A 115,343-nucleotide genomic window follows, 5' to 3' on the forward strand; every position below is an offset into this window, starting at 1 on the left:
ATATTTTTTACGTCCGGAGACGCTGATATCAATCCTGCGAGTGCCCACACAGATTGTCTGATAAATTGTTAAAGAGCGGTGCGACGCAGCGTGGCTGCCTGTCGCGAGGTGGCGTATATTACGCCTTCCCCTTTCAGAGTCAACCTCTTTTTCAGAAGTTTTTCTCCGCAGATTCAGCTTCCTGAACCTCTCAACCCGGCGGCCTGTAAGCCGTTGTTTCGTGTTGATGGAGGCGCATTATAGGGATGCGCCGCGGGAAGGCAAGCATAAAAAAGAAGTTTTTTCTCGTTCGCTGAAACTTCGTTCACAACGCTGCTTTTTAGCCCTGTTTTATCCTTGCAGGAAGGTCAGCCAGGCTATTAATCACCCAATCCGCCGCTTTTTCCCCCTCTTCTGTTACCGGCTTCCCGGTACGAACTAATACCTTTATACCGACTCCGGCCGCTTTACCTGCCAACATGTCATCAATCTTGTCACCGACCATATAAGAAGCTGCCATATCGATATTCAGCTCTTTCTGCGCGGACAACAGCATCCCCGGCTGCGGCTTACGGCAATCACACTGCTGGCGATACTCTTCTTCTATAGCTTCCGGATGATGAGGACAGAAGTAGATACCGTCGAGATCGACATCCCGGTCGGCCAGTGACCAGTCCATCCACTCTGTCAGCTGCATAAAGGTGTCTTCTGAAAAGATACCGCGCGCGATGCCGGACTGGTTAGTCACCAGCACCAGCGCGTAGCCCATCTTCTTCAGCTCGCGCATCGCATCGATCACGCCATCAATAAAGTGAAAGTTGTCGATCTCATGAATGTAACCATGGTCAACATTTATCGTGCCGTCACGATCCAGAAAAATTGCGGGGACTTTGTCTGCCACGTAGAAACTCCTGCTACTAAATTTGCCGTAGAGTATCGCATGATTGCGCTCACCACGAGAATGCCAGTTTGAATGACTTTGATTGATTCAGACGTCTGGATGCCTTAACATCCACTCGCCTTCCGCCCTGGTCGGGATGCACTAAAATAAACGCCACGGATAATGCATCACCTAATAAAATGATAAAACTCTCTCATATCACCAAAGTGTTCCAGCAGGGTACACGCACCATTACAGCGCTGTCTGACGTCAGCCTGCATGTGCCTGCGGGACAAATTTACGGCGTAATTGGCGCCTCAGGCGCGGGTAAAAGTACCCTGATCCGCTGCGTTAACCTGCTTGAGCGCCCAACGTCCGGCAGCGTGCTGGTCGATAACCAGGACCTGACTACCCTTTCAGAAAGTCAGCTGACGCTGGCCCGCCGCCAGATTGGCATGATCTTCCAGCATTTTAACCTGCTGAATTCCCGGACGGTAGCCGGCAACGTTGCCCTGCCGTTGGAATTGGGCAAGCTGCCCAGAAGCGAAATCAAAACCCGCGTCAGCGAGCTGCTCGATCTGGTTGGTCTGGCCGACAAGCACGATGCCTGGCCCGCAAACCTTTCCGGCGGACAGAAACAGCGCGTGGCCATTGCCCGTGCGCTGGCCAGCAACCCGAAAGTGCTGCTGTGCGACGAAGCCACCAGCGCGCTGGATCCGGCCACCACCCGCTCGATCCTCGAACTACTGAAAGACATTAACCGCCGGCTGGGGATCACCATTTTGCTGATCACTCATGAGATGGATGTGGTTAAGCGCATCTGCGATCAGGTCGCTGTTATCAGTAATGGCGAGCTGATCGAGAAAGATACGGTAAGCGAAGTGTTCTCGCATCCTAAAACGCCTCTGGCACAGCAGTTTATCCAGTCCACGCTGCATCTGGATATTCCGGATGATTATGCAGCGCGTATGTCGGCAGAAACCCGCCCGGACAGCGTACCGTTGCTACGCCTGGAGTTCACTGGTCAGTCAGTTGACGCGCCGCTGCTTTCCGAGTCAGCCCGTCGCTTTAACGTGAACAATAATATTATCAGCGCCCAGATGGATTACGCAGGCGGCGTGAAGTTCGGCATTATGCTGGCCGAAATGCACGGGACGGAAGCGGACGCACAGGCAGCCATAGATTTTCTGAAAGAACACCACGTGAAGGTAGAGGTATTAGGTTATGTCTGAGGCAATGATTCTTCTTCTCTGCCGCGGCGTCTGGGAGACGCTGGTAATGACCTTCGTTTCTGGCTTCTTCGGTTTCGTGCTGGGTCTGCCTCTGGGCGTATTGCTTTACGTCACCCGTCCGGGACAAATTATTGAAAACCGCGCGCTCTACCATTCACTGTCCGCGCTGGTTAACATTTTTCGTGCCATTCCGTTTATCATTTTACTGGTGTGGATGATCCCGTTCACCCGCATGATCGTCGGCACCTCAATTGGTCTGCAAGCTGCCATCGTGCCTTTAACTATCGGTGCAGCGCCCTTTATTGCCCGTATGGTTGAAAACACGCTGCTGGAACTGCCTGCCGGCCTGATTGAAGCCTCCCGTGCCATGGGCGCAACGCCAATGCAGATCGTGAAAAAGGTTCTGCTACCGGAAGCGCTGCCGGGCCTGGTCAATGCCGCGACCATCACGTTGATCACCCTGGTGGGCTATTCCGCAATGGGTGGCGCTGTGGGCGCCGGTGGCCTGGGTCAGATCGGTATCCAGTATGGTTATATTGGCTATAACGCGACAGTGATGAATACGGTTCTGGTCTTATTAGTGGTTTTGGTCTATTTAATTCAGTTCTGTGGCGACCGCATCGTTCGTGCAGTCACCCACAAGTAAACAACAGTACGTTCTGATTATTAAGGAAGGGATATGTCTTTTAATTTTAAAACTCTTGCCGCTGTGGGTGCGCTGATTGGTACGTTAGCGCTGGTTGGTTGCGATCAGAAAGAGAAAGATCCAAACCACATTAAAGTCGGTGTGATTGTCGGTGCTGAACAGCAGGTGGCTGAAGTCGCCAAAAAAGTGGCGAAAGATAAATACGGCCTGGACGTTGAGCTGGTGACCTTCAACGATTACGTGCTGCCAAACGAAGCGCTGAGCAAAGGCGACATCGACGTCAACGCTTTCCAGCACAAGCCATATCTGGATCAGCAGATCAAGGACCGTGGCTATAAGCTGGTGCCGGTCGGCAATACCTTTGTTTACCCAATCGCGGGCTACTCCAAGAAAATCAAATCCCTGGATGAGCTGCAGAACGGCGCGCAGGTTGCCATCCCTAACGACCCGACCAACCTCGGCCGTTCCCTGCTGCTGCTGCAGAAAGTGGGCCTGATCAAGCTGAAAGACGGTGTTGGCCTGATGCCAACCTCTCTGGACGTGATTGAGAACCCAAAAAACATCAAGCTGGTCGAACTGGAAGCGCCGCAGCTGCCACGCTCACTGGATGACCAGCAGATCGCTCTGGCGGTTATCAATACGACCTACGCCAGCCAGATCAACCTGACTCCGGCGAAAGACGGTATCTTTGTTGAAGACAAAGAGTCCCCTTACGTGAACATCATTGTTTCCCGTGAAGACAACAAAGATGCTGAAAACGTTAAAAAATTCGTGCAGGCCTATCAGTCTGACGAAGTGAGCGAAGCCGCTGACAAAATCTTCAACGGTGGCGCAGTAAAAGGCTGGTAGCTGGTAACTGGCTTCAGTTCCGGCACATACCGCCGGTACGCCTGTTATCACCTGAACAAAGCGGGCTGCAGCCCGCTTTGTTCCATTCTGAGCGCTTGTTATTTCCTCCGGGGCTTGTTTCAATAACGCCACTTTTACCGAACATAAGGATCCCCCCATGCGAGTTTTACCGCTCTGTTTGTTAGCCCTTTCGCTGACAGGGTGTACGTTGCTGAATAAACCTTATAAGCCAGTTGAGCCTTTCAGGCAGCCTACGCAAACCGAGCAGGAACAGGCTAAACCCGCTCCCCGTCCTTCGCCGGTTAAAATCTACACCAACGCCAGCGACCTGGTGAGCAAACCGTTCCGCGACCTGGGTGAAGTCTATGGTGAAGACTGCCAGAGCAGCCGCCAGAGCTCGCCGCCGAACATCAACACAGCACGTAAACGGATGCAGATCCATGCTTCCGGCATGAAGGCCAACGCCGTACTCCTTCACAAGTGTGAAATCGTCACTAACTCGCAGGGCTGCTATCGCCAGGCCATCTGTCAGGGTTCGGCGCTGAAAGTGACCAATCAATGAGTTCCTTTTCCTTCCAGCAAATCGGCACTATCCGTTCTCCCTGGAAGGAGAAGTTTGCCGTTCCCCGCCAGCCCGGTTTGATTCAGGACGGCGGTGGAGAATTGCACCTGCTCGCCCCTTACAATCAGCCGGAAGCCGTTCGCGGCCTGGAAGCGTTCAGCCATCTCTGGCTGCTGTTTGTCTTTCATCAGACAATGGAAGGAGGATGGCGCCCCACTGTCCGACCACCGAGACTGGGAGGCAATGCCCGGATGGGCGTTTTCGCAACCCGCTCCACCTTTCGTCCGAGCCCTGTTGGCATGTCGCTGGTTGAACTGATCGGGATTCGCACGGAACAAGGCGGCGTGATCCTGGAGCTGGGCAGCCTGGACCTGGTTGATGGCACACCTGTTGTGGATATCAAACCCTATCTGCCTTTTGCGGAGTCTCTGCCACACGCGCAGGCTGGCTTTGCTCAGCAGGCTCCGGCTGCTGATATGCCGGTGACCTTCTCCGCTTATGCGCAGCAGCAGATTGCCCGCCAGCAACCGAAATACCCGCATCTTGAACGCTTTATCTGCCAGGTCCTCGCTCAGGATCCCCGCCCGGCCTACCGTAAAGGAGAAGAACCCGGGCGCGAATATGCTGCCTGGCTACTGGATTTCAACGTCCGCTGGTGCGTGAACGCCACGGGGACGCTGGTGACCGCCGTCGACAGTCGTTAATTTATGCCCCGGCATCTTTTGAGTCTCCGGACACGCTGGTACACTAGCCGCCAGCAATTTTTTTGCCTGGCTTAATTCGTAAGCTCTTTGCTTAACTGGAATCGTAACTCATGCGTACTACTCAATATCTGCTCTCCACCCAGAAGGAGACTCCTGCCGACGCTGAAGTGATCAGCCACCAGCTGATGCTGCGCGCCGGGATGATCCGCAAACTGGCCTCCGGCCTGTACACCTGGCTGCCAACCGGCCTGCGCGTACTGAAAAAAGTTGAAAACATCGTGCGTGAGGAGATGAACAACGCCGGTGCTATCGAGATTTCCATGCCGGTGGTACAACCCGCCGATCTGTGGCAGGAAAGTGGACGCTGGGAGCAGTACGGCCCCGAGCTGCTGCGCTTTGTCGATCGCGGCGAACGCCCGTTCGTTCTGGGCCCGACGCATGAGGAAGTGGTCACTGACCTGATCCGCAACGAGCTGAGCTCCTACAAGCAGCTGCCGCTGAACGTGTTCCAGATCCAGACCAAATTCCGTGATGAAGTTCGTCCGCGCTTTGGCGTGATGCGTTCACGTGAGTTCATCATGAAGGATGCTTACTCGTTCCACACCTCGCAGGAATCCCTGCAGGCGACCTACGACGATATGTACCGCGCCTACAGCCAGAGCTTCAGCCGTATGGGTCTGGACTTCCGCGCGGTGCAGGCTGATACCGGTTCAATCGGCGGTAGCGCTTCTCATGAATTCCAGGTACTGGCGAAAAGCGGTGAAGACGATATCGTCTTCTCTACCGGTTCCGACTATGCCGCCAACATTGAGCTGGCTGAATCGGTAGCCCCGGCGGCAAGCCGTGCGGATGCCACTCAGGCGATGATCGAAATCGACACGCCGGACGCCAAAACCATCGCTGCTCTGGTTGAGCAGTTCAACCTGCCGATTGAGAAAACCGTCAAGACGCTGATGGTCAAAGCCACCAAAGAGAGCGGCCATGGTCTGGTTGCCCTGCTGGTGCGCGGCGATCACGAGCTGAATGAAGTGAAAGCGGAGAAGATTGATATCGTTGCCGTGCCACTGACTTTCGCGTCTGAAGAAGAGATCCGTGCTGCTGTGGGTGCCGGCCCGGGTTCACTTGGCCCGGTAGGGCTGGCCCTGCCAGTCGTGATTGACCGCACCGTGGCCGCAATGAGCGACTTCGCGACCGGTGCCAATAAAGATGGCAAGCACTTCACCGGCGTGAACTGGCAGCGAGATCTGCCGCTGCCGCGCGTGGCAGATATCCGCAACGTGGTGGAAGGCGATGCCAGCCCGGACGGTAAAGGTACGCTGCTGATCAAGCGCGGAATCGAAGTGGGCCATATCTTCCAGCTCGGCACCAAGTACTCTGAAGCGATGAAAGCCTCAGTGCAGGGCGAAGACGGCCGTAACCAGATTCTGACCATGGGCTGTTACGGTATCGGTATTACCCGTATCGTTGCCGCAGCAATTGAGCAGAACCATGACGATCGTGGCATTATCTGGCCTGCCGCGCTGGCTCCGTTCCAGGTGGCTATCCTGCCGATGAACATGCACAAATCTTTCCGCGTGAAGGAGTTGGCAGAACAGCTTTACAGCCAGCTGCGTGCGAAAGGTATTGATGTCATTCTGGATGACCGTAAAGAGCGTCCGGGCGTGATGTTTGCCGATATGGAACTGATTGGCGTGCCGCACACTATCGTGATTGGCGACCGTAACCTGGACAGCGAAGAGATTGAGTACAAATCCCGTCGCGAAGGTGAAAAGCGCATGATCAAAACCAGCGAGATCCTGGATTTCCTGGCAAGCGAAGTGAACGCATAAAAACAACGGCGGCGGACTGAATCACTCAGCCCACCGCCGCTTTATTACCTGCTGACTTTCAGCACAACGCTTTAAGCTTCATCCCACTGTGCCCCTCAGCATCACACTTTCCAGGTTCACGCTTTGCCGACTGTTCTGGCAACGGACTCAGCCTTCTTTAACCGCTGCCAGCCTGTAGCTGTTGACAGACTGAATCGGATTCCCCTGGGTATCCATCATCTCCAGCCCGTCATCCAGCGGACGGAAGTAACGCTTCTCGCCTTTATCAGAAATCAGCACCAGCTTCTCTGCCGTACGACTCCAGTGGCCCTGCTGCACGTTACTGACATCAGACGATCCCAGATAATGTTCGCTCAGAGTGTAGCGGCCGCCCTGTTGCAGGGAGAGAGAAACCTGAATGCCCTCGCAGTCAGCACAGGGGATAACGCCCTGATACTTCTGCATCATGGTATCCGGCGTTTGTGCCGCAAAAACGGTCTCGTGATTCTGGCAGCCGAGCAACGAGCCGAAAAACAGCGTTACCAGCATTGCCACGATGATTTTTTTCACTTGGTTCCTCCTGCCCCAGGCAAGTCGGTTTATTCCGGAGCGCGACGCATTTTGCCGCGCAGTGATTTGGTAGAGGCTTTACGGGCCTTGCTTTCCAGCCGACGTTTTTTGGAAGCCAGCGTGGGCCGGGTGGCACGCCGCGTCTTTTCCACCACCGTCAGTTCCTGAATCAGATTTTCCAGCCGCTTCAGCGCCGCCTCCCGGTTCATTTCCTGGCTGCGGTACTCCTGCGCCTTGATGACCACCACGCCTTCCGGCGAGATCAGGTGGTGGCTGGCAGCCAGCAGGCGCTCTTTATAGAACTCCGGCAGGCTTGAAGCACGGATATCAAAACGCAGGTGGATAGCCGTGGAGCTTTTATTAACGTTCTGACCACCGTTGCCCTGCGCCCTGATCGCGGTCAGCTCAAGCTCACTGTCCGGGATGGTGACGCTGCGTGACAAAACAATCATGCCAGTTTGCCGAAAACCAGCCAGTCGGTAAAGCGCAGTTCGAGGTGTTTTTGCTCGTCGGACAGCCAGATTGTGCCATCCTGCACCGTGGCCTGCAGGTTCATGGAACGGGACGCCAGGCCGGTCAATGCACTGAGCTGCTCATCATCCAGAAAGCGAATGGTCAGATTATTGTACGGCAGCTTGTTCTGGTTCTGCTGCCACCAGATTTGGGCAGCCCGGGCGTTGTAAGTATAAAGATAAACGCTGGCGGAACGGTTGCAGGCTTTTTTTACCCGGCGCTCATCCGGGAGGCCCAGTTCCACCCATATCTCAATGCCGTTGTGATCGTTCAGCAACCAGATTTCCGGCTCATCTTCTGCACTCAACCCACGAGTAAAGACCAGCCGGTCGTTGGCGTTCACCACCCATGCCAGCAGTCGTAGCATCAGCCGCTCTTCCGTTTCGGAGGGATGACGGGCCAGCGTCAGGTTGCTGTCGATAAAAACATTTCTGTCCATATCGGCAACGTTAATCATCGCTTTGTAAATCGTTGCTTTAAGTGCCATGGGGTTCCTTATCTTGATTAACCGCTATTGTAACCCGTTGACACAGCAAATCACTCGCCGGTGGGCTGATTTCACGTAAAATCCTGTGTTATAGTCGTTAAATCGCCAGAGAAAACTCTTGAGGTGCACGTGCAAAAGTATTGTGAATTAGTTCGTCGCAAATACGCTGAAATCGGCAGCGGCGATCTGGGATACGTGCCGGACGCATTAGCTTGCGTTCTGAAAGCACTTGATGAGGTAGCGGCTAATACTGAGCTACACTCTTCCATCAGGGAACAGGCAGCTTTTGCTGCTGCAAACTTATTGGTGAGCGATTATGTTGACGAATGAAGCCTATAAACCGATCAACTGCGATGATTACGACAACCTGGAACTCGCCTGTCAGAATAACTGGATGCTGGTGCTGGCCCTGAAAAACGGTGAGCAGTTGAAGGCCAAAGCGACGGACATGGTGTCACGTAAGAACGTGGAATACCTTGCTATCGACCTGTCTGGTGAAGTCCGTGAACTGCGCCTGGACCATATTGCCAGCTTCAGTCATCCGGAGCTGGGCACTGTTGTCGTCAGCGAGTCTGATTAAACCCACGCGGGCGGGATCTTCCCGCCCACAGCCTTTTCAGGGTTGCAAACCGGCATAATAAGCAGCCAGATCGTCAATATCGCCGTCACTCAGTCCCGCCACGAAAGCCTTCATCACTTCCGCCTGACCGCCACTGCGTCCCCCATTTTGATAATCGTGCAGCGCCTGCGCAAGGTAAGCCGCTTTCTGCCCGGCAAGATTGGGATAGATGGGGGCAGCCGATTTTCCTGCAGCACCATGACAGGCCTGACAGCGGGCAGATTTGTCCTTGCCTGGCTGCACATTCCCTGCCGCCAGTGCCGGTATACTCGATGCAGCCAGCGTCAGGGCCAGCAGTGTTTTTATGATCATTGCTCTTTCTCTTGTTGCCAGCAGATTTGCCAGCCGGGTTGCTTTCCGGGATTGCCTTCACGGGTCACAAAGACGCCCACAGCGGCAATCAATTGATCGCCATAAAAAATCAGCGGCGTGCGTTCACGCTGCCAGGGCGGAACCGCAAGTTCCTGCCAGAGTTTTTTCAGCGGACGGCTGCCAGCTCGCCCGACAATATGAAATTTCCCCTGCGCCTGGAAGTGCACGGTGACCCTTTCCTGCTCTGAGGGAGGGCGAATGGTGACTGTCTTTCCGCCTGAAGAGCCGGAGGCTTTTCCTTCTGTTGTCACAGAACACACCATGCCCTCCTGCCCGCTGGCAGCAGGGCCAGTGGCTGCCTCTTCACCAGAAGCCATCGCTTCCGTCTCCGTCCGCACCAGCCATCCTGATCCGGCAGGCAACCTCACACTCTTCTCACTGGCAGGCCACTCAATCATCGCATCGCGTAAAGGCTCACTTTGCTCAAGCCAGTAAAGCCGGTTGCGGTAGCGGCGAACCTCATGACTGCCCAGCAGCAGGCATGGCTCTGCATCTTCACGGCTGCAGGCCACTTCCTGCCAGATCCGCAACAGCGCATCACGGGATGGCATCAGTCCCTGTTTCCGTGCAATCCAGCGGCGGAGAAGCGCGCCCCGTCGGGCTTCACTCATTCCCAGCAGCGGCTCAATCGCCAGCGAATTCTGCCGATCCACCAGCTCATTCAGCGATTCCATCAGCAACTCATCCAGCAGTTGCTCCTGCTCAGCGCACAGGCTTGCGCTGCGTGAAACTGCCTGAGAAAAATGTGGCCAGCGCGTGGTCAGCAGCGGTAACACCGTCTGCCGCAGGAAGTTTCGGTCAAAGCGTTCGTCCTGATTGCTGTCATCCTCAATCCATTGCAGCTGATGCTCTGCCGCCCAGGCTTCCAGTTGCAGCCGGGAGCAGGCGAGCAGAGGGCGTAAATGCGGATGGGTATCAAGCAGGGCATAAGCAGGCATTCCGGACAGACCAGCCGGACCACTCCCCCTCTTGAGCGCCAGCAGCAGCGTTTCACTCTGGTCATCCTGATGCTGGGCGGTCAGCAACGCTTCCCCTTCCTGCAAATGGTCGAGAAAAGCCTGATAACGTGCATGGCGCGCGGCGGCTTCAATGCCTTTTTTCCGCCTATCAACCTTCACTTTCACCACTTCCAGAGGAACCTGCCACTCTGCACACTGTTGCTGACAGTGCATGGCCCAGCCGTCAGCCAGCGGATTCAGTCCGTGATGGATATGGATCGCACGTAGTTGAAGCTCAGGAAATTGCTGCCGCAAGCGGATCAGCTGATGCAGCAGCACGCTGGAGTCGAGCCCGCCGCTGTAGGCCACCAGCAGGCGCTGATGTCCGGCAAGTTGCTGTTGAAGGTGAAGCAGTGACATTTCGATCCCATGGAGTGGCAACCCGGCCATGCCTGACCGGGTCGGTATGGCGTTATCTTACGCCTGATACAACTCCAGCGGCAAACCATCCGGATCGGAGAAGAAGGTATAGCGCTTGTCGGTCACCGGATCGATGCGGATCGTTTCACAAATCACGCCTTTAGCTTCCAGATGCGCTTTAGCGGCATCAATATCCGCCACGCTGAAGGCCAGATGACGCAGGCCGCAGGCTTCAGGCTGGGTCGGCCGCGCTGGCGGGAACGGGAACGAAAACAGCTCAATGGTGTACTGGCCGTTCAGCGCCAGGTCCCCTTTCCACGAGTCGCGGGCTTCCCGGTACACTTCGCCCATCAGGGTGAAGCCAAGCACGTCACAGTAAAAAGATTTACTGACTTCATACTGGCTGGCTATGATAGCGATGTGATGAACCTGCTTAAAACCTAACATAGTGACTCCTTTGTAATAGCTTCCATCGGCTACATTACGCAGCCCGGCGCGCGGCGACAATGGCACAATTCTGGAACTACTCTTTCAGCACGCGCACCAGATATTGCCCCTCTTCCGTCAGCCTTGCGCCGTGGATATCCGTTTCAAAACCCGGATAATGTTCCCCGACACTGCACAGCATCAGCAGGAAATCGAGCACCGCACGGCTCTCTTCGGTGATCATCTCTCCCGGCATCACCACCGACACGCCTGGCGGATAAGGCAGGATCATATTGGCCGACACGCGCCCCACCAGCTCACCGATCTCCACCGTTTCCACATTCCCCTTCACCTGCTGCTGGAACATCTGGTGTGGGGTCATTTTCATTTCCGGCAGCGTGGCGAAAGCCTGCAGCATCAGGCGCGGCAGATCGTGCTGGCGGATCAGATTATGGATGCCCTGCGCCAGCGTCTGGATCCGCATGTTGCGGTAGAAGTCAGGATCCTCGGCGTAGAGATCCGGCAGCATGTTCTTCACCCGCAGGTTAAGATCATACGCGCGCTTAAACTCCGTCAGCCCGCGTAGCACGCTCATCGCTTTGGTTTTGTCGATGCCAATGCTGAACAGGAACAGCAGATTATACGGGCCGGTTTTTTCCACTACCACGCCGCGCTCATCCAGATACTTCGCTACCAACGCTGCCGGGATCCCTTCTTCCGCCATCACGCCCTGCTCGCTCATGCCCGGCGTGAGGATGGTGACTTTGATCGGATCGAGATACATATGATCGGCATCGGCATCCATAAAGCCGTGCCAGTCCTCTTCTCCCGGCTGGATCGGCCAGCATTCTGGCTCATCGACCCCTTCCGGCTGCCAGATATCGAAGAACCAGCCATCCGACTCTTCGCGCAGGCGCTGCACCTCACGGCGGAAATGCAGCGCCCGCTCGACGGAGCGGTTGATCAGCCGCTTGCCGGAGTTGCCACGCAGCATCGCCGCCGCGGTTTCAATTGAAGCCACTATGGAGTAGTTCGGCGAGGTGGTGGTGTGCATCATGTAGGCTTCGTTAAAGGTCTGCTCGTCGTAGTCACCCTTAATGTGGATCAGCGAAGCCTGCGAGAAGGCCGCCAGCAGTTTGTGCGTCGACTGCGTTTCATAGATCACTTTGCCCGGTGTCCGCTCACCGCTCATGCCACTCAGGCCGCTGTAAATCGGATGGAAGTTGGTATAAGGCACCCAGGCAGAATCAAAGTGGATTGAGGGGACGTCCAGCGTCTCCTTTATATACTTCGTGTTGTACAGCAGGCCGTCATAGGTGGAGTTGGTGATCACCGCATGCACCGGCCAGCTGGCGCGGTCGGTCTGGGCTACTTTCAGCGCAATGCTTTCTCTGGTGAATTCTCGTTTGGGGATCCCGCCAAGTATCCCCAGTGCGTTGCGGGTTGGCTTCAGCCAGATGGGGATGATGTCGCTCATCATCAGCAGATGAGTCAGGGATTTGTGGCAGTTGCGGTCAATCAACACGGTACTGCCAGCCGCAGCAGCATACATGCCAACAATCTTGTTGGACGTTGAGGTGCCGTTGGTCACCATATAGCTTTGTTCAGCACCAAAGGTGCGGGCCACATACTCTTCCGCTTCAAGGTGCGGGCCGGTATGGTCAAGCAGCGATCCCAGCTCGGTCACCGAGATAGAGATGTCAGCCTTCAGGGTGTTGGCCCCGAAAAAGTCATAAAACAGCGTGCCGACCGGGCTTTTCTGGAAGGCGGTTCCCGCCATATGACCAGGAGTGCAGAAGGTGTATTTTCCCTCTTTCACGTAGGTAAACAACGCTTTGGTCAGTGGCGGCGTGATGGTATCGATATATTCATCGGTGTACTGGCGGATACGCTGGGCGATCTCTTCCGCCACGCCAAGGCCATATTCAAAGAACCACATCGCCATGCGCATTTCATTGGCACTGACGTCCATGGTGGAGTGGGTGTTGATGAAAGCATACAGCGGCAGATATTCATTCATCTGATTGATTTCACTACACAAATCGAAGCTGTATTCGTCCCAGTCGAAGATCACTCCGCAGATGCGCGGGTTGTGCTCAATCAGTTTCAGCAGGTCGTTGGCATCTTTCGGGTAAATGGTCTGGTACCCCTGGGTGCCGAGCGCCCCGACCAGTTCACGGATGGGTTCATCTTTATAGAATGCGTTATGCGGTCCCATGATTGCGATAATATTCAATGCGTACCTCCTGGTGATCATGCGCAGGGATAAGCATAGCGAACATTGCTCCGCAACAGGAGAGAGTTAGTCTGAGCGGTCACCCTTGCTCATCCAAAAAATACCCGTTCAACATCAATACTGTTGCCTTCCCATTCGGATTGACAGAGAGATAAACCTGGAATTAATAACATTTTCTGAAAAAGAGAGTGAATTGCCCTTCCCTTTCGAAAGCAGAACGGTTCTAAAATAAAATAATTGCGTCCCCCAGTCATTTACCTGTTAATTCCAGAATTATATTTATATACGAAGAATAAACTTCCCGCTTTCAACCAAAAAGTAACACGGGCTAAAAAGTAAAATGTGAAGGCAATCTCAAATAATTAACCCCTGCATTTCATGTGATTGAAAAAATGCAATAATAAAAAAGAAAAATATATACCTGATTGATTATAAACAAAAAACGCCAAGGAAGATATTGGTTTTTTCATCTGAACGATTCCCTCTCTACCTGAATGGAGTTCTTCTAATGGTATTAAAAAAAGGATTAACCCTGATAATCATCGGGTTGCTGAGCGCCGGATTAACCGGGTGCGATAATAATGGTTCTCATGATACGCCAACCAAACAAGCCGAACTGGAAAGCCGCACCCTGCCGTTAATTACCGTCGATAATCTTAAGTTTAAGGACATGAATAACAATGGCACGCTGGAGCCTTTTGAGGACTGGCGGCTGGACAGTGCAAAACGCGCACGCGATCTTGTTTCACGGATGACTGTTGACGAAAAAGCCGGAGCGATGATGCACGGCACAATCACTCTTGATACGGCAGGTCGCGTGGATATGAGTGCCGCTGAAGCAGATATCGATCGTAAATTCGTCAATACATTTATCACCCGTATGGCAGGCAACCCAGAGTATATCTCTGCCGACAATAACGCACTGCAAGCGCTGGCTGAGCACAGCCGACTGGGGATCCCGGTCACCATCAGTACCGATCCGCGTAACCATTTTGTCAACGATCCGAACGCGACCAGCGTGGCGGCAGGCAGTTTCTCGCAGTGGCCAGAGACGCTGGGTCTGGCAGCGATCGGCGATGCCAGCCTGGTGAAAACCTTTGGCGACATTGCCCGCCAGGAATACCGGGCAGTGGGCATACACATGGCCCTGTCACCGCAGGCCGATCTGGCGACCGAGCCTCGCTGGGGGAGGATTAATGGTACCTTCGGCGAAGATAACCAACTGGCAAAAAAACTGGTGCAGGCTTACATCGAAGGGTTCCAGGATGGCGACCGGGGCCTGCTCCCGACCAGCGTCATTACCGTGGTAAAACACTTTGCCGGTGGCGGGCCACAGCTTGACGGACTGGATCCTCATAATATTTATGGCAAGGAGCAGGTTTATCCCGGCGAGAATCTGGAATATCACCTGGTGCCTTTTGAAGGAGCCTTTGCCGCCAGAGTGGCTTCGGTGATGCCGTACTACGGTCAGCCTGTCGGCTTGTGGTACAAAGATCAGCTGATTGAAAAAGTAGGATTCGGCTTTAATCAGCAGGTATTGACCGGGATGCTGCGGGAGCGTTTCGGTTTTACCGGCGTGATCCTTAGCGACTGGGGCATTCTGGAAAGCTGTGAAGGAAAATGCAGTACCGGTATCAGTGATGCAGACATCGCAGCTGGCGTTTCCCCGTGGACTGCAGGGATAGGAATGTCATGGGGAGTTGAAAACCTTAGCCGCCAGCAGCGCATAGTGAAAGCGGTCGAAGCCGGTATCGATCAGTTCGGCGGCACCACCGACGCCAGCGATTTGATTGCCGCGATCAACCAGCAGCAGTTGCCGATCGCCACGATTGATGCCTCAGTCACCCGAATCATGCAGCAGAAGTTTGAACTGGGTCTGTTTGAAAAGCCTTATGTGGATGAGGGCCAGGCGGCAACAATCGTCGGCAACAGTAAATTCCAGCAACAGGCCGATGATGCTCAGCGCCGTTCACAGATCCTGCTGCAGAATAACAACTCAGTATTGCCACTGTCAGTGAGCGGCAAAAAGGTCTTCCTGCACAATGTTAATGCCACCGTGGCTGAAAGTTACGGGCTGGAAGTGGTGGCAACGCCGGAAGAGGCGGAGATCGCGATCCTGCGGGTGGATACTCCACATCAGAACGATCCGCACTATCCTTTCGGCTCAGTGAATTTTGGTCAACTGGGCTTTGATGACGCTGATATCGTGGTACTGGATGCAAAAGCGGGTATCTACAGCGGCAGTGAAGATTATCAGTTGATCAAGCAGGTGAAGGATCTGAGCATTCCCACGGTTATTTCGGTGTACCTCGATCGTCCGGCGATCCTGACCAACATTCTTGATAAAACCGATGCATTACTGGCTAATTTCGGCGCTTCCGATCGGGCTGTGCTGGATGTGATCACCGGCAAGAGTAAAGCGCAGGGTAAATTACCGTTTGAGCTGCCCTCCAGCTGGCAGGCGGTGTTGGAGCAGAAAGAAGACGTGGCGCATGATTCTGCCGATCCTCTGTTCTCACTCGGAGCAGGGATTCAGCTCTGAACGGCATTTTAATAAAAGAGGCCGGAGTCCAAAGTTGGCTGGGTCAAAATCGGCCTTTGTGATCGGCGTCAGTTCAGTATGGTCAGGTTAAAACGGCCTCTGAGTTCGGTGTCGGGTCGGCACCGTCGAATCAAAACCGGCATCTGTGATCAGCGTCGGTCAGTTCCCCCTCTGGCGGGACGGCGTGAATACGTCCATGTAGCCTTGATTGCCGCGTCCATGCGGCAAACACCCGCCAGAGGGGGAACTGACCGCCACCCGCGAACTTCAGAGTTGTTGGTGAGTAAAATACCTGCACTAAAGAGACTCTTTCAGACTGCAATACTATTTGGTGCAGACGAAAAACAGCATGGAAAATTGGTCTTACAGTGGATAGTCAACCAAATAAAAAAGGGGTTATTCAATCCCAAATGTTGAGCCTGGCTGGAACAGAGAAATTGATTAACCGCGAGATCGGCTGTGCCAGCCTGAAGGGGATTTTAGCTCTCTTCAGCATACACTGATGAACAGATTCAGAATCAATGACGGATTTGCGCCAGCTCGTCTTCAGTAAGGCCGGTCATCGCTACGACGGTATTGCGATCGAGACCACTCTGCAGCATGGTTCTGACAACTTCAAGTTTACCCTCGATTATACCTTCACTCCGGCCTTCCTGCCGACCAAGCTGGAGACCTTCTGCTCGTCCTTCCTCAATCCCTTCCGCTGGCCCTTTCTGTTGTCCGTGTTCCGGATAACCCCTTCAGCGAACCCACGAATCTGAAGCGACTTACCCAACTTACCGCGAATCTGAATTTCCCCAATCCAGCAAACCAGTAGCGACACTCCCCATATATTGCAATTGGAACCGGCATCATATTCACTAAACCGAAGTAAAACTTCATCACAGCAACACAATAGCCACTGGCAGGAGGGGTTATCTGGATAAGCGGACTGTGTCGCGCATGGACGCGCGACTCAAGCCATCAGGGATGATTTCACGGCGTGTCCGTGTTCCGGATAACCCCTCCAGTGAACTCAAAATCTGAAGCGACTTACCCAGCTTACCGCGAATCTGAATTTCCCTAATCAAGCAAAGCCAGTAGCGACACTTCCTCCAAACTCAACACAAAAAAAAACGGGCTCCAGACTCCGCCCCGCCACAAGGATCGCTCCCCATAACAGTTCAAAGTCCGGAGCCCGCTTTATGCGAGCCTGTCAGCTATCAGGCGTAGCCGTAGTTCATCAGGCGCTGGTAACGACGATCCAGCAGCTCTTCTTTACTCAGCACGTCCAGATCCGCCAGGTCCGCCAGCAGCTGCTCCTTCAGTGATGCGCCAATCGCTACCGGGTTGCGGTGTGCACCACCCAGCGGCTCAGGGATCACCGAGTCGATCAGCTTCAGCTCTTTCAGACGCGGAGCAATGATGCCCATCGCTTCTGCCGCCAGCGGCGCTTTATCAGCGCTTTTCCACAGGATCGAGGCACAGCCTTCCGGTGAGATCACCGAGTAGGTGCTGTACTGCAGCATGTTCACCTTATCGCCAACGCCGATAGCCAATGCACCACCGGAACCGCCTTCACCGATTACGGTACAGATCACTGGTACTTTCAGGCAGGACATCTCACGCAAGTTGCGTGCGATAGCCTCAGACTGTCCACGCTCTTCCGCACCCACACCAGGGTAAGCGCCTGGGGTGTCGATAAAGGTAATGATCGGCATATTGAAACGCTCGGCCATCTCCATCAGGCGCAGCGCTTTGCGGTACCCCTCTGGTGCCGGCATCCCAAAGTTGCGACGAATTTTCTCTTTGGTTTCGCGGCCTTTCTGATGACCAATGATCATCACCGGGCGACCGTCCAGACGAGCAATACCGCCCACAATGGCTTTATCGTCCGCATAGGCGCGATCGCCAGCCAGCTCGTCAAAATCGGTAAATACGTTGCGGACATAGTCCAGCGTGTAAGGACGCAATGGATGACGCGCCAGCTGGGCAATCTGCCATGCACCCAAATCGGAGAAGATCTTACGGGTCAGCTCAACGCTTTTTTCGCGCAGACGCTGCACTTCTTCATCCAGATTAATATCCAGTTTTTCATCCTGACGGCCAACCGACTTGAGCGAATCAATTTTCGCTTCAAGCTCTGCGATTGGCTGTTCGAAATCCAGGTAATTAAGACTCATAATATTCCTGTTTTAGTCAAACTCCAGTTCCACCTGCTCCGACCCTATCAGCGACCGCAGTTCGTTTAATAAACGATCGCTGGGCGACACGCGCCACGCTGCGCCAAAGCGCAGCTTCGCTCGCGCATCCTCTCTCTGGTAGTAGAGATGTACCGGAATGGTCCCCGAACGGTGGGGTTCCAGTGACTGACGGAGACGGTTCAAAAGCTGGTCATCAATTTGCCTGTCCGTCAGCGAGATAGCAAGCCCGCGTGCATATTTTTCACGGGCTTCATCAATGTCCATCACATCGCGGGCGGTCATTTTAAGCCCCCCGCTGAAGTCATCGAAGCTGACCTGTCCGCTGACGATCAGGATACGGTCTTTTTCCAGCAAATGCTGGAACTTGTCTAAAGCATCTGTAAATAACATCACTTCCAGACGACCGGATCGATCGTCCAGGGTACAGATGCCAATCCGGTTACCGCGTTTTGTTACCATCACGCGGGCCGCCACCACCAGACCAACCGCCATGGTGACTTCACCACGTCTGGTCGGGTGCATGTCTTTCAGGCGCATTCCCCCAACGTAGCGGTCGATCTCTTTCAGATACTGATTGATCGGGTGCCCGGTTAAGTAAAGCCCTAATGTTTCTCTTTCGCCATCCAACTGAACCTGTTCCGGCCAGCGGGTCACGTCAGCATAAGATTGTTCAATCTGCTCCGGCTCATCCGCCAGCACGCCAAACATATCTGCCTGGCCAATCGCCTCTGCTTTGGCATGCTGATCGGCAGCCTTCAGCGCATCGCTCAGCGCACTCATCAGCGCTGCACGGTGCGGACCAAGACGGTCAAACGCACCGGACATGATCAGCTTCTCCAGCACGCGACGGTTCAGCTTTTTAGTATCGGTGCGCGCGCAGAGGTCGAACAGCTCGCGGAAATAGCCGCCCTGGTTACGGGCCTCCAGAATCGCCTCAATCGGGCCTTCACCCACGCCTTTGATCGCGCCAATACCGTAGACGATTTCGCCATCGCCATTGACATGGAACGGGTAAAGGCCGGAGTTGATATCCGGCGGCAGTACCTTCAGGCCCATGCGCCAGCACTCGTCCACCAGCCCAACCACTTTCTCGGTGTTGTCCATATCGGCGGTCATTACCGCTGCCATAAACTCGGCAGGATAATGCGCTTTCAGCCACAACGTCTGGTAAGAGACCAGCGCATACGCAGCGGAGTGAGATTTGTTGAAGCCATAACCGGCGAATTTCTCCACCAGGTCAAAGATCTTAATCGCCAGCTCGCCGTCCACGCCACGCGCTTTCGCACCATCCTCAAAACCACCGCGCTGCTTCGCCATCTCGACCGGGTTCTTTTTACCCATCGCACGACGCAACATATCCGCGCCGCCAAGGCTGTAGCCTGCCAGCACCTGAGCAATCTGCATCACCTGTTCCTGATACAGGATGATGCCGTAGGTTGGCTCCAGTACCGGCTTCAGCGACTCGTGCTGCCACTGGATATCCGGATAGGAAATCTCTTCGCGGCCATGCTTACGGTCGATAAAGTTATCTACCATGCCAGACTGCAACGGACCCGGGCGGAACAGGGCCACCAGAGCGATCATATCTTCGAAGCAGTCAGGCTTCAGACGTTTAATCAGATCTTTCATGCCGCGCGATTCAAGCTGGAAGACCGCGGTGGTTTCCGAGCGCTGCAGCATATCGAAACTTTTCTTGTCATCAAGCGGGATTGCCGCGATATCCAGCGGCGGCTCGCCCTGTTTCTCGCGACGGGCGTTGATCATCTCCAGCGCCCAGTCGATGATGGTCAGCGTGCGCAGCCCGAGGAAGTCGAACTTCACCAGGCCAGCATATTCCACGTCATTCTTGTCGAACTGGGTGACCGGGTGATTACCGTTCTCATCACAGTAGAGCGGCGCAAAGTCAGTGATCTGCGTGGGGGCGATGACCACCCCCCCGGCGTGTTTACCGGCGTTACGTGTGACCCCTTCCAGCTTGCGCGCCATGTCGATCAGCGCTTTAACTTCTTCATCCGCTTCATAAATTTCTGGCAGCTGCGGTTCGGCTGCAAAGGCTTTCTCCAGCGTCATGCCCGGGTCTGGCGGCACCAGCTTGGAGATACGATCGACGAATCCGTACGGATGCCCCAGCACGCGACCCACATCGCGGATTACCGCTTTGGCTGCCATGGTACCGAAGGTAATAATCTGGGATACCGCTTTGCGGCCATACATCTCGGCCACGTGCTCAATCACCAGGTCACGTTTTTCCATGCAGAAGTCGACGTCGAAGTCGGGCATCGAAACACGTTCCGGGTTGAGGAAACGTTCGAACAGCAGGTCAAATTCCAGCGGGTCGAGGTCGGTGATTTTCAGCGCATAGGCCACCAGCGAACCGGCACCGGAACCACGTCCCGGCCCTACCGGCACGTCGTTATCCTTCGACCACTGGATAAACTCCATAACGATCAGGAAGTAGCCGGGGAAACCCATCTGGTTAATAACGTTCAGCTCGATTTCAAGGCGATCGTCATATTCCGGCCTTTTCTGCGCCCGCACTTCCGCATCCGGGAACAGGAATTCCAGACGCTCTTCCAGGCCCTCGCGGGATTTCGCCACCAGGAAGTCTTCGGTGGTCATGTCACCGGTCGGGAACTGCGGCAGGAAGTACTCACCCAGGCGAATAGTGACGTTACAACGCCTGGCAATTTCTACGCTGTTTTCCAGCGCTTCAGGGATGTCTGAGAACAGCTCACACATCTCCTCTTCGGTACGCAGATATTGCTGAGGACTGTACAGGCGAGGACGTTTGGGATCGTCAAGAGTGAAGCCATCGTGAATGGCAACGCGGATTTCATGCGCGTCAAAGTCCCCTTCCTCAAGGAAGCAGACTTCATTAGTGGCGACGACCGGGATACCTTCGGCAATCGCCAGCTCAACCGCAGCATGCAGCCAGGTTTCTTCATCCGGCCGCCCGGTGCGGGTCAGCTCAAGATAGTAACGATCCGGGAAGTGCTGCTGCCAGAACGCCAGGCATTCGGCAACCAGTACAGCATTACCGCGCAGCTGCATCTTGCCCACGTCACCACGGCGTCCCCCGGAGAGCAGGATTAATCCCTCTTTCAGCTCAACCAGCCAGTCACGATCAATGATCGGGCCCGCTGCGCCATAGCCTCGCTGGTAGGCTTTCGAAATCAGCAGCGTCAGGTTCTGGTAGCCGGTATTGTTGGCAGCCAGCACCGTCAGCTGGGACAGTTCATCGCCCATCGCCTCGCTGGCGACGTTGAAATCAGCGCCGATGATCGGCTTGATGCCCTGCCCGTGTGCGGTACCGTAAAATTTTACCAGGCCACACAGGTTGGTGAAGTCGGTGATACCAATAGCGGGCATGCCGAGCGCCGCCGCTTTTTTCACCAGCGGTGCAGTTTTGGCCAGTCCATCCACCATGGAGTAGTCACTGTGTACACGCAAATGAATAAAACGAGGTTCGGCCATAGTTGATCCCGCTTAAGGCTGAGAAATGAAAATTACAGCGTAGTCGTGGCAACAGCCGCGACTTCAGCGTCCAGCAGCGCATTACGCACTGGCGCAAAACTCCGGCGATGGTGTGGCGTCACACCATGCAGCGCCAGCCTCTCCATATGGAGCGCCGTCGGGTAACCTTTGTGCTGTGCAAAACCGTACTGCGGGAACAGCAGATCCAGCTCGGCCATCTCACGGTCACGGGTGACTTTGGCGATGATGGAAGCGGCACTGATCTCAGCAACCAGGCTGTCGCCCTTCACCACGGCCTGCGACGGCATTGGCAGTGCCGGGCAGCGGTTGCCGTCTATCAGCACCATATCAGGCGTGATGGACAAACCGGCTACCGCACGCTGCATTGCCAGCATGGTGGCGTGCAGGATATTGAGCTGGTCGATCTCTTCCGGTTCGGCGCGGCCCAGGCTCCAGCTTAACGCTTTTTCTTTGATCTCTTCAAACAGCGCAATACGCCGTTTTTCAGATAGTTTTTTCGAATCCGCCAGCCCGATAATTGGCCTGGCCGGATCGAGGATCACCGCTGCCGTCACAACCGCGCCGACCAGCGGGCCACGGCCCACTTCGTCCACTCCGGCAATACAGGTGGCGACAGGATAGATAAAATTGCTCATGAACACAGCTCCAGTACGGCCGCTGCGGCCTGCTCATCGGCATTCCAGCGGATCTGGTGATGCAGCTCCGCAAAGGTGGCCAGCAGCCGGTCACGGGGTTCGCCTTCCGCCAGCAGCGGCTCCAGCGCAGCAGCCAGCAGCTCAGGCTGGCACTCATCCTGCAGCAGCTCTTTCACCAGCTCGCGGCCCGCCAGCAGATTAGGCAGTGAAACGTAGTCGGTTTTTACCAGTCGCTTCGCCAGCCAGAAAGTGGAGGGCTTCATGCGGTAGCCAACCACCATCGGGCATTTGGCCAGCATACACTCCAGCGCGGCCGTGCCAGAGGCCAGCAATGCGGCATCGCTGGCGATCATAGCCTGGCGCCCTTTGCCATCCAGCAGATGCATCGGCAGATCGGGAGCCACTTCCGCTTTGATTTTCTCAAACTGCTCACGGCGGCGCGGATTGACCAGCGGGACGACGATTTCCAGATCGGGCCACTTCTTGCGCAGCAGCGCGGCGGTTTTCAGGAAGTCACCGCTGAGCATTTCCACTTCAGCGCCGCGGCTGCCCGGCAACAGAGCCAGGCAGGGTGTCCCCTCAGCAATACCCAGCTCCAGACGTGCGGCACGCTTGTCCGGCTCAATCGGCATGGCATCAGCCATGGTATGACCAATAAAGCGGCAGGGTACGTTAAAACGATCGTAGAAGGCTTTTTCAAATGGCAGGAATGCCAGCACCAGATCGGTGGAGCGGCCAATTTTGAATACGCGCTTCTGACGCCACGCCCAGACTGACGGACTGACGTAATGAATAGTGCGGATACCGCGCTGCTTGAGACGCCCCTCAAGGGTGATATTGAAATCTGGCGCATCAATGCCGACGAAGACGTCGGGTTGCAGCTCGGTGAATCGTTGCGTAAGTTCGCGACGGATTTTCAGCAGGCGACGCAGGCGACCCAGCACTTCCACCACACCCATCACCGCCAGCTCTTCCATCTCATACCAGGCTTCACAGCCTTCGGCCTGCATCAGCGGCCCGGCGACACCGACAAATCGGGTATCAGGGTGCTTTTCCTTCAGCGCACGGATAAGACCGGCACCAAGAATATCGCCGGAGGTTTCTCCGGCGACCAGGGCAATCGTTAAAGGATGCTGTGGCATAAGTTAGCGAATCAGACCTCTCGTGGAGCGGGCGAAGAAATCATAGAACGGCTGCACTTCAGGATGCTCACGGGCGATGTCGGCAATCTCCGGCTTCGCTTCATCGAGCGTTTTACCGCTGCGGTACAGGATCTTGTAGGCGTTACGGATTGCGTGCAGTGCTTCTTTACTGAAGCCACGACGCTGCAGGCCGACAAGGTTGATACCGAATGGCGTGGCATGGTTACCCTGGGCAATCACGTACGGCGGCACGTCCTGAGCAACGCCTGAACAGCCGCCGACCATAACGTGCGCACCGATAGTGCAGAACTGATGAACTGCGGTCATCCCACCAATAATGGCAAAGTCATCCACGGTCACATGGCCCGCGAGAGTGGCGTTGTTGGCGAGGATACAGCGATCGCCAATCACGCAGTCGTGAGCAACGTGCGCATTGACCATCAGCAGGTTGTCGCTGCCGACTTTGGTCACCCCTTCCGCCTGCGCGGTACCGCGGTGAATGGTGACGCTCTCACGGATACTGTTACGATCGCCCACTTCAACACGGGTCGGCTCACCGGCGTACTTCAGATCCTGGTTCGCTTCACCAATAGTGGCGAACTGGTAAATGGTGTTGTCTTTGCCAATACGGGTGTGCCCATTGAGCACCACGTGAGATTTCAGGACGGTGCCCTCACCAATCTCAACGTTAGCGCCAATGAAACAGAAAGGACCAATATGGACGCGAGCGCCAATGATGGCGCCCTCTTCAATAACGGAACTTGAATGGATAACAGCAGTTGCATCAATCACGAATTATGCCTCCCGACTGCGGGCACACATCATCGTTGCTTCGCAGACAATTTTACCGTCAACGGTCGCCACGCCTTTGAAGCGGGTCAGACCACGGCGGGTTTTCTCGAAGGTGACTTCCATGATCATCTGGTCGCCAGGCACTACCGGGCGCTTGAAGCGCGCTTCGTCAATCCCGGCGAAGTAGTACAGCTCGCCCGGCTCAAGTTTGCCAACGCTTTTAAACGCCAGAATACCAGTAGCCTGCGCCATAGCTTCTAAAATCAGCACGCCTGGGAAAATCGGTTTACCAGGGAAATGGCCCTGGAAAAACGGTTCGTTGACCGACACGTTCTTCACGGCGCGCAGGAATTTGTGCTCTTCAAATTCGAGTACGCGATCGACCAGCAGAAACGGATAGCGGTGCGGCAGCAGTTCAATAATCTCTTCAATCTTCAGAGTATGAGTTTCAGTAGTCAAAATACTCTTCCTGTCCTAAAAATTCTGATGGCATCAATAACACGGCCTGCGAAGATCGAAAGACTCTCGCAGGCCGCAAATCAGTTTCTGTGCGCAAGCTTTCCATGCTTAGCATTGTATTTTTGAAAGCAGGTCATCGTGCTGGCAACAAACGCTCAGTCAGTCTTTACCGACCTTGCGCTCGATGGTTTTTAAGCGCTTGCTTATCTCATCGATGTTCATTACCAACGCGGCTGTTTTGCGCCAGGTTTTGTTGGGTTGCAGCGGAATCCCGGAAGAGTATACCCCAGGTTCGGTAATTGGTCGCATGACCATTCCCATTCCGGTAACCGTAACTTTGTCACAAATTTCCATGTGACCATTAATTACGCTTGCACCGCCAATCATGCAGTAGCGGCCAATTTTCAGGCTACCCGCCATGATGACGCCGCCCGCAACTGCGGTATTGTCGCCAATCACAACGTTATGTGCAATCTGGCACTGGTTATCAATGATAACACCATTCCCGATCTGAGTGTTATCCAACGCTCCGCGATCGATAGTGGTACAGGCACCGATTTCCACGCGATCGCCGATCACTACCGTGCCCAGCTGCGGGATTTTCACCCAGTTGCCGCGATCGTTAGCGTAACCAAAGCCATCCGCACCGATAACCGTGCCGGACTGGATCAGGCAGTGCTCACCGATTTGAATTTCATGGTAAACCGACACGTTGGCCCACAAGCGTGTGCCCGCGCCGATACGGGTGTTCTTGCCGACAAAACAGCCAGCGCCAATCACCACGTTATCGCCCAGCTCAACGCCGGATTCGATCACCGCATTCGCCCCGACAGAGACGTTCTGGCCCAGCTTCGCGCTGGCATCAATGACCGCACCTGGTGCGATATCTTTGGCAGGCTGCGGGGTACTATCGAGGATCTGCGCCATACGCGCATAGGTAAGATAAGGGTTTTTTACAACCAGAGCTGCACCCTGGAAGCACTCCAGATCCGCTTCCGTCAGCACCACGGCTGAAGCCTGACAGGCTGCGAGCTGCTCGCGGTAACGGCTGTTAGAGAGAAAAGTGATTTGTCCTGCCTGGGCGGATTGCATAGAAGCAATGCCGGAGATGACGAGCTCGCCATCTCCGTGCAAATCTGCATCCAACTGCTGGGCTAAATCAGCCAGTCGAATTGAAGACATCGATTATTTAACCTGTTTCAGAACATCAGCAGTGATGTCTTTGGATTTACCGGCATAAGCCACAGCGTTAGCATCGATAACGACGTCATAACCTTCGTTATCAGCCACTTTCTGAACGGCATCCTGGATACGGCTCAGGATTTTGTTACGTTCTTCAGCCTGACGACGGCGGTTATCCTGCTCAAAAGCCTGAGCTTTGGTCTGGAAAGTTTCACGCTGAGCCATCAGGTCTTTTTCCATGCGGCTGCGTTCGCTGGCCTTCATGGTTGAACCGTCACGCTGCAGCTTCTGCATTTTGGTCTGCAGATCGCGTTCCATACCCTGCAATTCTGTCGCACGGCTTTTGAACTCGTTTTCAAGCTGTTTCGCAACTGTCGCACGCGCCGGTAACTGTTGGAAAATGCTGGAAACGTTCACCACTGCAATCTTGTCTGCAGCCTGAGCACCAGCGGAAACCGCCAGAGCGATAGAGAGGCCTGCGGCACACAACAACTTTTTCACTATAAACTCCTTACCATCAACGTTTGTGTCTTCGACACAGGTGTTGCGCGTTAAGGCAACCCAAGGGTTGCCAGTGAACGGCGCGATACTTGCGATAATCACCGCAAGTGGTGGGAAAGAAGGTAACCTCCTTTCCCTCTGCTTCCTTGCTGAACCGGCTTACCAGGTTTTACCAATGTTAAACTGGAACTGCTCGGCCTTATCTCCGTCATACTTTTTAAACGGCTGGGCGTAAGAGAACACCAGTGGACCCAGTGGAGACATCCACTGCAGCGCCAGACCAGCCGACATACGGATGTTGCCCGGTTCGCTGTAGTCCGGGATGCCCGCAGCACGAGTCTCAGCGGTGTTTTCCCACTTGGTATCCCACACGGTACCCGCATCAACGAACAGCGAGGTACGAACCGAGTTAGCATACTTCTCACTCAGAAACGGCGTTGGGGTGATCAGTTCAGCGCTGGCTGTTGCCATGGCATTACCACCTACTGCATCACTGGAATCACAGTACACGCCAGTTGAACAGGTGCTCGAAGCGTTATTATAGTAGGCCGCTTTTGGACCGATGGTATTTGAGCGGAAACCACGCACGGTGCTTGAACCACCGGCATAGAAGTTCTCGTAGAACGGCATCTCTTTCCCGTTCAGACCATCACCGTAGCCGACTTTACCGCGACCTAACAGCACCCAGGTACGATCCTGGTTCAGCGGCAGATACTGCTGCGTATCCAGAGTCGCTTTGTAGAAGGCGTTGTCCGAACCAGGAATGGTCACTTTACCATTCAGGTTGGTGCGGTTGCCCGAGGTTGGGAAGAAACCACGGTCAAGGTTGTTATACGTCCAGCCGTAGTTGAACGTGAAGTCATCGGCAGAGTACTCTGCGCGACCGGACAGATCCGGGTTCTGGCCCACTGAACGCAGATAGCGGAACATCGCAATCTGCGGCTGCATGTTGGACAGGTCGTTATGGACGTAGCCCAGACCCACACGCAGGGTGTTGTTCTCGTTAACCGGGAAGCCCAGCGTACCGTCTGTACCATAACTCTTGTTGGTATAGTCAGACAGGTCAGCGTCGTCCGCTTTAAAGTCGTTATAGAAGATACGACCACCCAGGCTGACACCGTCGACCGTAAAGTACGGGTCGGTCAGTGAGAATTCAGCATAGGTCTGATAATCGTTTTTGGTGCCGCTGATGCCAACAGTGTTACCGGTACCCAGCCAGTTGTCCTGGGTTACGCCAACCTGGAAGCTGACGCCACTCTCGGTGCCATAACCGACGCCGAAGTTGAATGTCCCGGTGTTACGCTCTTTCACCTTGTACACCACGTCCACCTGATCCGGAGAACCTGGTACGCGCTGCGTATCGGTATCCACCGTTTCGAAGTAGCCGGTACGGTTCAGACGCTCTTTACCCTGCTCAACCAGATCGCTGCCCAGCCATGCGCCTTCCATCTGGCGCATTTCGCGGCGCAGAACGGAGTCTTTCGAAGTGTCGTTACCTTCGAAGCGCACTTTACGCACGTAGTAACGGTTGCCCGCATCCACGCTGACGTGCAGTTTCACGGTCTTGTCAGCGTCGTTAATTTCAGGCTGAGTCATCACGCGAGGATAGGCGTAGCCATAACGGCCAAACATCTTCTTGATGTCGTCTTCCATTTTGGTGACTTTCGCACCGTTATACAGCTCGCCCGGCTTGATTTTGGTCAGCGCTTCCACTTCCGCGGAGTGACCAGCCATGCTGCCGTTCACCACCACACCGGAGAGCTTGTACTGATCGCCTTCGGTGATGTTGATGGTGATGTAGATGCCCTTCTTGTCCGGCGTCAGGCTGACCTGCGTGGAGTCGATGTTAAAGCGGGCATAACCACGATCAAGGTAGAAGCTGCGCAGGGTTTCAAGGTCACCGGCCAGTTTCTGCTTCTGGTATTTGCGGTCGCCAACCACGTTCCACCACGGCACTTCATCACGCAGCTGGAAGCGGGAGATCAGTTCGTCAGAGCTGAAGGCTTTGTTACCGACCACATTAATCTGCTGGATCTTGGCGGAAACACCTTCGGTGAACACCAGTTTCAGGTCAACGCGGTTACGCGGAAGTGGGGTTACCACCGCTTTCACGCTGGCGCTGTATTTACCGACGCTGTAGTAGAAGTCTTCAAGCCCCTTCTCAATCGAAGAGATGGTCGTACGATCGAGGGCTTCGCCCACGCGCACGCCAGAGGCTTCCAGGTTCTGCTTCAGCATATCATCTTTCACCGCTTTGTTACCGGAGAAGGTGATGCTGGCAATAGTTGGACGCTCTTTAACCTGAACGATCATGGTGTTACCGTCGCGCAGAACCTGAACATCCTCGAAGTTCCCGGTTGCAAAAAGCGCGCGGATAGTATTACTGATATCTTCATCGGAGACGGTGTCTCCCACGCGGACAGGCATACTGAGCAATGCCGCCCCGACGGCGACTCGCTGCAGGCCTTCGAAATGAATATCCTTCACTACGAAGCCGTCTGCCGCGTATACGGTGGCGCTGCTAAACAGCAGCGACGCTATGAGCAACTTTTTCATCGCCATCGTTGTTATGCATTCTTCCTAACTGGTTCCCGTGCGAAGACAGCCTTCTGGCTGACTAGAGACGCGAGAAATCATTGAATAGTGCAAGCCCCATTAACAGCACCAGCAAAATTGAGCCAATGCGATAACTGAAGTCCTGAACTCGCTCAGACACCGGTCCACCTTTGATCTTTTCGATCGCCAGGAACAGCAAATGCCCACCATCTAATACCGGCAAGGGGAACAGATTGATAATCCCGAGGTTCACGCTGATCAAAGCCAGGAACATCAGGTAGTAAATCAAGCCATATTCCGCCGACATCCCAGCACCCTGGGCGATTGAAATCGGCCCGCTGAGATTGTTCAATTTCACTTCGCCGACGATCAGTTTGCCCAGCATGTTCACTGTCAGCTTCATCAGCTGCCAGGTTTTGGCGCTGGCCTCACCTGCCGCCGCAAACGGCCCATACTGGCGAACCGTTTTGTATTCATCCGGCAGCGGGACAATCTTCGGGATCACCCCGGCAAACCCTTCTGCCTTACTGCCTGGTTTGGTGTCCGGCGTCAGAGTCAGGTCAACCGGATTGCCCTGCCGCTCCACCTCTACCGCCATCGCTTTGCCGGGATTATCCCGCACAAGGGTGACGAAACTCTGCCACTGGTCCACCGGCTGACCATCGACTTTAACGATCCTGTCGCCCGCTTGCAAACCCGCTTTGCTTGCCGCCGAGTTAGCCTGTACTTCTGCCAGCACGGTTTCAATCTGTGGCCCGCGTGGGCGGATACCCAACGAAGTCACCGGATCCTGCTTATCGGGTTCGAACTGCCAGTTGCGCAAATCGAGCCGCTTTTCACTGACCTGAGAGGAGCCAAATGGTGCCACGCTGAGCGTGGTTTGCTGGTCGCCAATTTTCGACACCAGAGCCATACGCACAGCATCCCAGTCAGGCGTTTCGATACCGTCAACGGCTTTAAGTTCCATGCCAGGAACAATTTGAGCCTCTGCCGCCTGCGAACCGCTCACTATTTCGCCAACAACCGGACGAACGCCAGGGACACCGATGATAAACACCAGCCAGTAAGCAAAGATGGCAAAGATAAAATTTGCGATGGGGCCGGCACTGATAATGGCGGCACGCTGAAAGACGGTTTTATTGTTGAAGGCCTGGTGGCGCAGTTCCGGCAGTACGCTCTCGACGCGCTCGTCGAGCATTTTCACATAGCCGCCCAGTGGGATCAGCGCCAGCACATACTCAGTGCCCTGACGGTCACTGCGACGCCATAATGCTTTACCGAAGCCGATCGAGAAACGTTCGACCCTGACGCCACAGCGACGGGCCACCCAGAAGTGGCCGAATTCGTGCACGGTAATCAGCACGCCCAGTGCAACGATAAACGCCCCCAGGCTCCAGAGAATGCTCAGCATAGAGTCCCTTATAGCGTCCCGAAGACCAGCAGCATACAGGCAAACACCGGCACCGCTGCGGTCAGGCTGTCAATGCGATCCAGAATGCCGCCGTGACCAGGGATCAGACTGCCGCTGTCTTTGATTCCTGCTTCGCGCTTGAACATACTTTCGGTCAGGTCGCCCAGCACAGAGGCCAGCGCGGCAACCAGAGAACAGACCAGCAGGATCCCGGTGGAGACAGACAGCGGCGCCCACAGGCTGAACAGCCAGGCGATCAACGCTGAAGTCACCAGCCCGCCCAAAAAGCCTTCCCAGGTTTTACCCGGAGACACTTTCGGTGCCAGCTTGTGCTTGCCGAACAGGCGACCAAACATGTAAGCGCCAGAGTCTGCACCCCAGACGAGGAACATCACATACAGCAGCCACCAGGCTCCGGCGAAATGGTCAGCCTGATAATGATACTGACGCAGCGCCAGCATGCCCCAGAAGAACGGCACGATCGTCAGCACGCCAAACACCAACCGTAGCACTTTAGAAGCGCGCCACAGTGAGGCGGAAGCGGGGTAGAACAGCACCAGCACCAGCGCCACAATCCACCAGCATAAAGCGGCCCAAAGCGAGCCGGCAACCTGTGGAAGATGAACAGAGTGTTGATAAGCAGGGAGGGTGAACATCATGAAGGCGAGCAGTAGCCCGCACAGCACGGCCAGCCAGACACGTTGCGAACGCGCAGCCAGACCGGCAAACTGCCCCCATTCCCAGGCGGCCAGCATGCAAACGACCAGCGTAACGATGGCAAAGCCTGGAGGCGGCAGCAAAAACAGCGCTGCGATCACAACCGGAATCAGTATAAACGCGGTAATCAGGCGAGACTTCAGCAAAGATTACCCCCAGTGCGCTCAGGCGCCGCCGGGTGCTGCACCGCCAAAGCGGCGCTCTCGTTGTGCAAACGCATTCAGTGCACCTTCAAAAACTTGTTCATCAAAATCAGGCCAGAGAACATCGGTAAAAAAGAACTCCGCGTAGGCAACCTGCCACAGCAAGAAGTTACTGATTCGATGCTCTCCCCCTGTCCTTATTACCAAATCCACCGGTGCCAGTTCGTTGAGGCAAAGATGCTGACCAAGGGTTTCTTCCTCGATCTGGTCTGGACGAATCAGACCTTCCTGCACCTGCCTGGCGATCTTTCTGACGCCATGAATGATATCCCAACGTCCACCATAATTCGCGGCAATGTTGAGTGTGAGTCCATCATTTTGTTGAGTAAGTTCCTCAGCGCGGCGAATACGCTCCTGCAGACGGGCATTGAAACGACCAATGTCACCAATAATCCGCAGCCGGACATTATGCTTGTGTAAACTTTTCACTTCGCTGTCGAGAGCCCAGACAAACAGCTCCATCAACGCCATCACTTCCTGCGGCGGACGGTTCCAGTTCTCACTGCTGAAAGCGTACAGAGTCAGCGCATCCAGCTTGTTGCTCACGGCAAAGCTGACTGCACGACGAACCGATTTCACGCCTGCTTTATGGCCCGAAATGCGCAGTTTCCCCTGGTTCTTAGCCCAGCGGCCATTGCCATCCATAATGATGGCCACGTGGCGGGGATTTTCACCCTGCAGGTCATCGGTTTTTAATTGATTTTCGGACGACATAACGCGTAATTATTTCCTTTACTCAGAAATACGACGGTTTCTGAAATCTCTACCCGCCCGACGCAAAAAAGCCGTGTCTCACACGGCCTGCAATACCGCTCAATGCAACGTCATTCTCATTTGGCGGGCGAAGACTATACCATCTCCGCCCTCGCCTCACAAATGGCGGCAGGTTGCCGCACGGAATTACCGGGAAATGCTGAAACGTGGCAGACAAGCCAGCGCCGTGGCACGGGCCTGGCGATCGATCTCCAGCACCGACTCCACACTGTCGGGCTCATCACAGCTCAGCGTTTCCAGAACGGTGGTATTCACGGCAGCAATATCGGTAAAACGAATTTGCGCATCGAGAAATGCCGCTACGGCAATTTCATTGGCTGCATTCAGCGCCGTGGTGGCAGCCTGCCCCATTTTGCAGGCATCAATCGCCAGCTTCAGACAAGGGTAACGTGCATAATCCGGCTCAGCGAACGTCATCGCCCCCATGCGGGTAAAGTCCAGCGGTTTAGCGCCAGACTGAACGCGCTGCGGCCATGCCATCACATGCGCAATTGGTGTACGCATATCAGGCGAGCCTAACTGAGCCAGCACGCTACCATCGCGGTATCGCACCATCGAGTGGATCACCGACTGCGGATGCAGGATGACTTCCATCTGAGCGTCGGTCGCATTAAACAGCCAGCGGGCTTCGATATATTCCAGACCTTTATTCATCATGGTGGCCGAATCAACGGAGATTTTACGCCCCATTGACCAGTTCGGATGCGCACAGGCCTGATCCGGTGTCATGTTCACCAGGTCAGCCAGCGGCGACTCGCGAAAGGGACCACCCGATCCCGTGAGGATAATGCTGTCAATGCCATTATCTTCCAGAGAAGCGTATCCTAACTGCTGCTGGAGGGAAGCAGGCAAACTCTGAAAAATGGCGTTATGCTCGCTGTCGACGGGAAGAAGCTGGGCTTTTGAGCTGCTTACCGCCTCCAGAAATAGTTGGCCGCAGGTAACAAGAGACTCTTTATTGGCGAGAAGAACCTGTTTTCCGGCGCGAATTGCGGCCAGAGTAGGCATTAATCCTGCGGCACCGACGATCGCCGCCATAACCTGATCCACATCGTCCAGCGCGGCCAGTTCACAGGACGCCTGCTCGCCACTCAGGACCTCGGTCGCCACATTCAGGCTTTTCAGACGAAGTCGCAGGGCCGAAGCAGACACCTCATCGGCCATCGCGGCAAAGGCAGGACGAAAAGCCAGACACTGCTCCGCCATCAGCTCCACGTTGTGCCCGGCAACTAGCGCCTTCACGGCAAACAGATGCGGATTCGCTTTGACCACAGCCAGCGTGCTGGTACCGATAGAGCCGGTTGAACCGAGGATCGTCAATTGCTTCATGAGGGTGCTCTGTGTAAAAACCTGAGAAACGCAGGCGTCTCGTCAGATAAGAAATTAAATGCAAAACGCCGCAAGACTGACCACTCAAAAGAACGGCAATCTGTGCGGCGTTTCAGCGAAGCCAAAGGGACTCAGAAGTCCATCAGCTCTGCTTCTTTTTCTGCCAGCGCGGTATCGACTTTCTTGATACAGACGTCGGTCATTTTCTGAATATCATCCTGAGAACGACGCTCTTCGTCTTCGCTGATCTCTTTGTCTTTCAGCAGAGCCTTCACTTTATCATTGGCGTCACGACGGACGTTACGCACGGACACACGGCCCTGCTCTGCTTCGCCACGGACGATTTTGATCAGGTCTTTACGACGCTCTTCGGTCAGGGCTGGCAAGGGAACGCGAATGTCGCTGCCCGCTGAACTTGGGTTCAGGCCCAGATCAGAGGTCATGATCGCTTTTTCAACGGCCGCGCTGATTGAGCGGTCGAACACGTTGACTTTCAGCGTACGTGAATCTTCAACCGTCACGCTGGCCAGCTGGCGCAGAGGGGTGGAAGAACCGTAATAATCGACCATGATACCGTCAAGAATACTTGGCGACGCACGGCCGGTACGGATTTTGCTGATGTTGTTTTTGAATGCTTCCACGCATTTTTCCATGCGCGTTTCAGCATCTTTTCTGATTTCGTTAATCACGTTGGAACCCTTGGATTCTGGTTACCAGGCAGGCCCTGTATCAGGGCCCGTTTCAAAATAGTCTGTCGTGCTGATTGTAGCGCGCTTCGCGCCACAGAGGCAGAATATACCTTATTTTACGCGCTGACTGATATTATTGCGTAATCAGGGTCCCTTCTTTTTCGCCCATCACCACCCGGCGCAGCGCGCCAGGTTTGTTCATGTTGAATACGCGAATCGGCAGTTTATGGTCACGGGCCAGCGTAAACGCCGCCAGATCCATCACTTTCAGCTCTTTATCCAGCACGTCAGCGTAGCTAATCTGATCGTACAGGGTCGCATCCGGGTTTTTCACCGGATCAGCCGAGTAAACACCGTCCACTTTGGTGGCTTTCAGCACCACATCAGCTTCGATTTCGATGCCGCGCAGGCAGGCCGCAGAGTCGGTGGTGAAGAAGGGGTTACCGGTACCGGCGGAGAAAATCACCACGCGGTTGTTACGCAGCAGGCTGATCGCCTCTGCCCAGCTGTAGTTATCACAAACACCATTCAGTGGAATGGCGGACATCAGGCGGGCGTTCACATAGGCACGATGCAGCGCATCACGCATTGCCAGGCCATTCATCACGGTTGCCAGCATGCCCATATGGTCGCCAACGACGCGATTCATTCCAGCCTGCGCCAGACCAGCGCCACGGAACAGATTCCCACCACCGATAACCACACCTACCTGAATGCCCAGTTCTACCAGCTCTTTCACTTCCTGAGCCATACGATCCAGCACGCTGGCATCAATGCCGAAGCCTTCGGCACCTTGCAGGGCTTCGCCACTCAGTTTCAGCAGGATACGTTGATATACAGGTTTTGCATTGGTCGCCATGGTGTATTTTCCCGGAATTTATAGGTCGATGTGAGGAGTTAAATCTGATCTATCATCCCCTTAGCATTGCAGAAATACTATTGGGATGTGACTGAAAAGCGCCCTGAACACAGGCAAAAAAGAACCGCCAGTTGGCGGTTCTTTTCAATCCATTAAGACTGTTTAGACATCGCCGCAACTTCTGCTGCGAAATCTGTTTCAGCTTTCTGGATGCCTTCACCCACTTCGAAGCGGATAAAGTTAACAACATCAGCATTTTTCTCTTTCAGAACCTGGCCCACAGTTTTGCTTGGGTCGATAACGAAAGGCTGACCAGTCAGAGAAACCTCGCCGGTGAATTTCTTCATGCGGCCTTCAACCATTTTCTCTGCGATTTCTTTAGGCTTGCCAGACTGCATGGCGATGTCCAGCTGAACCTGGTACTCTTTCTCTACCACGTCAGCAGACACGTCTTCTGGCTTAACGAATTCTGGCTTGCTTGCTGCAACGTGCATAGCGATCTGCTTAACCAGCTCTTCGTCCGCGCTTTGAGCTGAGATCAGAACACCGATACGCGCGCCGTGCAGGTAGCTACCCAGCACATCGCCTTCCAGGATCGCGATGCGACGGATGTTGATGTTCTCACCGATTTTAGCAACCAGAGCAACACGTTCTTCTTCGAACTGAGCTTTCAGCACTTCAACGTCAGTGATTTTGCCAGCCAGCGCTGCATCCAGCACTTTGTCAGCGAAGGCCTGGAAACCACCGTCTTTAGCAACGAAGTCAGTCTGGCAGTTCACTTCCAGAATCACACCGTAGTTGCCTTCGATTTTGGTTTTGATCACGCCATCAGCAGCAACGTTGCCTGCTTTCTTGGCGGCTTTGATCGCACCAGATTTACGCATGTTTTCGATTGCCAGCTCAATGTCGCCATTGGCTTCGGTCAGCGCTTTTTTACAGTCCATCATGCCAGCGCCAGTGCGCTCGCGCAGTTCTTTTACCAGAGCAGCAGTAATATCAGCCATTCTCTAATCCTCGGTTAGCTCGCATCTGCCCGCGGCGTCATCAGACGGCGCGACACATGCCTGGTCTCGGGAGAAATATTCTGCCCCGCCGTCTGTGACAAGCAAGCGGCAAAGCAAAGTTGAAAAAATAAAGGGGCCAATCAGGCCCCTTACAGATTTTAATCTGATGTCTAAGGGCTCTCTCGGGAGCAGTCCTTATTACTCAGCTTCAGCGAAGCTTTCTTCTGCCTGCTGAGCCAGGTCCTGAGAGCGACCTTCACGTACAGTGGTAGCCACTGCAGTCAGGTACAGGCTCACAGCACGGATAGCATCGTCATTACCAGGGATAATGTAGTCAACGCCGTCTGGATCAGAGTTGGTATCAACGATAGCGAACACTGGGATACCCAGGTTGTTAGCTTCTTTGATAGCGATGTGTTCGTGGTCAGCGTCAACAACAAACAGTGCGTCCGGCAGGCCGCCCATGTCTTTGATACCGCCCAGGCTGTTTTCCAGCTTGGCCAGCTCACGATTACGCATCAGAGCTTCTTTTTTGGTCAGTTTATCAAAGGTACCGTCCTGAGACTGAGTTTCCAGATCTTTCAGACGTTTGATGGACTGACGCACAGTTTTCCAGTTAGTCAGCATGCCACCCAACCAGCGGTGGTTGACGAAGAACTGATCGCAGCTCAGAGCATGCTCTTTTACCGCTTCGCTTGCAGCGCGCTTGGTACCAACGAACAGGATCTTACCTTTACGGGAAGAGATCTTGGTCAATTCAGCCAGAGCTTCGTTGAACATTGGTACGGTTTTTTCAAGGTTGATGATGTGAACTTTGTTACGAGCGCCGAAGATGAATGGCTTCATTTTCGGGTTCCAGTAACGGGTCTGGTGACCGAAGTGTACACCGGCCTTGAGCATGTCGCGCATGGAAACAGTTGCCATGATTACCTCTATAGAATGATTTGGGGTTAAGCCTCCATGTATCCCATACAACCGACCTCTCAAACTGCTTACGCAGCGCTTAAGGCACCCCGGAGTACGTGTCGATACATGTGTGTTATTTACACATAATGAGATTTATGCGTTTCTCTGCAAAACTGCCCACAGAGAATCGTCGGCGCGCTTTATACCACAAAGCCACCCGTGAAGCCAATGTTTGTTCGCTCAGCCCCTCCCTCCACAAACTGCAATTGGCAGCGGCAAGGTGGGCTGCTAACATTGCTGCACTTCCCTTATTATTGTCGAAAATATCGACAACTGCGGACTAAATTAATGGCAATTACAATTAAAACCCCTGAAGAAATCGAGAAAATGCGCGTCGCCGGTCGGCTGGCTGCTGAAGTGCTGGAAATGATTGAAGAGCATGTGAAACCGGGCGTCAGCACCGGCGAGCTGGACCGCATCTGCCACGATTACATCGTCAATACCCAGAAGGCCGTATCGGCCTGCCTCGGCTATCACGGCTTTCCAAAATCTGTCTGCATTTCCATTAACGAAGTGGTCTGCCACGGTATTCCCAGCGATGACAGAATTCTGAAAGATGGCGATATCGTCAACGTGGACGTTACCGTGATTAAAGATGACTATCACGGCGATACTTCCAAAATGTTTATCGCCGGTAAGCCAACCATTCAGGGTGAGCGCCTGTGCCGCGTGACTCAGGAAAGCCTGTACCTCGCGCTGCGGATGGTGAAGCCGGGTATTCGCCTGCGCACTCTCGGCCGCGAGATCCAGAAGTATGTGGAAGCACAGGACTTCTCTGTGGTGCGTGAGTATTGCGGTCACGGTATCGGTAAAGGCTTCCACGAAGAGCCACAGGTGCTGCATTACGATGCGGATGACGGTGGCGTGGTGCTGCAGGCTGGTATGGCATTCACCATCGAACCGATGGTGAATGCCGGGGATTATCGCATCCGAAGCATGAAAGACGGCTGGACGGTGAAAACCAAAGACCGCAGCCTTTCTGCTCAGTACGAACACACTCTGGTGGTCACTGAAAACGGCTGCGAAATTATGACCCTGCGTAAGGATGACACCATCCCGGCGATCCTGACGCACGAGATGTAACTTCCTTACAAATAAACGGGTACCTGCCGGCATACAGCCGGCAGACTTCGTTTATTTTTATGTGGAAAGCAATTAACTACCTGTCTACCGGCCTGGCAAACTCCGAATCGGTTAGTGTCGCCCTCACGTGAGGAAGGCTCTGAGGATAATTTTGCTGAACGAACTCAATCATTTTTTCCCGCACGTAGCAGCGTAAATCCCAGGCCGTTGGCGAATTCTGCGCGGTCATCAATAATCTGATCGTCATGGTTTTGTCAGTAGTTTCAGTCACCTGAAGCACCTGAGTCTGTTGATCCCAGAGTTTTGTTTCACTGAGGACTTTTTCAAAATGTTCACGGAGAGGCGCTAACGGCATGGAATAATCGAGGTAAAGAAAAACAGATCCTAATATCTGTGCATTATTACGAGTCCAGTTCTGAAAAGGATTTTCTGTAAAGTAGGTAATGGGCAGAACCAGTCGGCGCAGGTCCCAGATACGCACAACAACATAAGTCAGGTTGATCTCCTCTATCCAGCCCCATTCATTTTCGACGACCACAGCATCATCAATCTTTATAGGTTGCGTAAAAGCTATCTGAATGCCAGCAAACAGGTTCACAAGCGACTTCTGCAGGGCAAATCCAATGATTATTCCGGCAACCCCAGCACCGGCCAGGATGGTCGTGCCGAATTTTCGAAAACCGGGAAAACTGAGAAGTATCAGTGTAAGACAGAATGACACCAGAAGTACAATAGCGACTTTTTTTACATATATTATCTGAGTGCGAATTTTACGGGCGCGAAGATTATTCGAAAGATTAATATCATAACGAATGAAAAGCATATCCTGCGCAACATTAGCCAGACGAATCAGAATCGAGCAAAATGATAATATAATGAATACATTAAGGGTTGCCGTAATAAAGCCCAGTGAGTCTGGCTGAATGTTAATATAATTAACCCCTACATTTATCATCAGTAGGGGCATAAAAAGAAACAGTGATCCACGAAGATGTTTTTCAAGTGATTTGAAAAGCTTTCTGTCACGATTTTGCCAGTAGCGGATGAACCTCAGAAGGATAAATCGAGCCAGGAACCCCAGTGCGAGTGAGAGAATGACGAGCAATACTGCCGGTACCCAAACTGGAGCACCAGATAACTCACCGAATATCATTAGCATTCTTTTCCCTTATATCCAGTCAACAACCCAGGGTTGTCAAATCGGTAATAAAAATTAAGTAACCGCTGTAAAGAAACCAATAATTTAAGCGTAGCATAAATGCAACTCACTGAAATTTATGATGAGATTGGGTTTACTCAATCCACCAGCAGGATTTGGGCCAGGGTCATGGCACCGGACAGATCGCAATAACAACCAAGGCCGGAGAAAGCTCTGGATCGCAGACTGCCGTTTTTCTTTGATCTCTGCCACCCTCTGGCGCTATTGTCCTGTGGACTATCAAAATATTCCGAATAGCTGAGATACTCCGGGAGCACTGGCGTGACCAAGACACTGAAAAATTACGGGCTGGCGGACTCTCCTGCACACTGGAATGACGCGGAACTGACACGCGAAGCGCTGAAGCAACATCTGGAGCATTTCCAGCATCAGCTGGCTGCCGCTTTTGATGCGGGCGAAGAGGTGGAAACCTTAATCGATGCCCGGACGCTGTTTATCGACCGTCTGCTGCGCCGTTTGTGGCGTTTTTATGGTTTCCCTGAGCAGGAAGATATTGCGCTGGTTGCCGTTGGGGGCTATGGCCGCGGTGAACTGCATCCTCTTTCCGATATTGACGTACTGATCCTCAGCCGCACCCCACTTTCTGCCGAAGATGCCCAGCGCACCAGCGAGCTGCTGACGCTGATGTGGGACCTGAAGCTGGAGGTGGGCCACAGCGTACGAACGCTGGAAGAGTGCCTGCTGGAAGGCCTGTCTGACCTGACCGTTGCCACTAACCTGATTGAGTCCCGCATGCTAACCGGGGACGTTGCACTGTTCCTCGAACTGCAGAAAAACATCTTCAGCGACGGCTTCTGGCCGTCTGACCGCTTCTTCGCGGCCAAAATTGAAGAGCAGCAGGAGCGTCATAAACGTTATCACGGCACCAGCTATAACCTGGAGCCGGACATAAAAAGCAGCCCCGGCGGCCTGCGCGATATCCATACCCTGCTGTGGGTTGCCCGTCGCCACTTTGGTGCCACCTCGCTTGATGAAATGGTGGGCTTTGGCTTCCTGACCGGAGCCGAGCGCAACGAGCTGAACGAGTGCCAGAACTTCCTGTGGAAAATCCGCTTCGCGCTGCACCTTTCCCTGCCCCGTTACGACAACCGCCTGCTGTTTGACCGCCAGCTCAGCGTGGCGCAGCGCCTGAACTATCAGGGCGAAGGTAACGAGCCGGTCGAGCGGATGATGAAAGACTTCTACCGCGTGACTCGCCGGGTCGGCGAGCTGAATCATATGCTACTGCAGCTTTTTGAAGAGGCGATCCTGGCGCTGGGCGAAGATGAGAAGCCCCGTGCTATCGACAGTGAATTCCAACTGCGTGGTCCGCTGATCGACCTGATCGATGAAACGCTGTTCGCCCGTCAGCCCGAAGCAATTATGCGTATGTTTTACACCATGGTGCGTACGCCAAACATTACCGGCATCTACTCAACAACGCTGCGCCAGCTGCGCCATGCCCGCCGCCATCTGAAGCAGCCGCTGTGTAACATTCCGGAGGCCCGCCAGCTGTTCCTGTCGATTCTGCGCCATCCGGGTGCGGTCAGCCGGGCGCTGGTGCCGATGCATCGCCACAGCGTACTGTGGGCTTATATGCCGCAGTGGGGCAACATCGTCGGGCAGATGCAATTCGACCTGTTCCACGCCTATACCGTTGATGAGCACACTATTCGCGTGCTGCAAAAACTTGAAAGCTTCGCTAACGAGGCGACCCGCCCGCGACATCCTTTATGCGTGGAGATCTGGCCAAGACTGCCGCAGCTTGAGCTGCTGCTGATGGCGGCGCTGTTCCATGATATCGCCAAAGGCCGCGGCGGCGACCACTCGATCCTGGGTGCTCAGGATGCGCTGGAGTTTGCCGAGCTGCACGGGCTTAACTCTCGCGAGACGCAGCTGGTTGCCTGGCTGGTGCGTCACCACCTGCTGATGTCAGTTACCGCGCAGCGCCGTGATATCCAGGATCCGACGGAAATCCAGCAGTTCGCCGAGGTGATGCAGAATGAGAACCGCCTGCGTTACCTGGTCTGCCTGACGGTGGCGGATATTTGCGCCACCAATGAAAACTTGTGGAACAGCTGGAAGCAGAGCCTGCTGCGCGAGCTGTTCTTCGCCACCGAAAAGCAGCTGCGTCGCGGCATGGAAAACAGCCCGGATCTGCGCGAGCGGGTCCGTCATCACCGGTTGCAGGCGCTGGCGCTGCTGCGGATGGATAATATCGACGAGCAGGCCCTGCACAATATCTGGGGACGCTGTCGGGCAGATTACTTCCTGCGCCACACGCCCAACCAGCTGGCCTGGCATGCCCGCCACCTGATGAACCACGACCTGACCAAACCGCTGGTGCTGGTCAGTCCACAGGCCACGCGCGGCGGTACGGAAATCTTTATCTGGAGCCCGGACCGCCCTTACCTGTTCGCTACCGTGGCGGGAGAGCTGGATCGCCGCAACCTCAGCGTGCACGATGCGCAAATTTTTACCAGCCGTGACGGCATGGCAATGGATACCTTTATCGTGCTGGAACCGGATGGCAGCCCGCTGGCGGCCGACCGGCATGAGATAATCCGCCAGGCGCTGGAACAGGCTATCGGCCAGACCAGCTGGCAGCCTGCACGAACGCGCCGCCAGTCCGCCCGCCTGAAGCATTTCAGCGTCGAGACGGAAGCAATCTTCCTGCCGACCCACACGGACCGCCGGACGTATATGGAACTGATCGCTCTGGATCAGCCGGGGCTGCTGGCCCGGGTTGGGGAAGTCTTCGCCGATTTGGGCGTGTCGCTGCACGGTGCGCGCATCAGTACCATCGGCGAACGGGTGGAGGATTTATTTATCCTCGCCAACAGCGAACGACGCGCACTCAGTCCGGAATTGTGTGAAGTGTTGCAACAACGGTTGACAGACGCCCTTAATCCAAACGATAAAGTGTGACTCAGATTTAATTTTTACCACGCCTTCCAGGGGCCAGTCTGCCAGTTCAGCGCCAACGAGCAGGCGGACAGCGACCGCTCCCGGAGACATGATTTGACACAGGAAATCAGACTTAATGCAACAATTACAGAGTGTTATTGAAAGCGCCTTCGAGCGCCGCGCCGAGATCACCCCAGCCAATGCCGACACAGTGACCCGCGAAGCAGTAAGCCAGGTGATCGGCCTGCTGGACAGCGGCGCCCTGCGCGTGGCGGAAAAGATCGACGGCCAGTGGGTGACCCATCAGTGGCTGAAGAAAGCCGTGCTGCTCTCCTTCCGCATCAATGACAATCAGGTGATTGATGGTGCAGAAAGTCGTTTCTACGACAAAGTGCCAATGAAATTCGCTGACTACGATGATGCCCGCTTCAAAAAAGAAGGCTTCCGCGTTGTTCCACCAGCAGCCGTACGTCAGGGCGCATTTATTGCACGCAACACCGTGCTGATGCCTTCCTACGTTAACATCGGCGCATACGTTGATGAAGGCTCAATGGTGGATACGTGGGCTACCGTCGGCTCCTGTGCTCAAATCGGTAAAAACGTTCACCTGTCCGGCGGCGTGGGCATCGGTGGCGTGCTGGAGCCGCTGCAGGCTAACCCGACCATCATCGAAGACAACTGCTTTATCGGAGCACGTTCTGAAATCGTGGAAGGCGTGATCGTGGAAGAAGGCGCGGTGATCTCTATGGGCGTTTATATCGGCCAGAGCACCAAAATCTACGATCGTGAAACTGGCGAAGTGCATTACGGCCGCGTACCTGCGGGCTCCGTGGTGGTTTCCGGTAACCTGCCATCTAAAGACGGTAGCTACAGCCTGTACTGTGCGGTTATTGTGAAGAAAGTTGACGCGAAAACTCGCGGCAAAGTGGGCATCAACGAACTGCTGCGCACCATCGACTAAATCATCTTCCGGGTCACTCCCTGTGGCCCGTAATCTTTTCTTTACACCCATCACGTCAAAAACCTGTTTCGCGACACGAAATAACTGGTGCTATTGCGCAATAACCAGGCGATAATCCGCGCCGTTGATTCAGACCATGAACCCTGACGTTATCCGTGCTGTGACTTTTGCGACTACATTTATCGCATCAGTCCTGAACGAACGAGCTAAGTGAAGACTAGGCGTAAGCGCGCCGCCCCGGTCGCAGATAAAAAGTCTGCGAGCATGGCGAGCACTGCACAACGCAGTATTCACAATGCGCAGCCGGGACGACATTCACCTCACTTAGGAAAAAAACTCATGTACGATAATTTGAAAGGCCTTGGCATCTCTAACCCTGACGATATCGACCGTTACAGCCTGCGTCAGGAAGCCAGCAACGACATTCTGAAAATCTATTTCCGCAAAGATAAAGGCGAGTTTTTTGCCAAGAGCGTGAAATTTAAATATCCACGCCAGCGCAAAACCGTTGTGGCCGATAATGTCAGCCAGGGCTACAAAGAAATTCAGGAAATCAGCCCTAATCTGCGTTATGTGATTGATGAACTGGACCAGATTTGCCAGCGCGACCAGGTGGAAGTGGATCTGAAACGTAAAATTCTGGAAGACCTGCGTCATCTGGAAAGCGTTGTCTCCAATAAAATCAACGAAATTGAATCCGATCTGGAAAAACTGACCCGCAGCGGTCGTTAATATTCTCTGAGCGAGAACATCCCGGAAGCTTATTCAGGTAAGTGACTGGGATTTTTTCGTGCAGCTACCCCATCTGCAAAGTCCTCAGAGTATATTACGGCTGTTCATCCAGTTGCAGGGCAACATACAACAACAGCCTGTCATCGAAATTACTCAGATTTAACCCCGTCAGTTCCGAAATACGGTTAAGCCGGTATTCCAGCGTGTTGCGGTGAATATATAGCGCTTTCGCCGTGGCCGAAGGTTGTACGTTATTGCTGAACCATGAAATCAGCGTGCGGCGCAGCAAACCGTTATTGTCCATCGACTTCAGTTTTGCCAGCGGGCGGGAAAGCTCATTGGCCTGCCAGCCACCGCGCAGGCTGTCCAGCAGCACCGGTAGCACCAGATCCTGATAAAAATAGCTGCGCTGCTCAGGCATACGCTGTTTGCCCACTACCATGGTGGTGTGGGCCGTCCGGTAAGATCGGGCGATGCTTCCCGGTCCGGTGAAAAAGTTGCCCAGCGCTATCCTCATACGCAAATGACCGCTCTCCTTCATCCGCGACTGCAACAGCTCCACCCGTTTGCGATGGTCTTCTGCATCAAAACGGCCATGGGCATTAAAAGCGGGTTTCAGCACCACCATCTCGGTCAGCGACACAATAGCAATCAGGTTATCCCGCTCCGGCGTGGTCAGCAGCGTCTGCAGCTGTTGCAGCTCAGACATCGCGCTGTCCACCCCCAGCTGGCCGCTGTCCACCTCCACCACTGCCACCACGCGCGGCTGGTTAAGATCGATGCGCAAACGCTGCGCCCACTCCATCAGAGCCGGTGAAAGCGTGTCGCTGCGGATCAGATTCAGTACCAGCTCTTCGCGCAGACGGCTGTCCTGCGCCAGCATATGCAGCAGTCGGGCCTGCTCCAGCATCATCTCGGCCGTCATGCAGACCAGCTCTCCATAGTGCCGTAGCGACTCGGGTTCGCCGGTCAGCCCAATGACGCCGACAATTTCGCCGTCGATACGCATCGGCAGGTTGATGCCCGGGCGTACGCCGTGAAGATGCTTCGCCACGGCTTCATCGATATCCACCACGCGCGCCTGTGACAAAGCCAGAAGCGCCCCTTCGTGCATTTCTCCAATACGCTCACGGTCACCGCTGCCGATAATACGGCCGCGCGCGTCCATCACGTTGACATTGCTGTCAATAATTTGCATCGTGCGGGCAACAATTTCCTGCGCCAGGCGGGCATCCAGATGATAAGTGGCCATCCACTACTCCTGAAAAGCATTATTCAGCCAGCATACCTGCAGGGCCGTGCCGGTACATTGTGCAACTGCACTAAGCGTGATACCGGCTGTGAAAATTGCGGGAAGGTTCACAAAGCGGGGGGATGTCGGGGCATAAAACAGCAGGTACTGGCCTTAACGACCAGCCCCTCAGGGATGGCTGTTACAGCAAAGAGTCCTGTTCTCTGTGGCTGTTTACCAGGGTGAGCAAAATCAAAGCACCTGAAAATAAAAAAGGAACCGGCCACAATGACCGGTCCCTTTCATCAGGCAGCTGGCCCGCAGGCCAGCCCTGCTGCGATTACTGCATCAGCAGGTAAATGGAACTGTCACCACGCTGGATATTCAGCGCCAGCACCGAAGGTTTGGTGTCGAGGATCTTGCGCAGTTCGCCCAGGTTGGCGATGGCCTGCTGGTTAACGCCAAGGATCACGTCGTCTTTCTTCAGCCCGATGCGAGCGGCTGCGGAACCCGCTTTCACACTGTCGACCTTCACGCCCTTCACGCCTTTCACGTCGAAGTTGCTCAGGTCAGCCCCTTCAATACCGGTGTAGATAGTACCGGAATCAACTTTGGTCTGGGTACTCTGCTGCAGCTCCACGTTCACCGTGACTGGCTTACCGTCGCGGATCAGGCCCAGAGCCATTTTGGTGCCCACCGGCAGTGAACCCACCTGCGCACGCAGCGCGGCGAAGCTGGAAATCGCCTTGCCGTTGATCGAGGTCACCACGTCGCCCGCTTTGATACCGGCTTTCGCTGCTGAAGAGTTTGGCAGCACCTGGCTGACAAAGGCACCGCGCTGGGCGTCAACTTTCATCGCTTTAGCCAGCTCGGAATTCAGCTCGGTCCCCATGATCCCCAGCTCGCCACGTTTCACCTGGCCGTATTCGACCATCTGCGCAGTCAGGTTCTTAACCATATTACTTGGGATAGCGAAGCCGATACCGATGTTGCCACCGTCCGGCGCGAGGATCGCGGTATTAATCCCGATCAGTTCACCGTTCAGGTTCACCAGCGCACCACCCGAGTTACCCCGGTTGATTGCCGCATCGGTCTGGATAAAGTTTTCGTAGTTTTCCACGTTCAGACCACTACGTCCCAGCGCTGATACGATACCGGAGGTGACCGTTTCGCCAAGGCCGTAAGGGTTACCGATCGCCACGGTGTAATCACCGACGCGCAGATCGTCTGAATCGGCAATTTTAATAGCGGTCAGATTTTTTGCATCATTCAGCTGAAGCAGCGCAATGTCCGAACGCGGATCTTTACCGATCACTTTCGCGTCATATTTGCGGCCATCACTCAGCTGAACCTGAATTTTGGTGGCATTATCGACCACGTGGTTGTTGGTCACGACGTAGCCTTTGGCGGCATCAATCACCACACCCGATCCCAACGCACGGAATTTTTCCTGCTGGGTATCCGCGCCGCCCTGCCCCTGACCACCCTGTCCACCGCCGCCCTGACACATTGGCGAGCTCTGGAAAGGTGAGCCGTCCTGGCAGAACGGTGAATTATCACCAAAGAACTGCTGGAACTGCTGAGGCAAACGAGGTGTGCGTACTGTTGTGCTCCCTTCAACATTGATACTCACAACTGAAGGCATCACTTTTTCTAACATCGGTGCCAGGCTTGGAAGCTGCTGGCTGGAGGAAGAAGCAGTTTCTGCTGCGGTGGCGGTAAGCGGGCCCATCGCCATTCCCAGGCTCAGAACCAACGCGCTGGCTAAAAGTGTTTTTTTCATGCGTCTGTTTCTCTAAGTGTCCAATTATGCAACCATTGCTGAGGTCGTGATGTTGAGAGTCAAGTTTTAACGCTAAGTTCATGAGGAAGTTTCTGCTAAAGGTAAAAATTTATTCTCTTCCTTTACAAAACTCACTCCTCCGCCCGCATTATTCGACCGCCATCAACCGACGATACTCGTCCCACGCATACAAATCCGTCATGCCGCTGACATAATCCTGCAGCAGGCGCGCACGATAATAACGCTCCCACAGCAAACGTTCAAAGCGATGTTCAATTATCAGGTTGCGCATATGAACGGAATAAGCCTTACGGTGCTTACCGGAAAGTTTGTGAAATAAACGTGTCTCAATCGGGTAATCTTTGTGGGAATCATCATTTATCAGGATGTTAAAATCGGTATAAGACATGGACAGCAACGGCTGATAGATATTTAGCAGGCCTTTGATTACCTGATATCCCTGCAATTCCAGCTGTTCCACCTCCGCGTGATTAAATACATGCTTTCTGGCCACGGCTTTGAAAAGCGTCAGTAACTGACTTTCATCCCCTTCATCTTCCAGCAACGAATGATTAAAACTGCCCTGATAAATAGGTTCAATGTTATCAATAAAGCGTTTAACCGCGTGCTCCACCAGTACCGACTGAACCCTTACCCGCAGCTTCATAAAAAAGGTATCGCTGCGGCTGCGATAGCGCTCTTTGTTTTGCGCCTCACTGTAAGCAAAGCCCACTATCTTTACAAACAGCTCATCGGAATTGACTTTTTTCTTCTTCTTCAGCAATTCCCATTCGTCTTTCAGATAACCGTGCAGCTGTTCAACGCTGAATATGGCCTTCTCCACTGCATCGTCCAGGTCGGCAATACAGTAAGAAATATCATCGGCCGCTTCCATAATATAAGTCAGAGGAAAACGGTGATATTGCTCAGTTGCTGTCGCCCGCAGTAATTCTGAGACGTATTTCTCTTCCGACAGATAATAGCCTGGCTTTTTCATCAGCGTTTTAAACCGCTGAGGTTTTTCGCCCTGGAACCAGGCAGGCGCAGTATATTTCAGGATGCAGGCAACCTGAACATAAGACAAATTGAGCTGCAGAAGAGTATGAACCAGGCGAATAGCCTGAGCATTGCCTTCAAAATGGCAGAGATCTTGGCGAAGTTTGGCATTCATCGCGAGAAACTTTTCATTCTGCTGGTTATTTTCCACCCCCGCATCTGCCGGTTCAATCAACATGCCTGGAAGATTTACCTTAAACCAGTCATTAATTGCCGCTTCGCCAAAATGACCAAACGGCGGGTTACCCACGTCATGCAACAGGCAGGACATCTCCACCAGGCTTTCAAAGGCGCCGGTAAAACCATCCAGGCCATATTGCTCCAGCCCGCCCGGCTGCTCTTTCAGCTTCTGAATAATTTCTTTGGCTATATAGCGGCCGGTTTGCTGCACCTCAAGGGAGTGCGTCAGGCGCGATCGGACGGCAGCATTTCTCTCCAGCGGGAAGACCTGCGTTTTTTGCTGCAGACGCCGGATGGCGGCAGAATTAATGATCCTGCCACGATCACTTTCAAAATGCCGGGTGATGAGATATTCGCCCTCAGGCTCTTCGCGATTATTAAAAGGTCTCTCAAAGCTGAATTTCGTCCTGAAATCGATTGCTGACATAGTCGTCCCCTGGATTACTGACTGCTGCAGTGAGTTTAATGACGTTTAATCATGGTAAACTATGCACCATATTTGACGAGTTTTACCACAACCTTAGCGAGTATCCCTATGAAAGCAGGCATTATTGGTGCGATGGAGCAGGAAGTTACCCTGCTGCGTGACAAAATTGAAAACCGCCAGACGATTGAACTGGCAGGCTGTGAAATTTATACCGGTACGCTGAACGGCGTGGAAGTTGCTCTGCTGAAATCGGGAATTGGTAAAGTCTCAGCCGCGATGGGCACTACTCTGCTGCTGCAGATGTGCAAACCTGACTTTATTATTAACACCGGTTCCGCCGGTGGCCTGGCCCCAACCCTGAAAGTGGGCGATATCGTGGTGTCCGGTGAAGTGCGTTACCACGACGCTGACGTCACTGCCTTCGGTTACGAAGCGGGCCAGATGGCGGGTTGCCCTGCCGCCTTTACCGCAGACGCCCGACTGATTGAAGCGGCAGAAACCTGCATCAAAGAGCTTGGCCAGCACGCGGTTCGCGGCCTGGTGGTCAGTGGCGATGCTTTTATCAATGGAGCAGAGCCGCTGGCGCGCATCCGTTCCACCTTCCCGCAGGCTGTGGGCGTGGAGATGGAAGCAACCGCCATTGCGCACGTCTGCCACCAGTTTGGGACGCCGTTTGTGGTGGTACGCGCCATCTCTGACGTGGCCGATCAGGAATCACACCTGAGCTTTGATGAGTTCCTCACCGTTGCCGCCAAGCACTCTTCCCTGCTGGTTGAAACGCTGCTGACCCATCTGGCCCGTGGCTAAATTCCTGCCCTGCCTTTTACTGCTGCTGTCCTGCTTCGGGACGGCAGCAGCCTCTGCGCCCCGCGTTGTCACTCTCGCTCCTAATCTGACCGAACTGGCTTTTGCTGCCGGGATCACTCCCGTTGGCGTAAGTGCTTACTCAGACTATCCTCCTGCGGCAGAGAAGATTGAACAGGTGGCGAACTGGCAGGGGATCAACACCGAGCGCATTATTGGCCTCAGGCCTGATGTGGTGCTGGCGTGGCGCGACGGGAACCCGCAGCGGCAGGTGGATCAGCTGAAGGCGTTTGGCATTAAAGTGGAATGGATTGAGCCAGCTACGGTCAGCGAGATGATTGCCAGCGTGCGGCAGCTGAAAGTCTGGAGCCCGCAGCCTGAAAAGGCAGAGCAGGAAGCGCAACTGTTGCAGAAACAGTGGGAAGCGTTACAACAACGTTATGCCAGCCAGCCGAAGAAAGCGGTGTTTCTGCAATTTGGCATGCAGCCACTGTTTACTGCTTCCCGCAACACCTTACAGAACGAAATCCTGCAGATTTGCGGCGGTGAGAATATCTTTTCCGACAGCCGCGTGGCCTGGCCACAGGTCAGTCGTGAGCAGGTATTGATGCGCAATCCGGAGGTGGTGGTGATCGGTGGTGACCCTCAGCGTGTTCCGGCGATTAAAGCTTTCTGGCATCCGCAACTTAATGTGAGAGTGATCACAGTAAAAGATGACTGGTTTAGCCGGCCCGGCCCCCGGATTATGCTGGCTGCTCAACAATTATGCAGCCAACTGCACCCAGAGCAAAAACCCTGAAACAACTAAAACCGCAAAAATACGGTTAAAGTTCAACAAAAATTGCCGTTAATCAACTAACGGACCGGCGAATTTTTTTATCCTCGCGTTCCGTATCTGGGCTGATGCCCTGATTTTTTATACCAGGAAACAAGCGTTATGAAAGCCATCTATCTGGCCCCTGAGCTGGTTATGGCTGGTCATGCCTGTGCCGCTTCGATTACCGGCAGCATCGGGGTCAAACTGACCATTTATTCGCATTGACGGGCAAAGCGCCACACCAGCAGCATCACCGGCAGTAGATTGTGGTCAACAGGTTGCCGCGCAGCCGAAAGTGACGCAGGCGGTTATTTCGCAGGACAGGGCGAGACGTCAGATGTCGAAGTTGATCACAGTGGAATGGTAAGCAGAGCCCCGGCAGCGAAAGCGCCGGGGCTTTTTATCAGATGCTGAAGGAGGAACCGCAGCCGCAGGTGGTTTTAGCATTCGGATTGGTCACCACAAAGCGGGAGCCCTCCAGCCCTTCGGTGTAATCCACCGAACCGCCCACCAGATACTGCAGGCTCATCGGATCGACTACCAGCGCCACACCCGCCTTCTCAATGGTCATATCACCGTCGTTGACCTTATCATCAAAGGTAAAGCCATACTGGAAGCCGCTGCAGCCGCCACCGGTGATATAAACGCGCAGTTTCAGATCCGGGTTCTCTTCATCTGAAATCAGGTTTTTGACTTTACTGGCCGCTGCTTCAGTGAACTGCAGGGGCAGAGCTATATCGTCACTCATTTAGTACTCCATCAGGCATTCAGGACGACGTAATATTTCGACCATCATTAGCGTTATTATCTTATATAGCAGTATAGCAATCAAGTATCAGCCTGTTTGGTCCGTGAAGACGTGGCACTCTGTGCTGCTGTGTCTTCCTCTGCCTGTTGCTGTTTCGCCAGCAGGCGGCCCAACAGGGCTGAATAGAGCGGCTTGCCCCCGAGAAACTGTGCCAGCAATGTTGCCCCAAGACAGGTAATAATCATCGGCAGAATAAGTTGATAATTGTCGGTCATTTCCAGAACCAGCACAATGCCGGTCAGCGGTGCCCGGACTGAAGCGGCGAACAACGCGCCCATTCCGGCAATAGCGAAAGTGCCGGCTTCAAGGTGATAAGCAGGGAATAACGAAGCACTGGCCATGCCAAAAGCGGTCCCAAGTAAGGTGCCTAATGCCAGCATCGGGGCGAAGATGCCACCCGGCGCGCCCGAACCAAAGCACAGCAGCGTAGTCACCACGCGAGCGATGAAAATAAACAGCAGCATACCGACGGTGTAATTACCCGCTGCCGCAACCGGGATCAGGTTAAAACCCCCGCCTGCCGCTTCCGGCTCAATCAGGCCGAGCACGCCACAAACGCCGCCCAACACCGCACCGATGATCAGCAGCTTGCGCATATTCCCGCCATGCAGGCGCTGGAACATATCCTGCGTTTTGAAAATCAGCGCATTGAACGTCACGCCCACCACGCCAAAGATCATTCCCAGCAGCAAATACAGCCACAGGGTGTTCACCGGGGACTCTGCCAGTTTGCCTACCGCGATCACCGCATGTTCGCCATTGAAGATGCGGAAAACGATGCTCGACATAATCACGCCAATAAACACCGCCTTGATGGAAATAACGCTGTAACGAAACTGAAGGCGCATCTCTTCAATGATAAACAGGATGCCCGCAAGCGGGGCATTAAAGGCGGCTGACAGACCTGCCGCCGCGCCGGTAGCCAGCAGAGAATGACGCGCCTCGGTGCTTTTCATGCGGAAAATATCCAGCACCATCCGGCCGATATTGCCACCCAGCTGTACCGTCGGCCCTTCCCGCCCGAGCACCATTCCGGCTCCCAGCGTGCCCATGCCGCCAATAAATTTTACCGGGATCACCCGCCACCAGCGCACCGGCCGCAACTCTTCCAGCGCACCTTCGATTTCAGGAATGCCGGACCCGGAGGCTTCCGGGGCGAAACGGCGGACAAGGTAGTAACCGATAACGGCGAGGATCGCGGAGAGGATAAATGCCAGCGGGAACGCCAGGCTCCAGTGATGCTCCACCTTTGCCAAGATTTCAAGGCGGTGAGTGCTGACCGCGTTGACGGCTTTTTCAAATCCCACCCCGACAAGTCCGGCGAGGGTACCGACAATTCCCGCCATAATCAGCACGATTGCGGGAGTTTTATCGCGGCGTATCAGCATGCGAAGGAAATCACTGCGTCTGGCAGGAACCACATTTAACTGGTCGGTCGATGAGGTTGGCTCGTTCATATCCCGTTCATTGGTTTGTCAGGAAAGGTCAGTATCTTACTCATATCAGGCCGAATGTCCCGGGAAAAAATGTTCTCCATTCGTGTCAAAAAGCCCACTGACCTTTTGACCCTGCCGCAGGTTCCCTTAGAATGGCGGTGTTTTTCTTAATGCATCCTCAGGAGCGGAACCATGAGTAAGTCTGAAAATCTGTATGCTCAGGCGCAGCAATTAATTCCCGGTGGCGTGAACTCACCGGTGCGCGCCTTTACCGGCGTTGGCGGTGTGCCGCTCTTTATTGAACATGCTGACGGTGCTTATCTGTATGACGCCGACGGCAAAGCCTACGTGGATTACGTGGGTTCCTGGGGCCCAATGGTTCTGGGTCACAACCACCCGGCGATTCGCAACGCGGTGATTGAAGCAGCGGAGCGCGGCCTGAGTTTCGGTGCGCCAACCGAGATGGAAGTGAAAATGGCGCAGCTGGTGACCGAGCTGGTGCCAACCATGGATATGGTGCGCATGGTGAACTCCGGAACCGAAGCGACCATGAGCGCAATCCGCCTGGCGCGTGGTTTCACCCATCGTGACAAAATTATCAAGTTTGAAGGCTGCTACCACGGCCACGCTGACTGCCTGCTGGTGAAAGCCGGTTCTGGTGCCCTCACCCTCGGCCAGCCAAATTCACCGGGTGTTCCGGCAGATTTCGCCAAACATACCCTGACCTGCACCTATAACGATCTGGCTTCCGTGCGCGCCGCCTTTGAGCAATACCCGCATGAAATCGCCTGTATTATCGTTGAACCGGTTGCGGGCAACATGAACTGCATCCCGCCGCAGCCGGACTTCCTGCCGGGTCTGCGAGCACTTTGTGATGAGTTCGGCGCACTGTTTATCATCGACGAAGTGATGACCGGTTTCCGCGTTGCACTGGCTGGTGCGCAGGATTATTACGGCGTGGTGCCGGACCTGACCTGCCTGGGTAAAATCATCGGTGGTGGTATGCCGGTGGGCGCGTTTGGTGGCCGTCGTGAAGTGATGGAGGCGCTGGCACCGACCGGCCCGGTTTACCAGGCAGGTACCTTATCCGGTAACCCGATTGCCATGGCTGCCGGTTTTGCCTGTCTGAGCGAAATCGCCAAACCTGGCACCCATGCCACCCTGACGGAACTGACCACGCAGCTGGCGAACGGCCTGCTGGCCGCTGCGCAGGAGGAAGGCATAGCTCTGGTAGTGAACCACGTTGGCGGCATGTTCGGCGTGTTCTTTACCGATGCGCCGGAAGTGACCTGCTATGAGGACGTGACGAAGTGTGACGTTGAGCGCTTTAAGAAATTCTTCCATCTGATGCTGGAAGAAGGCGTGTATCTGGCCCCTTCCGCGTTTGAGGCAGGCTTTATGTCACTGGCGCACAGCCAGCAAGATATCCAGCGTACCATCGATGCGGCCCGCCGCTGCTTCGCGAAGCTACGCTAAAAACCAAATACAGTGCCTGCGCGGGGCATACAGGCCGCTCATATAGACGCAAAAAGCGCCGTCCATGGCAGCCCGACCCGCACCGTCTATGGTGCGGGACGTTTTACTCCCGGTTTCCCACGCAGGAAGAGCTCAAACCTTCCGAAGCAGATAAACAAAGTAAGGCGCGCCGATAAAGGTCGCCAGCAGCCCCGCCGGGATCTGTCCGGGGAACGCCACCATCCGGCCACACCAGTCGGCTACCGCCATCAATGCCCCACCCAACAGCGCTGCCATCACCAGTTGCGGTATCGCACGCCTGAAGCCAAGCATCCTCGCAATATGTGGTGCCATCAGACCGATAAAGCTCAGCGGACCAATGGTCAGGGTTGCCGCCGCTGTCAGCGCCGCCGCCAGCAGCAGCAATGCCATACGGGAAGACTTCAGCGCCAGCCCCAACGAGCGGGCCGTCTCACCCCCAAGCGGCAGCAGAGTCAGCCAGCGACGGCATAACGGTGTCAGCGCCAGCAGCACAGCAGCCACTATCACGGTACGCCATGCCTGAGCAGCATTCACGTTATAAGTAGAGCCTGAGATCCACGTCATCAGGGCGGCCATACGTGGATCGCCGCTCGCCAGCAATAGCAGCAACAGCGTGGCAAAAGCGGTACTCAGCGCCATCCCTGCCAGCAGCATGCGCTCCGGAGAGAAACCGCCGCGCCCGCCGACAAAGGTGATAATCAGCAACGTCACCGCCGCACCGAGACTACCCGCAGGCAGCAGCCAGCCAAAGGCGTCGCCCGGTACCAGGAACAGCATCACCACCACACCAAAAGCCGCACCTGAGCTGATCCCCAGCACTTCCGGGCTGGCCATCGGGTTACCTGTCAGCCGCTGGACAATACAGCCCGCCACGCCCAGCATCAGGCCCGTAACGACCGCCGCCACCAGTCGCGGCATCCGCCAAGGCAACAGCTGTTGCCACAACTCGCCGGTTGCCCACTGCCAGCCATGCGCATCGCGACCAAAACTCAGGGCAACCACGCTCAGCACCAGAAGTGTTACCACACCGATAATGCCCCACATCAGCACGTTATGGCGCTCCACAGGGACGTTATCGCCCTGATTCAGCGCTGGCATACCGGAGGAGGTCTTCAGACGCGGCAGCAGCCACAGCAGCAGCGGAGAACCAATGATTGCCGTCGCCATGCCGGTGGACACTTCCCGCCAGTTTTCCGTCAGCCAGATCACGCACTGATCGGCCAGCCACAGCAGCAGCATGCCGATCAGCGGGGCCAGCAATAACCGGCTGAGCAAGCGCCGTGCGCCGAGCATTTTCGCCAGCAGCGGCGCAAACAGGCCGATAAATCCGATGATCCCGACAGCGTTCACCAGCTGAGCACTGAGGATAATCGCCAGTGCCAGCACGCCTAAACGAGCCAGCGACAAAGCCAGTCCGAGGTTTTTTGCCACGCCATCATCCAGCCCCATCAGCGTCATCGGCCGTAACAGCATCAGCGACAGCACAAAGCCCACCAGCAGCTTGGGCCAGATAAAGCTGACGTTGCTCCAGTCCATCTGGTTCAGCGTGCCGGTGCCCCACAGGAACATGCTCTGCAGGCGGTCATGGTTAAACAGGCCAAGGATCTGATTGACCGCGCCGCAGTAGAGCGACATCACCAGCCCGGCGAGGATCAACGTTACCGGCGAGAGGCGCTTACCCCAGGCGATACCAAACACGATCAGGCCAACGAGGATCGCCCCGATCATCGCCGCCATCTGCTGGGTGAAAATACCCCCCGGCAGGCTCCACAACGTGGCGACTGTCAGGCCCAGCTGTGCGCCCGTCGCCACGCCCAGCGTGGTCGGCTCTGCCAGCGGATTGCGCAATACCTGCTGGAACAGCAGCCCAACCAGCCCCAGGCCAGCTCCAATCAGCAAAGAGAGCACCAGGCGCGGCATCAGGCTGTAGTGGAACACCATCTCCGTGACATTGTCCGGATTGGCGGCATTGATCGCACTCAGCCACTGCGCTGGCGGCAGTTGCTGGCTGAAGTTGTAAAAGGTCAGCCCGAGCGCCGCGACCAGCATCAGCGTTAACAGGACGATAGGGAAGCGGTGCGAAGTTCTCATGCTTCCCCCAACGCGGTGTCGAGCAGGTGGCAAAAACGCATCGCTGAAAGCGTCGCGCCATAGAACCAGACCTGCGGCACCCGGCGGAAGCGCTTCTCCCGGACAAAGGAGAGCGAGTTCCACAGCGGCGTGGAAGTCACCTGCTCTACCAGAGCATCGTCGCCGTGATCGAAGCAGATCGCATCCACATTCTTCATCGACGCCAGGCGCTCAATGCCAATCACCGCGCTGCCCCAGAAATTGGTTTCACCCTGCCAGGCATTTTCAATTCCCAGTTGATCCATCACTTCGAGGAACAGACTCCCCTTACCGAACACCAGCGTATGGCGGGGATCAAGGATCGACATCAGCAACAGAGGTCGTTTGGCGCGATGGCTGAGGCGCACCTTTGCCTGTGCCATCCAGGCATCAAAATCAGCCAGATGACGCTGAGCCTGGGGCACCACATCCAGACGTTCCGCCAGCTGCATCAGCGAGTTACGTGCATGAGTCAGCGGTTTGCCGTCGGCATTATTGGAGGCAAACCCCATGACTGGCGCAATGCGTTCAATCTTCTCTTTTGCCGGGCCATAGCCGGTTGAGTAAAGGATCAGCGAGGGTTTCATCTGGATCATCAGTTCCAGATTGGGTTCGGTCCGCAAGCCGACATCCACCGTGGTAGCAGGCAGCTTCGGCTCCCCCACCCACAGCTTGTACTGATATATTTCAGCGGTGCCCATCGGCATCACACCCAAGGCCATCAACAACTCGGTGGGGAACCACTCAATCGTAATGATGCGTGTGATATCAACGGACGGGGCAGCCTGAGCACGCAGTGCGGGCAGCATCGGAGAAAGAGCCATCGCCATCAGCAGGCGGCGGCGGAGATAATCGGGCATGAAAACACCAATCCGTCAGTAAACAAAACTCACCGGCGTACCGCCGTCAGGGTGAGGCAAAATCCCCATAGGGATGCCGTAAATCCGGTTCAGTACTTCAGGCTGCATAATCGCCTCAGCATCGCCCCGGGCAATCATACCGCCGCTGCGCAGCGCCACCAGCGTGTCGCAGTAACGGGCAGCCATATTGATATCATGCAGGACCGCAATCACCGTCAGGCCACGTTCGCGGCTCAGGCGCTGGATCAGGGCCAGCACTTCAACCTGATGGGCAATATCCAGCGCGGAAGTGGGTTCATCCAGCAGCAGGCAGCGGCTGTTTTGCGCCACCAGCATGGCGAGCCACGCCCGCTGACGCTCACCGCCGGAGAGACTGTCCACCAGGCGTTGAGCAAAAGGTTTTAAGCCAACCAGCGTGATGGCTTCTTCGACCCGCTCGCGATCTTCCACACCGAAACGACCCAGCGCGCCGTGCCATGGATAGCGTCCCATCGACACCAGCTCGCGTACCGTCATCCCTTCAGCAGGCGGAAGCTGCTGCGGCAGATAGGCAACTTCCCGGGCAAACAGTTTACCCGGGAATGAAGCCACCGGTTTGCCATTCAGCAACACCTGTCCACCGGACGCAGCATGATGCCTGCCCAGCATTTTCAGCAGGGTCGACTTGCCGGAGCCATTGTGACCTATCAGCCCACAGACTTTACCCGCAGGAAAAGTCAGGGACAACGGCTGCAGCAGGGTTCTGCCGGGAACGGTAAAGGTAGCCTGATCGAGCGAGAAGGTGGTTTCTGAGGCAAACGGAGGATGCATAGCTGTCTTCTGATTGGTGGGCGCGGCGAGCCGCGCCCGATTTAAAGATTAGAAACGGAATGTCGCAGTGCCAACGATCTGCCGCTCTGCGCCCCAATAGCAGTCATATTCGTGATAACAACTGGCAACGTATTCACGGTCAAGCAGGTTCTTAACGTTGATGCCGACAGATGAGCCTGGCAAACCGAAGCGTCCCAGATCGTATTTAACCAATGCGTCAACAGTGGTGTAACCCGCCACATCGAAGTTCTGATTTTTGTTAGCATCGCTCTTGAACTGATAGAGGCCTTTGCTTTCACCAACATAACGTAAGCCAGCGCCGATAGTCAGACCAGAGAGCGCTGTTTCGTGGAAAGTGTAGTCACTCCACAGCGAAGCCATATGTTTAGGAACCTGTACTGGCGTGCGATCTTTCAGATTGGTGTCATGAGTGTAAAGAGCATCGGTGTAAGTATAAGCCGCAGTCAGATTAATATTCTGAGTCAACGCCGCCTTGGCTTCCAGCTCAATGCCACGGGAGCGAATCTGTCCTGACTGCACATTAAAGTTACTGTTTGCAGGATCGCCAGTAAGGTTTTTGTCTTTCGTCAGTTGATAAACCGCTCCCGTGATCACAATTGGTCGATCTTTCGGAACGTATTTCACGCCCGCTTCATACTGTTTGGCTCGGGAGGGATCGAAGGGTTGGCCTTCAGCAGTGGTGCCCGACGTGGGAATAAAGGATTCACTGTAGCTGAAATAGGGCGCGACACCATTGTCGAAAACGTAGTTGAGCCCGCCACGCCAGGTGAAAGCCTGATCGTGATTCTTCACTTCAGAATCGGTACTGCGATTTAAAGCAGAGGTCATTGCATAGTCATATCGCCCGCCCAGCGTAAGTACCCAGCGATCCAGTTCTATTTGATCCTGAGTGTACAACCCGGTTTGCTGTTGTTTGTTCAGATAGCGATATGGAAAACCAGACCCCACCATCTCCGTATTACCATATTGCGGATTAAGGGCGCTCAGTGGCGCTGCGGAACCGAAGATGGCATTGATGTCATTGCGGGTGCGCTGATAATCAACGCCCATCAACAACGTATGTTCAATTTCGCCGGTAGAAAACTTCGCCTGTGCCTGAGTATCCACTGCAAACTGATTAAGTTCTTCTTCAGAATCAGCATAGCCACGGAGGATTTCGCTGGTCGCCTGATTGAAGCCATTACCATAAATAGTAAAGTAATCAGTGCGCAGGTCGGCATATCGCAGATTCTGACGCACGGTCCAGGTATCATTAAAGTTATGCTCGAAGCTGTAACCCACCATTTTGGTGTTGCGAGAGATCTTATTACTGTCGCCATCATCGAAGTTGGTTGGCAGTTTATGCTGCTGCCCGGCTGCATCCACAATAGGTACAACCGTTCCTTCACGAGGTAACCAACCGTAATAACCCGTTTGCGGCTCGTTCTGGAAGTAGCTCAGGAAGGTAAAAGTGGTGTTATCGTCTGGTCGCCAGCTAAATGAAGGCGCAACGGTATAGCGCTTCTCTTTATTACGCTCCTGCTGAGCGTCAGCGCTGCGCGCCTGTCCGGTCAGGCGATAAGAGTACACCCCGTTATCATCCAGTGCGCCGCCGAAATCAAACCCAGTGGAGAAAAGGTTATCAGTGCCCATCTGGAATTGGACTTCCTGCAGTGTTTCCAGAGTTGGGCGCTTGCTTACCAGAGAGACAACACCACCGGGGGAGCTTTTCCCATACAATACCGAAGCAGGTCCACGCAGCAGTTCTGCGCGCTCCAGGAAGTACGGATCGATGGCAAACTCAGAGTAGTTATCCCCCTGCAGCTTCAGACCATCAAGATACTGGTTAGTGTTGACGTCATTAAAGCCGCGGATTGAAACGGCATCGATAACATTTGAGCTACCACGGTTACTGTAAACCCCTGGCGTGTAATCAAAAGCCCCTTTAACAGAAGTGTTGTTATGCAGCGCCATCTCTTCACGAGTCACCACTGATACTGACTGCGGGGTTTTTTCTATTGGTGTATCTGTTTTTGTCCCGGTTGCAGAGTGTTTGGCCGCGATAGTCGGTGCCGGACCCCAGGCACTTTCCTGTGGCGCAGCAGCGGCATTAGCATTCACGGTAATAGTTTCTTCACCCGCAGCGAAAGTGGAGGAAGAAAGACCCATTGCAACAAGGATGGCCAGTCGGCGAATTGAGGTATTCACTGGCAAGGATAAACGGTTAAAAGACAAGGTAGCCATTTAGCTTTTCTCTGACTGAGATTGATTGAATGTAAACGTAAACGAGAATTATTATTATAACGATTGGATAATATGCGAATTGCGGGAAGCGCTCAAGAAAAAAACAGCCGTCTCAGCGCTGTTTGCTGGCCGAATAACCTGATGTAAATTGTGGGAAATAGGGAAGCAATGACCTTGTGACGCTGAAACGCATCTTTGTTGCTGTTATGTTCACTGCGGCCAGCAATCACGGGCGAAAAAAAGCCGGTTCATGATGAACCGGCTTTTATTGTGGGGTCAGTTACTTACCGAATATGTCCTTGATCCAACCGGCCACACCGTTACTGTCTTTCTGCTCATTTTGTTGCTGTTGCTGCATCTGCTGCTGTTGCTGAGCCTGCTGCTGCTGTTGCTGGCACAGCGCGCTGGCATCGGTGGTCCACACCGGCAGCGTTCTCCAACTGCTGCTGCCTGTTCCGCAGACAAAGTTACCGGCTGAATCAACGTTCATCGGGGCAATATCTTCCGGCGGCGTTGGCAGCAACGGCGTGGGTGCCTGGTTATCCAGATAGCGGCGGTAGATCTGCATCGCCCCGCTGGCACCATATAGTTTAGTCGGCTGGTTGTTGTCACGACCAATCCACGTGATCGCCACTTCTTTGCCATCCACACCGGCAAACCAGCTGTCGACCTGATTGTTGGTGGTCCCGGTTTTCGCCGCCAGATGCGCTTTCGGATAGCGCGCGCCCAGGGCATGAGCGGTCCCCTCTTCTGCCACCTGCTGCATATCATACAGGGTCAGATAAGCGGCCTGTGCCGGAACGGCACGCTCAGCCTGCGGGAAACTCTGATAAAGCACAGTGCCATCTTCAGCAATAACCGAACGCAGCGCGGAGAGCGGAGCGCGATTACCGCCGCTGGCGATGGTCTGGAACGCCTGAGCCACTTCGATCGGCGTCAGGTTAAGCGCCCCCAGCAGCATCGCCGGAACCGCCTGCAGCTGATCCTTCGGCACGCCCAGTTTGGTCCAGGTATCCACCACCTGCGGCAGTCCCAGCGTCATCCCCAGGTTAACCGTTGGCACGTTCATCGAGTGCGCCAGCGCATCAACCAGCATCACCTGGCCACTGAAGCGACGGTCGTCGTTCTGCGGTTTCCAGACCTGCCCGTTCGGCTGCTTCAGTGCAATCGGGTTATCGGCAATCCAGGTGTTCAGACGGAATTTATCCGGCTGGCTCAGGGCAGTCAGATAGGTCGCAGGCTTGGCCAGAGAACCAATCGAACGGCGGGCCTGCAGAGCACGGTTATACCCGGCGAACTGCGGATCCGCACCACCGACCATGGCACGCACTTCGCCACTGAAACGGTCAACGATCACCATGGCGGTTTCCAGATCGTTCAGGCCACGCTGCTTACGCAGCACCGGAACGCCATCCTCAACCGCTTTCTCTGCCGCATCCTGAGAGACCGGATCCAGCGTGGTGAAGATCTTCACCCCCGACAGATCTTTCACTTTGTCGCCCAGCTTCGCCTGCAGTTCGTTACGCACCATCTGCATAAACGCTGGCTGAGGAGTGATCACCCCACCTTTCGGCTGCACGCCGAGCGGACGGGCGCTGAGCATGTCATACAGCTCCTGGTCGATCACTTTCTGCTGCTGCAGCAGGCGCAGCACCAGGTTGCGACGTTCCAGCGCCAGTTTCGGATTACGCCATGGGTTATACAGCGAGGCCCCTTTCACCATACCCACCAACAGCGCCTGCTGATCGAGGCTCAGCTCGTCAACCGGACGGCCGAAGTAGTACAGGCTGGCCAGCGGGAAGCCGCGGATCTGATCGTTCCCCGCCTGCCCCAGATAGACTTCATTCAGATACAGCTCGAGAATGCGATCTTTACTGTAACGTGCATCCATGATCAACGCCATATAGGCTTCATTGGCTTTACGCCACAGCGAACGCTCGTTGGTCAGGAACAGGTTTTTGACCAGCTGCTGGGTCAGCGTACTGCCGCCCTGCACCGCACGACCGGCGGTGATATTGGCCAGGAAAGCACGGCCAATCGAATAGAGGCTGATGCCGTCATGCTGATAGAAGTGACGGTCTTCGGTCGCCACCAGCGTGTCCACCAGCAGATCCGGAAAGCCCGCGCGCGGCACGAACAGGCGCTGTTCGCCGTTTGGCGACTGCAGCATAGTGATCAACCGGGGATCGAGGCGGAAGAAGCCGAAGTCGCGCCCGCTGTCGAGGTTTTTAATCTCGTTCAGCGAGTCATTACTGAAGCTCAGCCGTGCGCGGATCTGCCCTTCTTTGCTGTCCGGAAAGTCAAACGGACGGCGGATCATCTCGATGCTGTTAGCCTGCACGGTAAATTCGCCGGGGCGCGTCATGCGGCTCACCTGACGATACTGCGTGCCTTCCAGCAGAGCGATCATCTCTTTTTTGTTGTAGGACATGCCCGGCTCAAGGTTGACCATGCGGCCGTAAACCGTCGCAGGCAGTTGCCAGACTTTGCCATCAATACGACTGCGGATTTGTGAATCGAGGTAAACCCCGTACACGGCCATCAGCACAATAAAGACCAGCAGCAGCTTTATAAATAAGCCCAGGCCTCTTTTCTTGCGCGGTGGACGCCCTTTTCCTTTACGTGGCACCGACTCTACCTCCTCGTTATCGTGGTCTTCATCCTGAAAATCATCATATTCATCGTGTTCATCATCCCTGCGGCGACCCCTGCCCGCCACCTTGCGCGGAGGTTTGGGCTGTTTACCTTTACGCCCAATAGGTTCGCGATCGTCTGACATTCGTTTCTTTTCTCCAGCGAGCGCCGCTCAGGGACCGCTACTTTGTACTTAGATCAACCACTTCGGAACGGGAACCTTCCGAAATCAAAGCCCACCGGTTCAGGAGGGCGCAGAATATTTTTTGGTACGGCGCGTTGGCAGCGCACTGCCCGGATCGTCTGGCCAGGCATGTTTGGGATAGCGTCCTTTCATCTCTTTCTGCACTTCACGGTACGCACCCTGCCAGAACGCCGCCAGGTCGCGGGTGATCTGCAAAGGGCGCTGTGCGGGTGACAGCAGCTCCAGCACCAGGGCGACACGCCCGCCGGCCACGCAGGGATTTTGTGCTTCGCCAAACATTTCCTGCAGGCGAACCGCCAGCGCGGGCGGCTTCTCTTCATCATAACGGATTGGAAGCCGGCTTCCGGTGGGCACAGTGTAATGAGTTGGCAGCAGACTATCCAGTTGCTGACGCCCGGACCATGTGAGCAATTGTAATAAAGCACTGGTAGTGTCAATTTGCTTCAGCCCCTTTGCGTCACGCACGCCGCTCATGGCGGGCAGAAGCCACTTTTCCAGACTGGCTAGCAGGTCAGTCTCGCGGGCTGCGGGCCAGTTTTGTTCCGGCAGCCACTGCGCGGCGCAGACCATTCTCAGCCGTAATTGCTCGGTTTGTGGCGTCCAGTTCAGGACCGATAATCCTTTGAGTCGGATCCAGCGCAACATCGCCTGATGAAGCTCATCCTCATCCGGTTTGCTCAGCGGCTGTGACTTCAGCACCAGCTCGCCAATCTGCTCACGGCGCCAGGCTTTAAGCGTGCCACGCTCGTCATCCCACTCCACTTCCGTGCGTTGCTCAACCAGCGCAGGCCGCTGTTTCGTCAGCACTTCAATCTCCAGCGGCATCGCCTGCAGAATGCGGGCATCCGGCTGGGAACTGCCCTGCAGCAAACCTGGTGCCAGCAACCATTCGTAACGGGTCAGCGCTTCATCGCTATCGAGCATGGCTCCCATGCCGTTTGCCAGCTGGTAACGTCCTTCTGCGCCACGACGGCGGGCAATGCGATCCGGAAAAGCCCCCGCCAACAGTGGGGCAATCAGATCGCTGTCTGCGTTGCCCTCAGGCACTTTCAGGCGTTTTTGCAGCTGCTTTGCCCGCTTCAGCCAGTCAGGCTGCCTACGATGGAAACTGTCCCTCAAATCAACATTGCCACGCGCAGGTTCTTCCAGCATCGCTACCAGCAGCGTTGCTGTAGTCACCTTATCGCTGTCGTTTCCGGCCTCAATCATCATGGCAGAGAAACGTGGTTCACTGCCCAGCGCCGCCATGCTCCTCCCTTTGCTGGTGAGCTTGCCCGCCGCATCTGTCGCGCCCAGCTGCTTCAACAGTTGCTGTGCCTGACGGATATTACTGGCGGGCGGCAAATCCAGCCACGTTAACTGGGCCACGTCGTGGCAGCCCCACTGCAGTAAGTCCAGCCACAGTGCCGCAAGATCGCTGTTGAGGATTTCCGCATTGGCATGACCTGCCGCTCGCTCTGCCTGCTCCCGGGCAATAAGATGCAGACAAAGGCCGGGTTCCAGACGTCCCGCACGTCCGGCGCGCTGCGTCATGGACGCCTGACTGACGCGCTGGGTTTGCAACCGGGTCAGTCCGGTGCGCGTATCAAACAGCGCCACACGCTCCAGCGCACCGTCCACCACCAGCCGGATGCCCTCAATGGTCAGGCTGGTTTCGGCGATATTGGTCGCCAGCACCACCTTACGGCGTCCGGCAGCGGCGGGCAGGATCGCTTTACGCTGCTCAGCCAGCGGCAAAGCGCCGTATAAAGGGCAAAGGTCGATATCATTAGCGATCAGTGAGCTAAGGTGAGACTGCACGCGCTGGATCTCCCCCACACCGGGCAGGAACAGCAGCAGCGAGCCGCTCTCTTCGCGCAGCAGCTGGCTGACCTCACGGGCTACCGCTTCATCAAATCGCAGGTTAGCAGGCAGTGAAGCGTAACGGCGTTCAACAGGGAAAGAGCGTCCTTCAGAGCAGATCATCGGGGCATCAGGCAGCAGCGCCTGTAAGCGTTGGTTATCGAGGGTGGCCGACATCAGCAGAATTTTCAGATCATCACGCAGTCCCTGCTGCACATCCAGCAGCAGCGCGAGCGCCAGATCCGCCTGCAGGCTGCGCTCGTGGAATTCATCAAGTATCACCAGCGACACGCCGTCCAGCATCGGATCCTGCTGCAGCATGCGGGTCAGGATCCCTTCGGTCACCACCTCCAGACGGGTATTTGGGCCGCTGCGGCTCTCCGATCGCATCCGGTAGCCGATGGTTTCACCCGGTTGTTCACCCAGCTGTTCCGCCAGCCGCTGTGCCACGTTTCGTGCGGCCAGACGACGTGGCTCCAGCAGCAAAATACGCCCGCTGAACGCCGCCTGCTTCAGGATCTGCAGCGGCAGCCAGGTCGATTTCCCTGCGCCGGTAGGTGCCGCCAGCAGCACCTGAGGAGACTCCCGCAGGGCTGTCAGCAGGTCGGATAAAACGGCGCTGACCGGTAATGAACTCACTTATGCTCCATAACGTCATGGTCTGAATTTGCCGGGCATTGTACCATTCCCGCTTCTGGAATACCGGAGAGCACCATGAGTGAGCAAAAAAGGCTGTTTTTTGGCCTCAGTCTGCCAGAAGAGAGCAGGCAGAGCTTAATAAGATGGCGTGCCGACACCTTTCCCGCAGAGGCAGGCCGCCCGGTGGCAGCTAATAATCTGCACCTGACACTGGCCTTTCTCGGTGAAATCAGCAAAAAAAAGAGCGAGGCGCTGAAGCAGCTGGCCGGAAGAATTAAGCAGCCCGGCTTCACGCTTACCCTGGATGATGCGGGCCACTGGCCACGCTCCGGCGTGGTCTGGCTGGGGCCAAAACAGTCGCCCCGTGGGCTGCTGCAACTGGCGGAGATTCTTCGTTCTCAGGCTTCCCGCAGCGGCTGTTACCAGAGCCCGATGCCCTTTCATCCGCATGTCACATTACTGCGTAACGCACTTAAGCCAGTCACGTTACCGCCGCGCAATTTTCGCTGGCAGTTTCACGTTGAGCGCTTTGCGCTGTTCGAGTCCGTTTTTGCCAGAGGACGCACGCAGTATAAAGAGCTGGCGTACTGGGAACTGAAGCAGGAATAAGTATGATTTATGATCCACCGCTGCGGCCAGCCACGCTGATTTTGCGCTACAAACGTTTCCTGGCCGACGTGATAACACCCGAGGGTGAAAAGCTGACTCTTCACTGCGCCAATACCGGCGCGATGACCGGGTGCGCCACGCCGGGTGACACGGTCTGGTACTCAACGTCGGACAGCGTGACAAGGAAATACCCACACAGCTGGGAGCTTACTGAAACGCAGCAGGATCACTGGATTTGTGTGAATACCTTACGGGCCAACGGCTTAGTGAAAGAGGCGCTGGCAAACCAGGCTATTCCAGAATTATCCGGTTACTCCACCCTGCGCTCTGAGGTGAAATACGGCGCGGAAAAGAGTCGCATTGATTTTCTGTTACAGGCAGATGACCGGGCGAACTGCTATATTGAAGTCAAATCCGTGACGCTTTTACACCTTGGAAAAGGGTATTTTCCGGATGCGGTAACCGTGCGCGGCCAGAAGCATCTCCGTGAACTGGCGAAGATTGCTGAAAATGGTGAACGCGCGGTTCTGTTTTTTGCCGTTCTGCACTCGGGGATTGAGGACGTCACCCCGGCGCGTCATATCGACGCTCGTTATGCAGAACTACTGGCACAGGCGCAACAGAGCGGGGTTGAAGTGCTTTGTTATAAAGCACAATTATCACCTGAAGGACTCTCATTAAAAAAGGCACTGGTTGTGGAGTTGTAAAGTGTGGCGCAATTTGCTGTTATAAGAATGGTCTTACAGTTGCGCCAAATACGCTTTTACTCACAGGCTTGTCAAGGGATGTTCAGGAATAATTGCCAACCTTGATCGCTTCTGCTATTTATAGCGACCTGTTTTTATCCCCTGTGGGGATCGATAGTGCGTGTTATCCAGGAGAAACAACATGCAAGAAGGGCAAAACCGTAAAACCTCGTCCCTGAGTATTCTCGCCATCGCTGGGGTGGAGCCTTACCAGGAGAAGCCGGGCGAAGAGTACATGAATGAAGCCCAGCTGGAGCATTTCAAGAAGATTCTGGAAGCCTGGCGTAACCAGCTTCGTGATGAAGTTGATCGCACAGTTTCCCATATGCAGGATGAAGCCGCCAACTTCCCCGATCCGGTAGACCGGGCTGCACAGGAAGAAGAATTCAGTCTTGAATTGCGTAACCGTGACCGCGAGCGCAAGCTGATCAAAAAGATCGAAAAGACGCTGAAGAAAGTGGAAGACGACGATTTCGGCTACTGTGAATCCTGTGGCGTTGAAATCGGTATCCGTCGCCTTGAAGCACGTCCTACCGCCGATCTTTGCATCGACTGTAAAACGCTGGCGGAAATTCGCGAAAAACAAATGGCCGGTTAATGGCTAATGGATTGTGCAGTGAGGCTGGTAGATTACCCGCTTCACTGCCTGTCTTCACCACCATGTCACCTTCTTATATCGGGCGTTTTGCCCCCTCTCCCTCAGGCGTTTTGCATTTTGGCTCCCTGATCGCTGCCCTTGGCAGTTACCTGCAGGCGCGCGCGCAGCAAGGCCAGTGGCTGGTTCGCATCGAAGATATCGATCCCCCCCGTGAAGTGCCCGGTGCCGCAAAGCGCATTCTTCTGCAGCTGGAACAGTATGGCCTGCACTGGGACGGCGAAGTGCTCTGGCAGTCGCAGCGCCATGATGCCTACCGCGAGGCGCTGGCCGGGTTACAGCAGCATAATCACAGCTATTTTTGCACCTGCACCCGCAGCCGTATTCAGAAGATCGGCGGGGTTTATGATGGGCACTGCCGCACACGTAATTGTGGCCCGGATAATGCTGCATTACGTCTGCGGGTTGATGTCCCTGTCGCTCACTTCCACGACAACCTGCGGGGTGAAGTAGTTGCGGATACGCGGCTGGCGCAGGAAGATTTTATTATTCATCGCCGGGACGGGCTGTTCGCCTACAATCTTGCGGTGGTAGTGGATGACCATTATCAGGGCGTGACTGAAGTGGTTCGTGGGGCGGATTTGATCGAGCCCACGGTCAGGCAGATCGCCCTTTATCAGCAATTTGGCTGGCCGGTCCCCGGTTATCTGCACCTGCCGCTGGCAATCAACGCCGACGGTAACAAGCTGTCGAAGCAGAATCATGCACCAGCTTTACCGGAGGGGGACCCGCGCCCTGTGCTGGTGCAGGCCCTGCAGTTTCTGGGTCAGCCGGTCACTCCCGGCTGGCAGGATCTGCCGTTGTCGATATTATTACAGCAGGCAGCCATGCAGTGGGATGTGGCTACAATCCCCCGCCAGGACGCCCTTTACCGGAATGCCCTCCCTCAGGGATCTCCACGCTCTTACCTGAAAGAGTAAGGGGATGAGAGATGAGCATTCTCAAACGGGCCGCACTGAGCTATGATTAGCCGCTGTTTTTTATCGCTAAGCGTATTTGTCACTATCGAGGTGTCCCATTTTTACCCGAGTTGCTAATTTTTGCCGAAAAGTTTTAAGTCGCGAAGACGAGACGCCTGCCGAGGTCGGTGAAGTGCATAAGATGACCGTTATTCCCCGTGACGGCCATACTATCTCGCGTAAAGACATCAGCGAAAATGCCCTCAAGGTGCTGTACCGGCTGAATAAAGCGGGTTATGAGGCCTATCTGGTGGGTGGTGGCGTCCGTGACTTACTGCTGGGAAAAAAACCGAAAGATTTCGATGTCACCACCAACGCCACGCCGGAGCAGATGCGTAAATTGTTCCGCAACTGTCGTCTGGTGGGCCGCCGCTTCCGCCTGGCACACGTGATGTTTGGCCCGGAGATCATCGAGGTCGCCACCTTCCGTGGGCACCACGAAGCCGAGCAGCCGGGTGAAGATCGCAACAATTCGCAGCGCGGCCAGAACGGTATGCTGCTGCGCGACAATATCTTCGGCACTATTGAAGATGATGCCCAGCGCCGCGATCTGACCATTAACAGCCTCTATTACAGCGTGGCCGACTTCACCGTGCGTGACTATGTCGGCGGCCTGAACGATCTGCAACAGGGCATTGTGCGCCTGATTGGCGACCCGGAAACCCGCTACCGCGAAGATCCGGTCAGGATGCTGCGCGTGATCCGCTTCGCCGCCAAGCTGGATATGAGCATTGCCGCAGAGACAGCAGAGCCGATCCCACGCCTGGCAACGCTGCTGCACGATATCCCGGCAGCCCGCCTGTTTGAAGAAACGCTGAAGCTGCTGCAGGCAGGCTATGGCTACAGCACCTATCTGCAACTGCGCGAATACCAGCTGTTCCAGCCGCTGTTCCCAATCCTCACCCGTTACTTTACGGAACAGGGTGACAGCAATATGGAGCGGATGATCTTCCAGGTACTGAAAAATACCGATAACCGCATTCACAATGATATGCGCGTCAATCCGGCTTTCCTGTTCTCCGCTATGTTCTGGTATCCGCAGCTGGAAGCCGCGCAGAAGATTGCTCAGGAGAGCGGCCTGGCTTATTACGATGCCTTTGCCCTGGCGATGAATGACGTGCTGGATGAAGCCTGCCGTTCGCTGGCCATTCCGAAGCGTATTACTACCCTGGTTCGTGACATCTGGCAGCTGCAACTTCGCCTGTCGCGCCGCCACGGCAAGCGCGCCTGGAAGCTGATGGAGCATCCTAAGTTCCGTGCGGCCTATGACCTGCTGGCGCTGCGTGCTGAAGTGGAAAATAATCAGGAACTGCTGCGCCTTTCGGCCTGGTGGGGTGAATTCCAGGTAGCCGCACCGCCGCAGCAGAAAACCATGCTTAATACGCTGGGAGACGATCCGGTGCCACGACGCCGTACCCGCCGCCCGCGCAAGCGCGTTCCCGGCCCGCGTCGCGACGGTAACAGCAGCAACGCATGAACCGCGTTTATCTCGCGTTAGGCAGCAATCTTGCCGATCCATTGCATCAGGTGCGGGCCGCACTTGATGCACTGGCTGCCCTTCCTCAGACCACTCTGGTTACCACATCCTCTTTTTACCGCACGCCACCTTACGGACCACCCGATCAGCCAGATTATCTGAATGCTGCCGTTGCGCTGGATACCGGGTTGGAGCCGGAAGCCCTGCTTGACCTGACACAGCGTATTGAACTTGATCAGGGCCGCGTACGGAAAGACGAACGCTGGGGACCCCGCACGCTGGATCTGGATATCATGTTGTTTGGCGATCTGACGCTTAACACACCGCGTCTGATTGTGCCGCACTACGATATCCGTAATCGCGCCTTTATGCTGGTGCCACTGCTTTCCATCGCGCCGGAAATTACCTTCCCGGACGGCAGCCGTGCAGCTGAGATCCTTGCAACACTGGATGCTTCCGCCATTCAGCCCTGGTAGTGCAAAGCCCTTTCCCTTCCATTAAGATACGCCCACCAGAACATATCTTGAGAGGTTGCGATGAAACCGACCACGGTCTCTACCCTTCGCCAGTGGAAAAAAAGCGGACGCAAATTTGCCTCCATTACCGCCTACGACTTCAGCTTTGCCCGCCTGTTTGCCGAGGAGGGCATCCAGGTGATGCTGGTTGGCGACTCGCTGGGCATGGTGGTACAGGGACACGATTCCACGCTGCCCGTCACCGTGGCTGACATTGTTTACCACACCCAGGCGGTGCGTCGCGGTGCGCCAGCTGCATTGCTGATGTCTGACCTGCCTTTTATGACTTACGCCACGCCGGAACAGACTTTTGAGTGCGCCGCGCAGCTGATGCGTGCCGGAGCCAATATGGTCAAGCTGGAAGGCGGTAAATGGCTGGCAGAAACGGTCAGGCTGTTAACCGAACGTGCGGTGCCGGTGTGTGGCCACCTTGGCCTGACGCCACAGTCCGTTAATATCTTCGGTGGCTACAAGGTGCAGGGGCGCGAAAACGAAGCAGCTGAGATGTTGCTGGCCGATGCTCTGGCGCTGGAAGCTGCCGGCGCACAGATGGTAGTGCTGGAATGCGTTCCCGTGGCGCTGGCGCAGCGGATTACCGATTCGCTGAGTATTCCGGTGATTGGCATCGGCGCGGGCAACGTGACCGATGGTCAGATTCTGGTGATGCACGACGCCTTTGGCGTGACCGGCGGTCATATCCCGAAATTCGCAAAAAATTTCCTCGCCGAAACCGGTGATATACGTGCCGCTGTCAGGCAGTATGTGGCGGAAGTCGAAGCAGGGACCTACCCTGCCGAAGAACACAGTTTCCACTAACACAGGAGAAACGCTGTGCTGATTATTGAAACCCTGCCGATGCTGCGCCGGGAAATCCGTCGCTGGCGGCAGGATGGCAAACGCATCGCGCTGGTGCCGACCATGGGCAACCTGCACGACGGGCATATGACGCTGGTCGATGAGGCCCGTGAGCATGCTGATATCGTGGTGGTGTCGATTTTTGTCAACCCGATGCAGTTTGAACGCCCGGACGACCTGGCCGCCTACCCGCGCACGCTGCAGGAAGACTGTGAGAAGCTGAACCGCCGCAAGGTGGATCTGGTGTTCGCACCGGCACCGGCAGACGTTTACCCGCAAGGGCTGGGCGAGCAGACCTTTGTGGATGTGCCGGGCCTCTCCACCCTGCTTGAAGGGGCCAGCCGTCCGGGCCACTTCCGCGGCGTATCCACCATCGTCAGCAAGCTGTTCAACCTGGTGCAGCCGGATCTGGCCTGCTTCGGCGAGAAGGATTACCAGCAGCTGGCGCTGATCCGCAAGATGGTGGCCGATATGGGCTACGACATTGAGATTGTCGGCGTACCGACCGTTCGCGCGAAGGATGGCCTGGCGCTGAGCTCCCGCAACGGCTATCTGACCGCCGATGAGCGCAAGCTGGCACCTGGCCTGAGCAAAGTGATGAACAGCCTGGCTGAGCGGTTGTCCAATGGAGAGCGGCATGTGGATGAGTTGCTGGCCGATGCCGAAGCGGCTCTGGCAGAGAATGGACTGCGCGCCGACGGTCTGGCAATCTGCGATGCCGACACGCTGCTGCCACTAAACGTGGACAGCCAGCGAGCGGTGGTCCTGATGGCCGCATGGCTCGGTAAAGCACGCCTGATTGATAATCAACAGGTTGATTTAACTCAGTAAGTGGTTTCCACGCTCAGTGAATACTGGCGTTCGTTTTCTGATTTCCCGTTAAGGTAAAGGTAGAAAGTTATGAACCGTACTATGTTGCAGGGCAAACTTCACCGGGTCAAAGTGACCCAGGCAGATCTGAACTATGAAGGTTCCTGCGCCATCGATCAGGATTTCCTCGACGCTTCCGGCATTCTGCAGTACGAAGCGATCGACATCTATAACGTGACCAACGGCCAGCGTTTCTCCACTTACGCTATTGCGGCTGAACGGGGGTCTAAAATCATCTCCGTCAACGGTGCCGCAGCCCGCTGCGCCTGCGAAGGGGATATTTTGATTATCTGCTCCTACGTGGATATGCCTGACGCAGAAGCGCGCCAGTGGCAGCCGAAAGTGGCCTATTTCGAAGGCGACAACGTGATGAAACGCCTGGCGAAAGCGGTCCCGGTTCAGGTCGCCTGATCCGTATGGGCTGGCTGCGGCCAGCCCCTCACCTTATTGCGCCAGCACCGGCATCCTGACCGGCCGTTTCGCGGTAAACAGAAAGTTAAGCCATCCGCGTTTACGTAGCAGGCAAATTCCCAGTGGGAATGCCAGTGAAGCAACTAAAGCGCCAATAAACTTCAGATCGCTGACCAGCAGTGAATCGTGACTGTGTTTCAGCAGCTTGGCAAAAGCCTGGATCACCAGGTAGTGGGTCAGATAAAACACAATCGAGTTCTCACCAATAAAAAACACCGCACGCAGCTTGATTTTCATCGCCAGACGAATAAATAGCGGGACGGCCATCAGTGCCAACGGGGCCAGCAACGGATAAGCAATTTTATGTACCATAAAAAGATTCAGGCACGAGAGCACAACAAAAGCGGTCAGAGAAACGACCATCAGGCGATTGTTCTGGCATAAGTGGGGAATATCCACTCTGTTTTTCACCAAAAAATCACCCAGATAGAAGAAAATGAAAAGGTAAATAGATTTATTAACATGCATGCTGTCAAAGCTGGCGAAAATGCCGTCAGGGATGGCGGGCAACCAGCCAGCTCAATAATATGCAGGCTGAAATAACCCAATAAAATGCGATATGCCTGACCAGAAGGATCACCATAAAAAACAGAAAAAGGGAATGCAGAAACCAGGTGATATCACCGCCGCCGCTCAGGTGAGAAACCAGTACGGCCAGCGGTGACTGTGGATGATTTGAGTAGCGGCTGAACAGCATCTTCATGCCGCCGTATATCACCACCCATACCGCAAAAGGATAGAGGATATTCAATAGCTTATTGCGCAGAAAAAGAGGAATTCCCTTTTTTAAACCACTTTCAACAAACAGCCCGGAAACGAAAAACATCAGGCCCAGACGCAAGGGCTGCAACAGAGTGTTGATCAGCTCACTAAGGGCAGTGAAATGACCGGTATAACCATTAACGGCAATCGTGCAGTGCAGAAATATAACGGCGAGAATACTCAGACCACGCAGGTTATCTACCCAGGTAATTCGGTTCATATTTCAATCCTTTGAAAACACCATCATCATGATATTTCTGAAACCCGTCTGGTTTCTTAATTATTATTACTCTCTCCAGGCAAACAGCGAAAGTAAAAAAACTTTCCGGACCTGTTTTTAAGATAATCTTGTTTTTTTAACATAAAAAAAGCGGACCCTGTTGCGGCCCGCTTTTTATTAAATTTCCAGATTAGGTCCGCAGACCACGCCCGCGCTGGATTAATACCCAGACCATCAGGTAAAACACCACGATAAAGGCTACCAGCACTGCCACGGTAAATACCAGCGGCACATCGGAGATGCCAAGGAAGCCATAACGGAAGCCGCTGATCATATAGACGATCGGGTTTAGCCTGGAGATCATCTGCCAGACAGGAGGGAGCAGCGTTAACGAATAGAACACCCCGCCCAGGTAGGTCAGCGGCGTCAGCACAAATGTCGGGATCAGGCTGATATCGTCAAAGGTGCGGGCAAACACCGCGTTAAGCAGGCCCGCCAGCGAGAACAGGATGGCCGTCAGCAGCAGCGTTACGCCCACCATCAGCCAGGAATGCACCTGGAACGGCACGAAGAACAGCGAAATTGCCGTTACCAGCACGCCGACACAGATGCCACGTGCCACACCACCGCCTACATAACCGGCGATAATCACGTGAGTGGGAACTGGCGCGACCAGCAGCTCCTCGATATTGCGCTGAAATTTGGAGCTGAAGAATGACGAGGCCACGTTGGCATAGGCGTTAGTGATCACCGCCATCATGATCAGACCCGGCACAATAAACTGCATGTAGGTAAAGCCATGCATATCGCCAATGCGCGAACCGATCAGGTTGCCGAAGATGATGAAATAAAGAGTCATGGTGATCACCGGCGGCACCAGCGTCTGGATCCATATGCGGGCGAAACGGTTCACTTCTTTTCCCCAGATGCTCTTCAGGGCAACCCAGTACAAATGTGTCATGCTTTCTCTCCTTTGCGACCGTTCACCAGGTCAACAAACAACTCCTCAAGACGGTTCGCTTTGTTGCGCATACTCAGCACCTGCACGCCCTGGTGGCTGAGCTGGCTGAATACGCTGTTCAGCCCCTGCTCGCGCAGCACTTCCACTTCCAGCGTGGAAGTGTCCACCAGACGATACTGGAAACCTTCCAGCTGCGGCAGCGGGCTTTTCGGCGCCAGATCGAGGATAAAAGTTTCTGATTTCAGCTTGGACAGCAGGCCCTTCATGGTGGTGTTTTCCACCAGTTCGCCACGCTGGATAATGCCGATATTGCGGCACAGCATCTCGGCTTCTTCCAGATAATGGGTGGTCAGAATGATGGTGGTGCCCCTGGCGTTAAGATCCTGCAGGAAGGTCCACATCGAACGGCGCAGTTCGATGTCCACGCCTGCGGTAGGTTCATCAAGGATCAGCAGCTTTGGCTCATGCATCAACGCACGGGCAATCATCAGGCGGCGCTTCATCCCGCCGGAGAGCATCCTTGCCCGCTCGTTACGCTTTTCCCACAGATCGAGCTGCCGGAGGTATTTTTCCGCCCGGACAATGGCGTCCTTCTTCTCCACGCCGTAGTAACCAGCCTGATCCACCACGATCTGTTGTACGGTCTCAAACTGGTTGAAGTTAAATTCCTGCGGCACCAGTCCCAACTGGCGTTTGGCATTGACCACATCCTGCTGCAGGTCATAACCGAACACCCGCACCTTGCCACTGGTTTTATTGACCAGCGAGCTGATAATGCCAATGGTGGTGGATTTTCCCGCGCCGTTAGGCCCGAGCAGCGCATAGAAATCACCGGCTTCGACAGTGAGATCAATTCCCTTGAGGGCCTGAACGCCGCCTGCATAGGTTTTGGTCAGATTGGAAAGTTCCAGTGCATAAGTCATAGGTTAAAGAGTGCCCTGTTTTGAGTGGTTTTCTTATTTGCCGTTTTAAATCACGTTTTCCTGGCCTATATTACTGCAACGTGTTCCGAGTATTGGCCGAGTAAAAATGAAAGATATTGATACCCTTATCAGCAACAACCGCGAGTGGTCCAAGCTACTGAAAGAGGAAGACCCGGGCTTTTTTGAGCGCCTTTCTCTGGCGCAAAAACCCCGTTTTCTGTGGATTGGCTGTTCCGACAGCCGCGTACCGGCTGAGCGGCTGACAGGTCTGGAACCGGGTGAACTGTTTGTTCACCGCAACGTTGCCAACCTGGTGATCCACACCGATTTAAACTGCCTTTCCGTGGTGCAGTACGCCGTTGAAGTGCTGGAAGTGGAACACATTATTATCTGTGGTCACTACGGCTGCGGCGGCGTGCAGGCAGCGGTGGAAAACCCTGAACTGGGGCTGATCAACAACTGGCTGCTGCACATCCGCGATCTGTGGTACAAGCATAGTTCGGTACTGGGCGAGCTGCCGCCGGAAAAACGCTTCGACAAACTGTGTGAAATCAACGTGATTGAGCAGGTATATAATCTGGGTCACTCCACCATCATGCAGTCTGCGTGGAAGCGCGGTCAGAAAGTGACCATTCACGGCTGGGTTTACGGCATTCAGGACGGCTACCTGCGCGACCTGGAAGTGGCCGCCACCAACCGCGAAACTCTGGAACAGCGCTACCGCCACGGTATTGCTAACCTGCTTTCCGACGTGGAAAGCCCGAACGATTAGCAGGCGTCGCATGATATAACAGGCCGGAAAATCCGGCCTTAGTCGATTGTGCTGTACCGCTACCCGCCTGAAATCAGACGTTTTATTCGTCCAGCATTACCACTTTGCCCACGTAGGGCAGATGACGGTAGCGCTGGGCGTAATCAATCCCGTAGCCCACCACAAATTCATCAGGAATGGTGAAGCCGACGTACTCAACCGGCACTTCCACTTCACGACGCTCCGGCTTATCCAGCAGCGTACAGATCGCCAGTGACTTCGGCTGACGCAGGCTGAGGATTTCGCGCACCTTGCTCAGGGTATTGCCCGAATCAATGATGTCCTCAACGATCAGGACATCTTTGCCACGTATATCTTCGTCCAGATCCTTGAGAATTTTAACGTCGCGAGTGGTCGACATGCCGCTGCCGTAGCTGGAGGCGGTCATAAAATCGACTTCGTGAGAGACGTCGATTTTGCGGCAGAGATCCGCCATAAACATAAATGAGCCGCGCAGCAGGCCGACCAGCACCATATCACTGCCGCTGTTGCGGTAGTGTTCGGTGATTTGCTTGCCCATTTCAGCGATACGTTTGGCGATCTCATCTTCAGAGATCATGACTTCTACGGTGTGTTTCATAACTTATGTCGATATTGTCGATGGCTTAAGGGAAGCCGCGAAGTTTATCACACTTCAGCCACGGTTTTGCGCCCTTCGCCATGCTGGCTTATGCTCAACTTAACAGTATGACCGCATGCCAGCCCGGCAGGAGATTGCATGACAACCCCGCATTCCAAAAAGACTCACCGCGGCAGCCGCGAGCTGCAACCTGAAACGCAGATGCTTAACTACGGCTATGATCCGGCGCTGTCTGAAGGCGCGGTCAAACCACCGGTCTTTTTAACCTCAACCTTCGTTTTTAACACCGCAGAAGAAGGCCGCGACTTCTTTGATTATGTTTCAGGGCGGCGTGAACCGCCTCCTGATGGCGCAAACGGCCTGGTCTATTCGCGCTTTAACCATCCCAACAGCGAGATTGTGGAAGACCGCCTGGCAATTTATGAGCGCACCGAAAGCGCCGCGCTGTTTTCTTCCGGAATGTCGGCTATCTCCACTACCCTGCTGGCATTTGTCGAACCAGGCGATGCCATTTTGCATTCGCAACCGTTGTATGGCGGCACTGAAACCCTGCTGACCAAAACTTTCCGCAAGCTGGGTGTGGCTACCGTGGGCTTTGCCGACGGGGTGAATGAAGCCCAGGTGCAGGCAGCCGCTGAAGAGGCGATGAAACAGGGCCGGGTTGCAGTGATCCTGATTGAGTCTCCGGCTAATCCCACCAACAGCCTGGTCGATATTGCACTGATTAAACGGGTAGCCGGTGTCATTGAGAAAAAGCAGCAGCACCGTCCGGTTATAGCCTGCGATAACACCCTACTCGGGCCAGTGTTCCAGCGCCCGATTGAGCAGGGAGCCGATCTGTCGCTGTACTCACTGACCAAATACGTCGGCGGACATTCTGACCTGATTGCTGGTGCGGCAATGGGTAGCAAGGCCCTGATTAAACAAATTAAATCACTGCGTGGTGCCATTGGCACTCAGTTGGACCCGCACTCCTGCTGGATGATTGGCCGCTCGCTGGAGACGCTGTCGCTGCGTATGGAACGGGCTAACGACAATGCGGCTGCCGTAGCGGAGTTCCTGCGTTCTCATCCGAAAATTGAAAAACTGCACTATCTGCCCTTCCTGGATGCTGACTCACCTGCAGGAAAAACCTTCAGTAAGCAGTGCTCCGGTGCAGGCTCCACGTTCTCCTTTGATGTGGCAGGCGGCCTGCCAGCCGCGTTCAAACTTCTGAACACATTGCAACTTTTCAAACTGGCGGTAAGCCTTGGCGGCACCGAATCCCTCGCCAGCCATCCTGGCACCACTACCCACTCCGGCGTGCCTGCCGATGTCCGCGCGCGTATTGGCATTAATGACGCAACGGTGCGCCTCTCGATTGGCATTGAGAATAAGGATGATTTGATTGAGGATTTACGGATCGCGCTGGAGGGGGTTTGAAACCGGTCTTCACATACTGCCTGCTCTCCCCTGCCTGATGCTGGTGTTTTATCATGCCAGCAGCAAAGACAAACGGTGTCTCTGAGCGACCGTTAATATTGTCTGTTCTGGAGCAAACAGAATAATTACAGGAAATAAATAGCAATATTGGCAAATATATTTATTAAATCCACCAATGTTAAATTTTAGACAAAAACAATGGGTAAATATTCATGCTAATTGTTAAAATTAAAACTATTTTCTAAACAAGCCCCCTCAAAAAGAATGAATTTAAATTATCACACTACGATCTGTAAGCCTGCAAAGTAAAAGATTAAATTTTTCAACCTTATTTCACCTCTCGTTTAATCATTTAAGACTTTTCTTGAAATGACCGCTTATATCCTTCAGAATCTTATGCCTTTTCAGAGGGCTCGATAAAACTCTTCTTTTAGTACACAGGAGGCCTGATTTATTCAGAGAGAGTGGGAACCGTGAACTCCCGAAGAGTACAGAAAATGGAATCATTGTTAAGGATAATGACTTTGAAAAGAAGAAAGATTGCTTATTGTTGCTCTTTTTTTGTTTGCCTGACTTCCTCAGCTGGTGTGTTAAATCCTGACGTATCCGTTCAGGACTACCGTGACTTTGCGGAAAACCTTGGGAAATACACTGCCGGAGCAACGAATGTTCCCATTTATAAAACAGATGGTTCTTTATCAGGCTATCTGGAATTTGCCATGCCTGACTTCGGCTCAGTGGTGTCAATGGGATATTCCACGCTGGTTTCGCCTTCTTATATCGTCAGCGTCAAGCACAACGGAGGCTATCAGAACGTTTCATTTGGTAATGGTGCCCAATACGCTGCCACCTACAATCTCATCAATCGCAACGAATACAGTTCTGCCGATTTCCACGCCCCACGCCTGAATAAAGTGGTCACTGATGCCGCTCCTGCCGCATTCGTGGAGAAGTCAGATTACTTATCCGACTATATATCGCGCTACGCCTGGTATACCCGGATGGGTGCCGGGACTCAGGCTCAGATTAATGAAGAGGGCACGGAGCTTATCCAACTGGCCGGTGCCTACAGCTGGAAAACGGGCGGAACAATCAGTAAACAAAGCGTTGATAGTTTATCCTACAGCAGCTATTTACGATATTACCAGTTGCCGCCTGATGACCCGAATACCACTTTGCTTTCCATTGGCGGGCATGCTGGCGACAGCGGCAGCCCTGTTTTTGCTTATGACTCCATTGAAAAACAATGGAAAGTTGTTGGTGTTCTGGTGGGAAGCGATTCAAATAAAGGCATCTATCAGGATCGCAATGTCATCGGCTATTTGCCAGATGGCTATCTCGCCTCCATCCAGGAAAATAACACCTCTGCTGACGTGACCGACAGTAACGAAGACGGCACTATTCATTGGGGCGACTCTATTACCCAGAGCGGTAATGCGTGGTCATGGCAGGGACTGGCTGATGACTATAAAAACCAGGCCCCTTCGCAAGCGACCAATGAAGAACTCGACGCCACCAAAGATTTACGCTTCAGCGGCGATGGCGGCGTTATTGAACTGGCAGATTCCGTCAATATGGGCGCGGGTAAATTGCAGTTTTCCGCTGACTATTCCCTGACATCAGCCAGCGGCGCTAATGCCACCTGGGCAGGCGGCGGCGTGGAAGTGGATGCCGGTAAAGAAGTCCTGTGGCAGGTTAATGGCGTTGCTGATGATGCACTGCATAAAATCGGTGACGGTACGCTGCATATTAATGCTACCGGGGTCAACGAAGGTAGCCTGAACACGGGTGCCGGTACGGTGATCCTGGATCAACAGGCGAATGCTGACGGACAGAAACAAGCATTCTCATCCGTCACCCTGGTTAGTGGACGCCCAACGGTGGTCCTCGCTGATGCCAATCAGGTCAGCACGTCGAATATCTTCTTTGGGTATCGGGGAGGAACGTTAGATCTCAACGGTAACGCTCTCGACTTCAAAAAAATCAATCATACCGACAGCGGAGCAATATTAGCTAACCACAATAATTCAACTTCTGCGGCGATGACACTGAGCGGCTTCGGCAGTAGTGACATTACTATTGAAAAATTCAGTGAATCCAACCCACGAGGCACCGTTGGTTCGATTTATATCTATCCAAACCCTTACACCAAAGACACAGAATATTTCCAGTTGAATAAGTCTTCTTACTGGTACTATCCGACGGATAAAAGCAGCACGGCAACCTGGACTTATTTAGGCACCGATCTGAATGCGGCAATTGATTACCGCCTGGCGCAACTGAACCAACAGGTGTTTCGTGGCTTCATTGGGGAAACTGACGAAGATAAAATAAATGGTCACTTAGAAGTCAATGTTGATCAACCCGGATCACAGGCAAAAATTGCCCTGACGGGTGGCATGAACCTGAATGGCGACCTGAATGTGAAGCAGGGAACCGTACTGCTGTCCGGCCAGCCCGTCGCCCATGCTGGCGGCGTGGTAGTGGACGATGACTGGTCGACATCTTATTTCAAAGCCAGCCAGATCGTCGTGAATAAGGATGCTACTTTCCAGGTCGGCGAATACGCGGATGTTACGGCAGATATCGTTGCCGGTGAGTCTTCGCACGTTATGTTTGGCTACAACAATAGCATCGCAGAAGAGGACAACATCTGGCGCTGCTATTCGGTGATCAACACCGACACAACGTCCTGCAGCCAGCCCGTGCGTACGGATGCTGAACTGGCCTTGCTGCCGGCCAGCGCCGTGACTGGTGATGTCTCGCTGGCAGACAACGCCAGCCTGTATCTGGGCAAAGTGGATTATCAGGGCAACATCACCTCAACGGGCAGCACCAGCGTCACGCTGGATCCTTCGGCTTACTGGACGATGACGGGTAACAGCAACATCACCACCCTGAATGCAATCAGTGGTTCGCAACTGTCGATGCTCTCCGGTGAAAAATGGTCAGCGAAAAATCTGGAAGTCGATACGCTGAACGCAACCGGACTGACCCTCAGTCTGGCAGTGAAACCAGCCACGACAGAGAGCGATAAGCTTACGATTAAAAACGCCGCAACGGGTGACAGCAATATTCTGGACGTTTCACTGCTGATTGACTCATCCCAGCCCGTTTCACTGCTGGAAGATGTCGTGATGGTGGATGCGCCAGCGGGTACCGCTCATGATTATTTTACCCTGCCGGATATTGCCCGTGGATTCAGTCTATATACGCCTGATTATATAGTGAAAGATACGGACAACAGGGTGCAGTGGCTCCTGCAGCATAATGCTGAACCGGAACCTGAGCCAGCGCCGGATGTTCCTGACGTTACTCCTCAACAACCGGATACAGAGCCTGAGTCACCTTCTGGTGATAAGACACAACCTGACGCGAACGCAGAAGATCCCGCGTCAGCAGAAGAGGGAGCCTCTGAAGCAGATCAACAGTCGGCTTTCAATCCTGATGACTGGTTCACCATCCAGGACAACAAAAAACTGATCCGCGACACGCGCGGGCTGATGGCTTCCCGTCAGTATATTTTCAGTGAAGCGCTCAGCCAGCTGAACAGTCGTGCCTCAATGCTGCGCTCACAGCCGGAGAAAAGCGGTCAGTGGGCGACCATTGAGCAAAGCAAAGGCGGTTTTGAAGGGTTTACCGTTAATCAGCAGACGCTGAACGTGGGGGTGGATACCGTTCGCGACCAGCAGATGTTCGGTTTCAACGCCAGCTACACTCAGGGTAAAACCAAAGGCAACGGTCAGCAGACCCATCGCCTGGCAACGGTTGGCGTCGACTACTCCTGGTCTTCCCCGGCAGGCTGGTTCGTGGATGCGGCCAGTCGCTATATGCACCTGAGCCAGGAGTTCAGTTTCGACCCAATCCTGGGGATCAATGGCGCACAACGGGACAGTAATATCCTTGCGGGCAGTGTCAAAACCGGCTATCAGTTCAGCATGGCGGAAGGTGAATTCTCCGTATCGCCATACATCGGTCTCCGTGGCGGCTATATGTCAGGTTATAAGGTGAAAGGGGAAGATGCTCAGATCGCTCTCAGTTCCGGCTCGCCTTATTTCGTGACCAGTGGCGTGGAGTTGAAAAAGCGAGGTATCTGGGCCAGCAATCCTGATGTGATGCTGACAGCAGGGCTTGAATATCAATATTCCCCCGGCCAGGCGGGTTCTCGTCTGACGCTAAGCGACAGCCAGGCACACCGTGAATTCAGCGCTTTCTCTGATAACCGCTATCGCGCACAGCTCGGTATCGAAGGGAATATCAGTAAAAGCCTGTCGCTGAGTGCAAAGGTAAAAACCAGCTTCGGTGGCACCTTCCAGACCGACTATAGCGGCATAGCGGGGATCAATTACCACTTCTGATCGGTTTCCCGTGTAATACAGAGAAAAATCCCCGCGCACCAGCGGGGATTTTTTTGTCTTTCCTGCTGCCGACATTATAGTTACTCCCAGAAATGACCCGATGGAACCAGGCTTCAGCTCTCGTCAGCGCTATTACCCGTCACAGTAAACCCAAGCATCATGCCGGTATCTTCATGTTCCAGCAGATGGCAGTGTGCCATATAGGCCTGATCTTTGGCTGCGGCGTGGTTGAAGCGCACCAGCACTTCGCTGCGCCAGCCTTCCACGCGGACCATATCTTTCCAGCCGCTGCGGTGTGGTGCCGGGGGTTTGCCATTCTCGGAGAGGATACGGAACTGGGTGCCGTGAATATGGAAAGGATGCAGCATTTCATCGCCTTCGCCGGAGATCGTCCACTTTTCCAGTACGCCCTGCTGCACATCAAAGGCCGGATTCGTCATATCAAACGCAAGTCCGTTGATTTTATTGCCGTTGCGGAAATCGTAAGGTGTGGAACCTGCCTGATTATGCTGCATGTCCGACATCGATGCGTGATCCATTCCCTGCATTGAACCCTGCATCGCGCCATGGTCCATCCCGCCCTTACCCGCAGAATCATCGCCATCGTTATCATGCGCATCGCCACTCATGCCCGCCATCGCGGCATGGCCATATTTCTCCATCAGCGCCAGCATGCCACGGCGGTCCAGCTCAGGGTCCATCATCAGCTGCAGCCAGCGCTCTTTCACTCCTTCATGCGCAGGCAGTGCAGGCACATCCACCAGCTTGTCCGGCAGTGAGCCGCTGGCGAGGATCTGCAACGGCTGAATAGTCAGCACGGGCAACGGCTGGTCAAACGGGGCCAGCGTCATGCCCATCTGCCGCACCGGCAGCGTCTGCAGGTCAAAAGTTTTGCCATCGTGGGTATCAATAAGCACTTCGAAGCGTTCGCCTGGCATCATTGAAAGTTCCATCAGCTTCACCGGTTCCGCCAGCAGCCCGCCATCGCTGCCGATAACGTACATCGGGCGGTGGTCACTGGTGGTCAGATTCAGCGAACGGGCATTACACCCGTTCAGCAAACGCAGACGCAGCCAGCCACGCGGCACAGCCTGCAGCGGATAAATTGCGCCGTTGGTCAGCATGGTATTGCCGAACCAGCCCACCGCCGCGCTCATCACGTCCAGCTCATAATCAATTTTGCCGCCGTCTTTACTCAGCCGCTTGTCCTGAAGGATCACCGGGATATCATCGACGCCCCAGATTTTAGGCAGCAGCAGCTTCTCGGTGGCGTCATCTTTCAGGATCACCAGCCCGGCCAGCCCCTGCGCAACCTGGTAACCCGTACGGCCGTGCTGATGGGGATGGAACCAGCAGGTTGAGCCAGGCTGATCGGGAGTGAAACTGACGGTGCGGAACTTGCCCGGTGCAATCAGCGCCTGCGGGCCGCCATCCACCTCGCCAGGCAGTTCCAGCCCGTGCCAGTGAACGGTGGTCGCTTCCGGCAGCTTGTTATGCAGGTTGAGCGTCACCGGTTTGCCGCGCTCCAGCTGAAGGGCCGGCCCCAGCAGGTTGCCGTTATAGCCCCAGGTGGTGAAGGATTTTCCCATCCACTGGGTCTGGTCCTGTTGCGCCGCGATATTGATCATGCCGCGCGGGTCCGGCGTCAGTAACGTCGGAACAGGCAGTTCCGGACGCGCCTGCTCCGCCATCAGAGAACGGCTCCATAATGGCAGCGCGCTGGCAGCCCCCATTGCGGCACTCAACTTAATAAAATCACGGCGTTGCATCAGCCCTTCCTTATCCTGGCAATCATTAACTGCGCCGCAGCATAAACCCTGCCCCTGAGGGAAGGTCAAGTTATTTATAATTTGATGATTTTAAATCATAAAATAAAAAATTAGTTGTTGAAGGCCCCTATTAAAGCCCCCAAAACAAATTATTTTCCTGTTAGATTTAGTTACACGTGCAGGCAGCGGATGAAAAAACATGCAACGTTGCAGACTCAGACGCAGCAATCTTATCACACAAGGTGATCTTGATACCTACTAACCCCACGTTACCATAAGGGCCAGTTCTGGTTAGTCTTTCATGCGTTGCCAACACATCCTGTAAATGTTTAATGTTCTTATAAAAAAGAAATTAAGTATTGAGCACCTCGAATGATTCACACATGAGGCAATGTTTCTTCTATGCTTAGATGATGTATCAGCAATAGCTGACGTCATACATTCCTTTCAGGACACTCCTTTTGTCTTAAGTCAAGGCCCCGCTTGTCAAAAGTGGGGGCTTGCCAAAATAAACCGCAATCAAAATGAACTTAAAAAAAGAAAAACACACCTGTATTACATTCAACCGCTTTATCAAACATAGCTTTTAAATCAAGGAAAGTTTTATCTTCAGATTTTATACTTTCAAGCATCTCTTTTGCTGCTAATAAATTATCCAAGCCCATTAACGATTCATCCTCATAATCATCAATATGCATCGAAAATTTATCATTAAACTTTTCAAAAACTCCGCTTTTCCAAAGGGAGTTAAACTCATCATCATTAATGAAAAGTTCAATCAAATCACCTGGCTCGCAGTTGTCATAATCCAGACGAGACATCGCATCTTCATTAACAGGTACAGTTATATTTTTCATTTTCATTCACCTTTAATTCTAAAGTGTGTTACTTCATTATATTCACTCTGATTTCTTCCAGCCAGCTTACCATTTTCTAAGGTTTTATTGTTAGGGACATTTCCATCAAGGTCTAAATATGTCCGTTTCCCTGATAATGATGGATCATGTATCCTAAAATAACTCCCTGATATGTCCTCAACAACTTCTACCCCTGTCTCAGGATGTTGGTATATACGCTTACCCTTATCAGTCATGGTAACTATCGGTTTATCACCAGCAAACTTTGTTACAGCAGCGTTTAGATCTGCCTCAGGCCAGTTCTTAGCAAATTTCGCAGCTCTCTCGGCTCCCCGTAGGGTCTTTTGTAATTCCTGAGTTTCTTTGAGTATGTCTTGCGATCCAGAACGATTCATTGCTAACAGTACTGAAGACGCTGCTATAGCGGCTCCTACTGTTTTTTCATTTAATACCTGGTCAAACCCTTCCGCAGCCTCACCACCAAGATTTCTGGCCGTATCTGCAAACATCTCCGGATTCTGGTTATACACTCCACCGGCAGCCAGCAACCGGCCTGCCATCTTGCTGTTTATCGTTCCATAGATTTCTGGTTGTGGAGCTGCCGCTCTTTTTATCACTTCCCGTTTAGTCGGGCGTGGTTTGCCTCCTGTGGCACGATAATCCCTGCCGCTTACTGAGCGGTCATATTCCCGGACAATCTTTTTAACGGCTTCAGATGAAAAAGCTGATGAATCATTCCCTCTCAGCTTACCTTCATCATCGATATAAAAAACATTACCGGGGCCATACAAATCACTGAGCATCACCACGTCACCAGATTTAACCATGCGTTCAAGCCTGGCTTTTTCGCGTACGCCATGTGAGGGAGGTTGATGGGGATTCATGTAAAAAGCCCGCTCCCGCCTACTGATTAGATAAACGCCGCCGCTGCGACTGTCGTCAAATTCATACTTTTCACATATGCGACGCCACGCAGAGAGAGGGGAGATAATACGCTCGTACTTTTCAGGTTCCAGATCGTCTTTGGGCAGGTAATACAGATAATTCCCGGGCAGGCTGATACTCATATCCATTTCCTTTTGGACAAAAATAATCCGGATAACCTTACACCCTGATTAAGCAAAAGTTAAGCCGTTAATATCCTCTATTTGAGGGTTTATCAGACCGGCCCGCTGCCTGCCCACCAGCTCTGCATAACGGCCACCAGCGACACCAAAACGTTTTCACGCACACGGTTCATGTATATATACAGAAAACGGTTATCCCGGCTGTCCCGTTTATCCCAAAAAGACTAACCGGATGAATTAAAACTGTTTAATTTTAATTTCCGGGATAACTCCCCCCTGTTTTGGGACAAGCTGAACCCGTTTCCGGCTTATCCCGGCCAGCCAGGGTAAAAAATTATCCCAAAATCCCCCTGACTTATCCCAAAACGGCCTGGTTTTATCCCTGAGTTATCCCGGGAATTGTTTGTTTTTTTCATAAATAACAATAAATAAACCATTAGTGTATTATGCTGGGATAAACGGGATAACCGTTTATCCCTCGCGTGTGAGAGTTATTCCGGTTCGTTACCTTCATCAGGGAAGGAAAGGCAGTAAGTCCACTGTCGGGCGTCGTTGAGGTGCTTGAGCCTGGGCGTTCTGGTCTGCCAGCCCTTGCCGCTGGCGGGCTTTTTCAGCATTCCGGCTTCGTGAAGGATTCTGGCAGCAGAGTCTTTATTAAAACCTTTCGCCACCTGCTCTTTAAACGGGTTGGGAAGCACGTAAAACAACAACGGCGCGTCGTAAGGTTCTCCCGCGTCCCTGTAGCCATAGAGTTCATGGATGGGTAAATCCCTCGGGTCATACTGAACGGGCGCGAAACGTCCCTGACCATGCGCATTCAGAAACGCCACGGCCTGCCCGATAACCTGTTCTCTCTCCTTGTTGCCCGTGCCAAACGCGCCCAGCCAGGCGTTATAACTGTGCTGAATGGCATCCCGGCACGTCTGCGTATCCCAGCCGGTAATCACCTGCCCCAGCAGTAACGCCGCTTCCAGTAAGGCAAACCGCGCCGCCACCCGGTGAACCTGTTCGCCGTAGTCCGGCGGCATCAGCGCGTCGTTATGGGCGGCGGCCTCGTTCACCAGCCCCAGCGCGGTACCGTAACACGTGAGGCACAGTAAATCGGGGTGCCCGTAAAGGCTGGTGGCAACATTAGCCGTGGTGGTTTTGCCCGCGCTGGACTGTTCATAAAAATGAATGCCAAAACCGTCCGCACCGGCCAGCCCAATGAGCGGCGCGACCAGGGCGGCAGCAACCGCCGTCATCATGGAGTCATTGCCGTTCGCCAGCCGGGCGGGCGGTTAACGGCATATCCCTATCTCCTTATCTGCTGAAAAAACCCCCGTAAGAGGCCCCCAGTTACAGGTTGATTTCCTGCAACGCCAGTAGACAAAGGTAGAATTTAAGATGGCGGGGATCCAGTGATGGCAGGCGTTAAAAGGTGACAGAGTAGACACTAAGAGACGTGGGAATATTTCCTTTACCCTGCCCCTCAGGGAAGGTCAAGTTTCTGAGCCGCGTTGTTTCCCCGGGAACAAGAAAATCATCAGATCCGGACATTTCCCTGGCAAAATTGACTGTAGCCTGCCAATAACTGTGCTAACGTCAGGCTATTGCAATCGGTTGAGAACAATTATGAAGAAAAGCATCAAGGCTCTGTTGTTACTGGGTCTGTTTGGCTTCTCGTCGACAAGTTTTGCGCTTAGCGAGTCGGAAGCGGAAGATCTGGCGGATCTGACCGCTGTGTTTGTTTATCTTAAGAATGACTGTGGCTACCAGGATTTACCGGACGGTCAGATCCGCCGGGCGCTGGTGTTCTTTGCCCAGCAGAATCGCTGGGATCTGAGCAACTACAACAGCTACAACATGAAGTCGCTGGGCGAAGACAGCTACAAAGATCTCAGCGGCATCGCCGTCCCTAACGACATGAAGTGCAAATCACTGGCCCGGGATTCCCTGAGTCTGCTCGCCTACGTGAAATAATCCCCGTCCCAGCCTCCTTTCCTGCTGATAATTTGACCGTGCAACCACGGTCATAGTTAGCTATTATATCGCGCCCATTTTTCGTGGCAGTTTTGACCAAGAGAACCCTATCATGGCCGAAAAAGAAATGTGGTATGAAACGCTTCATGCCGGTTTCGGACAGTATTTTTCTGTCGACAAAGTACTGTACCGTGAGCAGACCGGACATCAGGATCTGATCATCTTTGAAAACGCCGCCTTAGGCCGCGTGATGGCACTTGACGGCGTGGTGCAGACCACCGAGCGCGATGAGTTTATCTATCATGAGATGATGACGCACGTTCCGCTGCTGGCCCACGGTGCGGCTAAGCGGGTGTTGATTATCGGCGGTGGCGACGGTGCCATGCTGCGTGAAGTCAGCCGTCATAAAAACATCGAACACATCACTATGGTGGAAATCGATGCGGGCGTGGTGACCTTCTGTAAGCAGTACCTGCCAAACCACAGCGCTGGCGCTTATGAAGATCCTCGTTTCAATCTGGTGATTGACGATGGCGTTAACTTCGTCCGTGAGTGTGCCGACAAGTTTGACGTCATTATCTCTGACTGCACCGATCCCATCGGTCCGGGCGAAAGCCTGTTCACCTCAGAGTTTTATCAAGGCTGCCGCCGCTGCCTTAATGAAAATGGCATCTTTGTAGCGCAAAATGGCGTGTGCTTCCTGCAGCAGGATGAAGCTGTCAACAGCCATCGCAAGCTGAGCCACTATTTTGGCGACGTCAGCTTCTACCAGGCAGCGATCCCCACCTATTACGGTGGCATCATGACCTTTGCCTGGGCCAGCGACAACCCGGCGCTGCGTCAGTTGGATACCGCCACTCTACAGGCGCGTTTTGACGCGGCAGGTCTGCAGTGTCGATACTACAATCCGGCGATCCACACTGGCAGCTTTGCCCTGCCGCAATATCTGTTGAATGCGCTGGCCGAATGACCGGCCATCTTAAGGGGGTGAACTAAATTGCAAAAAATAAAACTACATGGCTTCAATAATCTGACGAAAAGCCTGAGTTTTTGTATCTACGATATCTGTTACGCCAATACCGATGCGGAGCGTGACGGCTACATTGCGTACATTGATGAGCAGTACAATGCCAACCGCCTGACGGAGATCCTCAGCGAAACCTGTTCGATTATCGGCGCTAACGTGCTGAATATCGCCCGCCAGGACTATGAGCCTCAGGGCGCCAGCGTGACGATCCTGGTCAGCGAAGAGCCGATCGATCCGAAAGATATCGATAACTCTGAGCACCCTGGTCCGCTGCCAAATTCCGTGGTTGCGCACCTGGATAAGAGCCATATCTGCGTGCATACCTACCCGGAAAGCCACCCTGAAGGCGGCCTGTGTACCTTCCGCGCCGATATCGAAGTGTCGACCTGTGGCGTGATCTCTCCGCTGAAAGCGCTGAACTATCTGATCCACCAGCTTGAATCCGATATCGTCACCATCGACTATCGCGTGCGCGGTTTTACCCGCGACATTAACGGTGTTAAGCACTACATCGACCATCAGATCAATTCGATCCAGAACTTTATGTCCGAAGACATGAAGTCGATGTACGACATGATGGATGTGAACGTCTACCAGGAGAATATCTTCCACACCAAGATGCTGCTGAAAGAGTTCGATCTGAAACACTACCTGTTCAACACCAGACCGGAAGATTTGAGCCAGCAGGAGCACAAACGCATTACCGATCTGCTGTGGAAAGAGATGCGTGAGATTTACTACGGACGCAACATTCCGTCCGTCGCGCCGTAAGATAATCAACGGTGATTATCGGGTGACCTCAGGGTCGCCCGTTTTTATTTGTGCTTCAGGATTGGGTCAGCTGGAGGTCGAAGGGTTGCCCGCACAATTCGTGGTATACGTCATCACTCAGGTGGCTGTCGGTGACGATATCGGTCAGGTTCTGCAACGGCGTGGCGCAGAACAGTGACCAGGAGCCGTATTTGCTGCTGTCGGCCAGCAGAACCCGGCGTCGCGCATTGGCCAGCAGATCCTCTTTCAGACCGGCTTTCTCTTCGGTCGGCGTGGTGATGCCCTTCTCCAGACTCCAGGAGTTGCAGCTGACAAACGCCACGTCGGGATAGAGATTCCTCAGCAGCCTGCGGCCATGGTCGCCAATACAGGACTGGCTGGAATCATCAATCCGTCCGCCAATAATCGTCACCTCAATCTGTTTAAATTCAGACAGAAACAGCGCGATATGCAGATCGGCGGTGATCACCCGCAACTGAAGATGCGTCAGCTGTCGGGCCAGTTCCATCATCGTGGTACCCGCGTCCAGCACCACCGAATCACCTGAGCTGACCATACTGGCTGCCGCCCGGGCAATGGCCTGCTTCTCAGCGAGGTTGCGCTGCATTTTCTCCAGCGTGGTCGGCTGAGCAGGGATAAAACGGTTGAGGGTCACCCCGCCGTGCGACCGGCTGATAACCCCTTCCTGATCGAGCTTGATCAAATCCCGCCGGATAGTCGCCGGTGACGCTGAAATCGCAGCCACCAGCTGATCGACGGTCACCAGATTATGGCTTTTCAGATAGTCCATAATCTGGTCGAGGCGACTTTGTCCCTTCATATTTCCTTATGCGAGCTGCATCGCTAACTGGATGGAGATCGCCATGCTCTCAGACTTCGCTTTACCTGTCCAGGCAATATCAAATGCCGTTCCGTGGTCGGCAGAAGTGCGGATAAACGGCAGTCCGGCTGTGATATTCACCCCGTCGTAGAAGCCGAGCAGCTTCAGCGGAATGTGTCCCTGGTCGTGATACATCGCCACCACAATATCGTACTGGCCTTCATAGCACTGCAGGAAAACCGTGTCCGGCGGGCACGGGCCGAAGACGTTCAGGCCTTCCGCTTTCATAGCCTGGACGGAAGGGCCGACGATTTTAATTTCTTCGTCACCAAACAGGCCATTTTCTCCGGCATGAGGGTTAACCCCGGCCACCGCAATGCGTGGATTATCAAAACCAACACGACGCAGGAAGGTTTCTGCCATGCCAATGACCGTCTCCACGCGCTCACGGTTCAGCGTATCGAGGAACTTACGCAGGGCGATATGGGTGGTCACGTGGATCACCTTCAGCCGATCGGTGTACAACACCATCGCGTAATCTTTACTGTCAGTGAGTTTCGCCAGCAGCTCCGTGTGGCCGGGATACAGATGCCCTGCCGAATGCAGCGCTTCTTTATTCAGCGGCGCGGTGGCAATGGCATGTACCTCGCCCGCCATCGCCAGCTCAGTGGCCTTTTTCACGCAGCGGTAAGCCAGGTCACCTGCCTCAACCTGCACCACGCCCGGCTTCAGCGCCTGTGGGTTAGCCAGCGGCTCGTCGATGATATTGATAATGCCCGGCGCGAAGTGCGCGTCAGCCACGTTGTTCAGCACCCGCAGCTCAGCCTGTGGTGTGATGCCCATGCCTATAATGCGTTGCAGCGTACTGGCGCAGCCCACCACCACTGCAGGTGCACCTGACAGCTCTCCCTCCGCCAGGGATTTGATGATAATTTCCGGGCCAATACCCGCCGGATCGCCCATGGTAACCGCAATAATTTTACTCACCAGCCTTCTCCTCAATAAAACGAAAAACTTCTACCAGGGTGTTTTCATCACCAAAACCGCCAGCCTTGGTAAGCACCAGCAGGTCGTTTTTGCTCTTCAGCAGCTGGCCCCAGGGCACACAGCCCGCCACCTGCCCCATAATCCTGAACCCTTCAGCCCCCAGGCCTCGCGCCACCGCAATCGCCACGTCTCCGCCGGAGAGATACAGCCCGGCAGGCTGCACGTCGCTGAGGACATCGCGGGTCAGCCCGGCCAGGAAAGCGCAAATCTGTTCGCCCAGCTGCTGGCGGGTCAGGCCATACTGCGCACAGAGCGCGTCAATTTCCTCGCGCTGGCTCGCCTGCTGACAGGTGCGAATCACGCAGTGCTGCCCCTGTTGCAGCGCGTTGATTGCCTGTTGCCGCCATGGCGCATCTGCACCCTCGCCGTTGAAAATTTGCTGAATGCTGACGTCAATCAGCTGCAGCGGATAGCGTTGCTGCAACCGGGAAATCTGCTGCCGGGCAATTTCGCTCATCGAGCCGACCACCGCCAGCACTGTAGACTGAGGACTCAGCGACGCGGATAAAGAGGCTTTGGCCTCATCACTTTCCGTCAGCAGGTCGCTCAGTGCATCACTGAGTCCGGAAGCCCCGGCGAGCAGTGGCCTGGCCGGTAACGCCGCAGCCGCACGCATGATGTGCAGCAGATCCTCATCGGTTTCGGCATCCACCACGATCAGCCGCTGTCCTTCAGCTATGGCCGCAGCCATGCTGGCAGCCAGATCCGGTTTGCGTACCGTAGAAAGCGGCAACAGCCCAGCCTTCAGCTCAATTTGTTCCTGCAGCCGCGCCAGCACGCTGGCGTTACTCACCGGCGTTTTAGGATCGCTGGCGTACTCTGTCGCCGTCAGCAGGCGATCGTGGATGTAGCACAGACCTTCCCGCGTGGTTCTGCCCAGTTTCGGCACCGCAGGCACCACCAGCGCCGCAGCGGCTCCGCTTGCCAGTAAGGCTGCTTCTGTCTCTGCGCCCGGATTGCCGCGCAGCGTTGAATCCATCTTCTTAAATATCCAGCCGTCACGAACTTTCTCCGCCCAGCGTTCAACCGCCAGTCGGGTACGCTGTGCCGCTATCTCCGCGCTGACTGCCCGGCTGTCGGTGCTGATTACCCATACATCCGCCTGCACATCTGCCACTTCCGCCGCCACATCAAACAGTACGTTGACCCGCGCACCTGCTCTGGCCAGACCGCTACCGGCATCGTTAGCCCCGGTAAAGTCGTCGGCGATAGCCAGTACAGGCTGCTTCCACTGATTGCGCGTCATCTCGTCTCCTGCTGAAAAGAAGGGAAGCCGATGGCCTCCGCTGAATATGATTATATTCAATCATGATTGATTATATGTGAGCAAGATCAAATTAATCGAAATCAATTTATCCTATAAAATTAGGCACAGCTCGCGCATTCTGGCGGGAAAATGACGAAATATAATCAATTTGACGACGGCAAGGCATAAGGTAAGGCGAATGAATATCAACAGCACCGTAATCAGTGGCTACCAGACTCTCAATGACATTGGCTATCTGCTGCACGGCGTCCAGCACGTCCTGCTGGTGACCGATAAGAACATCGCTGGCATTCCAGCGGTGCAGACGCTGATTAAGCAAATTGGCAGTAAGGTTCAGGCAGTGACCATGGTTGACTCCGTGCCGCCAGAGCCAAGCCAGCACGATGTGGCCGCGATTACAGCAACGCTGGATACCGACGGTGTGGATCTGGTGATTGGCGTCGGCGGCGGCAGCGTGCTGGATGTCGCTAAACTGCTGTCGGTGCTCTGCATGGAGAATGCGCCAACGCTGGAAGCGCTGCTGAAAGGCGAAAAGCCACAGCGCCGCACCGCTTCACTGCTGATCCCGACTACCGCAGGCACCGGCTCAGAAGCCACGCCAAACGCTATTCTGGCCATTCCGGAGAAAGAGACCAAGGTCGGCATTATCTCCCCGGTGATGCTGCCAGACTATGTGGTGCTGGCTCCGGAACTGACCACCAGCATGCCTGCACACATCGCCTCCTCTACCGGTATTGACGCGCTTTGCCATCTGATTGAGTGCTTCACCGCCACCGTTTCGAATCCGGTAAGCGATAACTATGCGCTGATTGGCCTGAAAAAACTGTTTACCAGCCTGGAAATTGCCGTAGCAGAACCTGGCAACCTGGCAGCCCGCCTCGACATGCTCTGGGCCTCTTATTACGGCGGCGCGGCGATTGCTCATGCCGGTACGCACCTGGTTCATGCCATGTCCTATCCGCTCGGCGGCAAGTACCACATTCCCCACGGCGTGGCGAATGCCATCCTGCTGGCTCCGTGCATGCGGTTTGTGCGCCCGGCTGCGGTGAGCAAATTTGCTCAGGCCTATGACCTGCTGCCGGATGCGGATCCGTCACTGAGCGAAGAACAGAAATCCGTGGCGCTGGTCGACTATTTCTCCGCGCTGGTGAAGCGCCTGAAGCTGCCCGCCAGCCTGGATGAACTTGGCATCGGCTCAGATCACCTGCCCTATCTCGTCGAAGCCGCGCTGGACGTACAGCGCCTGATGAAAAACGTTCCTGCCCCGGTCAGCGCAAATGATGTCCGCGACGTCTATCTGGCGCTGTTCCCGGCACAGAATCACTAACAGATTAAGAGGACACCATGAACAAAAAAATCACCGGCGTACTGACCGCCATCGTCACGCCGTTCACTAAAGATGGCGACTATAACGAAGCGGCCATGCGCGTGCAGATCCAGCGTCAGCTGGCAGCCGGTAACGGCATTTTCTGCGGCGGCACCAACGGCGAGTTCTTCGTGCTGAACGCCGAAGAGAAGCTGGCCGTGGCGAAAACCTGCATGGAAGAAGTGGCAGGCAAAGCGCACGTGGTCGCGCACATTGGCGAGATCTCCACCCGTGAAACCATTCGCCTCGGCAAGCAAATTGCGGCTCTGGGCGTGGATGCCGTTTCGGTGATCACTCCCTGGTTCGTTCCGCTGAAGCAGGAAGAGTTGATCGCCCATTACGAAGAAGTCGCCGATGCGCTGGACGTGCCGGTCTTCCTCTATAACATTCCGGCACGCACAGGCAACACGCTGCAACCGGAGACGGTGCGCAAGCTGGCCGCTCACCCGAACATTGTCGGCATCAAGGACAGCGCGGGCAGCTACGAGAGCCTGAGCGGCTTCCTGAAAGCGGCGGAAGGCATTGATAATTTTGACGTGCTGAACGGCCCAGACTCCCTGATCCATCAGGGCTTTGTTGATGGCTGCTCTGCCTGCATCTCCGGGCTGGCTAACGTGGCACCGAATGAAATCAATGCCATCTGGGCGCACTTCCACGCGGGTGATATCGCTGGTTCGCACAAGGCACAGGAAAACGTCACCGGCCTGCGTACCGATCTTTACAGCGTAGGCTTCTCGCCTGCGGCGGTGAAAAAAGCCGTCTCGCTGATAGGCCATGACGTGGGCGAAAGCCGCTATGCAGTGCGCTTCAGCGCCGAAGAAGAGCAACGCATTCGCCAGATCGTCAATCAATACACTCACTGATTTTGCGGCGGCGCTGCGGTGCCGCCTGCTTTGATACCAGGATACGCAAGATGAAAGTGATTTGTACTTCTCCCTCATTCGCCAAATACGATGCCCAGCCGATCGACACGCTGCGCCAGCAGGGTTTTGAGCTGGTCACACTGCCTGCCGATGCGCCGCTGACCGCGCTGCAGCCGCACCTGGCAGAGACGGTTGCGATGATCGTAGCTTTTACCGACGTAAATGAAGAATTACTCGCGCTGGCACCGCAGCTGAAGATTGTCTGCAAGCACGGCGTGGGCGTCGACAATATCGATCTGAACGCCACTAAAGCCCGCGGTATCTTTGTGACCAACGTGCCGGATGCCAACAAACATGCCGTGGCCGACTTCGCTTTTGCACTGATCCTCAATGCGGCACGTCAGGTGACAACGGCCGCAGTGGAAACCCGTGCCGGGCAGTGGCCACGCATTTTCGCCACCGATGTGTACGGCAAAACGCTGGGCATTATCGGCCTCGGCAATATCGGTAAGCAGGTCGCCCTGCGTGCCAGCGGCTTCAACATGCGCGTGCTGGCGTTTGATTTCTATCCCGACCAGAAATTTGCCGATGAGCACAATATTGAGTTTGTCAGCCTGGATCGGCTGACGGAGCAGTGTGACTTTATCACTCTGCATACACCGCTGACCGATGAAACCCGCAACCTGTTTAATGCTGCCAGAATCGCGAGGATGAAGAAATCGGCCTTTCTGATAAACGTCTCACGCGGTGGCGTGGTGAATGAAGCCGATCTGTTTAACGCCCTGTCCGACAATGTGATTGCCGGAGCAGCCGCAGACGTCTTTGATCATGAACCGCTGGAGACGCATCCCCTGTTCTCGCTGAATAATTTTATCCCCACCTCACACATCGCGGGCTACACCGACGGGGCGATCAGCGCCATCGGCGAGCGCTGTGTGCAGCAAATTATTCAGTGTGTGAAAGAGCAGCAACGACCCGTCAATGTGATGAATTCACTGTAATCAGGCCCGGGGCGTCGTTCCCGCCCCGTTTAACAAAGCTGGACCACGATCCAGCGAATAACAACCTCTGTACCGGGCTAAGACTATGAACATTCCTGCTGGTAATACCCGTATCCGCTGGTGGATTGCAGGCCTGATGTGGCTGGCAATCGCCATTAACTATATTGACCGCACCGTGCTGTCGGCGGCGGCTCCGCACCTGATCGACGAGCTGAAGCTGAACCCAGAAATGATGGGCTTCATCATGGCGGCGTTCTTCTGGTCTTACTCGCTGCTGCAGATCCCGGCGGGCTGGTTCGCCGATCGTTTCGGCCAGAAAAAGGGGCTGGGACTGGCCGTTGCCTGGTGGTCCATCGCCACTTCGGTGATGGGGCTGGCAACCGGTTTTAAATCCCTGCTGGCCCTGCGCCTGGCGTTAGGCGTCGGGGAAGCGGCAGCCTACCCCAGCAACGCCGGGATCACCGCCCGCTGGTTCCCGGACAAAGAACGAGCCACCGTTTCCGGCCTGTTCGACAGCGCCTCGAAGTTCGGTGGCGCGGTGGCGATGCCGCTGATCGTCTGGATGATCTACATGTTCGACTGGCGTCTGACCTTCCTGATCATCGGCAGCGTCGGCCTGCTGTGGGTGATCGTCTGGTATTTTATCTATGCCGAGAATCCGGAAGATCACAACTACATCAGTAAACACGAAATCAGCCTGATCCGTGAAGGCCAGGCCCGCAAGCACGGCGATAAAGGTGTACGGCCGATGAAGTGGTACAAGCTGCTGCGCTATCGCAACATCTGGGCGATGTGCATCGGCTTCTTTACCATTAACTACACCTCCTATTTCTTTATCACCTGGCTGCCGACCTATCTGGTGAAAGAAAAAGGGATGGATTTCATCAAGATGGGGATGATCGCCGCCCTGCCCCTGCTGTGCGGAATGATCATCGAAGTGGTGGCTGGCTGGGCCTCGGATCGTATGGTGCACAAGAAAGTGCTGTCACTGACCGCCACCCGCAAGCTGTTCCTGACCATCGGCCTGCTGATGGCGCTGTGCATTGGCTTCGCACCGTTTACTGACTCGGTATTTATGACCGTGTTCCTGCTGTGCGTGGCGAAATCCGGCACCACCGTGGCTGCTTCCCAGGTCTGGGCGCTGCCCGGCGACGTGGCACCGAAAAACAGCGTCTCCATTGTGGCCGGGTTGCAAAATACCGTCTCTAACCTCGGTGGCGCAGTCGGTCCGATTGTCACCGGTGCCATCGTTGCCGCTACCGGTTCTTTCACCTGGGCGCTGGTTTTCTCCGCCATTCTGGTGGTGATCGGCATCCTCAACTACCTGTTCCTGATGGGCAAAGTCGAGCCCATTTCCGACGAAGAAAAAGCCCCGGCGCACCAGATGTCTGTGGGCCGGGCATAACCCTGCGGCCTGCCGGATCGCGCCCCAGTAATGCGGTGTGACGGGGGCCTTATCGCCTTAAAACTATAAAAAAACTCTGTTCCGGAGCCGATCATGTCGATCAATTCTCATGATAATGCTGTGATTGCCAACGCAGGTGAAAAGAGAGCCAGCGGGAAGATGCGGTTTGTGATCCTTACCGTTCTCTCGTTTGGTATTGCGATTAACTACGTCGATCGTGCCGCGATGAGCGTGGCGATCCCGTTTATGTCGCACGATCTCCAGTTATCCAGCACCGACAGCGGCCTGCTGCTCTCGGCGTTTTTCTGGAGTTACGTGCTGTTCCAGCTGCCGGGCGGCTGGCTGGTCGATAAGCTCGGGCCACGGATCACCTTCGCGGTCAGCAGCCTCGGTTGGGGCCTTGCCACCGCAGCGTGCGGCCTGGCGAACGGCTTAACCGCGCTGGTCGGCTTCCGCTTTGTGCTCGGCGCGGTGGAAGCGCCCAGCTATCCTGCCAGCTCCTCAACGGTCACGCGCTGGTTCCCTCGTCAGGAACGCAGCTTCGCCGCCGCCACGTTTAACAACGGCAGCAAGATTGGCGGCACGCTGGCAATCCCGATTATCTCCTTCCTGATCGCGCTGGTCGGCTGGCGCATGACTTTTGTGATCTCCGGTCTGGTCGCCGTGATCTGGGCGGTGGGCTGGTATATCTGGTACCGCGATCCCCGCGAGCACAAAACCGTATCTGCCGCAGAGGTGGAATTCATTGAAGCGAATCAGGATCCGCAGACCGGTGAGCCGATGAGCATCCGTCAGCTGCTCGCCCAGCGTACCGTGCAGGCGATGATGGCCGGTTTCTTCTGCATTAACTTCGTCTCCTACTTCTTCTTCACCTGGTTTCCCACTTACCTGGTTGAAACCTTCCATCTGTCGCTGATGAAGTTCGGCCTTCTCGGCATGCTGCCCGGCATTGCCGCCATTGTCGGCGGCTGGTGCGGCGGCCTGCTTTCCGACAGTCTGGTCCGTCACGGCGTCTCGCTGACCGTGGCGCGTAAAATTCCGCTGGTCGGTGGCATGCTGGGCAGCGCGGTGATTGGCCTGGCGGCCTTCTCGCCGACCGTGACGCTGGCCCTGAGCGCGCTATGCTTTGCCAACTTCGCCGCCACTTTTGCTTCTGCAGCGCTGTGGGCACTGCCTTCAGACGTTGCCCCTAACCGCGCCAATGTCGCCACCATCGGCGGCATTCAGAATATGGCGGCCAACCTTGCCGGCATCATTTCACCGATCCTGATTGGCGTGCTGATGCAGTTCACCCACTCATTCGTGATCCCGCTGATACTGGCAGGGATTGTCGGCCTGCTGGGCGCGCTGATTTACGGCTTCTGGCTGCCGCGCGTGACGCCAATGCAGCTCAATACCGCCGGAGGAAAAGCCTGATGACCACTGCACCCCGCTGGAAACAGCGCCCTGAACACGCCACCTGGGGCGACTTTGGCCCGGACGATCAGTTGGGACGGCTGAATCTGCTGACGCCACAAAAGGTCAGAGAAGGCATTGCCGAGGTGCAGACCGGGCAGACCTTCTGCCTGAGTTTGCCGCTGGATCTGCCTGGCGGAACGGCCATGAACCCACGTCGGCCACCACCACAGCTGGCAGCCACCCGGCGCGGCGAGAATGCCAATATGACCTATCCACTCTCCAGAGATGACGCGCGTCTGACCGATGTGATTTGCGACGATGCGGTCACTCTCGCCCTGCAGTATTCCACCCAGTGGGACAGTCTGGCACATATGGGGCAGTGGTTTGACGTGGCGGGCAACGGCGAGCCGGAGATGGTGTTTTATAACGGCTATCGCGCCGGAAAAGACATCGTCGGCGAAACGGACTATCGCGGCGGCTGTGGCTGTTCGCATGGCAGTCATCTCGGCGCGAAGGCATTGGGCATCGAGAATATGGCAAAGCACGGCATCCAGGGCCGTGCGGTAATGATTGATATCAAAAAATATTTTGGTATTGAGCGCTTTGCTTTTGGCTACCAGCATCTGCGCCAGATCCTCGATGAAGAAGGCATTGAGATCCGTCAGGGCGACCTGGTCTGCTTTCGCACCGGCATGGACGAAGCCATTTACCAGATGGCTGGCAAACCCGATATGACGTACCTGAATTCACATTTCGCCGGGCTGAACGGCAGCGATCCTGAACTGCGCCAGTGGGTGATCGACAGCGGCGTTGTCGCCCTGCTGGCCGATAACCCGGCGGTTGAAATCCTGCCTGCCCAGCCGCTCAACAACGAGTTCTACCCTTCACACCCGCTGCATGAACTTTGCCTGTTCCGGCTGGGCGTTTACCTGGGCGAACTCTGGCATATGAGCGAACTGGCCGACTGGCTGAGCGCCCACCAGCGCCACGCATTTTTATTAACAGCACCACCACTAAGGCTGCCCGGCGCAGTGGGTTCTCCCGCCACGCCGATAGCCACCGTCTGAAACTCCTTTAACCCTACACGGCGCGAACAGAACCAGAAGGTCGGCGCGTTTTGACTCATTGTGAGGCATCACTATGAAAGAGTTCTCCTCTGAAGGCACGCTGATCATCGTTGGGATGGTGCTGGCCTATATTCTTTTTACCACCTGGCTGACTTACCGGTTACGCAGTAAAAGTTCCGGCGATTTTATGGAAGGCGCAAGGGCCATGCCCGCCTTTATCGTCGGCATCATGCTGATGTCTGAATACATCGGTGCCAAATCCACCGTCGGCACTGCACAGGCCGCTTTCGAGAGTGGTTTTGCCGCTTCCTGGTCGGTGATCGGGGCGGCTATTGGCTTCCCGATTTTCGGGCTGCTGCTGGTGAAGCGCATCTACAACACCGGCAAAATCACCATCTCCGGGGCGATTGCCGAGAAGTACGGTAGTACCACCAAAAACATTATCTCGATCATTATGATTTATGCCCTGCTGCTGGTGAACGTCGGTAACTACGTCAGCGGCGCGGCGGCTATCTCCACCGTGCTGAAAGTGAACCTGCCGGTGGCAGCCTTTATCACCGCCATTGTCAGCACCTTCTATTTTGCCTTTGGCGGCATGAAGGGGATGGCCTGGGTGACCATGCTGCACAGCGGCCTGAAGTACGTGGGGATCCTGATTATCCTGGGCGTGGCGCTGAAGATGACCGGCGGCATCACGCCGATGGTGCAGAAAATGCCGGACTTCTACTGGACCTGGGACGGCCATGTGGGGGCCAGCACCATTGTCGCCTGGCTGATCGGGACTATCGGGTCGATCTTCTGTACCCAGTTTGTGATTCAGGCGATCTGTTCGACCAAAACGCCTGCCGCGGCCCGACGCGCGACCTGGGTGGCCTTCTTTTTCTGCCTGCCGATTGGCCTTGCCATCGCGGCGATTGGCGTGGCGGCGAAGTACCTCCATCCGGAGATCAACAGCCTCTACGCCCTGCCGGTGTTCCTGCAGGATATGAGCCCGTGGCTGGCCGGGATCGTCACCACCTCGCTGGTCGCCTCGATCTTCGTCAGCGTGGGCACGGTGGCGCTGGCGATTGCCTCGCTGATCGTCAAAGACTTCTACGTGCCCTACCGTAACCCGACGCCAGAGCGCGAGTTCAAAATGACACGTCTGCTGTCGCTGGTCATCGGCTTTGCCCCATTGGTCTTCGTGCTGTTCGTACCGGAAGTGCTGAAGCTCTCTTTCTTCACACGCGCTATCCGCCTGTCGATTTCCGTGGTGGCGATCATCGCTTTCTACCTGCCGATGTTTAAAAGCGCCAGAGGAGCCAACTGGGGGCTGATTGGTGCCTGCGTGGTGACCTCGGTGTGGTTCGTGCTCGGTGACCCGTTCGGCATCAACAACATGTATATCGCACTGATTACTCCGGCGGTGATTATGGTCATTGACCATCTGATCCCACGTCGTGAAAGCAGTAAGCAAACCAAAAACAGTCTGCAAAAGAGTGGAGCGTAATATGAAGGAAACAGTGACCGTGGATCGCAATGGCCTGGTTCATCCGGCCGAAAACGACAGCCAGCTACAGGTGGCGATGCTGCCCTCTGCCTGCCCACAGAATCACGCGGCCAATCTGCTGCCGCTGCCGGATAGCGACCTGCTCTGCTGCTGGTTTGGTGGCACTCAGGAGGGGATTGCCGATATCTCCATCTGGTGCTCACGGCTGGCAAAAGGCAGCCAGCGCTGGAGTGAACCGCAAAAATTGTCGGAAGACAGCAGCCGATCGGAGCAGAATCCGGTGCTGTTTCTGGCCCCGGATAACGTGCTCTGGCTGATGTACACCGCGCAGAAATCCGGCAATCAGGACACCGCTATTGTGCGCTATCGCCAGTCGAAGGATCTGGGTAAAAGCTGGGGGCCGATTGCCACCCTGCTGGATCGTCCCGGCACCTTTATCCGCCAGCCGGTGGTGGTGGTGCCGAACGGCAACTGGCTGCTTCCTGTGTTTTACTGCACCACGAAGCCCGGTGAAAAATGGGTCGGCAATAACGACACCAGCGTGGTGAAAATCTCTGCCGACCAGGGCAGGAGCTGGCGCGACGTGATCGTGCCGGACAGCACCGGCTGTGTGCATATGAATATCACACTACTGCAGGATGGCTCGCTGCTGGCGCTGTATCGCAGCCGCTGGGCGGATCATATCTACCTCAGCCGCTCGGAAGTTAACGGTGAAAGCTGGTCAGCGCCGCAGCCAACTGACCTGCCAAATAACAATTCGTCCATTCAGGTGACCACGCTGGCGAATGGCGATCTGGCGCTGGTTTATAATGCCATGAGCGCCGAAGGTGCCAGCGAGCGCCGTTTGTCGCTGTATGACGAGATTGAGGATGAAGATGAGGATGTTGCCGTTGCCGCTGAGCCAGTGGTGCGTACCGGTAAAACAGCCTTATGGGGCGCACCGCGTGCCCCAATGACGCTGGCGATTTCAAAAGATGGCGGCAAAAGCTGGCCGTGGAAGCGCAACCTCGACGAGGGCGACGGCTACTGCATGACCAATAACTCGCAGCAGAAGCTCAACCGCGAGTTCTCCTATCCCAGTATCAAACAGGGCGTGAATGGCGAGCTGCACATCGCTTATACCTGGTATCGTCAGGCGATCAAATACGTCTGTGTGAATGAAGAGTGGGTGACACAATGAGAATGGGCCAGGCACTGGTCACCGGGGCCAGCTCAGGGATTGGTGAGGCGGTGGTGGAACGCCTGCTGGCTGATGGCTGGCAGGTAACCGGCCTGAGCCGGAGAAGGATCGAACGCAACCATCCGGCCTTTACCTCGCTGTCGGTCGATCTGAACGATCGCCAGCAGCCAGGTAGTGTGCTGGCAGGCATGGAAGCCCCTCAGGCGATTGTGCATGCTGCCGGAATGATGAAGGCTGCGCCACTGGGTGAGCTGGATGAGGAGGTCAGCCGTCAGCTGTGGCATCTGCATATCACCGTGGCGGAGTGCCTGGCCAACACTTTTGCTCCGGCGATGTCAGAAGGAGGCCGGATTGTGCTGCTCGGCAGCCGGACGTCAACCGGGGCGGCAGGCCGCAGCCAGTACGTTGCCACAAAATCGGCCATGAAAGGCATGGTGCGAAGCTGGGCAGCAGAGCTGGCTTCACGAGGTATCACCGCCAATATCGTCGCGCCGGGGGCCACCGCCACGCCAATGCTCAATATGCCGGGCAGGGAAAGCTCGCCGCCGAAGCTGCCTCCCATTGGACGCTATATTCAGCCGGAGGAAGTGGCCGGACTGGTGAGCTATCTGCTGTCACCCGCTGCCGGAGCAATGACAGGACAGGAGTTGGTACTTTGCGGGGGCGCTTCTTTATAGACAGAAACTCTTTTTTAAATCAGCACACCCTGGGACAGACCAGGGCTGCAGAGCACATAATTCATCCGTTTTCCCCCGCTTATCAGTACGCTAAAATACCTGACCTGAAACAATAATACGGCCGTTTATGGATGATAGTTTGATAACGTTAATCCTTTTCGATTCGTACCTGAGGGCAGGATAAATGGCGATTTTAAACATTTCAGATTTCGGTGCTGTTCCGGACGGTGTCACTCTCGCCACTCTGGCAATACAAGATGCTATCGATCGGGCCTCTTCAGGCGATACCGTATTTATTCCTGCGGGACGTTTTCTGACTGGTTCCCTGTTTCTGAAAAGCGATCTGACGCTGGAACTGGCTGAAAACGCGGTGTTACTGGGCAGCCAGAGGTTGGAGGACTACCGCAGAATACCTACTCGTGTCGCCGGTATTGAGATGCCCTGGCCTGCGGGGATCCTCAATATCAATCAGTGCCGTAACGTAAAAGTGACCGGAGCAGGTACCCTCGACGGACAAGGTGCCTTCTGGTGGCATAAATTCTGGGGCGATGATGAAAACGGCGGCATGCTGGCGCAGTACAGCCAAAAAGGGTTGCGCTGGGTGGTCGATTACGAATGCGAGCGCCCGCGAAATGTGGTGGTTTATCAGAGTGAAGCGATAGAGCTGAGTGAGTTTACTTCGCGGGAATCCGGCTTCTGGAATATCCATCTGTGCTACTCAACTCAGGTTTTATTGCAGAATGTGGCAGTGAACAACTCCACTGGACCCAGCACCGACGGCATTGATATCGACTCCTGTCAGCATGTTCGCGTCGAGAACTGCAGCGTTTCCTGCAATGATGACAATATCTGCGTTAAATCGGGACGCGGCGCAGAAGCGCAGCAGCTGGCAAAAACGGCGAGCGATATTATTATCCGCAACTGCGAACTGCATAAAGGTTCTGGTATTACGCTGGGCAGCGAAACGTCTGGTGGCATCGAAAGAGTCATTATTGAGCATAATCACTTCTCTGGTACCGGTGTAGGATTTCGTATTAAATCATCCCGTAATCGCGGGGGCTTTATCAGAGATATTATCGTGCGTCATCTGACGTTAAAGGATGTCTGCTACCCTTTTATGCTGCAGCTGAACTGGTTCCCACAATACAGCTACGGCCAGCAACTCAGCGATGAGCAACCTTTACACTGGCGCAAACTTAGCGAGGGCGTGGAGGGAATGGCCGGGTTGACGCGCGTAGAAAATATTATGATTTCCCATATCACCAGCCAGCTCACCCGGCAGCAGAATTTCTCCCGTGCTTTCTTTATTGAAGGCACGGAGGAGTGCCCGATTAATAAACTTCATTTCAGCCATGTTCATTTGCAGGCGCAGGAATTTGGCAAGATTGCTGGCGTCAATAACCTGCACTTTGAGCAGGTCACTGTTGATGCACCGGCAATAACGCTGACGGAAAACGACACTTACGAGCGGTGACGGGCGAAAGACTCACAAGCCAGGCGGGATTAAAACCGCCAGCCTGAATCTTCACTGGCAGGGAAGCAGCGCTTCAACTGGCGCACTGTCCGTTATCGCCCCTGCAAAAATGCGCGGTAGGCAGCAATCACGGCAAGGAAATCTTCCACGCCGCAGAAGCACAGGCTCTCTTCGTCGTAGTAGCTCATTCCTTCTTCCATCTCATCGCCTTCAATGCTCAGCAGATTAGCGCGGACAATAACTTCTTCCTCATCCATCCACAGCGTGTATTCGCGGCCGACGCGCTGCCACTCGCGCTCGCTGCCCTTCACTTCTTCCACGGCAGCTTCCACTTCGTCAAGCAGGGCCAGGTTTTCATCCACTTCTTCATTAAACCAGTGACCTACAGCCTCATGCCCCATCGACATGTGTACTTTCACCCCGCCGGTGACGTCTCGTAAAAATTCATATTCCATGGTGCTTTCCTCTGACCTGACTGATTTGTCGCGCACGGATACCGTGCATTTTCCGCGCAGTGGCGGTAATTTACCGGGGGATGACTCGCATTATCGCAGGCTGGCGGGGGAAAAGCAGCTTTATCAGGAGAAAGGATATGAAGAGAAATAATCAAGCAGCAATCAAGGCAGCTTTCTGAGAATCATCCCCTTCAGCCGATCATGATGCTGCCATGATTGAGGAACTGAAAACCGATCCGGATTACGCCGAAGTCTACTTACAGATGGCATTAGATGATACCTATGAAGCAGGCGGTGTTGCCGCGTCCCTGACAGCTTTGCGCTGTGTGCTGCCTGTACGGCAGTGAACAGTAGCAGTTGCCTCATAACTCAGCGTTTTAAAAAGAAATTTGACCAAAATCGGGAAAAAACCTTTTTTGAACACCTCCCAAGAGAGCACGATAAATCAATAGGTTAGAAACACGGTTTAAAAAAGGGTTCTTTCTCCATGTACTCATCATTTCATCAACCACATCCACAAAAGTATCAAAACCAGGAACGCCTGGAGATGACAAAACGGTCACCACGCTGAGAAATTCGCATAAAAAAACCGGGAAAGAAAACTTTCCCGGTTCAATAAAATGCATGGATCGTTCAGCCGATCCCTGATTAAGCTATTTTCATCAACTTAATCTTCCCGCATGGTTTAAACCGCAGTCTGGAAAATCACGCCGTCAGCTTTATCCGTATACTGGCTCAGCTGGTCGAAGTTCAGATAGCGATAGGTGTCCACCGCCGTCTTATCAACCTGCGCCATAAACTGCTGGTACTCGTCCGGCGTTGGCAGCTTGCCCAACAGAGACGCTACCGCAGCCAGTTCAGCGGATGCCAGATAGACGTTAGCACCGGTACCAAGACGGTTCGGGAAGTTACGGGTCGAGGTGGAAACTACCGTCGCGCCGTCCTGCACACGCGCCTGGTTACCCATGCACAGTGAACAGCCCGGGATCTCAATACGTGCACCACTCTTACCGAAGACGCTGTAATAGCCCTCTTCCGTCAGCTGGGCCGCATCCATCTTGGTTGGCGGAGCCACCCACAGACGGGTTGGCAGTTGGCCTTTATGGCTGTCCAGCAGCTTACCAGCCGCTCGGAAGTGACCGATGTTGGTCATACAGGAACCGATAAAGACCTCATCGATCTTCTCGCCCTGCACGTCCGACAGCAGGCGGGCATCGTCCGGATCGTTCGGCGCACAAAGGATTGGCTCTTTGATTTCCGACAGATCGATGTCGATCACCGCTGCGTATTCCGCATCGGCATCGCCTTCCAGCAGTTCAGGCTCGGCCAGCCATTTTTCCATGCCCTGGATTCGACGCTCCAGCGTACGGCGATCGCCGTAACCTTCGGAGATCATCCACTTCAGCAGCACAATGTTGGAATTCAGATACTCGATGATCGGATCTTTGCCCAGCTTGATGGTACAGCCAGCAGCAGAACGTTCAGCGGAGGCATCGGAGAGTTCAAACGCCTGCTCAACTTTCAGATCTGGCAGACCTTCGATTTCCAGGATACGGCCGGAGAAGATATTTTTCTTCCCTTTCTTCTCAACGGTCAGCAAGCCCTGTTTGATGGCGTACAGAGGAATGGCGTGAACCAGGTCGCGCAGGGTGATCCCCGGCTCCATTTTTCCTTTGAAGCGCACCAGCACCGACTCAGGCATATCCAATGGCATCACGCCGGTCGCAGCAGCAAACGCCACCAGACCAGAACCTGCCGGGAAGGAAATACCGATTGGGAAACGGGTATGTGAGTCACCACCGGTCCCCACGGTATCCGGCAGCAGCATACGGTTCAGCCAGCTGTGGATGATACCGTCGCCCGGACGCAGGGAAACGCCGCCGCGATTCATAATGAAGTCCGGCAGAGTGTGGTGAGTCGACACATCAACCGGCTTAGGATAAGCGGCGGTATGACAGAATGACTGCATCACCAGATCGGCGGAGAAGCCCAGACACGCCAGGTCTTTCAGTTCATCACGGGTCATTGGACCGGTGGTGTCCTGAGAACCGACTGAAGTCATTTTTGGTTCGCAGTAGCTGCCAGGACGCACGCCGTCGGTACCACAGGCACGGCCAACCATTTTCTGCGCCAGAGAGAAGCCACGGGTGCTTGCCGCCACGTCTTTCGCCAGACGGAACACATCGCTGTGTGGCAGGCCCAGAGACTCGCGCGCTTTGGTAGTCAGGCCGCGACCAATGATCAGCGGGATACGACCACCGGCACGCACTTCATCCAGCAGCACTTCGGTTTTCAGTGAGAAGTTCGCCAGCACTTCGCCGGTTTCATGGTTCTTCACTTCACCTTTGTACGGATAAATGTCGATGACATCGCCCATGTTCAGGTTCTGCACATCCACTTCAATCGGCAGGGCACCAGCATCTTCCATGGTGTTGAAGAAGATTGGGGCGATGTTGTTGCCCAGCACCACGCCGCCGCCTTTTTTGTTCGGCACGTTAGGGATGTCGTCGCCCATAAACCACAGTACCGAGTTGGTAGCGGATTTACGGGAAGAACCCGTACCCACCACGTCGCCGACATAGGCCAGAGGGAAACCTTTCTTCTGCAAAGCTTCAATCTGTTTAATCGGGCCGATGTTGCCAGCGTCGTCCGGCTCAATGCCTTCGCGGGCGTTTTTCAGCATGGCCAGCGCGTGCAGTGGGATATCAGGACGGGACCAGGCATCAGGAGCGGGAGACAGGTCATCGGTATTGGTTTCACCAGTGACTTTAAAAACGGTCACGGTAATTTTTTCAGCCAGTTCAGGGCGGGAAAGATACCATTCAGCATCGGCCCAGGAGTGCAGGATTTTTTGAGCGTGCGGGTTACCGGCTTTGGCTTTTTCTTCCACATCGTAGAAGCTGTCGAACATCAGCAGCGTGTGGGACAGGGCTTTGACCGCGATGGGGGCCAGTTTTTCATCATCCAGCGCATCAATCAGCGGGTGGATGTTATAACCCCCCTGCATGGTACCCAGCAGCTCTACGGCTTTTTCAGGGGAGACCAGAGGAGAGGTCGCTTCGCCTTTGGCGACAGCAGCCAGGAAGCCGGCTTTCACGTAGGCCGCTTCATCAACACCTGGCGGGACTCGATTGATCAACAGATCGGACAGAAATTCTTCTTCACCCGCTGGCGGGTTTTTCAGCAGTTCAACCAGCGCGGCCATTTGGGAAGCATCTAATGGTTTAGGAACGATCCCCTGGGCAGCACGCTCGGCAACGTGCTTACGGTATTCTTCTAGCACGACGTTCTCCTCGCTCACATTGTATTGGCTTACCGGACGCTCTCAGGTTCACCGCGAGGTGATTTGCTCATTCTGTAGGGTAAAGCGCCCGGTTCCGCGAGGGCCAGCATAGCAGGATTTCATGCCCATGTTAATCTGTTTACAAAAAAGCAACATTATTTTGCAGCACGAAGCATTATCAGCCGGGAGCCGTCGGATATACATAACCTGGTGCTATTTCATTCGGGGGTATGAGTGAAAGAGGTTATATATGGGGATTGGAAAATCCTTGTTTTACCCTGCTCTGGCGTAAAACCATTGGTATGGGTGTTTTTTGGCTGCCTGTACGGCAGTGAACTGCAGCACTATGTTATGGCTGTCCTGATCCGTTTTTAAGCTGCCTGCACGGTAGTGAACCTAAGTAGAGAAAGCATCATAACGCCCCGTTTTACAAAAAGATTTGCCCCATATCGCCAAATTATCCTCTTTTCTCACCATGACATCGAGTCATTAAAAATCAGACAGTTACAAACACCTCCCAAAAAAGGGTTAAGAAAAGGGCTGCTGTGACTGGCGACTGGAAAGCAGAAGCCACCACCCCATTTCTGCCTGGAATAATACCCAACGAAGTACAGGGGATAGCTTCATTTATTAACTGACTATCGGTACATCAGGCTTGCCAATTCTACCGCTCAACCAGCGCAAACTCGCCTGCGTTATAACGCTCTCCGGCAATGTTTTCACTGTTGAACAGCCAATCCAGCAACTCAATATCCCCTGCCCTCAACTCAATGTCTGCAGCACGACAGTTATCTTCCAGATGAGTGATTTTGCTCGCGCCGGGGATAGGTACGATGTGCTGACCTTTAGCCAGAACCCACGCCAGGGCGATCTGAGCTGAGGTGCTGCTGTAACCAGCGGCTATCTCATTCAGTTGGGTGAGCAGCATGTTGTTATGCGCCAGTGCATCAGCCTGGAAGCGCGGTAAGGTGCGGCGGAAATCGAACTCGTCCATGGTTGCCGTGTCAGGCAGCTTACCGGTCAGGAAGCCCCTGCCCAGCGGGCTGTAAGGGACGAAACCGATATTCAGTTCCTGACAGGTTGCCAGCACGCCCTGCTCCACTTCGCGGCTCCACAGCGAGTATTCGCTCTGTAAGGCGGTAATGGGATGGACGGCCTGCGCACGGCGCAATGTCTCACTGGAGACTTCCGACAAACCGATATGCTGGATTTTCCCTTCCCGCACAAGGTCACTCAGCGTACCCACTACCTCTTCAACCGGTACGGCAGGATCGGCGCGATGCTGGTAGAACAGGTCGATAGTGTCCACATTCAGCCGTTTAAGTGAGGCTTCCGCCACCTTACGAATATTCTCCGGACGGCTGTTAACGCCTTTGATACGTTCCCAGCCTTCACCTTCATCGGTAATGGCGAAGCCAAACTTAGTGGCGACTTTGATTCGATTGCGGTGATTTTTCAAAGCCTTAGCAATCAGCTCCTCATTATTGAAAGGACCATAGACTTCAGCTGTATCCAGAAAATCGACACCTAAATCAAACGCGCGATGCAGAGTTGCAATCGCATGTTGCTCATCATTTTTACCGTAGGCGAACGTCATCCCCATGCAGCCCAGTCCAATTGCCGATACGGTAAAGCCTTCACTGCCTAATGTTCTGCGCTTCATGATTTTCTCCTCTTAATCAGCGACAGAAACGTTATACTTTGTACAACCGGACTCAACAATTGATTGCTTTTAAGCAGATTAATGAAAAGTTATCACTAATATGAAAACGCGCGCTACCCTGCAGGAATTAGAGATTTTTACCGCCATTGCCCGCCATCTGAACTTCCGTAAGGCGGCGGAAGAGCGCAACGTTACCCCCTCCACGCTCAGCCATACCATGACTAATCTGGAACAGCGCATTGGCGTTCGCCTGCTTAATCGCACCACCCGCAGCGTCTCGCTGACAGAAGCCGGTCGCACCTTTTTGCAGCGCATTGAACCCGCAATGATGGATCTTTCGCTGGCGGTAGATGAGCTGAACGACTGGCGTATCGAGCCGCGCGGAACGTTAAGGCTGAATATGCCGCACAGTGCAGAAGCACTTTACCTGCGCACGCTGATGTTGCCCTTCCGCGAGCGCTACCCTGATATCGCGCTGGAGGTCACCTGCAGTGACAGCTTTGTGAACATCGTCGAGAGCGGCTTTGATGCCGGAGTTCGCTTCGGGGAAGCTATTCCCCAAGATATGGTCGCCATTCCGTTTGGCCCGCAGGTTCAGGGAGCCGTGATTGCCAGCCCGGCCTTTATTGAACGTTACGGCAAACCTGAGCATCCGCGTGAACTGCTGAACTTCCGCTGCATTCAGCACCGCTTCCCAGGCGGAGTAAACTACAAATGGGAGTTCAGCGATCGGGGGCAGCCTCTGGAAGTGGCCGTAAATGGCGACCTGTCGCTGGGAAGCGATCTTGCTCTGATTGAAGCAGCCACTATGGGTGCCGGGCTGGCATTTGTGCTGAAAGGGCTGGCTTCGCCAGGTCTGAAAAGCGGCGAGCTGGTAGATGTGCTGACCGACTTCTCTGCACCTTCCGAAGGCTTCTGGCTCTATTATCCCAGCCGCAAGTACTACTCCAGCGCCCTTCGCTGCTTTATTGAGTGGCTGCGGGAGTTTAACCAGGGAGTTGAATAGCTTTCCCCTACTATAGAGTGGTGGCCTGAAGTGTAAGCATGCATTTCTCCGACAGGTGGGGAATACTTCCAGCCATGGTGACGTAGGAGGCATTTTTGGAAAGCGCGTACATCTTGAATGTTCTGTTATCTGTAGCGCTCAGGGCTTAAAAACTCAAAATCGCCAGTCTCAGAAAAAACGGCCGGTCTTGCTTCAGTGGCGTCATGGGTCTGCCTTGCGTTGCTCACGGTGAGGATCCATCGACTCAGATCCGCCCCGTTGCCGTCTTCTGGCTGCCTCAACGTAAACTGATTTTTCTTATCTGTGAAAATAAATCCCCGTAAATTATCTCCATAACCAGTATTGATTGTCTCACCATGTTTTATAACAAAATCCTGACTTGTTTTTTTATTTAAAAAACGACCTTTTACATTCTTGCAGACTGTCACGTATTCACAGTCGCTGGCGATGTAGACCGTGTATACATCCCCGAGGAAAGAAAAATTACTGTAATTTTCGCCCAACCGGGCAGCGCTGGACAAAGATATGAGCATTAAAACAAGGATGAATATTTTTCTACTCATCATTACCGCCCTCCCATAAGGAAACTCACTCTGTGCCTGCCGTCTTCATATTTTTTCAAAAGTGGTCTTTTGTTAATCAGTTCAACAACATTGGAAATATCATTTTTTTCAAAAAACCTGACGATTTCCACAAACAGGTTGCCCTGATATTTCATATCAACAAAAACGTCACGCAATCGATAATCCATCTTTTCCCAGCTGACAGCGCCGGGCTTTTTATACTGATTGTAAAATCTGATTGCATCTTTCAGATAATCACGATATACCCGATTGAATAAAGTTAACTGCTGGTTTTCTGTAATTTCACCAATCTCATTTTTATTTTTTCTGACAAACTCAGTAGCTGCACAACCTTTCAAGCCAGCACCAGCGGCAATTTTTTCTGCCTGCTCTCTGGGTATACCTGAAGAAGTTAACGCATTAACTATTTCACCCTTTGACCTGCCACCTAAATCATAACCTCGCCCTATTGTCACTCCAGAGCGATTATTGAGGCAGGTCGACTCTTTCCCGGGAAAATGTATGACTCTAGTGTACAGCTTGCTGCCGGGAATGTTATTACCATCAGCCCTGAAAGTAAGCAGGCCTTCTGACGGTTCCAGCATAGTTAAACCCCTTCCCTGTTGATTTCCGCCAATCACTGGCGTGGGAAACATAGTAGCAATCCGTACGTTTCACCACAACCTGGCCCTACAGGATTAAGACACCGGCACAAGACGCATAGCCAGATTGTGCAGACCTTTTCGGTAAATATAGTCTGTTCCCCTGACGGTCAACAATATACAGCCAGTAAAACTTAAGATTATCCATAAGCGATTTTATGTGCAGTTTATTCCCACGCATGTGGGTAACACACTAAAATTATCTCAATGATAGTATTAAAGTTTCCTGGAACAGAAAACCCTACCAACGTCACGGTTAAGATTTAACCTTTCTTTATTTTTTAGTCCAGCAAATAAAATGCAAAAAAAAGCCCCCATCAAGGAGGCTTCCATCAGCAAAAAGAAACTTACTTCTTCTTGGCTTTAGCGTTTGGCAGGTCAGTGATGCTGCCTTCGAAGATCTCTGCTGCCAGGCCAACGGACTCGTGCAGAGTCGGGTGAGCATGGATAGTCAGTGCGATATCTTCGGCGTCACAGCCCATCTCAATGGCCAGACCGATTTCACCCAGCAGCTCGCCACCGTTGGTGCCGACAATTGCACCACCGATAACACGGTGAGACTCTTTGTCGAAGATCAGTTTGGTCATACCGTCTGCACAGTCGGAAGCGATAGCACGGCCGGAAGCCGCCCACGGGAAGGTCGCCGTCTCGTAGCTGATGCCCTTCTCTTTTGCTTCTTTCTCGGTCAGACCCACCCAGGCAACTTCTGGCTCGGTGTAAGCGATGGATGGGATGACTTTCGGATCGAAGTAGTGTTTCTTACCGGCGATCACTTCTGCCGCTACGTGGCCTTCATGGACACCTTTGTGCGCCAGCATTGGCTGACCGACGATATCGCCGATTGCATAGATGTGTGGCACGTTAGTACGCATCTGCTTGTCGACGCGGATAAAGCCACGGTCGTCAACTTCAACGCCAGCTTTACCGGCATCCAGACCTTTACCGTTTGGCACACGACCAATCGCAACCAGCACTGCGTCGTAACGCTGCGGTTCGGTTGGCGCTTTTTTACCCTCCATCGTGACATAGATGCCGTCTTCTTTCGCTTCAACGGCGGTCACTTTGGTTTCCAGCATCAGGTTGAACTGCTTGCTGATACGTTTGGTGAACACTTTCACCACGTCTTTGTCAGCCGCAGGAATGACCTGGTCAAACATCTCGACCACATCAATCTGAGAACCCAGCGCGTGATACACGGTGCCCATTTCCAGACCGATGATACCGCCGCCCATAACCAGCAGACGTTCAGGAACTTCTTTCAGCTCCAGCGCATCGGTAGAGTCCCACACTCGTGGATCTTCATGTGGAATAAATGGCAACTGAATCGGACGGGAGCCCGCAGCAATAATCGCGTTGTCGAAGTTGATGGTGGTGGCACCATTCTCGCCTTCAACCACCAGCGTGTTAGCGCCGGTAAATTTACCCAGACCGGTGACCACTTTCACTTTGCGGCCCTTAGCCATACCCGCCAGACCACCGGTCAGCTGAGTGATGACTTTCTCTTTCCAGGTACGAATCTTGGTGATATCAGTCTGCGGCTTGCCGAACACGATACCGTGCTCTTCCAGCGCTTTGGCTTCTTCAATCACTTTCGCCACGTGCAGCAGCGCTTTAGAAGGGATACAACCCACGTTCAGACAGACCCCACCGAGGGTGCTGAAACGCTCAACAATGACGGTCTCCAGACCTAAATCGGCTGCGCGGAAGGCTGCAGAGTAACCTGCAGGACCAGCCCCAAGTACCACGACCTGAGTTTTAATTTCTGTACTCATCATGACCTCTTAGTTAACCGCTGGGATATTCATTCATCCACCGGTACGTTTTCACCGCAAGAGTTTACAGAATTGTTAATTAACTGCAAACCACTTGATACGAAACGTTTTCAACTACCTTGTCGACTTAAAACATCGAAAGTCGGCTATGAGAAGGCCGGCATTTGCCGGCCTTGTAACTTTTTTACATCACCAGACGGCGGATATCCGCCATGATGGTGGCGATGTATGCCGCGAAGCGTGCACCCGCCGCGCCATCGATCACCCGATGGTCGAAGGAGAGTGACAGAGGCAGCATCAGACGTGGAACGAACTCTTTGCCGTTCCAGACGGGTTCCATGGCAGATTTGGACACGCCAAGGATCGCCACTTCCGGTGCGTTGACGATTGGGGTGAACGATGTCCCGCCAATGCCGCCAAGACTGGAAATGGTGAAGCAGCCGCCCTGCATATCGCCAGCGGTCAGCTTGCCGTCACGCGCTTTCTTCGAAATCACCGACAGTTCGTTAGACAGTTCAACAATACCTTTCTTGTTGACGTCTTTAAACACCGGAACCACCAGACCGTTTGGCGTATCAACCGCCACGCCGATGTTGATGTATTTCTTCAGCGTCAGCTTCTGACCATCTTCAGACAGCGAGCTGTTGAAACGTGGGAACTCTTCCAGCGCTTTGGCAGCCGCCTTCATGATGAACACCAGTGGGGTGATCTTCAGATCCAGTTTCTTCTTCGCCGCTTCGTCATTCTGCTGCTTACGGAAAGCTTCAACGTCAGTGATGTCGGCTTTGTCGTGCTGGGTTACGTGAGGGATCACCACCCAGTTACGGCTCAGGTTAGCACCAGAGATTTTCTGGATACGACCCAGCTCAACTTCTTCAATCTCACCGAACTTGCTGAAGTCAACTTTCGGCCATGGCAGCGTACCTGGCAGACCGCCGCCGGTCGCTGCGGCTGGCGCAGTCTCGGCGCGTTTTACCGCATCTTTCACATAGGCCTGAACGTCTTCTTTCAGGATACGGCCTTTGCGACCGGTGCCTTTCACCTTCGCCAGGTTCACGCCGAATTCACGTGCCAGACGACGGATAACCGGAGTGGCATGGACGTAAGCGTCGTTCTCGGAGAACTCGCCTTTAGCTTCCGCTTTAGCTGGATCTGGAGCGGCCTGTTTCGGCGCAGGCGCAGCTTCTTCTTTCTTCGCTGCAGGAGCCGCTGTCGGAGCTGCACCTTCCACTTCGAAGACCATGATCAGTGAGCCGGTACTGACTTTGTCGCCGGTAGAGACTTTGATCTCTTTC

At 54.5% G+C, this 115,343-nt stretch carries 99 protein-coding genes and 2 pseudogenes (1 of these 101 running past the window's edge); 43 read left to right on the top strand and 58 right to left on the bottom strand.

The genetic code is table 11. The annotated features are described in order from the left end of the window. Positions 1 to 319 precede the first annotated feature (319 nt). On the bottom strand, positions 320 to 880 hold the full coding sequence (gmhB, locus tag AC3Y5R_RS03495) for a D-glycero-beta-D-manno-heptose 1,7-bisphosphate 7-phosphatase (RefSeq protein ID WP_489920174.1): 561 nt from the start codon (positions 878 to 880) through the stop codon (positions 320 to 322). 179 nt (positions 881 to 1,059) lie between these two features. Between gmhB and metN the strand changes: the two genes are divergently transcribed. The 6 genes from metN (at position 1,060) to proS (ending at position 6,681) form a co-directional block, all read left to right on the top strand. Further along, positions 1,060 to 2,091, top strand: coding sequence for a methionine ABC transporter ATP-binding protein MetN (metN, locus tag AC3Y5R_RS03500; protein WP_489920175.1), 1,032 nt, complete (start codon positions 1,060 to 1,062; stop codon positions 2,089 to 2,091). Then, positions 2,084 to 2,737 (top strand): methionine ABC transporter permease MetI, encoded by a 654-nt coding sequence (locus AC3Y5R_RS03505; RefSeq protein ID WP_489920176.1) that lies wholly within the window; start codon positions 2,084 to 2,086, stop codon positions 2,735 to 2,737. Before metN ends, AC3Y5R_RS03505 begins: the two co-directional genes overlap by 8 nt. Positions 2,738 to 2,770: 33 nt before the next feature. Beyond that, positions 2,771 to 3,586 (top strand): MetQ/NlpA family lipoprotein, encoded by an 816-nt coding sequence (locus AC3Y5R_RS03510; protein WP_489920177.1) that lies wholly within the window; start codon positions 2,771 to 2,773, stop codon positions 3,584 to 3,586. A gap of 157 nt (positions 3,587 to 3,743) precedes the next feature. Further along, positions 3,744 to 4,148, top strand: a complete 405-nt coding sequence (gene rcsF, locus AC3Y5R_RS03515) for an Rcs stress response system protein RcsF (RefSeq protein WP_489920178.1) — start codon at positions 3,744 to 3,746, stop codon at positions 4,146 to 4,148. Next, on the top strand, positions 4,145 to 4,852 hold the full coding sequence (gene tsaA, locus AC3Y5R_RS03520) for a tRNA (N6-threonylcarbamoyladenosine(37)-N6)-methyltransferase TrmO (RefSeq protein WP_489920179.1): 708 nt from the start codon (positions 4,145 to 4,147) through the stop codon (positions 4,850 to 4,852). The genes rcsF and tsaA overlap by 4 nt, the downstream gene beginning before the upstream one ends. A gap of 110 nt (positions 4,853 to 4,962) precedes the next feature. After that, a complete protein-coding gene (gene proS, locus AC3Y5R_RS03525) occupies positions 4,963 to 6,681 on the top strand; it encodes a proline--tRNA ligase (RefSeq protein ID WP_489920180.1) in 1,719 nt (572 codons plus the stop codon). Between the two features lie 147 nt (positions 6,682 to 6,828). Here proS and AC3Y5R_RS03530 read toward each other — a convergent pair whose 3' ends face one another. From AC3Y5R_RS03530 to AC3Y5R_RS03540, 3 genes are read right to left on the bottom strand one after another with little or no spacing between them, the layout of a single operon-like run. Continuing rightward, the gene (locus tag AC3Y5R_RS03530; RefSeq protein WP_489920181.1) at positions 6,829 to 7,230 is read right to left on the bottom strand and encodes a copper resistance protein NlpE N-terminal domain-containing protein; all 402 of its coding nucleotides are present in this window, start codon (positions 7,228 to 7,230) and stop codon (positions 6,829 to 6,831) included. A gap of 29 nt (positions 7,231 to 7,259) precedes the next feature. Further along, positions 7,260 to 7,682: an alternative ribosome rescue aminoacyl-tRNA hydrolase ArfB gene (gene arfB / locus AC3Y5R_RS03535; RefSeq protein ID WP_158781724.1), complete on the bottom strand. Its 423-nt coding sequence runs from the start codon at positions 7,680 to 7,682 to the stop codon at positions 7,260 to 7,262. Next, the gene (locus tag AC3Y5R_RS03540) at positions 7,679 to 8,230 is read right to left on the bottom strand and encodes a YaeQ family protein (protein ID WP_489920182.1); all 552 of its coding nucleotides are present in this window, start codon (positions 8,228 to 8,230) and stop codon (positions 7,679 to 7,681) included. Before AC3Y5R_RS03540 ends, arfB begins: the two co-directional genes overlap by 4 nt. Positions 8,231 to 8,359: 129 nt before the next feature. Here AC3Y5R_RS03540 and AC3Y5R_RS03545 point away from each other — a divergent pair, with 129 nt between their 5' ends. Continuing rightward, a complete protein-coding gene (locus tag AC3Y5R_RS03545) occupies positions 8,360 to 8,560 on the top strand; it encodes a YaeP family protein (RefSeq protein WP_158781726.1) in 201 nt (66 codons plus the stop codon). After that, positions 8,547 to 8,810, top strand: coding sequence for a Rho-binding antiterminator (rof, locus tag AC3Y5R_RS03550; protein ID WP_158781727.1), 264 nt, complete (start codon positions 8,547 to 8,549; stop codon positions 8,808 to 8,810). The genes AC3Y5R_RS03545 and rof overlap by 14 nt, the downstream gene beginning before the upstream one ends. A gap of 36 nt (positions 8,811 to 8,846) precedes the next feature. Here the strand turns inward: rof and AC3Y5R_RS03555 are convergent, their stop codons facing one another. The 4 genes from AC3Y5R_RS03555 to AC3Y5R_RS03570 all read right to left on the bottom strand — a co-directional run bounded on the left by AC3Y5R_RS03555 (position 8,847) and on the right by AC3Y5R_RS03570 (position 13,241). Continuing rightward, positions 8,847 to 9,161: a c-type cytochrome gene (locus tag AC3Y5R_RS03555; RefSeq protein ID WP_489920183.1), complete on the bottom strand. Its 315-nt coding sequence runs from the start codon at positions 9,159 to 9,161 to the stop codon at positions 8,847 to 8,849. Next, positions 9,158 to 10,579, bottom strand: coding sequence for a tRNA lysidine(34) synthetase TilS (tilS, locus tag AC3Y5R_RS03560; RefSeq protein ID WP_489920184.1), 1,422 nt, complete (start codon positions 10,577 to 10,579; stop codon positions 9,158 to 9,160). Before tilS ends, AC3Y5R_RS03555 begins: the two co-directional genes overlap by 4 nt. A gap of 57 nt (positions 10,580 to 10,636) precedes the next feature. After that, complete coding sequence (locus tag AC3Y5R_RS03565; protein ID WP_489920185.1) at positions 10,637 to 11,026, bottom strand: VOC family protein; 390 nt, start codon at positions 11,024 to 11,026, stop codon at positions 10,637 to 10,639. Positions 11,027 to 11,102: 76 nt separating this feature from the next. After that, the gene (locus AC3Y5R_RS03570) at positions 11,103 to 13,241 is read right to left on the bottom strand and encodes a lysine decarboxylase LdcC (RefSeq protein WP_489920186.1); all 2,139 of its coding nucleotides are present in this window, start codon (positions 13,239 to 13,241) and stop codon (positions 11,103 to 11,105) included. A gap of 508 nt (positions 13,242 to 13,749) precedes the next feature. On the opposite strand from AC3Y5R_RS03570, the gene AC3Y5R_RS03575 reads away from it, so the two are divergent. Beyond that, positions 13,750 to 15,783, top strand: coding sequence for a glycoside hydrolase family 3 protein (locus tag AC3Y5R_RS03575; protein WP_489920187.1), 2,034 nt, complete (start codon positions 13,750 to 13,752; stop codon positions 15,781 to 15,783). A 518-nt stretch (positions 15,784 to 16,301) separates the two neighbouring features. Here AC3Y5R_RS03575 and AC3Y5R_RS03580 read toward each other — a convergent pair. The 18 genes and pseudogenes from AC3Y5R_RS03580 to rpsB all read right to left on the bottom strand — a co-directional run. Then, a pseudogene (locus AC3Y5R_RS03580) lies at positions 16,302 to 16,460 on the bottom strand (Rpn/YhgA-type helix-turn-helix domain-containing protein); the annotation flags it as partial. Between the two features lie 525 nt (positions 16,461 to 16,985). After that, the gene (gene accA / locus AC3Y5R_RS03585) at positions 16,986 to 17,945 is read right to left on the bottom strand and encodes an acetyl-CoA carboxylase carboxyl transferase subunit alpha (RefSeq protein ID WP_489920188.1); all 960 of its coding nucleotides are present in this window, start codon (positions 17,943 to 17,945) and stop codon (positions 16,986 to 16,988) included. A 12-nt stretch (positions 17,946 to 17,957) separates the two neighbouring features. Next, positions 17,958 to 21,440: a DNA polymerase III subunit alpha gene (gene dnaE / locus AC3Y5R_RS03590; RefSeq protein ID WP_489920189.1), complete on the bottom strand. Its 3,483-nt coding sequence runs from the start codon at positions 21,438 to 21,440 to the stop codon at positions 17,958 to 17,960. Positions 21,441 to 21,472: 32 nt separating this feature from the next. Then, positions 21,473 to 22,096, bottom strand: coding sequence for a ribonuclease HII (gene rnhB, locus AC3Y5R_RS03595; RefSeq protein WP_489920190.1), 624 nt, complete (start codon positions 22,094 to 22,096; stop codon positions 21,473 to 21,475). After that, the gene (lpxB, locus tag AC3Y5R_RS03600) at positions 22,093 to 23,238 is read right to left on the bottom strand and encodes a lipid-A-disaccharide synthase (RefSeq protein ID WP_489920191.1); all 1,146 of its coding nucleotides are present in this window, start codon (positions 23,236 to 23,238) and stop codon (positions 22,093 to 22,095) included. Before lpxB ends, rnhB begins: the two co-directional genes overlap by 4 nt. 3 nt (positions 23,239 to 23,241) lie before the next feature. Continuing rightward, the gene (gene lpxA, locus AC3Y5R_RS03605; RefSeq protein ID WP_489920192.1) at positions 23,242 to 24,030 is read right to left on the bottom strand and encodes an acyl-ACP--UDP-N-acetylglucosamine O-acyltransferase; all 789 of its coding nucleotides are present in this window, start codon (positions 24,028 to 24,030) and stop codon (positions 23,242 to 23,244) included. A 3-nt stretch (positions 24,031 to 24,033) separates the two neighbouring features. Next, on the bottom strand, positions 24,034 to 24,489 hold the full coding sequence (gene fabZ, locus AC3Y5R_RS03610) for a 3-hydroxyacyl-ACP dehydratase FabZ (RefSeq protein WP_024965665.1): 456 nt from the start codon (positions 24,487 to 24,489) through the stop codon (positions 24,034 to 24,036). Between the two features lie 159 nt (positions 24,490 to 24,648). Further along, on the bottom strand, positions 24,649 to 25,671 hold the full coding sequence (gene lpxD / locus AC3Y5R_RS03615; RefSeq protein WP_158781740.1) for a UDP-3-O-(3-hydroxymyristoyl)glucosamine N-acyltransferase: 1,023 nt from the start codon (positions 25,669 to 25,671) through the stop codon (positions 24,649 to 24,651). Positions 25,672 to 25,674: 3 nt separating this feature from the next. Beyond that, complete coding sequence (gene skp, locus AC3Y5R_RS03620) at positions 25,675 to 26,172, bottom strand: molecular chaperone Skp (RefSeq protein ID WP_158781741.1); 498 nt, start codon at positions 26,170 to 26,172, stop codon at positions 25,675 to 25,677. A gap of 159 nt (positions 26,173 to 26,331) precedes the next feature. After that, positions 26,332 to 28,734, bottom strand: coding sequence for an outer membrane protein assembly factor BamA (gene bamA / locus AC3Y5R_RS03625; RefSeq protein WP_489920193.1), 2,403 nt, complete (start codon positions 28,732 to 28,734; stop codon positions 26,332 to 26,334). Between the two features lie 55 nt (positions 28,735 to 28,789). Next, positions 28,790 to 30,139, bottom strand: coding sequence for a sigma E protease regulator RseP (gene rseP / locus AC3Y5R_RS03630; RefSeq protein ID WP_489920194.1), 1,350 nt, complete (start codon positions 30,137 to 30,139; stop codon positions 28,790 to 28,792). A gap of 8 nt (positions 30,140 to 30,147) precedes the next feature. Then, a complete protein-coding gene (gene cdsA, locus AC3Y5R_RS03635) occupies positions 30,148 to 31,002 on the bottom strand; it encodes a phosphatidate cytidylyltransferase (RefSeq protein WP_489920195.1) in 855 nt (284 codons plus the stop codon). 18 nt (positions 31,003 to 31,020) lie between these two features. After that, positions 31,021 to 31,773, bottom strand: a complete 753-nt coding sequence (ispU, locus tag AC3Y5R_RS03640; protein WP_158781745.1) for a (2E,6E)-farnesyl-diphosphate-specific ditrans,polycis-undecaprenyl-diphosphate synthase — start codon at positions 31,771 to 31,773, stop codon at positions 31,021 to 31,023. Positions 31,774 to 31,959: 186 nt separating this feature from the next. Beyond that, complete coding sequence (gene ispC, locus AC3Y5R_RS03645) at positions 31,960 to 33,162, bottom strand: 1-deoxy-D-xylulose-5-phosphate reductoisomerase (RefSeq protein WP_489920196.1); 1,203 nt, start codon at positions 33,160 to 33,162, stop codon at positions 31,960 to 31,962. Between the two features lie 131 nt (positions 33,163 to 33,293). Continuing rightward, on the bottom strand, positions 33,294 to 33,851 hold the full coding sequence (gene frr, locus AC3Y5R_RS03650) for a ribosome recycling factor (protein ID WP_158781747.1): 558 nt from the start codon (positions 33,849 to 33,851) through the stop codon (positions 33,294 to 33,296). A 133-nt stretch (positions 33,852 to 33,984) separates the two neighbouring features. Next, positions 33,985 to 34,710, bottom strand: coding sequence for a UMP kinase (gene pyrH / locus AC3Y5R_RS03655; protein ID WP_489920197.1), 726 nt, complete (start codon positions 34,708 to 34,710; stop codon positions 33,985 to 33,987). Between the two features lie 152 nt (positions 34,711 to 34,862). Further along, positions 34,863 to 35,714 carry a translation elongation factor Ts gene (gene tsf / locus AC3Y5R_RS03660; RefSeq protein ID WP_489920198.1) on the bottom strand — a complete coding sequence of 284 codons (852 nt, stop codon included), beginning with the start codon at positions 35,712 to 35,714 and terminating at the stop codon, positions 34,863 to 34,865. 198 nt (positions 35,715 to 35,912) lie between these two features. Continuing rightward, on the bottom strand, positions 35,913 to 36,638 hold the full coding sequence (rpsB, locus tag AC3Y5R_RS03665) for a 30S ribosomal protein S2 (RefSeq protein WP_158781750.1): 726 nt from the start codon (positions 36,636 to 36,638) through the stop codon (positions 35,913 to 35,915). A 330-nt stretch (positions 36,639 to 36,968) separates the two neighbouring features. Here rpsB and map point away from each other — a divergent pair, with 330 nt between their 5' ends. Beyond that, on the top strand, positions 36,969 to 37,763 hold the full coding sequence (gene map / locus AC3Y5R_RS03670; RefSeq protein ID WP_158781751.1) for a type I methionyl aminopeptidase: 795 nt from the start codon (positions 36,969 to 36,971) through the stop codon (positions 37,761 to 37,763). A gap of 76 nt (positions 37,764 to 37,839) precedes the next feature. Here map and AC3Y5R_RS03675 read toward each other — a convergent pair whose 3' ends face one another. Continuing rightward, positions 37,840 to 38,922, bottom strand: a complete 1,083-nt coding sequence (locus AC3Y5R_RS03675; RefSeq protein WP_489920199.1) for a mechanosensitive ion channel family protein — start codon at positions 38,920 to 38,922, stop codon at positions 37,840 to 37,842. 321 nt (positions 38,923 to 39,243) lie between these two features. Here AC3Y5R_RS03675 and glnD point away from each other — a divergent pair, with 321 nt between their 5' ends. From glnD to AC3Y5R_RS03690, 3 genes are all read left to right on the top strand, one after another. Continuing rightward, entirely contained in the window at positions 39,244 to 41,889 is a 2,646-nt protein-coding gene (gene glnD / locus AC3Y5R_RS03680; protein WP_489920200.1) for a bifunctional uridylyltransferase/uridylyl-removing protein GlnD, read from the top strand. Between the two features lie 115 nt (positions 41,890 to 42,004). Continuing rightward, positions 42,005 to 42,829, top strand: coding sequence for a 2,3,4,5-tetrahydropyridine-2,6-dicarboxylate N-succinyltransferase (gene dapD / locus AC3Y5R_RS03685; protein ID WP_158781754.1), 825 nt, complete (start codon positions 42,005 to 42,007; stop codon positions 42,827 to 42,829). A gap of 339 nt (positions 42,830 to 43,168) precedes the next feature. Further along, positions 43,169 to 43,561: a DUF3461 family protein gene (locus tag AC3Y5R_RS03690; protein ID WP_489920201.1), complete on the top strand. Its 393-nt coding sequence runs from the start codon at positions 43,169 to 43,171 to the stop codon at positions 43,559 to 43,561. Between the two features lie 94 nt (positions 43,562 to 43,655). On the opposite strand, the gene AC3Y5R_RS03695 is transcribed toward AC3Y5R_RS03690, so the two are convergent. The 3 genes from AC3Y5R_RS03695 to dgt all read right to left on the bottom strand — a co-directional run bounded on the left by AC3Y5R_RS03695 (position 43,656) and on the right by dgt (position 48,238). Then, positions 43,656 to 44,813 carry a CdaR family transcriptional regulator gene (locus tag AC3Y5R_RS03695; RefSeq protein ID WP_158781756.1) on the bottom strand — a complete coding sequence of 386 codons (1,158 nt, stop codon included), beginning with the start codon at positions 44,811 to 44,813 and terminating at the stop codon, positions 43,656 to 43,658. A gap of 319 nt (positions 44,814 to 45,132) precedes the next feature. Continuing rightward, a complete protein-coding gene (degP, locus tag AC3Y5R_RS03700) occupies positions 45,133 to 46,575 on the bottom strand; it encodes a serine endoprotease DegP (RefSeq protein WP_489920202.1) in 1,443 nt (480 codons plus the stop codon). Positions 46,576 to 46,723: 148 nt separating this feature from the next. Further along, the gene (gene dgt / locus AC3Y5R_RS03705; protein WP_489920203.1) at positions 46,724 to 48,238 is read right to left on the bottom strand and encodes a dGTPase; all 1,515 of its coding nucleotides are present in this window, start codon (positions 48,236 to 48,238) and stop codon (positions 46,724 to 46,726) included. 108 nt (positions 48,239 to 48,346) lie between these two features. Between dgt and mtnN the strand changes: the two genes are divergently transcribed. After that, positions 48,347 to 49,045, top strand: a complete 699-nt coding sequence (mtnN, locus tag AC3Y5R_RS03710; RefSeq protein ID WP_158781759.1) for a 5'-methylthioadenosine/S-adenosylhomocysteine nucleosidase — start codon at positions 48,347 to 48,349, stop codon at positions 49,043 to 49,045. Beyond that, a complete protein-coding gene (gene btuF / locus AC3Y5R_RS03715; protein ID WP_489920204.1) occupies positions 49,038 to 49,841 on the top strand; it encodes a vitamin B12 ABC transporter substrate-binding protein BtuF in 804 nt (267 codons plus the stop codon). The genes mtnN and btuF overlap by 8 nt, the downstream gene beginning before the upstream one ends. 421 nt (positions 49,842 to 50,262) lie before the next feature. Here the strand turns inward: btuF and erpA are convergent, their stop codons facing one another. Together erpA and clcA are read right to left on the bottom strand one after the other, a co-directional pair. Beyond that, positions 50,263 to 50,607 (bottom strand): iron-sulfur cluster insertion protein ErpA, encoded by a 345-nt coding sequence (gene erpA / locus AC3Y5R_RS03720; RefSeq protein WP_158781761.1) that lies wholly within the window; start codon positions 50,605 to 50,607, stop codon positions 50,263 to 50,265. A gap of 80 nt (positions 50,608 to 50,687) precedes the next feature. Beyond that, positions 50,688 to 52,124: a H(+)/Cl(-) exchange transporter ClcA gene (gene clcA, locus AC3Y5R_RS03725; protein ID WP_489920205.1), complete on the bottom strand. Its 1,437-nt coding sequence runs from the start codon at positions 52,122 to 52,124 to the stop codon at positions 50,688 to 50,690. A 171-nt stretch (positions 52,125 to 52,295) separates the two neighbouring features. On the opposite strand from clcA, the gene hemL reads away from it, so the two are divergent. Continuing rightward, a complete protein-coding gene (hemL, locus tag AC3Y5R_RS03730) occupies positions 52,296 to 53,579 on the top strand; it encodes a glutamate-1-semialdehyde 2,1-aminomutase (protein WP_489920206.1) in 1,284 nt (427 codons plus the stop codon). A 132-nt stretch (positions 53,580 to 53,711) separates the two neighbouring features. On the opposite strand, the gene fhuB is transcribed toward hemL, so the two are convergent. The 6 genes from fhuB to hrpB all read right to left on the bottom strand — a co-directional run bounded on the left by fhuB (position 53,712) and on the right by hrpB (position 64,943). After that, positions 53,712 to 55,691 (bottom strand): Fe(3+)-hydroxamate ABC transporter permease FhuB, encoded by a 1,980-nt coding sequence (fhuB, locus tag AC3Y5R_RS03735; RefSeq protein ID WP_489920207.1) that lies wholly within the window; start codon positions 55,689 to 55,691, stop codon positions 53,712 to 53,714. Next, a complete protein-coding gene (gene fhuD / locus AC3Y5R_RS03740; protein WP_489920208.1) occupies positions 55,688 to 56,569 on the bottom strand; it encodes a Fe(3+)-hydroxamate ABC transporter substrate-binding protein FhuD in 882 nt (293 codons plus the stop codon). The genes fhuB and fhuD overlap by 4 nt, the downstream gene beginning before the upstream one ends. Positions 56,570 to 56,584: 15 nt before the next feature. Continuing rightward, positions 56,585 to 57,379, bottom strand: a complete 795-nt coding sequence (gene fhuC, locus AC3Y5R_RS03745) for a Fe3+-hydroxamate ABC transporter ATP-binding protein FhuC (RefSeq protein WP_489920209.1) — start codon at positions 57,377 to 57,379, stop codon at positions 56,585 to 56,587. 48 nt (positions 57,380 to 57,427) lie between these two features. Next, the gene (fhuA, locus tag AC3Y5R_RS03750; protein ID WP_489920210.1) at positions 57,428 to 59,623 is read right to left on the bottom strand and encodes a ferrichrome porin FhuA; all 2,196 of its coding nucleotides are present in this window, start codon (positions 59,621 to 59,623) and stop codon (positions 57,428 to 57,430) included. Positions 59,624 to 59,903: 280 nt separating this feature from the next. Further along, on the bottom strand, positions 59,904 to 62,402 hold the full coding sequence (gene mrcB, locus AC3Y5R_RS03755; RefSeq protein WP_489920211.1) for a bifunctional glycosyl transferase/transpeptidase: 2,499 nt from the start codon (positions 62,400 to 62,402) through the stop codon (positions 59,904 to 59,906). A 99-nt stretch (positions 62,403 to 62,501) separates the two neighbouring features. Next, entirely contained in the window at positions 62,502 to 64,943 is a 2,442-nt protein-coding gene (gene hrpB / locus AC3Y5R_RS03760; RefSeq protein ID WP_489920212.1) for an ATP-dependent helicase HrpB, read from the bottom strand. Between the two features lie 75 nt (positions 64,944 to 65,018). Between hrpB and thpR the strand changes: the two genes are divergently transcribed. The 9 genes from thpR to panD all read left to right on the top strand — a co-directional run bounded on the left by thpR (position 65,019) and on the right by panD (position 72,040). After that, the gene (thpR, locus tag AC3Y5R_RS03765; protein ID WP_489920213.1) at positions 65,019 to 65,552 is read left to right on the top strand and encodes an RNA 2',3'-cyclic phosphodiesterase; all 534 of its coding nucleotides are present in this window, start codon (positions 65,019 to 65,021) and stop codon (positions 65,550 to 65,552) included. 2 nt (positions 65,553 to 65,554) lie between these two features. Beyond that, positions 65,555 to 66,259: a DNA/RNA nuclease SfsA gene (sfsA, locus tag AC3Y5R_RS03770; protein WP_489920214.1), complete on the top strand. Its 705-nt coding sequence runs from the start codon at positions 65,555 to 65,557 to the stop codon at positions 66,257 to 66,259. A gap of 181 nt (positions 66,260 to 66,440) precedes the next feature. Further along, on the top strand, positions 66,441 to 66,896 hold the full coding sequence (gene dksA, locus AC3Y5R_RS03775; protein WP_158781770.1) for an RNA polymerase-binding protein DksA: 456 nt from the start codon (positions 66,441 to 66,443) through the stop codon (positions 66,894 to 66,896). A gap of 62 nt (positions 66,897 to 66,958) precedes the next feature. Continuing rightward, positions 66,959 to 67,873, top strand: coding sequence for a tRNA glutamyl-Q(34) synthetase GluQRS (gene gluQRS / locus AC3Y5R_RS03780; RefSeq protein WP_489920381.1), 915 nt, complete (start codon positions 66,959 to 66,961; stop codon positions 67,871 to 67,873). A gap of 97 nt (positions 67,874 to 67,970) precedes the next feature. After that, positions 67,971 to 69,389 (top strand): polynucleotide adenylyltransferase PcnB, encoded by a 1,419-nt coding sequence (gene pcnB, locus AC3Y5R_RS03785; protein WP_489920382.1) that lies wholly within the window; start codon positions 67,971 to 67,973, stop codon positions 69,387 to 69,389. Continuing rightward, positions 69,386 to 69,865, top strand: coding sequence for a 2-amino-4-hydroxy-6-hydroxymethyldihydropteridine diphosphokinase (gene folK / locus AC3Y5R_RS03790; protein WP_489920215.1), 480 nt, complete (start codon positions 69,386 to 69,388; stop codon positions 69,863 to 69,865). The genes pcnB and folK overlap by 4 nt, the downstream gene beginning before the upstream one ends. Positions 69,866 to 69,925: 60 nt before the next feature. Beyond that, on the top strand, positions 69,926 to 70,720 hold the full coding sequence (panB, locus tag AC3Y5R_RS03795; RefSeq protein ID WP_489920216.1) for a 3-methyl-2-oxobutanoate hydroxymethyltransferase: 795 nt from the start codon (positions 69,926 to 69,928) through the stop codon (positions 70,718 to 70,720). 15 nt (positions 70,721 to 70,735) lie between these two features. Continuing rightward, positions 70,736 to 71,590, top strand: coding sequence for a pantoate--beta-alanine ligase (gene panC / locus AC3Y5R_RS03800; protein ID WP_489920217.1), 855 nt, complete (start codon positions 70,736 to 70,738; stop codon positions 71,588 to 71,590). A gap of 69 nt (positions 71,591 to 71,659) precedes the next feature. Continuing rightward, on the top strand, positions 71,660 to 72,040 hold the full coding sequence (gene panD, locus AC3Y5R_RS03805; protein WP_158781775.1) for an aspartate 1-decarboxylase: 381 nt from the start codon (positions 71,660 to 71,662) through the stop codon (positions 72,038 to 72,040). A gap of 33 nt (positions 72,041 to 72,073) precedes the next feature. Here panD and AC3Y5R_RS03810 read toward each other — a convergent pair whose 3' ends face one another. The 4 genes from AC3Y5R_RS03810 to AC3Y5R_RS03825 form a co-directional block, all read right to left on the bottom strand. Next, a complete protein-coding gene (locus AC3Y5R_RS03810) occupies positions 72,074 to 72,511 on the bottom strand; it encodes a hypothetical protein (protein ID WP_489920218.1) in 438 nt (145 codons plus the stop codon). Between the two features lie 82 nt (positions 72,512 to 72,593). Continuing rightward, positions 72,594 to 73,082, bottom strand: a complete 489-nt coding sequence (locus AC3Y5R_RS03815) for an acyltransferase family protein (protein ID WP_489920219.1) — start codon at positions 73,080 to 73,082, stop codon at positions 72,594 to 72,596. 190 nt (positions 73,083 to 73,272) lie between these two features. Further along, positions 73,273 to 74,043, bottom strand: coding sequence for an ABC transporter permease (locus AC3Y5R_RS03820; protein ID WP_489920220.1), 771 nt, complete (start codon positions 74,041 to 74,043; stop codon positions 73,273 to 73,275). Then, on the bottom strand, positions 74,040 to 74,966 hold the full coding sequence (locus tag AC3Y5R_RS03825) for an ABC transporter ATP-binding protein (protein ID WP_489920221.1): 927 nt from the start codon (positions 74,964 to 74,966) through the stop codon (positions 74,040 to 74,042). The genes AC3Y5R_RS03820 and AC3Y5R_RS03825 overlap by 4 nt, the downstream gene beginning before the upstream one ends. 106 nt (positions 74,967 to 75,072) lie before the next feature. On the opposite strand from AC3Y5R_RS03825, the gene can reads away from it, so the two are divergent. After that, positions 75,073 to 75,738 carry a carbonate dehydratase gene (can, locus tag AC3Y5R_RS03830; RefSeq protein WP_489920222.1) on the top strand — a complete coding sequence of 222 codons (666 nt, stop codon included), beginning with the start codon at positions 75,073 to 75,075 and terminating at the stop codon, positions 75,736 to 75,738. 82 nt (positions 75,739 to 75,820) lie between these two features. On the opposite strand, the gene hpt is transcribed toward can, so the two are convergent. Then, positions 75,821 to 76,357, bottom strand: coding sequence for a hypoxanthine phosphoribosyltransferase (gene hpt / locus AC3Y5R_RS03835; protein ID WP_489920223.1), 537 nt, complete (start codon positions 76,355 to 76,357; stop codon positions 75,821 to 75,823). A gap of 138 nt (positions 76,358 to 76,495) precedes the next feature. On the opposite strand from hpt, the gene AC3Y5R_RS03840 reads away from it, so the two are divergent. Both AC3Y5R_RS03840 and AC3Y5R_RS03845 read left to right on the top strand, forming a co-directional pair. Beyond that, positions 76,496 to 77,779 carry a cystathionine gamma-synthase family protein gene (locus tag AC3Y5R_RS03840; protein WP_489920224.1) on the top strand — a complete coding sequence of 428 codons (1,284 nt, stop codon included), beginning with the start codon at positions 76,496 to 76,498 and terminating at the stop codon, positions 77,777 to 77,779. A 518-nt stretch (positions 77,780 to 78,297) separates the two neighbouring features. Next, a complete protein-coding gene (locus AC3Y5R_RS03845) occupies positions 78,298 to 82,137 on the top strand; it encodes a S6 family peptidase (RefSeq protein WP_489920225.1) in 3,840 nt (1,279 codons plus the stop codon). A 113-nt stretch (positions 82,138 to 82,250) separates the two neighbouring features. Here the strand turns inward: AC3Y5R_RS03845 and cueO are convergent, their stop codons facing one another. The 4 genes and pseudogenes from cueO to AC3Y5R_RS03865 all read right to left on the bottom strand — a co-directional run. After that, positions 82,251 to 83,906 carry a multicopper oxidase CueO gene (cueO, locus tag AC3Y5R_RS03850; protein WP_489920226.1) on the bottom strand — a complete coding sequence of 552 codons (1,656 nt, stop codon included), beginning with the start codon at positions 83,904 to 83,906 and terminating at the stop codon, positions 82,251 to 82,253. 530 nt (positions 83,907 to 84,436) lie between these two features. Further along, positions 84,437 to 84,763: a hypothetical protein gene (locus AC3Y5R_RS03855; RefSeq protein ID WP_489920227.1), complete on the bottom strand. Its 327-nt coding sequence runs from the start codon at positions 84,761 to 84,763 to the stop codon at positions 84,437 to 84,439. 2 nt (positions 84,764 to 84,765) lie between these two features. Then, on the bottom strand, positions 84,766 to 85,830 hold the full coding sequence (locus AC3Y5R_RS03860) for a DUF8093 domain-containing protein (protein WP_489920228.1): 1,065 nt from the start codon (positions 85,828 to 85,830) through the stop codon (positions 84,766 to 84,768). Between the two features lie 491 nt (positions 85,831 to 86,321). Then, positions 86,322 to 87,104 (bottom strand): annotated as a pseudogene (locus AC3Y5R_RS03865) (DUF927 domain-containing protein); the annotation flags it as partial. A gap of 340 nt (positions 87,105 to 87,444) precedes the next feature. Between AC3Y5R_RS03865 and AC3Y5R_RS03870 the strand changes: the two are divergent. From AC3Y5R_RS03870 to speD, 3 genes are all read left to right on the top strand, one after another. Beyond that, complete coding sequence (locus AC3Y5R_RS03870; RefSeq protein WP_158781785.1) at positions 87,445 to 87,792, top strand: YacC family pilotin-like protein; 348 nt, start codon at positions 87,445 to 87,447, stop codon at positions 87,790 to 87,792. 112 nt (positions 87,793 to 87,904) lie between these two features. After that, positions 87,905 to 88,762 carry a polyamine aminopropyltransferase gene (gene speE, locus AC3Y5R_RS03875; protein ID WP_489920229.1) on the top strand — a complete coding sequence of 286 codons (858 nt, stop codon included), beginning with the start codon at positions 87,905 to 87,907 and terminating at the stop codon, positions 88,760 to 88,762. Between the two features lie 27 nt (positions 88,763 to 88,789). Beyond that, a complete protein-coding gene (gene speD, locus AC3Y5R_RS03880) occupies positions 88,790 to 89,590 on the top strand; it encodes an adenosylmethionine decarboxylase (RefSeq protein WP_158781787.1) in 801 nt (266 codons plus the stop codon). A gap of 55 nt (positions 89,591 to 89,645) precedes the next feature. On the opposite strand, the gene AC3Y5R_RS03885 is transcribed toward speD, so the two are convergent. Genes AC3Y5R_RS03885 through dtnK form a run of 3 tightly spaced genes read right to left on the bottom strand, consistent with a single transcriptional unit; the run spans position 89,646 to position 92,703 of the window. After that, the gene (locus AC3Y5R_RS03885; protein ID WP_489920230.1) at positions 89,646 to 90,410 is read right to left on the bottom strand and encodes a DeoR/GlpR family DNA-binding transcription regulator; all 765 of its coding nucleotides are present in this window, start codon (positions 90,408 to 90,410) and stop codon (positions 89,646 to 89,648) included. Between the two features lie 6 nt (positions 90,411 to 90,416). Continuing rightward, the gene (locus tag AC3Y5R_RS03890) at positions 90,417 to 91,397 is read right to left on the bottom strand and encodes a D-threonate 4-phosphate dehydrogenase (protein WP_489920231.1); all 981 of its coding nucleotides are present in this window, start codon (positions 91,395 to 91,397) and stop codon (positions 90,417 to 90,419) included. Then, positions 91,390 to 92,703: a D-threonate kinase gene (dtnK, locus tag AC3Y5R_RS03895; protein ID WP_489920232.1), complete on the bottom strand. Its 1,314-nt coding sequence runs from the start codon at positions 92,701 to 92,703 to the stop codon at positions 91,390 to 91,392. Before dtnK ends, AC3Y5R_RS03890 begins: the two co-directional genes overlap by 8 nt. A 199-nt stretch (positions 92,704 to 92,902) precedes the next feature. Between dtnK and AC3Y5R_RS03900 the strand changes: the two genes are divergently transcribed. From AC3Y5R_RS03900 to AC3Y5R_RS03945, 10 genes are all read left to right on the top strand, one after another. Then, a complete protein-coding gene (locus AC3Y5R_RS03900; RefSeq protein WP_489920233.1) occupies positions 92,903 to 94,051 on the top strand; it encodes an iron-containing alcohol dehydrogenase in 1,149 nt (382 codons plus the stop codon). A 17-nt stretch (positions 94,052 to 94,068) separates the two neighbouring features. Further along, positions 94,069 to 94,953: a dihydrodipicolinate synthase family protein gene (locus AC3Y5R_RS03905; RefSeq protein ID WP_489920234.1), complete on the top strand. Its 885-nt coding sequence runs from the start codon at positions 94,069 to 94,071 to the stop codon at positions 94,951 to 94,953. Between the two features lie 50 nt (positions 94,954 to 95,003). Beyond that, complete coding sequence (locus AC3Y5R_RS03910) at positions 95,004 to 95,954, top strand: phosphoglycerate dehydrogenase (protein WP_489920235.1); 951 nt, start codon at positions 95,004 to 95,006, stop codon at positions 95,952 to 95,954. Positions 95,955 to 96,039: 85 nt separating this feature from the next. Next, the gene (locus tag AC3Y5R_RS03915; protein WP_489920236.1) at positions 96,040 to 97,359 is read left to right on the top strand and encodes an MFS transporter; all 1,320 of its coding nucleotides are present in this window, start codon (positions 96,040 to 96,042) and stop codon (positions 97,357 to 97,359) included. 93 nt (positions 97,360 to 97,452) lie between these two features. Beyond that, positions 97,453 to 98,775 (top strand): MFS transporter, encoded by a 1,323-nt coding sequence (locus tag AC3Y5R_RS03920; RefSeq protein WP_489920237.1) that lies wholly within the window; start codon positions 97,453 to 97,455, stop codon positions 98,773 to 98,775. Next, on the top strand, positions 98,775 to 99,824 hold the full coding sequence (locus AC3Y5R_RS03925) for a cyclase family protein (RefSeq protein WP_489920238.1): 1,050 nt from the start codon (positions 98,775 to 98,777) through the stop codon (positions 99,822 to 99,824). The genes AC3Y5R_RS03920 and AC3Y5R_RS03925 overlap by 1 nt, the downstream gene beginning before the upstream one ends. Before the next feature lie 73 nt (positions 99,825 to 99,897). Continuing rightward, complete coding sequence (locus tag AC3Y5R_RS03930) at positions 99,898 to 101,313, top strand: sodium:solute symporter family protein (protein WP_158781797.1); 1,416 nt, start codon at positions 99,898 to 99,900, stop codon at positions 101,311 to 101,313. Between the two features lies 1 nt (position 101,314). Then, a complete protein-coding gene (locus AC3Y5R_RS03935; RefSeq protein ID WP_489920239.1) occupies positions 101,315 to 102,493 on the top strand; it encodes a sialidase family protein in 1,179 nt (392 codons plus the stop codon). A gap of 2 nt (positions 102,494 to 102,495) precedes the next feature. Continuing rightward, the gene (locus tag AC3Y5R_RS03940) at positions 102,496 to 103,170 is read left to right on the top strand and encodes an SDR family NAD(P)-dependent oxidoreductase (RefSeq protein ID WP_489920383.1); all 675 of its coding nucleotides are present in this window, start codon (positions 102,496 to 102,498) and stop codon (positions 103,168 to 103,170) included. Between the two features lie 184 nt (positions 103,171 to 103,354). Further along, complete coding sequence (locus AC3Y5R_RS03945; RefSeq protein WP_489920240.1) at positions 103,355 to 104,644, top strand: glycoside hydrolase family 28 protein; 1,290 nt, start codon at positions 103,355 to 103,357, stop codon at positions 104,642 to 104,644. Positions 104,645 to 104,736: 92 nt separating this feature from the next. Here the strand turns inward: AC3Y5R_RS03945 and yacL are convergent, their stop codons facing one another. Next, positions 104,737 to 105,099, bottom strand: a complete 363-nt coding sequence (gene yacL, locus AC3Y5R_RS03950) for a protein YacL (protein WP_489920241.1) — start codon at positions 105,097 to 105,099, stop codon at positions 104,737 to 104,739. Positions 105,100 to 105,311: 212 nt separating this feature from the next. Between yacL and AC3Y5R_RS03955 the strand changes: the two genes are divergently transcribed. Beyond that, positions 105,312 to 105,446: a hypothetical protein gene (locus tag AC3Y5R_RS03955; RefSeq protein WP_489920242.1), complete on the top strand. Its 135-nt coding sequence runs from the start codon at positions 105,312 to 105,314 to the stop codon at positions 105,444 to 105,446. A 30-nt stretch (positions 105,447 to 105,476) separates the two neighbouring features. Here the strand turns inward: AC3Y5R_RS03955 and AC3Y5R_RS03960 are convergent, their stop codons facing one another. The 3 genes from AC3Y5R_RS03960 to AC3Y5R_RS03970 all read right to left on the bottom strand — a co-directional run bounded on the left by AC3Y5R_RS03960 (position 105,477) and on the right by AC3Y5R_RS03970 (position 110,045). Next, on the bottom strand, positions 105,477 to 105,725 hold the full coding sequence (locus AC3Y5R_RS03960; RefSeq protein WP_489920243.1) for a hypothetical protein: 249 nt from the start codon (positions 105,723 to 105,725) through the stop codon (positions 105,477 to 105,479). A 59-nt stretch (positions 105,726 to 105,784) separates the two neighbouring features. Continuing rightward, positions 105,785 to 108,382, bottom strand: coding sequence for a bifunctional aconitate hydratase 2/2-methylisocitrate dehydratase (gene acnB / locus AC3Y5R_RS03965; protein WP_489920244.1), 2,598 nt, complete (start codon positions 108,380 to 108,382; stop codon positions 105,785 to 105,787). 664 nt (positions 108,383 to 109,046) lie between these two features. Next, positions 109,047 to 110,045 carry an aldo/keto reductase gene (locus AC3Y5R_RS03970; RefSeq protein WP_489920245.1) on the bottom strand — a complete coding sequence of 333 codons (999 nt, stop codon included), beginning with the start codon at positions 110,043 to 110,045 and terminating at the stop codon, positions 109,047 to 109,049. A gap of 100 nt (positions 110,046 to 110,145) precedes the next feature. On the opposite strand from AC3Y5R_RS03970, the gene AC3Y5R_RS03975 reads away from it, so the two are divergent. Further along, complete coding sequence (locus AC3Y5R_RS03975; RefSeq protein WP_489920246.1) at positions 110,146 to 111,051, top strand: LysR family transcriptional regulator; 906 nt, start codon at positions 110,146 to 110,148, stop codon at positions 111,049 to 111,051. A 125-nt stretch (positions 111,052 to 111,176) separates the two neighbouring features. Here the strand turns inward: AC3Y5R_RS03975 and AC3Y5R_RS03980 are convergent, their stop codons facing one another. The 4 genes from AC3Y5R_RS03980 to aceF all read right to left on the bottom strand — a co-directional run. Next, positions 111,177 to 111,617, bottom strand: a complete 441-nt coding sequence (locus tag AC3Y5R_RS03980) for a hypothetical protein (protein ID WP_489920247.1) — start codon at positions 111,615 to 111,617, stop codon at positions 111,177 to 111,179. Beyond that, the gene (locus AC3Y5R_RS03985) at positions 111,617 to 112,219 is read right to left on the bottom strand and encodes a pesticin C-terminus-like muramidase (protein ID WP_489920248.1); all 603 of its coding nucleotides are present in this window, start codon (positions 112,217 to 112,219) and stop codon (positions 111,617 to 111,619) included. Before AC3Y5R_RS03985 ends, AC3Y5R_RS03980 begins: the two co-directional genes overlap by 1 nt. Positions 112,220 to 112,623: 404 nt before the next feature. After that, positions 112,624 to 114,048 (bottom strand): dihydrolipoyl dehydrogenase, encoded by a 1,425-nt coding sequence (gene lpdA, locus AC3Y5R_RS03990; protein WP_158781813.1) that lies wholly within the window; start codon positions 114,046 to 114,048, stop codon positions 112,624 to 112,626. 184 nt (positions 114,049 to 114,232) lie between these two features. After that, positions 114,233 to 115,343, bottom strand: partial view of a pyruvate dehydrogenase complex dihydrolipoyllysine-residue acetyltransferase gene (gene aceF / locus AC3Y5R_RS03995; protein ID WP_489920249.1) — the 3' portion only. 773 nt of this gene lie beyond the right edge of the window; the window shows 1,111 of its 1,884 coding nt (coding positions 774-1,884); its start codon lies beyond the right edge, outside the window — the gene reads right to left on this strand; it ends in the stop codon at positions 114,233 to 114,235.

Source organism: Erwinia sp. 009765445, assembly GCF_058137865.1.

Coding starts and splice junctions, on each gene's coding strand:
- metN (WP_489920175.1), top strand. CDS start 1,060: ATGATAAAACTCTCTCATATCACCAAAGTGTTCCAGCAGGGTACACGC.
- AC3Y5R_RS03505 (WP_489920176.1), top strand. CDS start 2,084: ATGTCTGAGGCAATGATTCTTCTTCTCTGCCGCGGCGTCTGGGAGACG.
- AC3Y5R_RS03510 (WP_489920177.1), top strand. CDS start 2,771: ATGTCTTTTAATTTTAAAACTCTTGCCGCTGTGGGTGCGCTGATTGGT.
- rcsF (WP_489920178.1), top strand. CDS start 3,744: ATGCGAGTTTTACCGCTCTGTTTGTTAGCCCTTTCGCTGACAGGGTGT.
- tsaA (WP_489920179.1), top strand. CDS start 4,145: ATGAGTTCCTTTTCCTTCCAGCAAATCGGCACTATCCGTTCTCCCTGG.
- proS (WP_489920180.1), top strand. CDS start 4,963: ATGCGTACTACTCAATATCTGCTCTCCACCCAGAAGGAGACTCCTGCC.
- arfB (WP_158781724.1), bottom strand. CDS start 7,682: ATGATTGTTTTGTCACGCAGCGTCACCATCCCGGACAGTGAGCTTGAG.
- AC3Y5R_RS03540 (WP_489920182.1), bottom strand. CDS start 8,230: ATGGCACTTAAAGCAACGATTTACAAAGCGATGATTAACGTTGCCGAT.
- rof (WP_158781727.1), top strand. CDS start 8,547: ATGTTGACGAATGAAGCCTATAAACCGATCAACTGCGATGATTACGAC.
- AC3Y5R_RS03555 (WP_489920183.1), bottom strand. CDS start 9,161: ATGATCATAAAAACACTGCTGGCCCTGACGCTGGCTGCATCGAGTATA.
- tilS (WP_489920184.1), bottom strand. CDS start 10,579: ATGTCACTGCTTCACCTTCAACAGCAACTTGCCGGACATCAGCGCCTG.
- AC3Y5R_RS03565 (WP_489920185.1), bottom strand. CDS start 11,026: ATGTTAGGTTTTAAGCAGGTTCATCACATCGCTATCATAGCCAGCCAG.
- AC3Y5R_RS03575 (WP_489920187.1), top strand. CDS start 13,750: ATGGTATTAAAAAAAGGATTAACCCTGATAATCATCGGGTTGCTGAGC.
- accA (WP_489920188.1), bottom strand. CDS start 17,945: ATGAGTCTTAATTACCTGGATTTCGAACAGCCAATCGCAGAGCTTGAA.
- dnaE (WP_489920189.1), bottom strand. CDS start 21,440: ATGGCCGAACCTCGTTTTATTCATTTGCGTGTACACAGTGACTACTCC.
- rnhB (WP_489920190.1), bottom strand. CDS start 22,096: ATGAGCAATTTTATCTATCCTGTCGCCACCTGTATTGCCGGAGTGGAC.
- lpxB (WP_489920191.1), bottom strand. CDS start 23,238: ATGCCACAGCATCCTTTAACGATTGCCCTGGTCGCCGGAGAAACCTCC.
- lpxD (WP_158781740.1), bottom strand. CDS start 25,671: ATGTCTTCAATTCGACTGGCTGATTTAGCCCAGCAGTTGGATGCAGAT.
- bamA (WP_489920193.1), bottom strand. CDS start 28,734: ATGGCGATGAAAAAGTTGCTCATAGCGTCGCTGCTGTTTAGCAGCGCC.
- rseP (WP_489920194.1), bottom strand. CDS start 30,139: ATGCTGAGCATTCTCTGGAGCCTGGGGGCGTTTATCGTTGCACTGGGC.
- ispU (WP_158781745.1), bottom strand. CDS start 31,773: ATGTCGTCCGAAAATCAATTAAAAACCGATGACCTGCAGGGTGAAAAT.
- ispC (WP_489920196.1), bottom strand. CDS start 33,162: ATGAAGCAATTGACGATCCTCGGTTCAACCGGCTCTATCGGTACCAGC.
- pyrH (WP_489920197.1), bottom strand. CDS start 34,710: ATGGCGACCAATGCAAAACCTGTATATCAACGTATCCTGCTGAAACTG.
- tsf (WP_489920198.1), bottom strand. CDS start 35,714: ATGGCTGATATTACTGCTGCTCTGGTAAAAGAACTGCGCGAGCGCACT.
- rpsB (WP_158781750.1), bottom strand. CDS start 36,638: ATGGCAACTGTTTCCATGCGCGACATGCTCAAGGCCGGTGTACACTTC.
- map (WP_158781751.1), top strand. CDS start 36,969: ATGGCAATTACAATTAAAACCCCTGAAGAAATCGAGAAAATGCGCGTC.
- AC3Y5R_RS03675 (WP_489920199.1), bottom strand. CDS start 38,922: ATGCTAATGATATTCGGTGAGTTATCTGGTGCTCCAGTTTGGGTACCG.
- dapD (WP_158781754.1), top strand. CDS start 42,005: ATGCAACAATTACAGAGTGTTATTGAAAGCGCCTTCGAGCGCCGCGCC.
- AC3Y5R_RS03690 (WP_489920201.1), top strand. CDS start 43,169: ATGTACGATAATTTGAAAGGCCTTGGCATCTCTAACCCTGACGATATC.
- AC3Y5R_RS03695 (WP_158781756.1), bottom strand. CDS start 44,813: ATGGCCACTTATCATCTGGATGCCCGCCTGGCGCAGGAAATTGTTGCC.
- degP (WP_489920202.1), bottom strand. CDS start 46,575: ATGAAAAAAACACTTTTAGCCAGCGCGTTGGTTCTGAGCCTGGGAATG.
- dgt (WP_489920203.1), bottom strand. CDS start 48,238: ATGTCAGCAATCGATTTCAGGACGAAATTCAGCTTTGAGAGACCTTTT.
- mtnN (WP_158781759.1), top strand. CDS start 48,347: ATGAAAGCAGGCATTATTGGTGCGATGGAGCAGGAAGTTACCCTGCTG.
- erpA (WP_158781761.1), bottom strand. CDS start 50,607: ATGAGTGACGATATAGCTCTGCCCCTGCAGTTCACTGAAGCAGCGGCC.
- clcA (WP_489920205.1), bottom strand. CDS start 52,124: ATGAACGAGCCAACCTCATCGACCGACCAGTTAAATGTGGTTCCTGCC.
- hemL (WP_489920206.1), top strand. CDS start 52,296: ATGAGTAAGTCTGAAAATCTGTATGCTCAGGCGCAGCAATTAATTCCC.
- fhuB (WP_489920207.1), bottom strand. CDS start 55,691: ATGAGAACTTCGCACCGCTTCCCTATCGTCCTGTTAACGCTGATGCTG.
- fhuD (WP_489920208.1), bottom strand. CDS start 56,569: ATGCCCGATTATCTCCGCCGCCGCCTGCTGATGGCGATGGCTCTTTCT.
- fhuC (WP_489920209.1), bottom strand. CDS start 57,379: ATGCATCCTCCGTTTGCCTCAGAAACCACCTTCTCGCTCGATCAGGCT.
- fhuA (WP_489920210.1), bottom strand. CDS start 59,623: ATGGCTACCTTGTCTTTTAACCGTTTATCCTTGCCAGTGAATACCTCA.
- mrcB (WP_489920211.1), bottom strand. CDS start 62,402: ATGTCAGACGATCGCGAACCTATTGGGCGTAAAGGTAAACAGCCCAAA.
- thpR (WP_489920213.1), top strand. CDS start 65,019: ATGAGTGAGCAAAAAAGGCTGTTTTTTGGCCTCAGTCTGCCAGAAGAG.
- sfsA (WP_489920214.1), top strand. CDS start 65,555: ATGATTTATGATCCACCGCTGCGGCCAGCCACGCTGATTTTGCGCTAC.
- dksA (WP_158781770.1), top strand. CDS start 66,441: ATGCAAGAAGGGCAAAACCGTAAAACCTCGTCCCTGAGTATTCTCGCC.
- gluQRS (WP_489920381.1), top strand. CDS start 66,959: ATGTCACCTTCTTATATCGGGCGTTTTGCCCCCTCTCCCTCAGGCGTT.
- folK (WP_489920215.1), top strand. CDS start 69,386: ATGAACCGCGTTTATCTCGCGTTAGGCAGCAATCTTGCCGATCCATTG.
- panB (WP_489920216.1), top strand. CDS start 69,926: ATGAAACCGACCACGGTCTCTACCCTTCGCCAGTGGAAAAAAAGCGGA.
- panD (WP_158781775.1), top strand. CDS start 71,660: ATGAACCGTACTATGTTGCAGGGCAAACTTCACCGGGTCAAAGTGACC.
- AC3Y5R_RS03815 (WP_489920219.1), bottom strand. CDS start 73,082: ATGAACCGAATTACCTGGGTAGATAACCTGCGTGGTCTGAGTATTCTC.
- AC3Y5R_RS03820 (WP_489920220.1), bottom strand. CDS start 74,043: ATGACACATTTGTACTGGGTTGCCCTGAAGAGCATCTGGGGAAAAGAA.
- AC3Y5R_RS03825 (WP_489920221.1), bottom strand. CDS start 74,966: ATGACTTATGCACTGGAACTTTCCAATCTGACCAAAACCTATGCAGGC.
- can (WP_489920222.1), top strand. CDS start 75,073: ATGAAAGATATTGATACCCTTATCAGCAACAACCGCGAGTGGTCCAAG.
- hpt (WP_489920223.1), bottom strand. CDS start 76,357: ATGAAACACACCGTAGAAGTCATGATCTCTGAAGATGAGATCGCCAAA.
- AC3Y5R_RS03840 (WP_489920224.1), top strand. CDS start 76,496: ATGACAACCCCGCATTCCAAAAAGACTCACCGCGGCAGCCGCGAGCTG.
- AC3Y5R_RS03845 (WP_489920225.1), top strand. CDS start 78,298: ATGACTTTGAAAAGAAGAAAGATTGCTTATTGTTGCTCTTTTTTTGTT.
- cueO (WP_489920226.1), bottom strand. CDS start 83,906: ATGCAACGCCGTGATTTTATTAAGTTGAGTGCCGCAATGGGGGCTGCC.
- AC3Y5R_RS03855 (WP_489920227.1), bottom strand. CDS start 84,763: ATGAAAAATATAACTGTACCTGTTAATGAAGATGCGATGTCTCGTCTG.
- AC3Y5R_RS03860 (WP_489920228.1), bottom strand. CDS start 85,830: ATGAGTATCAGCCTGCCCGGGAATTATCTGTATTACCTGCCCAAAGAC.
- AC3Y5R_RS03870 (WP_158781785.1), top strand. CDS start 87,445: ATGAAGAAAAGCATCAAGGCTCTGTTGTTACTGGGTCTGTTTGGCTTC.
- speE (WP_489920229.1), top strand. CDS start 87,905: ATGGCCGAAAAAGAAATGTGGTATGAAACGCTTCATGCCGGTTTCGGA.
- AC3Y5R_RS03885 (WP_489920230.1), bottom strand. CDS start 90,410: ATGAAGGGACAAAGTCGCCTCGACCAGATTATGGACTATCTGAAAAGC.
- dtnK (WP_489920232.1), bottom strand. CDS start 92,703: ATGACGCGCAATCAGTGGAAGCAGCCTGTACTGGCTATCGCCGACGAC.
- AC3Y5R_RS03900 (WP_489920233.1), top strand. CDS start 92,903: ATGAATATCAACAGCACCGTAATCAGTGGCTACCAGACTCTCAATGAC.
- AC3Y5R_RS03905 (WP_489920234.1), top strand. CDS start 94,069: ATGAACAAAAAAATCACCGGCGTACTGACCGCCATCGTCACGCCGTTC.
- AC3Y5R_RS03910 (WP_489920235.1), top strand. CDS start 95,004: ATGAAAGTGATTTGTACTTCTCCCTCATTCGCCAAATACGATGCCCAG.
- AC3Y5R_RS03915 (WP_489920236.1), top strand. CDS start 96,040: ATGAACATTCCTGCTGGTAATACCCGTATCCGCTGGTGGATTGCAGGC.
- AC3Y5R_RS03920 (WP_489920237.1), top strand. CDS start 97,453: ATGTCGATCAATTCTCATGATAATGCTGTGATTGCCAACGCAGGTGAA.
- AC3Y5R_RS03925 (WP_489920238.1), top strand. CDS start 98,775: ATGACCACTGCACCCCGCTGGAAACAGCGCCCTGAACACGCCACCTGG.
- AC3Y5R_RS03930 (WP_158781797.1), top strand. CDS start 99,898: ATGAAAGAGTTCTCCTCTGAAGGCACGCTGATCATCGTTGGGATGGTG.
- AC3Y5R_RS03935 (WP_489920239.1), top strand. CDS start 101,315: ATGAAGGAAACAGTGACCGTGGATCGCAATGGCCTGGTTCATCCGGCC.
- AC3Y5R_RS03940 (WP_489920383.1), top strand. CDS start 102,496: ATGGGCCAGGCACTGGTCACCGGGGCCAGCTCAGGGATTGGTGAGGCG.
- AC3Y5R_RS03945 (WP_489920240.1), top strand. CDS start 103,355: ATGGCGATTTTAAACATTTCAGATTTCGGTGCTGTTCCGGACGGTGTC.
- yacL (WP_489920241.1), bottom strand. CDS start 105,099: ATGGAATATGAATTTTTACGAGACGTCACCGGCGGGGTGAAAGTACAC.
- AC3Y5R_RS03955 (WP_489920242.1), top strand. CDS start 105,312: ATGATTGAGGAACTGAAAACCGATCCGGATTACGCCGAAGTCTACTTA.
- AC3Y5R_RS03960 (WP_489920243.1), bottom strand. CDS start 105,725: ATGCATTTTATTGAACCGGGAAAGTTTTCTTTCCCGGTTTTTTTATGC.
- AC3Y5R_RS03970 (WP_489920245.1), bottom strand. CDS start 110,045: ATGAAGCGCAGAACATTAGGCAGTGAAGGCTTTACCGTATCGGCAATT.
- AC3Y5R_RS03975 (WP_489920246.1), top strand. CDS start 110,146: ATGAAAACGCGCGCTACCCTGCAGGAATTAGAGATTTTTACCGCCATT.
- AC3Y5R_RS03980 (WP_489920247.1), bottom strand. CDS start 111,617: ATGATGAGTAGAAAAATATTCATCCTTGTTTTAATGCTCATATCTTTG.
- AC3Y5R_RS03985 (WP_489920248.1), bottom strand. CDS start 112,219: ATGCTGGAACCGTCAGAAGGCCTGCTTACTTTCAGGGCTGATGGTAAT.
- lpdA (WP_158781813.1), bottom strand. CDS start 114,048: ATGAGTACAGAAATTAAAACTCAGGTCGTGGTACTTGGGGCTGGTCCT.